The sequence below is a fragment of the Solimonas soli DSM 21787 genome, assembly GCF_000474945.1.
Taxonomy (GTDB): Bacteria; Pseudomonadota; Gammaproteobacteria; order Nevskiales; family Nevskiaceae; genus Solimonas; species Solimonas soli.
This window is the reverse complement of record NZ_AXDW01000004.1, coordinates 1-114,140: the sequence shown is the minus strand read 5'-3', so window position 1 is coordinate 114,140 and position 114,140 is coordinate 1. Positions and strand designations below refer to the sequence as shown.

The 114,140-nt window shown below is 68.2% G+C and carries 102 protein-coding genes and 1 other RNA gene (1 of these 103 running past the window's edge); 35 read left to right on the top strand and 68 right to left on the bottom strand.

Annotation, left to right across the window (positions count from 1 at the left end):
* On the bottom strand, positions 1-829 hold the 5' portion of the coding sequence (locus K344_RS19910) for a flavin-containing monooxygenase (RefSeq protein ID WP_051361830.1). Its footprint begins 683 nt before the window's first position; only the first 829 of its 1,512 coding nucleotides appear in the window; the start codon lies at positions 827-829; its stop codon lies beyond the left edge, outside the window.
* A gap of 74 nt (positions 830-903) precedes the next feature.
* Between K344_RS19910 and K344_RS0103200 the strand changes: the two genes are divergently transcribed.
* From K344_RS0103200 to K344_RS0103190, 3 genes are read left to right on the top strand one after another with little or no spacing between them, the layout of a single operon-like run.
* On the top strand, positions 904-1,626 hold the full coding sequence (locus K344_RS0103200; RefSeq protein ID WP_028079464.1) for a TetR/AcrR family transcriptional regulator: 723 nt from the start codon (positions 904-906) through the stop codon (positions 1,624-1,626).
* 39 nt (positions 1,627-1,665) lie between these two features.
* On the top strand, positions 1,666-2,655 hold the full coding sequence (locus tag K344_RS19905) for an alpha/beta fold hydrolase (RefSeq protein WP_051361829.1): 990 nt from the start codon (positions 1,666-1,668) through the stop codon (positions 2,653-2,655).
* 23 nt (positions 2,656-2,678) lie between these two features.
* A complete protein-coding gene (locus K344_RS0103190) occupies positions 2,679-3,503 on the top strand; it encodes an alpha/beta fold hydrolase (RefSeq protein WP_028079463.1) in 825 nt (274 codons plus the stop codon).
* A gap of 18 nt (positions 3,504-3,521) precedes the next feature.
* On the opposite strand, the gene K344_RS19900 is transcribed toward K344_RS0103190, so the two are convergent.
* Both K344_RS19900 and K344_RS19895 read right to left on the bottom strand, forming a co-directional pair.
* Positions 3,522-5,516, bottom strand: a complete 1,995-nt coding sequence (locus K344_RS19900) for an AsmA family protein (RefSeq protein ID WP_051361828.1) — start codon at positions 5,514-5,516, stop codon at positions 3,522-3,524.
* A gap of 78 nt (positions 5,517-5,594) precedes the next feature.
* On the bottom strand, positions 5,595-7,016 hold the full coding sequence (locus K344_RS19895; protein WP_157622732.1) for an amidohydrolase family protein: 1,422 nt from the start codon (positions 7,014-7,016) through the stop codon (positions 5,595-5,597).
* A gap of 196 nt (positions 7,017-7,212) precedes the next feature.
* Between K344_RS19895 and dusA the strand changes: the two genes are divergently transcribed.
* The 3 genes from dusA to K344_RS19890 are packed head-to-tail and all read left to right on the top strand — an operon-like array spanning position 7,213 to position 9,469.
* Complete coding sequence (gene dusA / locus K344_RS0103175; RefSeq protein ID WP_028079462.1) at positions 7,213-8,172, top strand: tRNA dihydrouridine(20/20a) synthase DusA; 960 nt, start codon at positions 7,213-7,215, stop codon at positions 8,170-8,172.
* A 36-nt stretch (positions 8,173-8,208) separates the two neighbouring features.
* Entirely contained in the window at positions 8,209-8,718 is a 510-nt protein-coding gene (locus K344_RS0103170; protein ID WP_028079461.1) for a peptidylprolyl isomerase, read from the top strand.
* A 16-nt stretch (positions 8,719-8,734) separates the two neighbouring features.
* Positions 8,735-9,469 (top strand): UDP-2,3-diacylglucosamine diphosphatase, encoded by a 735-nt coding sequence (locus K344_RS19890; protein WP_043113667.1) that lies wholly within the window; start codon positions 8,735-8,737, stop codon positions 9,467-9,469.
* Here K344_RS19890 and K344_RS0103160 read toward each other — a convergent pair.
* The 4 genes from K344_RS0103160 to dnaX all read right to left on the bottom strand — a co-directional run bounded on the left by K344_RS0103160 (position 9,466) and on the right by dnaX (position 13,100).
* On the bottom strand, positions 9,466-10,245 hold the full coding sequence (locus K344_RS0103160; RefSeq protein ID WP_028079460.1) for an ATP-binding protein: 780 nt from the start codon (positions 10,243-10,245) through the stop codon (positions 9,466-9,468). The two genes, K344_RS19890 and K344_RS0103160, sit on opposite strands and share 4 nt — an antisense overlap.
* 148 nt (positions 10,246-10,393) lie before the next feature.
* Positions 10,394-10,648 carry a hypothetical protein gene (locus tag K344_RS0103155; RefSeq protein ID WP_157622731.1) on the bottom strand — a complete coding sequence of 85 codons (255 nt, stop codon included), beginning with the start codon at positions 10,646-10,648 and terminating at the stop codon, positions 10,394-10,396.
* Between the two features lie 357 nt (positions 10,649-11,005).
* The gene (locus K344_RS0103150; protein ID WP_028079458.1) at positions 11,006-11,332 is read right to left on the bottom strand and encodes a YbaB/EbfC family nucleoid-associated protein; all 327 of its coding nucleotides are present in this window, start codon (positions 11,330-11,332) and stop codon (positions 11,006-11,008) included.
* Positions 11,333-11,402: 70 nt separating this feature from the next.
* Entirely contained in the window at positions 11,403-13,100 is a 1,698-nt protein-coding gene (dnaX, locus tag K344_RS0103145; protein ID WP_028079457.1) for a DNA polymerase III subunit gamma/tau, read from the bottom strand.
* Positions 13,101-13,268: 168 nt separating this feature from the next.
* On the opposite strand from dnaX, the gene K344_RS0103140 reads away from it, so the two are divergent.
* The 3 genes from K344_RS0103140 to K344_RS0103130 are packed head-to-tail and all read left to right on the top strand — an operon-like array spanning position 13,269 to position 18,846.
* A complete protein-coding gene (locus K344_RS0103140; protein ID WP_157622730.1) occupies positions 13,269-14,612 on the top strand; it encodes a TolC family protein in 1,344 nt (447 codons plus the stop codon).
* A complete protein-coding gene (locus K344_RS19885) occupies positions 14,609-15,745 on the top strand; it encodes an efflux RND transporter periplasmic adaptor subunit (RefSeq protein ID WP_051361825.1) in 1,137 nt (378 codons plus the stop codon). The genes K344_RS0103140 and K344_RS19885 overlap by 4 nt, the downstream gene beginning before the upstream one ends.
* On the top strand, positions 15,742-18,846 hold the full coding sequence (locus K344_RS0103130) for an efflux RND transporter permease subunit (protein ID WP_028079455.1): 3,105 nt from the start codon (positions 15,742-15,744) through the stop codon (positions 18,844-18,846). Before K344_RS19885 ends, K344_RS0103130 begins: the two co-directional genes overlap by 4 nt.
* 117 nt (positions 18,847-18,963) lie before the next feature.
* On the opposite strand, the gene ffs is transcribed toward K344_RS0103130, so the two are convergent.
* The 9 genes from ffs to phoU form a co-directional block, all read right to left on the bottom strand.
* An RNA gene (ffs, locus tag K344_RS23295) (signal recognition particle sRNA small type) lies at positions 18,964-19,060 on the bottom strand.
* 100 nt (positions 19,061-19,160) lie between these two features.
* Positions 19,161-19,430, bottom strand: a complete 270-nt coding sequence (locus K344_RS0103125; protein WP_157622729.1) for a hypothetical protein — start codon at positions 19,428-19,430, stop codon at positions 19,161-19,163.
* 69 nt (positions 19,431-19,499) lie between these two features.
* Positions 19,500-20,204 (bottom strand): tRNA (adenosine(37)-N6)-threonylcarbamoyltransferase complex dimerization subunit type 1 TsaB, encoded by a 705-nt coding sequence (gene tsaB / locus K344_RS0103120; protein ID WP_028079453.1) that lies wholly within the window; start codon positions 20,202-20,204, stop codon positions 19,500-19,502.
* Positions 20,201-22,150 carry a DNA repair helicase YoaA gene (gene yoaA, locus K344_RS0103115; protein ID WP_028079452.1) on the bottom strand — a complete coding sequence of 650 codons (1,950 nt, stop codon included), beginning with the start codon at positions 22,148-22,150 and terminating at the stop codon, positions 20,201-20,203. The genes tsaB and yoaA overlap by 4 nt, the downstream gene beginning before the upstream one ends.
* A 34-nt stretch (positions 22,151-22,184) precedes the next feature.
* On the bottom strand, positions 22,185-22,754 hold the full coding sequence (locus K344_RS22745; protein WP_051361823.1) for a tetratricopeptide repeat protein: 570 nt from the start codon (positions 22,752-22,754) through the stop codon (positions 22,185-22,187).
* A 103-nt stretch (positions 22,755-22,857) separates the two neighbouring features.
* Positions 22,858-25,161: a penicillin-binding protein 1B gene (gene mrcB / locus K344_RS0103105; RefSeq protein ID WP_043113666.1), complete on the bottom strand. Its 2,304-nt coding sequence runs from the start codon at positions 25,159-25,161 to the stop codon at positions 22,858-22,860.
* A 131-nt stretch (positions 25,162-25,292) separates the two neighbouring features.
* Positions 25,293-26,483, bottom strand: a complete 1,191-nt coding sequence (locus tag K344_RS0103100; protein ID WP_028079450.1) for a porin — start codon at positions 26,481-26,483, stop codon at positions 25,293-25,295.
* A gap of 259 nt (positions 26,484-26,742) precedes the next feature.
* Entirely contained in the window at positions 26,743-27,642 is a 900-nt protein-coding gene (locus K344_RS0103095) for a DUF2057 family protein (protein ID WP_169729227.1), read from the bottom strand.
* Positions 27,643-27,748: 106 nt separating this feature from the next.
* Entirely contained in the window at positions 27,749-28,465 is a 717-nt protein-coding gene (gene phoU, locus K344_RS0103090) for a phosphate signaling complex protein PhoU (protein WP_028079448.1), read from the bottom strand.
* 337 nt (positions 28,466-28,802) lie between these two features.
* On the opposite strand from phoU, the gene pstS reads away from it, so the two are divergent.
* From pstS to K344_RS0103060, 6 genes are all read left to right on the top strand, one after another.
* Positions 28,803-29,852 (top strand): phosphate ABC transporter substrate-binding protein PstS, encoded by a 1,050-nt coding sequence (gene pstS, locus K344_RS0103085; protein WP_084196898.1) that lies wholly within the window; start codon positions 28,803-28,805, stop codon positions 29,850-29,852.
* A gap of 171 nt (positions 29,853-30,023) precedes the next feature.
* The gene (pstC, locus tag K344_RS0103080) at positions 30,024-30,941 is read left to right on the top strand and encodes a phosphate ABC transporter permease subunit PstC (RefSeq protein WP_051361822.1); all 918 of its coding nucleotides are present in this window, start codon (positions 30,024-30,026) and stop codon (positions 30,939-30,941) included.
* Positions 30,938-31,807 carry a phosphate ABC transporter permease PstA gene (pstA, locus tag K344_RS0103075; protein WP_028079445.1) on the top strand — a complete coding sequence of 290 codons (870 nt, stop codon included), beginning with the start codon at positions 30,938-30,940 and terminating at the stop codon, positions 31,805-31,807. Before pstC ends, pstA begins: the two co-directional genes overlap by 4 nt.
* Positions 31,808-31,832: 25 nt before the next feature.
* Entirely contained in the window at positions 31,833-32,651 is an 819-nt protein-coding gene (gene pstB / locus K344_RS0103070) for a phosphate ABC transporter ATP-binding protein PstB (protein WP_245586090.1), read from the top strand.
* 229 nt (positions 32,652-32,880) lie between these two features.
* Positions 32,881-34,461 carry a choice-of-anchor tandem repeat GloVer-containing protein gene (locus tag K344_RS22740; protein WP_028079443.1) on the top strand — a complete coding sequence of 527 codons (1,581 nt, stop codon included), beginning with the start codon at positions 32,881-32,883 and terminating at the stop codon, positions 34,459-34,461.
* Between the two features lie 55 nt (positions 34,462-34,516).
* A complete protein-coding gene (locus K344_RS0103060; RefSeq protein WP_028079442.1) occupies positions 34,517-35,026 on the top strand; it encodes a hypothetical protein in 510 nt (169 codons plus the stop codon).
* Positions 35,027-35,032: 6 nt separating this feature from the next.
* Here the strand turns inward: K344_RS0103060 and K344_RS0103055 are convergent, their stop codons facing one another.
* Positions 35,033-35,797: a hypothetical protein gene (locus tag K344_RS0103055; RefSeq protein ID WP_028079441.1), complete on the bottom strand. Its 765-nt coding sequence runs from the start codon at positions 35,795-35,797 to the stop codon at positions 35,033-35,035.
* On the bottom strand, positions 35,784-36,779 hold the full coding sequence (locus K344_RS0103050; RefSeq protein WP_157622728.1) for a hypothetical protein: 996 nt from the start codon (positions 36,777-36,779) through the stop codon (positions 35,784-35,786). The genes K344_RS0103055 and K344_RS0103050 overlap by 14 nt, the downstream gene beginning before the upstream one ends.
* Positions 36,780-36,857: 78 nt before the next feature.
* Here K344_RS0103050 and K344_RS19870 point away from each other — a divergent pair, with 78 nt between their 5' ends.
* Entirely contained in the window at positions 36,858-39,623 is a 2,766-nt protein-coding gene (locus tag K344_RS19870; RefSeq protein ID WP_051361821.1) for a protein kinase domain-containing protein, read from the top strand.
* 42 nt (positions 39,624-39,665) lie between these two features.
* Here K344_RS19870 and K344_RS24765 read toward each other — a convergent pair whose 3' ends face one another.
* The 3 genes from K344_RS24765 to phoB form a co-directional block, all read right to left on the bottom strand.
* Positions 39,666-40,889: a GGDEF domain-containing protein gene (locus tag K344_RS24765; RefSeq protein WP_169729226.1), complete on the bottom strand. Its 1,224-nt coding sequence runs from the start codon at positions 40,887-40,889 to the stop codon at positions 39,666-39,668.
* Between the two features lie 89 nt (positions 40,890-40,978).
* A complete protein-coding gene (phoR, locus tag K344_RS0103035; RefSeq protein WP_084196894.1) occupies positions 40,979-42,406 on the bottom strand; it encodes a phosphate regulon sensor histidine kinase PhoR in 1,428 nt (475 codons plus the stop codon).
* 10 nt (positions 42,407-42,416) lie between these two features.
* A complete protein-coding gene (gene phoB, locus K344_RS0103030) occupies positions 42,417-43,109 on the bottom strand; it encodes a phosphate regulon transcriptional regulator PhoB (protein ID WP_211234461.1) in 693 nt (230 codons plus the stop codon).
* 265 nt (positions 43,110-43,374) lie between these two features.
* On the opposite strand from phoB, the gene trxB reads away from it, so the two are divergent.
* The 3 genes from trxB (at position 43,375) to K344_RS0103015 (ending at position 45,553) form a co-directional block, all read left to right on the top strand.
* Positions 43,375-44,331 (top strand): thioredoxin-disulfide reductase, encoded by a 957-nt coding sequence (gene trxB / locus K344_RS0103025; RefSeq protein ID WP_028079437.1) that lies wholly within the window; start codon positions 43,375-43,377, stop codon positions 44,329-44,331.
* Positions 44,332-44,450: 119 nt separating this feature from the next.
* Entirely contained in the window at positions 44,451-45,083 is a 633-nt protein-coding gene (locus K344_RS0103020) for a glutathione S-transferase family protein (protein ID WP_051361819.1), read from the top strand.
* A complete protein-coding gene (locus K344_RS0103015; RefSeq protein ID WP_245586088.1) occupies positions 45,080-45,553 on the top strand; it encodes a C40 family peptidase in 474 nt (157 codons plus the stop codon). Before K344_RS0103020 ends, K344_RS0103015 begins: the two co-directional genes overlap by 4 nt.
* Positions 45,554-45,742: 189 nt before the next feature.
* Here K344_RS0103015 and nadA read toward each other — a convergent pair whose 3' ends face one another.
* The 4 genes from nadA to K344_RS24260 all read right to left on the bottom strand — a co-directional run bounded on the left by nadA (position 45,743) and on the right by K344_RS24260 (position 50,297).
* On the bottom strand, positions 45,743-46,840 hold the full coding sequence (gene nadA / locus K344_RS0103010; RefSeq protein ID WP_028079434.1) for a quinolinate synthase NadA: 1,098 nt from the start codon (positions 46,838-46,840) through the stop codon (positions 45,743-45,745).
* A 32-nt stretch (positions 46,841-46,872) separates the two neighbouring features.
* Complete coding sequence (aspS, locus tag K344_RS0103005) at positions 46,873-48,657, bottom strand: aspartate--tRNA ligase (RefSeq protein WP_028079433.1); 1,785 nt, start codon at positions 48,655-48,657, stop codon at positions 46,873-46,875.
* Positions 48,658-48,828: 171 nt separating this feature from the next.
* A complete protein-coding gene (locus tag K344_RS0103000; RefSeq protein WP_028079432.1) occupies positions 48,829-49,125 on the bottom strand; it encodes an FmdB family zinc ribbon protein in 297 nt (98 codons plus the stop codon).
* Between the two features lie 86 nt (positions 49,126-49,211).
* Positions 49,212-50,297, bottom strand: a complete 1,086-nt coding sequence (locus K344_RS24260) for a sensor histidine kinase (RefSeq protein ID WP_051361818.1) — start codon at positions 50,295-50,297, stop codon at positions 49,212-49,214.
* A 133-nt stretch (positions 50,298-50,430) separates the two neighbouring features.
* On the opposite strand from K344_RS24260, the gene K344_RS23800 reads away from it, so the two are divergent.
* The gene (locus K344_RS23800; protein WP_028079431.1) at positions 50,431-51,297 is read left to right on the top strand and encodes a DMT family transporter; all 867 of its coding nucleotides are present in this window, start codon (positions 50,431-50,433) and stop codon (positions 51,295-51,297) included.
* Positions 51,298-51,304: 7 nt separating this feature from the next.
* Here the strand turns inward: K344_RS23800 and K344_RS19855 are convergent, their stop codons facing one another.
* Both K344_RS19855 and K344_RS0102980 read right to left on the bottom strand, forming a co-directional pair.
* Positions 51,305-52,066: a competence/damage-inducible protein A gene (locus K344_RS19855; protein WP_043113664.1), complete on the bottom strand. Its 762-nt coding sequence runs from the start codon at positions 52,064-52,066 to the stop codon at positions 51,305-51,307.
* Positions 52,067-52,082: 16 nt separating this feature from the next.
* On the bottom strand, positions 52,083-52,457 hold the full coding sequence (locus tag K344_RS0102980; protein WP_028079430.1) for a TfoX/Sxy family protein: 375 nt from the start codon (positions 52,455-52,457) through the stop codon (positions 52,083-52,085).
* 137 nt (positions 52,458-52,594) lie between these two features.
* Here K344_RS0102980 and K344_RS0102975 point away from each other — a divergent pair, with 137 nt between their 5' ends.
* Positions 52,595-53,140, top strand: a complete 546-nt coding sequence (locus K344_RS0102975) for a DJ-1 family glyoxalase III (protein ID WP_028079429.1) — start codon at positions 52,595-52,597, stop codon at positions 53,138-53,140.
* Positions 53,141-53,230: 90 nt separating this feature from the next.
* Here K344_RS0102975 and grxD read toward each other — a convergent pair whose 3' ends face one another.
* On the bottom strand, positions 53,231-53,557 hold the full coding sequence (gene grxD / locus K344_RS0102970; protein WP_028079428.1) for a Grx4 family monothiol glutaredoxin: 327 nt from the start codon (positions 53,555-53,557) through the stop codon (positions 53,231-53,233).
* Between the two features lie 176 nt (positions 53,558-53,733).
* On the opposite strand from grxD, the gene K344_RS0102965 reads away from it, so the two are divergent.
* The 4 genes from K344_RS0102965 to nadC all read left to right on the top strand — a co-directional run bounded on the left by K344_RS0102965 (position 53,734) and on the right by nadC (position 56,902).
* The gene (locus tag K344_RS0102965) at positions 53,734-54,309 is read left to right on the top strand and encodes a superoxide dismutase (protein WP_028079427.1); all 576 of its coding nucleotides are present in this window, start codon (positions 53,734-53,736) and stop codon (positions 54,307-54,309) included.
* A gap of 118 nt (positions 54,310-54,427) precedes the next feature.
* The gene (gene argF, locus K344_RS0102960) at positions 54,428-55,321 is read left to right on the top strand and encodes an ornithine carbamoyltransferase (RefSeq protein ID WP_028079426.1); all 894 of its coding nucleotides are present in this window, start codon (positions 54,428-54,430) and stop codon (positions 55,319-55,321) included.
* A 25-nt stretch (positions 55,322-55,346) separates the two neighbouring features.
* Positions 55,347-56,042, top strand: a complete 696-nt coding sequence (locus tag K344_RS19850) for a DedA family protein (RefSeq protein ID WP_051361817.1) — start codon at positions 55,347-55,349, stop codon at positions 56,040-56,042.
* Positions 56,039-56,902 (top strand): carboxylating nicotinate-nucleotide diphosphorylase, encoded by an 864-nt coding sequence (nadC, locus tag K344_RS0102950; protein ID WP_028079425.1) that lies wholly within the window; start codon positions 56,039-56,041, stop codon positions 56,900-56,902. Before K344_RS19850 ends, nadC begins: the two co-directional genes overlap by 4 nt.
* Before the next feature lie 125 nt (positions 56,903-57,027).
* Here the strand turns inward: nadC and murI are convergent, their stop codons facing one another.
* From murI to K344_RS0102915, 7 genes are all read right to left on the bottom strand, one after another.
* The gene (gene murI, locus K344_RS0102945; protein WP_028079424.1) at positions 57,028-57,810 is read right to left on the bottom strand and encodes a glutamate racemase; all 783 of its coding nucleotides are present in this window, start codon (positions 57,808-57,810) and stop codon (positions 57,028-57,030) included.
* Positions 57,807-58,688 (bottom strand): alpha/beta fold hydrolase, encoded by an 882-nt coding sequence (locus K344_RS19845; protein ID WP_051361816.1) that lies wholly within the window; start codon positions 58,686-58,688, stop codon positions 57,807-57,809. Before K344_RS19845 ends, murI begins: the two co-directional genes overlap by 4 nt.
* 10 nt (positions 58,689-58,698) lie before the next feature.
* Positions 58,699-60,582: a signal peptide peptidase SppA gene (gene sppA / locus K344_RS0102935; protein WP_028079423.1), complete on the bottom strand. Its 1,884-nt coding sequence runs from the start codon at positions 60,580-60,582 to the stop codon at positions 58,699-58,701.
* A gap of 30 nt (positions 60,583-60,612) precedes the next feature.
* Entirely contained in the window at positions 60,613-61,734 is a 1,122-nt protein-coding gene (locus K344_RS0102930; protein WP_028079422.1) for a beta-ketoacyl-ACP synthase III, read from the bottom strand.
* A gap of 85 nt (positions 61,735-61,819) precedes the next feature.
* A complete protein-coding gene (locus tag K344_RS0102925) occupies positions 61,820-63,232 on the bottom strand; it encodes an alpha/beta hydrolase family protein (protein WP_028079421.1) in 1,413 nt (470 codons plus the stop codon).
* A gap of 10 nt (positions 63,233-63,242) precedes the next feature.
* Positions 63,243-63,545 carry a hypothetical protein gene (locus K344_RS0102920; RefSeq protein WP_028079420.1) on the bottom strand — a complete coding sequence of 101 codons (303 nt, stop codon included), beginning with the start codon at positions 63,543-63,545 and terminating at the stop codon, positions 63,243-63,245.
* Positions 63,546-63,556: 11 nt separating this feature from the next.
* Positions 63,557-63,874, bottom strand: a complete 318-nt coding sequence (locus K344_RS0102915) for a hypothetical protein (protein ID WP_028079419.1) — start codon at positions 63,872-63,874, stop codon at positions 63,557-63,559.
* Between the two features lie 52 nt (positions 63,875-63,926).
* Between K344_RS0102915 and K344_RS0102910 the strand changes: the two genes are divergently transcribed.
* Positions 63,927-64,436 carry an alpha/beta fold hydrolase gene (locus K344_RS0102910; protein ID WP_028079418.1) on the top strand — a complete coding sequence of 170 codons (510 nt, stop codon included), beginning with the start codon at positions 63,927-63,929 and terminating at the stop codon, positions 64,434-64,436.
* Positions 64,433-64,855 (top strand): DUF3293 domain-containing protein, encoded by a 423-nt coding sequence (locus K344_RS22730; protein ID WP_051361815.1) that lies wholly within the window; start codon positions 64,433-64,435, stop codon positions 64,853-64,855. The genes K344_RS0102910 and K344_RS22730 overlap by 4 nt, the downstream gene beginning before the upstream one ends.
* Before the next feature lie 7 nt (positions 64,856-64,862).
* Here the strand turns inward: K344_RS22730 and K344_RS0102900 are convergent, their stop codons facing one another.
* On the bottom strand, positions 64,863-65,165 hold the full coding sequence (locus tag K344_RS0102900; RefSeq protein ID WP_028079417.1) for an Rdx family protein: 303 nt from the start codon (positions 65,163-65,165) through the stop codon (positions 64,863-64,865).
* On the bottom strand, positions 65,162-65,638 hold the full coding sequence (locus K344_RS0102895; RefSeq protein ID WP_051361884.1) for an acyl-CoA thioesterase: 477 nt from the start codon (positions 65,636-65,638) through the stop codon (positions 65,162-65,164). Before K344_RS0102895 ends, K344_RS0102900 begins: the two co-directional genes overlap by 4 nt.
* A 144-nt stretch (positions 65,639-65,782) precedes the next feature.
* Between K344_RS0102895 and K344_RS0102890 the strand changes: the two genes are divergently transcribed.
* The 5 genes from K344_RS0102890 to K344_RS0102870 all read left to right on the top strand — a co-directional run bounded on the left by K344_RS0102890 (position 65,783) and on the right by K344_RS0102870 (position 71,202).
* On the top strand, positions 65,783-66,241 hold the full coding sequence (locus K344_RS0102890) for an SUF system Fe-S cluster assembly regulator (protein ID WP_028079415.1): 459 nt from the start codon (positions 65,783-65,785) through the stop codon (positions 66,239-66,241).
* A gap of 33 nt (positions 66,242-66,274) precedes the next feature.
* Positions 66,275-67,768 (top strand): Fe-S cluster assembly protein SufB, encoded by a 1,494-nt coding sequence (gene sufB / locus K344_RS0102885; protein ID WP_028079414.1) that lies wholly within the window; start codon positions 66,275-66,277, stop codon positions 67,766-67,768.
* Positions 67,769-67,946: 178 nt separating this feature from the next.
* The gene (gene sufC / locus K344_RS0102880) at positions 67,947-68,699 is read left to right on the top strand and encodes a Fe-S cluster assembly ATPase SufC (RefSeq protein WP_028079413.1); all 753 of its coding nucleotides are present in this window, start codon (positions 67,947-67,949) and stop codon (positions 68,697-68,699) included.
* On the top strand, positions 68,699-69,976 hold the full coding sequence (locus K344_RS19835) for a SufB/SufD family protein (RefSeq protein ID WP_043113663.1): 1,278 nt from the start codon (positions 68,699-68,701) through the stop codon (positions 69,974-69,976). The genes sufC and K344_RS19835 overlap by 1 nt, the downstream gene beginning before the upstream one ends.
* Positions 69,973-71,202, top strand: a complete 1,230-nt coding sequence (locus K344_RS0102870) for a SufS family cysteine desulfurase (protein ID WP_028079412.1) — start codon at positions 69,973-69,975, stop codon at positions 71,200-71,202. The genes K344_RS19835 and K344_RS0102870 overlap by 4 nt, the downstream gene beginning before the upstream one ends.
* A gap of 29 nt (positions 71,203-71,231) precedes the next feature.
* Here K344_RS0102870 and K344_RS0102865 read toward each other — a convergent pair whose 3' ends face one another.
* The 16 genes from K344_RS0102865 to alaC all read right to left on the bottom strand — a co-directional run bounded on the left by K344_RS0102865 (position 71,232) and on the right by alaC (position 94,574).
* On the bottom strand, positions 71,232-73,316 hold the full coding sequence (locus tag K344_RS0102865) for a UvrD-helicase domain-containing protein (protein WP_028079411.1): 2,085 nt from the start codon (positions 73,314-73,316) through the stop codon (positions 71,232-71,234).
* A gap of 8 nt (positions 73,317-73,324) precedes the next feature.
* Complete coding sequence (locus K344_RS0102860; protein ID WP_028079410.1) at positions 73,325-73,831, bottom strand: DUF4411 family protein; 507 nt, start codon at positions 73,829-73,831, stop codon at positions 73,325-73,327.
* Positions 73,831-74,916: an ImmA/IrrE family metallo-endopeptidase gene (locus K344_RS0102855; protein ID WP_211234460.1), complete on the bottom strand. Its 1,086-nt coding sequence runs from the start codon at positions 74,914-74,916 to the stop codon at positions 73,831-73,833. The genes K344_RS0102860 and K344_RS0102855 overlap by 1 nt, the downstream gene beginning before the upstream one ends.
* A gap of 91 nt (positions 74,917-75,007) precedes the next feature.
* Positions 75,008-77,776 (bottom strand): site-specific DNA-methyltransferase, encoded by a 2,769-nt coding sequence (locus K344_RS0102850; RefSeq protein WP_028079408.1) that lies wholly within the window; start codon positions 77,774-77,776, stop codon positions 75,008-75,010.
* Position 77,777: 1 nt separating this feature from the next.
* Positions 77,778-78,872, bottom strand: coding sequence for a Fic family protein (locus K344_RS24550; RefSeq protein ID WP_028079407.1), 1,095 nt, complete (start codon positions 78,870-78,872; stop codon positions 77,778-77,780).
* 75 nt (positions 78,873-78,947) lie between these two features.
* Positions 78,948-82,046, bottom strand: coding sequence for a BPTD_3080 family restriction endonuclease (locus tag K344_RS19830; RefSeq protein ID WP_043113661.1), 3,099 nt, complete (start codon positions 82,044-82,046; stop codon positions 78,948-78,950).
* Positions 82,047-82,202: 156 nt separating this feature from the next.
* Positions 82,203-83,822 carry a hypothetical protein gene (locus K344_RS0102835; RefSeq protein ID WP_028079406.1) on the bottom strand — a complete coding sequence of 540 codons (1,620 nt, stop codon included), beginning with the start codon at positions 83,820-83,822 and terminating at the stop codon, positions 82,203-82,205.
* Positions 83,779-84,165, bottom strand: a complete 387-nt coding sequence (locus tag K344_RS19825) for a cupredoxin domain-containing protein (protein ID WP_157622726.1) — start codon at positions 84,163-84,165, stop codon at positions 83,779-83,781. The genes K344_RS0102835 and K344_RS19825 overlap by 44 nt, the downstream gene beginning before the upstream one ends.
* An 11-nt stretch (positions 84,166-84,176) precedes the next feature.
* Positions 84,177-86,372: a hypothetical protein gene (locus K344_RS0102825; RefSeq protein ID WP_028079405.1), complete on the bottom strand. Its 2,196-nt coding sequence runs from the start codon at positions 86,370-86,372 to the stop codon at positions 84,177-84,179.
* A gap of 332 nt (positions 86,373-86,704) precedes the next feature.
* Positions 86,705-87,916: a metallophosphoesterase gene (locus K344_RS19820; protein ID WP_051361814.1), complete on the bottom strand. Its 1,212-nt coding sequence runs from the start codon at positions 87,914-87,916 to the stop codon at positions 86,705-86,707.
* A 66-nt stretch (positions 87,917-87,982) separates the two neighbouring features.
* The gene (locus K344_RS0102815; RefSeq protein ID WP_157622725.1) at positions 87,983-88,402 is read right to left on the bottom strand and encodes a hypothetical protein; all 420 of its coding nucleotides are present in this window, start codon (positions 88,400-88,402) and stop codon (positions 87,983-87,985) included.
* A gap of 41 nt (positions 88,403-88,443) precedes the next feature.
* Positions 88,444-90,132 carry a single-stranded-DNA-specific exonuclease RecJ gene (gene recJ, locus K344_RS0102810; RefSeq protein WP_043113658.1) on the bottom strand — a complete coding sequence of 563 codons (1,689 nt, stop codon included), beginning with the start codon at positions 90,130-90,132 and terminating at the stop codon, positions 88,444-88,446.
* Between the two features lie 91 nt (positions 90,133-90,223).
* Positions 90,224-91,342 carry a threonine synthase gene (gene thrC, locus K344_RS0102805; protein WP_043113656.1) on the bottom strand — a complete coding sequence of 373 codons (1,119 nt, stop codon included), beginning with the start codon at positions 91,340-91,342 and terminating at the stop codon, positions 90,224-90,226.
* A gap of 40 nt (positions 91,343-91,382) precedes the next feature.
* Positions 91,383-92,006, bottom strand: a complete 624-nt coding sequence (locus K344_RS0102800) for a GNAT family N-acetyltransferase (protein ID WP_028079401.1) — start codon at positions 92,004-92,006, stop codon at positions 91,383-91,385.
* 16 nt (positions 92,007-92,022) lie between these two features.
* Entirely contained in the window at positions 92,023-93,342 is a 1,320-nt protein-coding gene (locus K344_RS0102795) for a homoserine dehydrogenase (RefSeq protein ID WP_028079400.1), read from the bottom strand.
* Positions 93,339-94,574 carry an alanine transaminase gene (alaC, locus tag K344_RS0102790; RefSeq protein ID WP_028079399.1) on the bottom strand — a complete coding sequence of 412 codons (1,236 nt, stop codon included), beginning with the start codon at positions 94,572-94,574 and terminating at the stop codon, positions 93,339-93,341. The genes K344_RS0102795 and alaC overlap by 4 nt, the downstream gene beginning before the upstream one ends.
* 255 nt (positions 94,575-94,829) lie before the next feature.
* Here alaC and K344_RS0102785 point away from each other — a divergent pair, with 255 nt between their 5' ends.
* Entirely contained in the window at positions 94,830-95,912 is a 1,083-nt protein-coding gene (locus K344_RS0102785; protein ID WP_211234459.1) for a fatty acid desaturase, read from the top strand.
* Here the strand turns inward: K344_RS0102785 and K344_RS19815 are convergent.
* The 4 genes from K344_RS19815 to surE all read right to left on the bottom strand — a co-directional run bounded on the left by K344_RS19815 (position 95,896) and on the right by surE (position 98,946).
* A complete protein-coding gene (locus K344_RS19815) occupies positions 95,896-96,756 on the bottom strand; it encodes a peptidoglycan DD-metalloendopeptidase family protein (RefSeq protein WP_051361813.1) in 861 nt (286 codons plus the stop codon). The two genes, K344_RS0102785 and K344_RS19815, sit on opposite strands and share 17 nt — an antisense overlap.
* Before the next feature lie 42 nt (positions 96,757-96,798).
* Positions 96,799-97,398: a DedA family protein gene (locus K344_RS0102775; RefSeq protein WP_028079397.1), complete on the bottom strand. Its 600-nt coding sequence runs from the start codon at positions 97,396-97,398 to the stop codon at positions 96,799-96,801.
* Positions 97,399-97,534: 136 nt separating this feature from the next.
* Positions 97,535-98,203, bottom strand: a complete 669-nt coding sequence (locus K344_RS0102770) for a protein-L-isoaspartate(D-aspartate) O-methyltransferase (RefSeq protein ID WP_084196882.1) — start codon at positions 98,201-98,203, stop codon at positions 97,535-97,537.
* On the bottom strand, positions 98,200-98,946 hold the full coding sequence (gene surE, locus K344_RS0102765; RefSeq protein ID WP_028079395.1) for a 5'/3'-nucleotidase SurE: 747 nt from the start codon (positions 98,944-98,946) through the stop codon (positions 98,200-98,202). Before surE ends, K344_RS0102770 begins: the two co-directional genes overlap by 4 nt.
* Before the next feature lie 77 nt (positions 98,947-99,023).
* Between surE and K344_RS0102760 the strand changes: the two genes are divergently transcribed.
* The gene (locus K344_RS0102760) at positions 99,024-99,575 is read left to right on the top strand and encodes a Smr/MutS family protein (protein WP_028079394.1); all 552 of its coding nucleotides are present in this window, start codon (positions 99,024-99,026) and stop codon (positions 99,573-99,575) included.
* Between the two features lie 161 nt (positions 99,576-99,736).
* On the opposite strand, the gene K344_RS0102755 is transcribed toward K344_RS0102760, so the two are convergent.
* The 6 genes from K344_RS0102755 to K344_RS0102730 form a co-directional block, all read right to left on the bottom strand.
* On the bottom strand, positions 99,737-100,372 hold the full coding sequence (locus K344_RS0102755; protein WP_051361812.1) for a TetR/AcrR family transcriptional regulator: 636 nt from the start codon (positions 100,370-100,372) through the stop codon (positions 99,737-99,739).
* A gap of 41 nt (positions 100,373-100,413) precedes the next feature.
* On the bottom strand, positions 100,414-100,905 hold the full coding sequence (gene ispF, locus K344_RS0102750; protein WP_043113655.1) for a 2-C-methyl-D-erythritol 2,4-cyclodiphosphate synthase: 492 nt from the start codon (positions 100,903-100,905) through the stop codon (positions 100,414-100,416).
* Between the two features lie 6 nt (positions 100,906-100,911).
* Entirely contained in the window at positions 100,912-101,634 is a 723-nt protein-coding gene (gene ispD / locus K344_RS0102745) for a 2-C-methyl-D-erythritol 4-phosphate cytidylyltransferase (RefSeq protein WP_028079391.1), read from the bottom strand.
* Positions 101,635-101,644: 10 nt separating this feature from the next.
* Positions 101,645-101,923 carry a cell division protein FtsB gene (ftsB, locus tag K344_RS0102740; RefSeq protein ID WP_028079390.1) on the bottom strand — a complete coding sequence of 93 codons (279 nt, stop codon included), beginning with the start codon at positions 101,921-101,923 and terminating at the stop codon, positions 101,645-101,647.
* A gap of 75 nt (positions 101,924-101,998) precedes the next feature.
* On the bottom strand, positions 101,999-103,294 hold the full coding sequence (gene eno, locus K344_RS0102735) for a phosphopyruvate hydratase (protein ID WP_028079389.1): 1,296 nt from the start codon (positions 103,292-103,294) through the stop codon (positions 101,999-102,001).
* A 94-nt stretch (positions 103,295-103,388) separates the two neighbouring features.
* Positions 103,389-104,345 (bottom strand): aspartyl/asparaginyl beta-hydroxylase domain-containing protein, encoded by a 957-nt coding sequence (locus K344_RS0102730; RefSeq protein ID WP_084196880.1) that lies wholly within the window; start codon positions 104,343-104,345, stop codon positions 103,389-103,391.
* A 183-nt stretch (positions 104,346-104,528) separates the two neighbouring features.
* Here K344_RS0102730 and kdsA point away from each other — a divergent pair, with 183 nt between their 5' ends.
* Complete coding sequence (kdsA, locus tag K344_RS0102725; RefSeq protein WP_028079387.1) at positions 104,529-105,377, top strand: 3-deoxy-8-phosphooctulonate synthase; 849 nt, start codon at positions 104,529-104,531, stop codon at positions 105,375-105,377.
* 416 nt (positions 105,378-105,793) lie between these two features.
* On the opposite strand, the gene pyrG is transcribed toward kdsA, so the two are convergent.
* The 5 genes from pyrG to dnaE form a co-directional block, all read right to left on the bottom strand.
* Entirely contained in the window at positions 105,794-107,494 is a 1,701-nt protein-coding gene (pyrG, locus tag K344_RS19810) for a CTP synthase (RefSeq protein WP_051361811.1), read from the bottom strand.
* Between the two features lie 96 nt (positions 107,495-107,590).
* Positions 107,591-108,865 carry a tRNA lysidine(34) synthetase TilS gene (tilS, locus tag K344_RS19805; RefSeq protein ID WP_043113653.1) on the bottom strand — a complete coding sequence of 425 codons (1,275 nt, stop codon included), beginning with the start codon at positions 108,863-108,865 and terminating at the stop codon, positions 107,591-107,593.
* A gap of 75 nt (positions 108,866-108,940) precedes the next feature.
* Positions 108,941-109,903, bottom strand: coding sequence for an acetyl-CoA carboxylase carboxyltransferase subunit alpha (locus tag K344_RS0102710; RefSeq protein WP_028079386.1), 963 nt, complete (start codon positions 109,901-109,903; stop codon positions 108,941-108,943).
* A gap of 144 nt (positions 109,904-110,047) precedes the next feature.
* On the bottom strand, positions 110,048-110,239 hold the full coding sequence (locus K344_RS0102705; protein ID WP_028079385.1) for a hypothetical protein: 192 nt from the start codon (positions 110,237-110,239) through the stop codon (positions 110,048-110,050).
* A 195-nt stretch (positions 110,240-110,434) separates the two neighbouring features.
* Positions 110,435-114,019 (bottom strand): DNA polymerase III subunit alpha, encoded by a 3,585-nt coding sequence (gene dnaE, locus K344_RS0102700; protein WP_028079384.1) that lies wholly within the window; start codon positions 114,017-114,019, stop codon positions 110,435-110,437.
* Positions 114,020-114,140: the final 121 nt, after the last annotated feature.

Below are 114,140 nucleotides of genomic sequence, written 5' to 3'. Positions count from 1 at the left end.
CCTGCCGCTTCATGTGGCGCTGCGCGGTCTTCTGCACCAGCGTCATGATCTTCGGGTTGACGACGAAGCCGAGCACGCGCGTTTCGAGGAAGGCGTAGAGGCCGGCGCGCATCAGCTTCTGCGTGAATGGCAGCAGGCGGAACAGCTTGCGTTCGAAGGCCGAGATCGGACGGTCGGGCTTCGGCATGATCCACGGTGGCGTGCGCTGGTAGAGGTCGAGGTGCGCGACCTTCGGCACGATCTGCGGCACGAACTGGATCGCGCTCGCGCCGGTGCCGATCACGGCGACGCGCTTGCCCTTGAGGTCGTAATCGTGGTCCCACTGCGCGGAGTGGAACAGCTTGCCCTTGAAGTCGGCGAGGCCGGGAATCTTCGGAAAGGCCGGGTTGCTCAGGGCGCCCATGCCGGACACCAGCACGCGGCCGGCGAACGTGCGGCCGTCCTGCGTCGTCACCCGCCACAGCGCCGCCGCCTCGTCCCAGCGCGCGGCGCTGACGTTGGCGCCGAAGCGCACGTGCGGCAGCAGCTCGTACTTGTCGGCGACACCCTGCAGGTAGCGTTCGATCTCCGGCTGCTGCGCGAACATCCGCGTCCAGTCCGGATTCAGTTCGAAGGAGAACGAATAGAGATGCGACTGCACGTCGCAGGCGCAGCCCGGATAGCGATTGTCGCGCCAGGTGCCGCCGACGCCCTGCGCGCGCTCGAGCAGCACGAAATCCTCGATGCCGGCCTGCTTGAGCCGCACCGCCATGCCGAGCCCGGAAAACCCGGTGCCGATGATCAGAACCGACATCTGCTTCTCCTCGCCGCGCCTCGTGTCGAACGCCATGGGTCTCTCCCCGATGAATTGACAATCAGTGTTGTCACATTACAATTGACAACAGTTCATGTCAACATTGGCCGATGTCGAAATCGAAGCCCCCCGCGAAGACGAGCGAAGACGCCGCGCTGAAACCGGACGGCAGGCCGGCGCGCGGCCGCCGCTTCCGCGGCCTCGATCCGCAGGAACGCCAGCGCCAGCGTCGCGAGCAGCTGATCGCCGCCGGCCTCAACGCCTTCGGCAACAAGGGCTATCACGCCGTCGGCGTGCGCGAGATCTGCGCCGAGGCGAAGCTGACCGAACGCTATTTCTACGAGTCCTTCAGCAATCGCGAAGACCTCTTTCTCGCCGTCTATCACCACGCCATCAGCACGGTGCGCGCCGCGGTGATGCGCGCCCTGAGCCAGCCGCCGCGCGACGTGCAGGCCATGGCGCGTGCCGCGGTGCGCGCCTTTCTGGAGACGCTGCGCGCCGATCCGCGCCTGTCGCGCATCCTGCTGATCGACGCGCTGACCGTCGGCGCCGAGGTCAGCCGCCAGTCGCAGCTGGCGACGCAGAGCTTCGCCGACATCGTCGGCTCGCTGATCCTCTCGCTGTTTCCGCAGCTGCCGAAGCACGGCGTCGACGCGCAGCTGGTCGCCAACGGTCTGGTCGGCTCGACCGTGTACCTCGTCATGCACTGGGCTTTCAACGGTTTCAAGACGCCGCTCGACACCGTCGTCGAGCATTGCGTGCTGTTCTATGACGCCGCCGGCACCGAGGCCGAGCGCCGCATCGGCAAGCCGGCGCCCACCCGGCGCGCCTGAGCGCGCACCGAATCCACAACCATCCGGGGGAGTCTCACCATGAAGGGCTTGTTCAAGGTAGTGCTGGCGCTGGTCGTCATCGCGATCGTCTACGTCTTCGCCGATCGCCTGTTTCCGAAGCCGATGGCGCAGGCGGCGATGACCGTGCAGCACGCGCTCGGCGGCCTGCATCGCCGGACCGTGCAGATTGCCGGCTTCGACATCGCCTATCTCGATTCGGCCGACGACGCTGCGCGCGGCGACGACGCGCCGCTGGTGCTGGTGCACGGCATCGGCGCCGACAAGGACAACTGGTCGCAGATCGCGCCGTTCCTGCGCGGCACCGGCCGCATCGTCGCCCTCGACCTGCCCGGCTTCGGCGAAAGCAGCAAGCCGCTCGACGCCGACTACTCGATCGATCAGCAGGTCGCGCGTCTCGCGCAGTTCCTCGATGCGCTGCGGATCCCGCACGCGCATCTCGGCGGCAATTCGATGGGCGGCGCCATCGTGCTCGCCTTCGCCAAGGCGCATCCCGAGCGCGTCGCCAGCCTCTGGCTGCTCGATCCGGCCGGCGTCGGCTCGGCCAAGGAATCGGAAATGTTCCGCGCCTATCGCGAGAACGGCCAGTACCTGCTGTTCTCGAAGACGCCGGACGATTTCCCGCACGTGATGGCACTGGCCATGAGCCGGCAGCCGCTCGTGCCCTGGAGCGTCACGCATGAGCTGGCGCTCGCCGCCGCCGCGAACTACCAGCTGCACACACGCATCTTCCGTGATCTCACCCAGGAGCTGCCGCATCTCGAACAGGACGTCGCCGGCCTGCCGACGCCGACGCTGATCGTCTGGGGCGAGCAGGATCGCGTGCTGGACGTCAGCGGCGCCGAGATCCTGCACCAGGCCCTGCCGAATTCGCAGGTCGTGCTGATGCCGGGCATCGGCCACATGCCGATGCTCGAAGCGCCGCATCAGGCGGCCGTCGACTACAAGACGTTCCGCGCCGGCCTGCCGCCTGCGGCCGCCACGCCGGCGGTGCCCGCCGCGGCGTCCTGATCACGCGTACAACCGGAGCCGGCATGGACGGCATCGAATCCCGCACGGTGCAGGCCAATGGCCTGAGCTTTCACGTCGCGCTCGCCGGGCATGGCGCGCCGGTGCTGCTGCTGCACGGCTTTCCCGACACGCATCGCGTCTGGCGGCGCCAGATCGCCGCGCTCGCCGCGGCCGGCTATCGCGTCATCGCGCCGGACCAGCGCGGTTGCGGCGAGACCGCCATGCCGCCGCGCGTCGCCGACTACGCGCTCGCGCAGCTGGCGGACGACATGATCGCCCTGCTCGATGCGCTCGGCATCGCCGAGCCGGTGCGTCTGGTCGGCCACGACTGGGGCGCCGTCGTCGGCTGGCAGCTCGCCGCCGCACATCCGCAGCGCTTCGCCAGCTACGTCGCGATGTCGGTCGGCCATCCCGACGAATACCGGCGCGGCATCGGCCAGAAGCTGCGCGGCTGGTACACCTTCGTGTTCCTGATTCCAGGCCTCGCCGAACGGCTGCTGCGCGCCGGCCGCTGGACGGCGCTGCGCAAGCTGAGCACCGATGCGGACGACGCGGCGGCGCGCATCGCCGCACTGTCGCCGCCGGGCCGCCTGCGCGCCGGCCTCAACTGGTATCGCGCCAACGCCTGGAACATTCTCACGCAGCCTCACGGCGAGGTGGCCGTCCCGGTGCTCGGCCTGTGGAGCACCGGCGACTTCGCGCTCGCCGAATACCAGATGCGCAATTCGCGGCGCCGCGTGCGCGGCGCATGGCGCTACGAGCGCATCGAAGGCGCTTCGCACTGGCTGCAGCTCGAACGCCCGGACCACATCAACCGTCTGCTGCTGGACTGGTTCGCGCGGCACTGAGCAAACCCGGCGCGGCCTTCACGGCGCAGCGCTCCGCGGTGCCGCGGTGGCCGTCCTGCGCTGCGCATCGTGAATGAGCGCGACGCAGTCGTTGTCCTCGCCCAGGCCGAGCTGGATCGTCGGGATCAGCGCCGCCAGCGGCGTCAGCAGCACGCCGAGCGCGACCGCCGCGCCGCCGCGCACCGCGAGCGGGCCGGCTTCGGGACGGATCGACGGCGAGCGCAGCGGGCCTTTGACATCGATCGGCGTGGCCAGGGAGCCGACGTTGATGCGCTTCGGCTGCGTGCGAATTTCGTAATCGATCCTCTCGTCCCTGAGATTCACCCCACCCTTGCCGACGACGTTCGCCTCGCTGGTATCGACCACCATGGTGCGCGTGTCGAGCTGGCCGTCGTCGAGGCCGAAGTCGGCGACCATGCAGCGCATCTCGGCGCGCCGCGGCAGGCCGAGCGCCGAGACCAGCGAATTGCCGAGATCGAGGCCGGCGAGATTGACGAGCAGCGCACTGATGTCGCCGCCGGTCATGAACAGCCTGAAGTCGCCATCGCCGCTGCCGAGCATCGCCGCCAGCGAGTTGCCGTGCGCATCGAGATGCGCGCTGCCGCCCATCACGCCGGTGCCGCGGAAGATCGTCAGCTTGTCCATGACCTTGCGGAAATCGAGCTGGCGGAAATCGAGATCGGCCTTGGTATGGATCAGGTCCTGGCGGCCGTCGAGCGCGATGTTGGCGACGACGCTGCCCTCGCCGACGCCGAGCTTGAGCGGCTGCACGCGGATCAGGCCGTCCTCGAGCACGAGATGGCCTTCGAGGCGGTCGAACGGCGCGTACTCGCTCTCGATGCGGTCGACCTTGTAGCTGACGTCGAGATCGGCGGCGCGGATGCGCGGCAGCGCGATCGGCGTATCCGGCAGGAGCTTGCCTTTCTTCTGCCGCGCCTGGCGCTGCGCCTTCTGCCCGGCGCTGTCGTTCTTTGCGTCCGGCGCGCCGGGCGTCGCGCCGATGAAGCCGGACAGATCGCTCCACACGACCTTGTTCGAGTGCGCGACGATGGTCACGCGCCGGCGCGCATCGCCGCGCGCCGGCAGCACGCTGACGTCGCCGGCGATGTCGCTCTGCCCGTAGCTGCCGTCGACCTCGCGAAAGCGGAACGCGCCGTCGGCGTAGTCGAAGCGACCGGTCAGTCGATATGGCGGCGACGGCGGCAGCGGCACGCCGGTCAGGGCATAGAGATCGGCCATGTTGTTGCCGCGGAAATCGAGCTTGAGCCGCGCGCCGCCGAGGCGCAGGGGATCGACGACGGTGCCGGCCAGCGCCGCTTCGGTGTCACCGTTCCTTAGCTTCAGATCGACGGGATACGGCTTCCGCGGATCGCGCAGCGACAGCACCGAGCCGCCGACGAAGCGGCCGCTGATCGGCGCGCCGGCATAGCGGCCGTCGATGTCGACGTGCAGATCCGGCTCGCCGCCGTCCTTGCGCGGCTCGGTGCGAACCTTCAGGCGGAAGTCGGCCTTGAAGCGCGGTTCGACGATGTGCACGTCGCTGTCGGCGACCGCCAGCGTGCCGAGATCGAGCGCGAGCGGCGGCGCGTCCGGCTCCGCGGGCTCGCGCCGCTGCAGCTTGTCGAACACATAATTCGGCTTGCCCGAAGGCCCGGGTCCGAGCTCGCCCCGGGCGCCATCGATTTCGATCGCCGGCAGACTGAGGCGGCGGCCATGCAGCCAGGCCCAGGGATTCACCTGCACGGCCAGCCGCTCGACGCTGCCAAGCCGGCTGCCGGCGGGAAACTCCGGCGGATTGGCGACGACGATGCCCTCGGCGACGATCCAGGGATGCGGGCGCAGGCGCACGTCGAAGCACTGCAGCGTCACCGGCCGGCCGAGCGCGTTCGACGCCTGCCGCTCGACCAGCGGCTTGAACCAGTTCCAGTCCCAGACGAGCGCGAGCACGACGATGGCCAGCGCCAGCGCGCCGAGGATGTAGAGCGCGCGACGCCGCGGTTTCTGCGTATTCATGCTCGCTTCCTTGTGGTGCTCCTGCGTCCCGGTTCGCATGCTTCAGCGTGCAAGCTGACCCTACGCTGACCTGCGCGCTCAGTGGGCATCCGCAGCGGCGGCCGCATCGGCGAGCAGCGCCTGCAATGCCGGCTGTGGCAGATAGCGGCCGCCGGCGATCACCGCGACGATGCGCCGCGTATTGGCGATGTCGACGAGCGGATCGGCGTCGAGCAGCACGAGATCGGCGCGCAGGCCCGGCGCGATCGTGCCGGTTTCGTTCTGCAGCCCGAGATACTCGGCGGCATTGCGCGTCGCCGCCTGCAGGGCCTGCATCGGCGTCAGGCCGGCGTCGACCAGCGCGACGAGTTCGTCGTGCAGGCCGAAACCGGGCCAGGCGTAGGGATCGGGACTGTCGGTACCGGCCAGAAAACGCACGCCGGCGCGCAGCATCGCCGGGATCAGAGCGCGGTCCATCGCGTAGGAGCGACGCTCGATCTCGCGATCTTCCTGATCGCGGTTCTGGATGCGGCCATCCTGTTGCGGGTCCCAGCGCAGGCGCTGCGAGCGCTGGATGTAGCGCAGGCGCGGGTCGTGGGCGATCTGCGGGTCCGGCTCGGCGAAGAAACGGCGCTGCACGAGGGTCGGCACCTGCCAGGTGCCGTTGCGCGCGAACCGCGCGAACAGCGCGGCGGCCTTGTCCGCGTCGTAGCTATCGAGCACGCCGCGCAGGTAATCGCGGCGCAGGCGGCGGCGCTCGTCGGCGTCGCTGCTGTCCAGCATGCGCGCCTTCTCGCGCATCAGCTCGTCCTCTCGGCGCGAACAGGCGAACAGCACATTGAACAGATGCTCGATGCTTTTCTGCCCGGCGTCGGAGGCTTCGCGCGCCGAGACCGAGAAGGGTACATGGCCGGCGAATGGAATGCCGAGCTGGCGCGAGGTGGCGGCGACGGCGAAGTACGCGTCGCGCGGCAGGCGGTTGTAGACCTTGATGAAGTCGGCGCCCTGCGCACGCAGCTCGCGCACCGCGGCGGCGGCCGACGGCGCATCGGCCGCCACGCGGCTCAGCGCCGGCAGCACCGGATACGGTCCATCGAGCAGCGGTCCCGGCGCGAGCAGATGCGGGCCGAGCCACGTACCGTCTTCGACCTCGCGCTTCAGGCGCTGAATGTCGGCAAGCGGCAGATCGCCGCCCATGTCGCGCACGCCGAGCACGCCGTTGGCGACATAGAGCGCGAAGTAGGTCTCCGGGCGGCCCGGCCGCATCAGGTGCACATGCATGTCCCACAGCGCCGGGATCAGAAAACGGCCGCGGCCGTCGATCGGCGTCGCCGCCGGCGGCACGGCCTGCGCGGACGCCCGCACGGCGGCGATGCGCGCGCCCTGCACGAGAACCGTCATGTCGGATTGCGGTGCGCCGCGGCCGTCGATCACGGTGACGTGCGTGATCGCCAGCGCCGAGGGCTGCGCCGCGCAGGGCGCGCTCAAGGCCAGCAGCAGCACCGCGCATGCGTATCGCACCCGAGCCTCCCTGCCCGTTCATCGGGCGCCGCCAGGCAATGCTACGCCGCCGACGCCGGGACGGATTGCTATCATGCCGCGCCGCTGCGGCAATGGCCGGCAGCGGCGCATCCGCCCGCCCGTCGCCGCCTTGACCGCAGCCGCCACCACCGCCGAGATTCCCGTACACAGCCCGTGGCGCTTCTGCGTCGCGCCGATGCTGGACTGGACCGATCGCCACTGCCGCTATTTCCTGCGGCAGATGTCGCGCCACGCGCGGCTCTACACGGAGATGGTGACGACCGGCGCGATCCTGCACGGCGACCGCGCGCGCTTCCTGCGTTTCGACGCCGCCGAGCACCCGCTCGCGCTGCAGCTCGGCGGCTCGGATGCCGAGGCGCTGGCGCACTGCGCGGCGATCGGCGAGCAGTTCGGCTACGACGAGATCAATCTCAATTGCGGCTGCCCGTCCGACCGCGTGCAGGGCGGCGGCTTCGGCGCCTGCCTGATGAACGAGCCGGCGCAGGTCGCCGCCGGCGTGCGCGCGATGCGCGCGGCAACAAGACTGCCGGTGACGGTCAAGCATCGCATCGGCGTCGACGATTCCGACGAATACGCGTTCATGCGGCGCTTCGTCGACACGGTCGCCAACGCCGGCTGCGAGGTTTTCATCGTGCATGCGCGCAAGGCCTGGCTCAAGGGTCTTTCGCCGAAGGAGAACCGCGAGATCCCGCCGCTGCGCTACGAGAGCGTCTACCGCCTGAAGGAAGAATTTCCGCAGCTGACCATCGTGCTCAACGGCGGCGTGCGCGAGATCGATGCCTGCGAGGACCATCTCGCCAAGGTCGACGGCGTGATGCTCGGCCGCGAGGTCTACGAAAATCCCTACGTGCTCGCCGGCATCGACGCGCGCCTGTTCGGCGACGCGCATGCCGTGCCGACGAGAGACGACATCCTGGCGCACATGCAGGACTACGCGGCACGCGAGCTGGCGCAGGGCGCGGCGCTGCATCACATCACCCGCCACATCCTCGGCCTGTACCGCAACCAGCCGGGGGGTCGCGCGTTCCGCCGCGTGCTGTCCGAGCGCGCGACGCGTCCCGGCAGCGATGCCGCGCTGCTCGCCGCGGCACGCGCGGCGATGAACGATACGCTACCCTCGGCGGCTGTCGCATAGACCCGAAAACACACAAACCCACCACCGGAAACCATCATGACCGACACCAGCCCCGTCCGCGTCCGCATCGACACCACGCTCGGCGCGATCGAACTCGAGCTCGACGCCGCCAAGGCGCCGAAGACCGTCGCCAACTTCGTGCAGTACGCCAACGACGGCCACTACGACGGCCTCGTCTTCCACCGCGTCATCAAGGGCTTCATGATCCAGGGTGGCGGCTATGAGGGCGACTACAGCCAGCGTCGCACGCGCGCGCCGATCGCCATCGAATCGAGCAATGGCCTGAAGAACGACCGCGGCACGATCGCCATGGCGCGCACCTCCGATCCGAACTCGGCGACCTCGCAGTTCTTCATCAACCACAACGACAACGACTTCCTCAACTACCCGGGCCAGGACGGCTACGGCTACACCGTGTTCGGCAAGGTCACGTCGGGCCTCGACGTGGTCGACAAGATCGCCGAGACGCCGACCGGCAATGCGCGTCCCTTCGGCCGCGACGTGCCGGTCACGCAGGTGGTCATCGACAAGGTCAGCGTGCTCTGAAAGCGGCGCGGCGCGCGTGATCCTGCTGCTGTCGGATCTGCATCTGCCGAACGAGTCCTCGCCGCTGCGCGAGGGCTTTCTGCGCTTTCTCGCCGGTCCGGCACGACGGGCACAGGCCGTCTACATCCTTGGCGATCTGTTCGAGTACTGGGTCGGCGACGATGTCGGGCTCGAGGACTATGCGCCGGAAATCGCCGCGCTGCGCGCGCTGACGGCGAGCGGCGTGGCGGTCTTCTTCATGGCCGGCAACCGCGATTTCCTGGTCGGCCAGCGCTTCGCGCGCGCGACGGGGGTGCGGATTGTCGATGATCCCCTCGTCGTCGAGCTCGGCGGTGTCGCGACGCTGCTGTCGCACGGCGATCTGCTGTGCAGCGACGATCGCGGCTACCAGCGCTGGCGGCGCCTCGCGCACAGCCGTCTCGCGCAATGGCTGTTCCTGCGCCTGCCGAAGGCGCGGCGGCATGCGATCGCCGGCGGACTGCGCCGGCAGAGCGGCGCCGGCAAGCGCAACAAGCCGGCGGCGATCATGGATGTCAACGCGCAGACCGTGCAGGCGACGCTGCGGCGTCATGGCGTCACGCGCCTGATTCACGGCCACACGCACCGCCCCGCCGATCATCTCCTGCGCGCCGGCACGCGGCGCGCGACCCGCCTGGTGCTCGCCGACTGGCACGAGGACCGCATGGAGTACCTCGCCGTCGATGCGGCGCAGGGCTGCGTGCGCCGGCGCCTCGACGCGCCGTCGGTCTAGCTGGACGACGCCGGCATCGGCGGCCGCGCCCGCGGCAACACGAGTTGGATCACCGTGCCCGCGCCGGCGTCGCTGGCGGCTTCCAGCGCGCCTCGCGCGCGCCGCACGAAACTGCAGACCTGCACGAGTCCGCGCTCCTCGTGCGCACGCTCATCGCCCGCCGCCGCATCGCGCGCACGCTGCAGCGTCTCCGGCGGCAGACCGCAACCGCTGTCCGCCACGCTCAGCTCGACGTACTCGCCGGCGCCGATCATGAGCCGGCCGGCCTCGATCGTCTCGAGCGCGCGGTTGCGCGCCTGCAGGCGCAGCGAACCGCCATCCGGCATGGCCTCGCGGGCGTTCATGGCGAGTTGCAGGAGCGCGAGCTGAAGTTCGCCGTAGTCGACCGCCACCGGCCACAGCTCGGCGGGCAGATCGAGGCGCAGCCGGATGTTGCTGCGCACGACATGGCGCACCAGGTCTTCGAGTTCGCCGGCCACTTCCTGCAGCATGACCATCCGGCCTCGCCCGTTCTCGCGGCCGATATTCGGCAGGCGCCGCGTGAGCTCGGCGCCGCGGCGCGTGGCCGCCTCGATCTTCTGCAGCAGGGCCGCGCGTCGCGCTTCGTCATCGATGCGCCGCAGCAGGTAGCTGCTGTTGCTGATGACGGCGAGCAGGTTGTTGAGCTCGTGCGCAAAGCCGGCGCTGAGCTGGCCGAGCAGCTCGAGCCTGCGCTTCTCGATGCGCCACAGCCGCGCCTGGCGTACCGCTTCAGCTTCGGATTCTGGCTTGCTCATCGCTCGGCCCGGCTCGTCGATTCCATGCGCAGCGCCGCGTGCGCGGCGGCGACGGACTATGGCGCGCGGCAACAGGCCCCAGGCTGAACGGCGGATCGTGTCCTCGCGTCCGGCACGTCGCGCGTGCCGTCGCCGTTCAGAAGCCGCGCTATGCGAGCGCGACGGGAGCGTAAGGCCGGGACGCGCCGACAGCGGCGAGCGAAGTCGCTTCGGCGGTTTCGCCGACGTCGTCGGTCTCCATCAGCGATTCGCCTTCGACGCAGTTGATCAAGTCGACGAAGTCGTCGGCCTCGTCTTCATCGAGCTCATCGAGCAGCCTGCCGTTGACGATCGCGATGCGTCCCGTCTGCGCGCTGACGACGGAAAAACCTTCCACCCCTCTGCGTGCCAGGTAACGTGCCATGTCGGTTCCCCGCCCTCGGCCATTCGCCGATCTTGCGCGCATGCGCGCGCAGCGCGCAATGCACGTCGAAGGAATGACGGATTCGTGACGCGCGTGCTTCGGCTTGCCGCCACATCTTCGGGTCGCGCCGCAGCTGGGCAAGCTGAGGTCTTGTTTCAGCGGCGGTTTTGCAGGCCGGCGCGCGCCCGTTGCCGGGCCTGGCGCGGCGGCGGCGCGCGACAAAGCCACACGGCCGCAATGTTTTTATCCACAGCGATTGTTGATAAGTCTGCCGATAACTCCCGCAAAACGGCGCGGCCGCGAACGCAGCGCAGCGCCCGCGCGGCTCTGGTCAAGAAACGTTCACACGCCGCGCCTTCACAGGCCGAGGTTCATGCCCGGCGGCAGCTGCATGCCGGCGGTGACGGCGGCAAGCTTGTCGCGCGAGGCCTCGTCGACTTTCTGCGCGGCATCGTTGATCGCCGCCGCGATCAGATCCTCGACGAACTCCTTGTCCTCCTTGAGCGCGTCGGCGCTGATCTCGACCTTGCGCGCCTGATGCTTGCCGGTCAGCGTGATCTTCACCATGCCGGCACCGGCTTCGCCGGTGATCTCCATGCGCGCGATCTCGTCCTGCACGCGCTTCATGTTCTCCTGCATCTGCTGCGCCTGGCGCAGCAGATTGCCCATCTGGCCTTTCATCATTGGGGTGCTCCGGGATTCGTGGTGGGGTATTCCTGCGCGGCGCCGGGCGACGGCAGGAGGATGGCGTCAGTCATGAGTCGAGCGGATGAATCGAGCCGGGCTTGATCGTCGCGCCGAATTGCTCGCGGAAGGCGCGCACCACCGGATCGGTGAAAATCGAAGCCTCGGCCTCCTGCAGCCGCGCGGCGTCGCGCTGCAGCGCCAGCTGCGCCGGCGACTGCACGGCATCGCCGGCGATCTCGATGCGCACGCGCAGCGGCTCGCCGAGCTGCATCGACAGCGCGCGCTCGATCGCGGCACGACGCTCGTCATTGAGCAGATGCTTGGCCCTGGGGTCGAGCGCCAGTCGCAGCAGATCGCCGTCGCGGCCGAGCCAGGCGCTGTTGCGCACGAGCTGCCGCGCGAAGCCTTCGAGCACCAGCGTCTCGGCCACGACCGCCCAGCGCGCGGCGACATCCGCGTCGGCCGGCGTCGCTGCCGGGACCGGCGCCGATGCGGGTTCCGCCGGCGCGCTCGGCGGCGCAGACGATGGCGGCGCATCGACGAGCGCAGCGGCGCTGGGCGCCGCTGCCGGCGCGACGGCTGCACTCGCCACGCGCGGTGCCGCAGCGACGCTCGCCGCCGTCGCCGCGCCGCCCGCGGCACGACGCTCGCCGCCGCCCGCGGCGGGCGTGCCGCCGCCACCCGCGTCCGGACGGAACGCGAGCATGCGCAACACCGCCATCTCGAAGCCGAGACGCGGGTCCGGCGCCCAGGGCAGATCGCGGCGCCCATTGACGGCGATCTGGTAGTCGAGCTGCACGTCCTCCGGCGCGAACTGATCTTTCAGCGCGACCAGCGCTTCCTCGTCGTCCTCGCTGCGCGCGCCCGGCAGCAGCTGCAGCACGGCGATGCGCTGCAGATACGCGGCCAGATCGTTGAGCAGCGCCGCGTAATCCGGCGCCTGCTGCTCGAGCTTCTGCAGGCAGGCCAGCAGCGCGGCGTGATCGCCCTGCGCCAGCGCGCGCAGCAGCTCGAACAGGCGCTCGCGGCCGCTGGTGCCGAGCATGTCCTCGACCGGCCCGCGCGCCAGCGGCGCGCCGCCGGAAAAGGCGATCGCCTGGTCGAGCAGCGACAGGCCGTCGCGCATCGAGCCGTCGGCGGCGCGCGCGATTTCGCCGAGCGCCGGCAGCTCGTACTGCACGCCCTCGTGGTCGAGCACCTTGGCGAGCTGGTCGCGGATCAGCGATACCGGCAGGCGCCGCAGATTGAACTGCAGGCAGCGCGACAGCACCGTCACCAGCAGCTTCTGCGGATCGGTCGTCGCGAGGATGAACTTGACGTGCGGCGGCGGCTCCTCGAGCGTCTTCAGCAGCGCATTGAAGGCGCTCTTCGACAGCATGTGGACTTCGTCGATGAGGTACACCTTGTAGCGGCCGCGCGCCGGCGCGTACTGCGCGTTGTCGATCATCTGCCGCACGTCGTCGACGCCGGTGTTGGAGGCGGCGTCGATTTCCAGCAGATCGACGAAGCGGCCCTGGTCGACTTCCTGGCAGGCCGAGCAGACGCCGCAGGGATCGGCGCTGACGCCGGTCTCGCAGTTCAGGCACTTGGCGATGATGCGCGCCAGCGTGGTCTTGCCGACGCCGCGCGTGCCGGTCAGCAGGATCGCCGGATGCAGGCGGTCGCCGGCCAGCGCGTGCGAGAGCGCCTTGACGACGTGCCCCTGGCCCATCACGTCGGCAAAGACGCGGGGACGGTACTTGCGTGCGAGGGCGAGATAGCTCATGCGGTGCGAACCGGAGTGGCGGGACGGCTGAAGGCGCGATTGTCCCGAATCGGAGGCCGCGACACCAGCGCGACGGCGGGCGCCCTTTCCGATCGCGACATGACAAACGTTTAATCTGCGCCTGCCAAGCGCCGGTGCTATCGTCGCACAGCAAAAATTAGAAAGATCGTGTCCTTCACCGTCAAATCGCCGCGTCGCTGGTTCGCAGGATGGTGCTGCGCGTGCTTCGCGCTCGCCGCCATGGCCGCCGACCCGCCACCGACGCGTCCCCTCTCGCTGGCCGAGCTGACGGCGATCGCCCTGCGCAACAATCCGGACACCCGCGTCGCCTGGGCGGCCGTCGAGCAATCGCAGGCGGCCGAGCGCATCGCCCGCGCCGGCTGGTGGCCGACCATCACCGCGAGCTACGCCGGCCAGCGCTCGAAGGCGACGTCGTCGAGCGACACCGAGGTGCCGGCGCGCACGCGCTACGGGCCGAGCGTGAGCCTCAGCTATCTGCTGTTCGATTTCGGTTCGCGCGGCGGCGCGATCGACCAGGCCGCCGCCGAACAGCTCGCCGCGCGCTACAGCCTCAACCAGACACTGCAGGACCTGGCTCTGGCCGTCGAGACCAACTATTACCTGGTGATCGGCAACGAGGCGCTGGCCGATGCCAACCAGCTCGCCCTCGACGAGGCGCAGGCCAATCTCGACGCCGCGCGCACGCGGCACGGCGCCGGGCTGGCGACGGTGGCCGATGTCTATCAGGCGCAGAGCGCCGCCGCCGCCGCGCAGCTCAGCCTGCAGCAGTCGCGCGGCAGCGCGCGCGTGGCCCGCGGCGCGCTCGCCGCCGCCGCCGGCTACAGCCCGGAGACCGTCCTGCAATTGCGCGACTGGCAGCCGGACGACGCCGACATCACGCTGCCCGCCACGCCGCTCGATGCGCTCATGGAACAGGCGCGCCGGGCGCGCCCGGAACTGCTCGCCGCGCAGGCCAGCGAGCAGGCCGCCGCCGCCGCCGTGCGCGCCGCGCGCGGCAATGCCCTGCCGAGCCTGCGGCTCAATGCCAGCGCCGCGCAGACGCGCGTCACCGACGTCGGCAAGACCGACCAGTACAGCTACGGCGCGACGCTCAGCGTGCCGGTCTTCCAGGGTTTCGCCCTGCGCGCGGCGATCGACGGCGCGCGCGCCGCGCTCGACAGCGCGCGCGCGTCCACCGAGAGCATGCGCCTGAGCGTCGAGCAGCAGGTGTGGACCGCCTACCAGAACGTGCAGACCGCCCACGACAGCCTGGCGGCGGCGCGCGCGCAGCTCGAATCGGCGCAACAGGCCGCCGACGCGATTCGCGCACGCTACAAGAACGGTCTGTCGAGCATCCTCGATCTGCTGAGCACCGAAGCGACGCTGGCGCAGGCGCGCGTTGCCGGCATCCAGGCCCACCTCGAATGGTATCTGGCGCTCGCCACCCTGGCCCACAACGCCGGCGGCCTCCAGGCTGCCGATGACGCAAACGCTGCTGGAGTCTCGCCGTGAGTCTTCGTCGTCTGGCGCTGATCGCCGCCGTCCTCCTGATCGCCGCCGTCGTCTGGTGGCGCTCGCACGGCGGCGGTGCTGCCCAGCACGCGCACGGCACGGCGGCGCCCGACGTGGTGTTCGCCCGCGTGCGCACCGGCACGGCGCCGGTGACGCTCGGCGCGATGGGCAACGTGGTCAGTCCGCACACCGTCAACGTGCGCACGCAGGTCACCGGCACTCTGAAGGAAATCTATTTCAACGAAGGCGACGACGTCGTCGCCGGACAGAAGCTGTTCCTCATCGATCCGGCGCCCTACCAGGCGGCGCTGGCGCAGGCACGCGCCCAGCTCGCCGTCGACCGCGCGTCGCTGGCGGCGGCGCGCGCCCAGTTCGAACGCATGAAGCCGCTGATCGACAAGGAGTACGTGACCTCGCAGGAATACGACGACGCGCGCGCCGCCGCCGACGAAGCCGGCGCCCGCGTCGTCGCCGACGAAGCCGCGGTGCAGGCCGCGGGAATCAATCTGGGCTACACGCTGATCCGCGCGCCGATCGCCGGCCGCAGCGGCAGCCTCGGCGCCAAGACCGGCAATCTGGTCGCCAGCAACGACGCCGCGCCGCTGGTCGTCATCAAGCAGATCGACCCGGTGCAGGTGCAGTTCGCGATTCCGCAGACGCAGCTCGGCGACGTGCAGCAGGCGCTGGCGCGCGGCGACGTTCCGGTCGAGGTGCTCGGCGACGATGCTGAGCATCCGCTGGCGAGCGGCAAGCTGAACTTCGTCGAAAACAGCATCGATACCAGCACCGGCACGGTGACCCTGAAAGCCGAGATCGGCAACGGCCAGCACCGCCTGTGGCCGGGCGCCTTCGTCACCGTGCGCGTCCAGTTGGCGGTGCAGCACGACGCGCTGCTGGTGCCGGAGTCATCGGTGCAGCCGGGCGCCGAAGGTCAGTTCGTGTTCGTCGTCGGCGGCGACGGCAAGGCCATGCTGCGCACGATCACGGTCGACCGTCAGGTCGGCAGCGATCTCGTGGTGACGCACGGGCTCAAGGCCGGCGAGACCATCATCGCCAAGATTCCGCACAACCTGCAGCCCGGCACCAGCGTGCGCGAAGCCCGCCCGGCCGACGGCGCGGGCGCCAGACCGTGAGCGTTTCCGAAACCTTCATCCGCCGGCCGGTCGCCACCACGACGCTGATGGCGGCGCTGGTGCTGTTCGGCGTGTTCGCCTACCGCGCGCTGCCGGTCGCCGAGCTGCCGAACGTCGACTTCCCGACCATCAGCGTCACCGCCACCCTGCCCGGCGCCGATCCCGACACCATGGCGGCGACCGTGGCGACGCCGCTGGAACGCCAGTTCACGCAGATTCCCGGCATCGATTCGATGACCTCGAGCAGCACGGTCGGCAGCACGCAGATCACGCTGCAGTTCGCGCTCGAGCGCAGCATCGACGCCGCCGCGCAGGATGTGCAGACCGCGATCTCGCAGGCGCGCCGCCAGCTGCCGACCGACATGACGCAGGACCCGACGCTGCGCAAGGTCAACCCGGCCGACTCGCCGATCATGTTCATCGCCATGAGCGCGACGACGATCCCGCTGACGCAGCTCGACGAATTCGCCGAGACGCGCGTCGCCGATCGGCTCTCGCAGGTCGACGGCGTCGCCCAGGTGGTGGTCTACGGCTCGAAGAAGTACGCGGCGCGCCTCTACCTCAATCCGCAGGCGCTGAATGCGCGCGGCCTGTCGCTGCTCGGCGTCTCCGACGCCATCACCGGCGCCAACAGCAACCAGCCGAGCGGCACGATCTACGGCGCGCAGCGCAGCTACACCGTGCAGGCCGACGGGCAGCTGCGCAATGCCGCCGCGTACAACAACATGGTCATCGCCTATCGCAACGGCGCGCCGGTGCGCCTGCGCGACGTCGGCACGGCGGTCGACAGCATCGCCAACGACAAGCAGGCGACCGAGTACAACGGCCGGCCGGCGATCATGATCGCCGTCTCGCGCCAGCCCGGCACCAATACCGTGGCGATCGCCAGCGCCGTGCGTGCGCTGCTGCCGGAACTGGAGAAGGCGGCGCCCGGCGACAGCAAGGTCGACATCATGTTCGATCGCAGCGCCTTCATCGACGAGTCCATCGACGACGTGAAGCTGACGCTGCTGCTGTCCGTCGTGCTTGTCGTCGGCGTCATCTACGTGTTCCTGCGCGACGGCCGCGCGACGATGATCGCCGCGCTGGCGCTGCCGGCATCGCTGTTCGGCACCTTCGGCGTGATGTACATGTTCGGCTACTCGCTCGACAACCTGTCGCTGATGGCGCTGACCCTGTCGGTCGGCTTCGTGGTCGACGACGCCATCGTCGTGCTCGAGAACATCGCGCGCCATCGCGAGGACGGCATGCCGGGCGCGCAGGCGGCGAGCGTCGGCGCCGGCGAGATCGGCCCGACCGTGATCTCGATGACGCTGTCGCTGGTCGCCGTGTTCATTCCCATCCTGTTCATGGGCGGCATCATCGGCCGCCTGTTCCGCGAGTTCTCGATGACGGTGGCGATCGCCATCCTGCTGTCCGCGGCGGTGTCGCTGACGCTCACGCCGATGCTCTGCTCGCGCTTCCTCGGCGACCATCGGCACACGCCGCGCGGCCGTTTCTATCGCTGGACCGAAAGCGCCTTCGATGCCGTGCTCGGCGTCTACGAGCGCTCGCTGCGCTGGGCGCTGCGCCACTACCGGCTGATGCTGCTGGTCGCCGGCGCCACGCTGCTGGCGACCGTGTTCGCCTTCCGCATCGTGCAGACCGGCTTCATTCCGACGCAGGACATCGGCCTGTTCTTCGGCAGCGTCACGGCGCCGGACGGCACCACGTTCGACGAGATGATGGATCTGCAGCGGCAGGTCGCCGACATCGTCCTCAAGAATCCGAACGTGCAGGGCCTGCAATCCTCGGTCGGCCAGGGCCAGGGCGGCACCTCGACGACCAATGGCGGGCGCCTGACGGTTCGTCTCAAGCCGATGGGCGAGCGCAAGCAGACCGCCGACGAGGTGATTGCCGACCTGCGCAAGGCGGTGCGCGGCGTGCCGCTGCTGCAGGTGTTCTTCCAGAACCGTCCGGCGATCCTGATCGGCGGCCTCAGCGGCGCCGGCAACTATCAATACGTGCTGCAGGGGGACGATCTCGACGTGCTCGGCAAGGCCGCGCAGGACTTGCAGCGCAAGATGAGCGGCGTGCCGGGCGTGCGCGACGTCAACAGCGATCTGCAGCTCAACAACCCGCAGATCGACGTGCAGATCGACCGCGATCGCGCCAGCGCGCTGAACGTCTCGGTCGCCGACATCCAGAAGACCCTGTACGCCGCCTACGGCACGCAGCAGATCAGCACGATCTACACCAGCACCGACCAGTACTACGTCATTCTGCAGGTCGACCCGCGCTACCAGCGCGACGCCGAGGCGCTCGGCTCGCTGTACGTGCCGACCGCCGGCGGCGGTCTGGTGCCGCTCGGCAGCGTCGCGCGCATGGTGCGCAGCGTCGGCCCGGTCGCCGTCAATCATTACGGACAGCTGCCGTCGGTGACGCTCTCCTTCGACCTGCTGCCCGGCTATTCGCTCGGCGACGTGACGCGACCGATCGAGCAGCTCGCCGCCGGCAATCTTCCCGAGAACGTCAGCGGCACGTTTGCCGGCACCGCCGCCACCTTCCAGAAATCACTGATCGACCTGCCGGTGCTGCTGCTGTTCAGCATCGCCGTCATCTACATGGTGCTGGCCATTCTCTACGAGCACTTCATCCACCCGCTGACCATCCTCACCGCGCTGCCGCTGGCGGCGATCGGCGCGCTGCTGGCCTTGTGGCTGTTCGGTTCGGAGCTGAACGTGTTCAGCTTCGTCGGCCTGATCCTGCTGGTCGGCCTGGTCAAGAAGAACGGCATCATCATGGTCGACTTCGCGATCGCCAGGCGCCGCGAAGGGGCCAGCGCGCACGACGCCATTCTCCAGGCCTGCACGGTGCGCTTCCGTCCCATCATGATGACGACGCTGGCGGCGATCCTCGGCACGCTGCCGATCGCGCTCGGCCTCGGCGCCGGCGCGGAATCGCGACAGCCGCTCGGCATCGCAGTGGTCGGCGGCCTGCTGACCTCGCAGATGCTGACGCTGTACATCACGCCGGCGTTCTATCTAACGATGGAAGGGCTCAGCGAGCGCTGGGCAAGACGCAGGAGCAAGGCCGGCGGCACGCTGTCGGCGCCACACTGAGCGGCGCCGGCACTCGCGGCGGCCGCGCGCGCACCACGACGCCGGCACCGGCCGGCGAAGAAGAGCGGATCAGGGAACGAAAGTCTCGAGCGCGCGGCCAGGGCTCGAAGGCGGCAGCCCGTACCAGCTGACTCCGGCACCCGGCGTCGCCGCTGCCGTTGCTCCCTTCCGGGCCTGGCGGGGTTCACGGTTTGCCGTCGCGGAGGGCCGGCACGGGCCACCATCGAAACCTCGCGTCGGCGCGGGTCCGCCGCGAGGGACGCGAAGTGTGCCTGAATCGCCGCGCCGCTGCCAGCGAACGCGGCGCGCCGGCCTCAGGCCTTCAGCGCGTTCCTGATGTCCCCGTAGCCGCGACGCAAGGCATCGACCAGCAGCGCCGCCGCGGTTTCGATCTCCGGCAAGGCATCGTCGGCCGCCGTCTGCGCGCGACGCGCGTGTTCCTTCAGGCGGTCCCAGTCGGTCTCCAGCGCCTGCCAGCGGTCGCGCATGTCGGCGCCGAGCAAATGGGTTTGCAGCCGCAACTCGTCACGCAGCAGCTGCAGGGCTTGCAGATCGTTGTGCAGGGCGGTTTCGACTTTCGACATGGTGCACATCCTCGGTGTTGGAGATGTGCCTACTGTCGGCCGCCGGACCACGCGGCGCGATGACGCAGATCAATCCGCCCCGCTTCGCGCCCGCGCGCGTTGCTCGGCGAGCGTCAGCGCCACCTTGTTGCGCAGATAGCGCGGCAGCAGCCGGGCGGCGCTGATGGTGCGGCCGGCGGCGAATTCGGCTTCGGCGATGGCCAGCGCATCCTCGGCGCGCGGCAGCGCCGCCGCGTCGATGGCCGTCAGGCTCGCGCCGCTCGCCGCGCGCAGTGCGTCCACATAACGCCAGCCGCTGCCGGCCGCCGTCCATTCGCCGTCGTGCACGCCCACGTCCGCCGGCGCGCAGATGAGTTCGTCGCCGAGCAAGGCTGGACGGCCATCGGCGGCGCGCGCATAGGCGGCGAAGTAAACCTCGTCCATGCGCGCGTCGATCGCGCTCAGCACGCGCGCCGCGCCGGCGCGCAGCGGCGGCAGCGCCAGCATCGCCAGCGAGGACACGCCGACCACCGGCCGCTCGTGCGCGAGCGCGAGCCCCTTGACGAAGCTGACGCCGATGCGCACGCCGGCGAAGCTGCCGGGGCCGACGCCGCAGACGTAGCCGTCGAGCTGCGCATAGCCGATGCCGGCCTCGGCGAGCAGCGCCTGCACCATCGGCACCAGCTTCTCGGTATGCCCGCGCGCCGTCGCCTCGAAGCGCGCCAAGGCGCGCCCGTCGATCGAGAGCGCGACGGAACAGGCTTCGGTGGCGGTGTCGAGTGCGAGCAGGTTCATCGCGCGACGGCAAGCGTGGCGGCGAATTCTCGCACGTCGTCGAGCTCGCGCAGCAGCGGCATCCGCGGCAGGCTCGCCAGCACACGGCGGCCATAGCTCTTCGAGGTGATGCGCGGATCGCAGAGCATCAGCAGGCCGCGGTCGGACGGATCGCGGATCAGGCGGCCGACGCCCTGACGCAGCATGACGATGGCTTCCGGCAGCTGCAGGTCGAAGAACGGCGTGCCGCCGCGGCGGCGGATCGCATCGAGCTTGGCCTCGAACACCGGATCGCCGGGCGCCGCGAACGGCAGGCGGTCGATGATCACGCAGCGCAGGGCCTGGCCTTTGACGTCGACGCCTTCCCAGAAGCTGCTGGTGCCGACCAGCACGGCGTTGCCGTCGTCGGCGAAGGCGTCGAGCAGCGCCGAGCGGCTGTCGTCGCCCTGCACCAGCACGCGCTGCGCGAGCTTGGCGCGCAGCTGTTCGGCGATCTGGCGCAGCGCGCGGTGGCTCGTGCACAGCACGAAGGTGCCGCCGCCGGCCGCTTCGATCACCGGCTGCGCGGCCGCCGCGACGGCCAGCGGATAGCGCGCATCGTTCGGCTCCGGCAAGCCCTTGGGCAGGTAGAGGCGTGCCTGCTGCGCATAGTCGAAAGGACTGTCGAGGCGCAGCGTCTGCGCATCGTCGAGGCCCAGCGCGCGGCTGAAATGTCCGAAGTCCTCGCCGACCGCGAGCGTCGCCGAGGTGAACAGCCAGGTGCCCGGATAGGTTTCGCGCATGCGCTGGAAATCGTCGGCGACCTCGATCGGCGTGGCGTTGATGCTGCCGCCGCGCAGCAGCGCCTCGACCCAGCGCACCTCGCGCAGCATGGCGGCATCCTGTTCGTCGACAGGGTCCGCCGGCGGCTCGCGCAGCACATGCAGCCAGCGTTCGAGCAGGCCCGCCGCGCGCTCGAGCGCCGCAGCGAATTCGGCATTGCGCTCCTCGAGCGGCGACAGCAGGCGGCGCAGGCCGGCGAGCGATTCGCCGACCTGCTCGGCCGTGCGGCGACGCTCGGTGTCGGCGAGGAAGACGGCGAGCGGCTGGCGCTGCGGCAGGCCGGCGAACAGCTGCTCGAAACGGCTGACGTCGCCGGAGAACACCTGCGCCGCCTCGGCGAGCGCGGCGAGATCCGGCTGCAGCTGCGCCTCGGCCTGCACGTCGCGCGCCAGCTCCTGCAGCTGGCGCGTCGACACACGGCGGCCGAAGAACTCGGCAGCCAGCTCCGGCAGCTGATGCGCCTCGTCGATGATGATGGCGTCGCTGCCCGAGAGGATCTGGCCGAAGCCCTGATCCTTCAGCACGAAATCGGCGAGCAGCAGATGGTGATTGACGACGACCAGGTCCGCCGCCTGCGCGGCGCGGCGCGCGCGCGCGACGAAGCACTGCTCGAAATCCTCGCAGCGGCTGCCGAGGCAGTTGTCGGCGGTCGAGGTGATCTGCCGCGTCAGCCCGTCGTCCTCGCGGAATTCGCCGAGCTCGGCGAGCTCACCGGACACCGTGCGCCGCGCCCAGTCCTCGATCGTGCGCAGGCGTTCCCAGGCCCAGCGCAGCGCCGGCTGGCCGCGCGCGCGCTTCATGCGATGCAGGCACAGATAGTTGGCGCGCCCCTTGAGCAGCGCGACGCGCGCCGGCACGCGCAGGGCGTCGCGCACGCGCGGCAGATCGCGATGGAACAGCTGATCCTGCAAGGTGCGGGTGCCGGTCGACACCAGCGTGCGCTTGCCGGACAGCAGGGCCGGCACGAGGTAGGCATAGGTCTTGCCGGTGCCGGTGCCGGCCTCGACGATCAGGCTGTCGTCACCTGCGAAGGCGGCGGCGACCGCCTCGGCCATCTGCTGCTGCGGGGCGCGCGGCGCGAAACCGTCGAGATCGGCGAACGGTCCGTGCGCGCCGAGCAGTTCGGCGGCCTCCTCCGGCCTCAAGGCCGGCCCCGCGGCGCGCCTTCCGCGCGTCCGCTCACGGCGGCGCCGGCGCCGCGCTCAGCTGCGCCTGCAGCGCCTCCACCTGCGCGGAAGCCTGCAGGGCGCCATCGTTGTCGCCGCGCGCCTGGCGCGCCGCGGCGATCGTCTTCCAGTTCTCGATGTCGACGTAGATGTTGCCGCGCGCCAGCGCGTTCGATTTCTGCGCCACCGATTCGGCCTGCAGGTAATTCTTCTGGCCCAGGTAGGCCTGGCCGAGCGCCGACCACACGAAATAGTTGCGCGGTTCGATGCGCAGCGCGCGTTCGAGCGCGCCGGCGGCGCGATCCGGCTGGCCGGCGTTGAGCGCGGCGCGCGCCTGCTTCATCAGCGCCGTCACCGCGCCGCCGCTGATCTGCTCGGCGGACTTCGGATAATCCGGCAGCGGTTTCGGCGCGGGCGCGGCCGGCGGCGCGACCGGCTCCGGCGCGGCGGCCGGCGGCGGCGTCGACGGCAGCGGCTCGCCCCGCGGGCCGCCCGCCGGCGGATAGATCTGGTGAGTGCCCTGCGTGGTCTGGCAGGCGGCGAGCACGGCCGCCAGCGAGACGATGATCAGCTTCGAACGCACGTCGTAAGTCCGGGGGGAGCCAGTGAGCCGCTATTGTAGCCGCCGCTCGCCCTCCGCCGCCGCCATGGGTGCGCGCCCGGCCGCATACCGGAGCGCCGCCGGCTCAGTGCCCGAAGATGTCCTTGAGCCATTGCATCGGGCTGTCGTGCTGGCTCTGCGCGGCGCACGGCGCCCATTCCTGCGGACCGCTGTTGCGCAGGTACGGCACGGTAACGGCGTTGTAGCAATGTTCGTCGGCGCGCAGGCCGCTGTCCGGATCGATGGCGATTTCCTCGACCGAGCCGGGCGGGATGTTGTCGATGCTGCGCACGTGCAGATCCTTCATCACGCGCGCCCAGATGGGCAGCGCGCCGGACGAGCCGGACAGGCCGGTCGACTGGTTGTCGTCGCGGCCGACCCAGACCACCGTCACGCGGTCCGCGCCGAAGCCGGCGAACCAGGCGTCGCGATAATCGTCCGTGGTCCCCGACTTGCCGGCGACGACCGTGTCCGGCGACAGCTGCGTATAGGCGGCGCGGCCGGTGCCGAGCGTCATCACGCGCTGCATCGCCCAGGTCAGCAGGTAGATCGGCCCGTCGGCGAAGGTCTGCTTCATGTCGAGCGGAAAGCGCTGCAGCGGCTTGCCTTCCTTGGTCTGCACCTCGCGAATCGCCGACGGCCGCGCCTGGAAGCCGCCCGAGGCGATCGTGCCGTACATCTGCGCGATCTGCAGCGGCGAGGCATCGACGGCGCCGAGGAAGATTGACGGCAATGCCTTGGCGTCGCCGTCGTAGCCGGCCGACTTCATGGTCTTCAGCACCGCGTCGGCGCCGAGCGCGAGGCCGAGACGCACCGTCGGCAGGTTGTACGACTGCGCCAGCGCCATGTAGAGGTGCTGCGGACCGTGCAGCTGCCGGTCGTAGTTCCTCGGCGCCCACAGCGCGGCACCCGGCAGCTTCAGCTCGATCGGCTCGTCCTCGAGCACCGTCTGCAGGTTGTAGCGGTCCGGCCGCTGCAGCGCGGTGAGATAGACGAAAGGCTTGGCCAGCGAACCGATCGAGCGCCGCGAATCGAGCGCGCGGTTGAAGCCGGGGAAGCGCACGTCACGGCCACCGACCAGGGCCATGACCTCGCCGCGGTCGGCGCTGGTCACGACGCCCGCCGCTTCGAGCAGGCCCGGCTTGATCTTGCGCGCCTTCTCGATCAGCGGCAGCTGCTCGAGGATGCGCGCCTCCAGCGCCTCCTGCGCGCGCGGGTCCAGCGTGGTGAAGATGCGCAGCCCCTCATTGGTGAGGTCCTCGTCCTTGTAGTCGTCCTCGAGCTGGCGCTTGACCAGATCGACGAAGGCCGGATAGCGCTCGACGCCGCCGCCGCGCCCGCCGACCACGCCGAGCGGCATCTGGGTGTACTGCTCGTACTCGGCGTCGCTGATCAGCTTCTCGTCGCGGAAGATGCCGAGCACGAGATTGCGGCGCTCGGTGGCCCGCGCCGGATTGCGCCGCGGATTGTAGTACGACGGCCCCTTGACGATGCCGACCAGCAGCGCGATCTCGTGCGGACGCAGCTCGGCGAGCGGCTTGTTGAAGTAGAACTGCGCGCCGAGACCGAACCCGTGCACCGCGCGATTGCCGTCCTGGCCGAGATGGACCTCGTTGAAATACGCCTCGAGGATTTCGTCCTTGCTGTAATGGCTCTCCAGCAGCAGCGCCATGAACGCTTCGTTGATCTTGCGGTTCCAGGTCTGCCGGCTGTTGAGGAAGAAATTCTTCACCAGCTGCTGGGTGATCGTGCTGCCGCCCTGCACCACGTGACCGGCGCGCAGGTTGGCGACCGACGCGCGGAAGATCGCCTTCAGGCTGACGCCGGAGTGCGAATAGAAGCCGTGATCCTCGACGGCGACCAGGCCTTTGGGCAACAGCGGCGGCAGATCGGCAAGGCGCACCAGCACGCGGTCTTCGCCCTGCTTGGGATAGATGCTGCCGATCAGCATCGGGTCGAGGCGCACGATGTCCTTTTCCTGGCCGCTGTCGCCATCGCTGACGGCGGTCACCGTGTCGCCGCTGAAGGCGACGCTGAGCTTCTGTGCCGGCTGCGCGCCATCCCAGAAGGTGAAGCCGCGCGCGTACAGGTCGACACGCTGCGCGCCTGCCGAATAAGTGCCGGTCATGCCGAGCTGCGCGTCCTCGCGGTAACCGAGCCGCTGCAACTCGTGCACCAGCTCCTTCGGCTCCAGCGCCAGACCCGCGTACAGCTCCTGTGGCGCCGCGTAGACCTGCGCCGGCAAGGCCCAGCGCGCGCCGGCGAAGCGGTCGCGGATCTCCTTGTCCAGCTTGATCAGATATCCGGCGAAGAACACGCCGCCGATGCTGAGTACGACGATGAGCACCGAGACGGCGGCGATCTTGAGCGAGCGGGTATTGACGGCCATAAGGTCGCAGAGTTTAGAGGATCGCCTGCGTGGTCGCGACGCCTCACAGGTTCAGTCCACGTTCAGCGCCGCAAAAAGAAAAGCCCGGCGCGAGCCGGGCTTCAATGGCGACACTTGGGAAAAGTGCGAGCTTAGAAGTTGTAGACGACGCCGAGGCCGATCGCGGTGGTCTGCGGATCGGTGATCGACTTGGCCGGCGTGCCGGTGCCGGTGGACAGCGACACGGTACGATCCTTGTCCTCATAACCGACGTAGTACAGCTGCGTGGTGAACGCCTTGCTCAGCTTGTAGTCGACGCCGAACGCTATCAGCGAGCGCTTCATGTCGTTGTAATCGCCCTTGGTTTCACCGTACTCGGCCTTGATCTTGAAGGCCGAGATCGAATAGGCGGCCGAGAGCAGATAGGTGTTCTCCTTCAGCTCGCTCGCGGTCGCGGCGGACGCGCTGCCATCCTGGTCGACGCCCTTCGCCTGCTGGAACAGCGCACCGAGCTCGAGATCGACGATCGGCTTGAAGCCACCCGCGACACGGATGATGTCGACCGCGGTGGTCGCCGTCTGCGTGGGAATCGGGGTCGGCACCGACTTGCTGGCCTTGCCATCGATCTTCAGGCCGCTCACTTCGTTACCGGCATACGACACGGTGGCGAACCAGCGCTCGGTCTCGGCTACGACCGAGGCGTAGTACGTGTCCGCCACGCTCTTGTCGACGTCATTCACGTCGTCGACGGCCGTGCGGCCCTCGCCCGGCACGATCGCCACATTGACCGTGACGATATCACCGAATTTCGGCGTCGAGTATTGGATGATGTTGCTGACACGCGTTTCACCCACCATCAGGTTGGTGTCGTCGCCGATGCCTTCGTCGTTGAACTGGTCGACCTTTTCACCGGCGAGTTTCACCGGCGTGTCGATGCGACCTGCCTTGACGGTACCGAAGGCGCCCTGCAGGCCGAGGAAGATGTTGCGCTCCGTGAACGGACGGTCGCTCACCGAAGAATTCTTGTTGTCGTCGCCGAACGGGTCGATACCGTACTCGAGCTGGTAGATGGCCTTCAGGTCGGCGACGCCCAGATCGGTGTCGCCCTTGAAACCAAGGCGCGACGAGTTGTTCTGGTCGTGCAGGCTCCAGGTGTTCTCGGCGGCCTTGGCCGGAATCGAGTTGAAGCTGGCCGGATTCTGATTGCTCGACGAGATGCCGAGTTCGTCTTTCTGGCTGTCGAAACCAACGTTGAGCTTGCCGTAGACCTTGACGTCGGCGAACGCCGCGCCCGGAAGAATGAAAGCGGCCCCCACAGCGATCGCAAGCAGATTCTTGTTCACGCAAACATCTCCTTCAAACTGACAATTGAGTAATGGACGCAGGACCTGCTCGTGGCAGGAAAAAGCCGCACTCCCTGCAGCTACGGCGCCGCGGCGCCCGTTTCTATGACGACGGCTCTGCGGACGGCGCGAAGTATGGGCAGCCGCCGTGAATGAACTTTTGCAGGAATGTGTCAGTTGAATGACAAAGCCCCGGCTTGGTGCCGGGGCTTCGCGTTGCATCGATCTGGCGCGGACCATGCGCGCCCGACGGTCGACCTTAAGATCGTTCGCCGACCCAGCGCAGGAATTCACGACGGTCGGCATCGCCGGCCCGGGCCCACCAGCCTTTGATGGTGCTGAGCCAATCGTTACCCGCGCCTGGCGCCGCCTTGTCGTTTGCCTCGCCGACCCAGCGCAGAAAGGCGCGGCGTTCGTCGCCACTCGCTTGCTGCCACCAGCCTTTCATCAGATTGACCCAGTCGCGATCGGTCGCAGTCGTAGCTGGCGCCACCGGCGTCGCCTTGGCAGCAGGCGGAGCCATTGGTGCCGGCGCGACGGCCGGGGGCGCGGCAACCGCCGTTGCGCCGGCAACCCCCGCCGATGCAGCGACCGGCGGCAGCGGCTGCACGGCGGTCGTCGTGGCCTGCGTGGAGTCGCCCTTCTCGCGCGGAACCAGCGTCGTATCACCGGTCACCTGCGCGACGACGCCGCCCCTGAACTGCAGACCGCTGTCGATGGACGCAAACCGCTGGCCGGTCTGCACGTCTTCCACCCAGCCATGAAAGTCCTGCGCGAGCTTCTTGGCGTCGTCATAGGTGCCGGGACGCGGATAGTCGATGCGGTACTGATGCCCGGCCTGCGCGTCGATGGTGAACAAGGCCGGGCTCTTCGAACGCAGCACGTCGCCCTCGCCGCTCGCCTGCCAGACTTCGCGGTAATAGATCAGCGCCTCGTAGCGCCCGGCCAATAGCTCGAGGCGCTTGTCGCCACGGTTCCACATGCCCTTGGCGGCCGGTACCTCGGCACCGTTGATGGTCGCCACCTCCAGCTGCTCGGGCATGGTGATGACCGCCACGTCGGCGGCCGGCCTGGCCGGCCCTTCGTACAGCCTCACGTTGGGCGCGGCGCAGGCCGCCAGGCCGAGCGCCGCGGCGGCGGCAAGAATGCGGGATAGCATCGACAGGAACTCCGGATTGAAGGCCGGCGCAGCATAGCGCGACGCCGGCACTGGAACGGCAAAGGCCGCGGTCCTGCCGCGGCCTCTCGCGGGCAAAGCCGAGCGCTTACTGCGACTCGATCTCGCGCTGCACCGCCTCGAGCGAGAGATGGCGGACATCCTTGCCCTTCACCAGATAGATGACGTACTCGGAGATGTTCTTGGCGTGATCGCCGATGCGCTCGAGCGCGCGCACGCACCAGATGATGTCCATGACACGGCCGATGGTGCGCGGGTCTTCCATCATGAAGGTGATGCACTGGCGCAGCAGGGCCTCGTACTCGCGGTCGATCTCGCGGTCCTCGCGGGCGACGTTGAGGGCCGCCTGCGCGTCGAGCCGCGCGAAGGCGTCGAGCGCGTCGCGCACCATCTTGGAGACGGCGCGCGACAGGTGCTGGACCTCGCGCAGGTTCTGGATCAGGCGCTCCTGCGAGGCGAGATCCCTGGCCATGCGGCCGATCTTGCCGGCCTCGTCGCCGATGCGCTCGAGATCGGTGATGGTCTTGATCACCGCGTAGACCAGCCGCAGGTCGCTGGCGGTCGGCTGGCGGCGGGCGAGGATGCGCGAGCATTCCTCGTCGATCGTCACTTCGAGCTGATTGATCTTGAAGTCATTGAGGCTGACCTTCTCGGCGAGGGCGGCGTCGAGCGTCATCAGCGCCTGCGTGGCGTCGACGATCTGCTGCTCGACGAGGCCGCCCATCGCCATGACGCGCTGACGCACATCCTCGAGCTCGGCGTTGAACTGGCTCGAGATGTGTTGGCGGAAAATCGGCTTGTCCATGTGCTTGCGTTGTCCGGTGGAGCGAGGTGCCGCGACGATGCCGTCGACTATAGGGCATTCCCCTGGCGGTTTTCACAGTCCGCGCGTCCGGCCGCGAAGCGGTGGCGGAGAACGCAGGCGCGGCACTGTGCGGCTTGTTTATGACGGCTGGATGACAGTTGTGCGGCTTTTCCGTGAAAACCGCCGGCCCGGTTGGCCGCGGCGGCATGGGATGGCCAATAAGCATCCAAAGAGGGCTCGCGGACGGCTTTGCAACGAAACTGTAAAAGAGCAAGGCTAACCTCCCGCCGCTCATCGGATGCATTACGACGATTCAAGCTCACATCAGGAGATTCCAGTGACCGCTTTCCGCAAGACTCTCACGCGCGTGTCGCTCGCCGTTGCCGGCGCGGCGTTCTCGTGCGCCGCGATGGCCGCCGACATCACCGGCGCCGGCGCGACCTTCCCCTACCCGATCTACTCGAAGTGGGCGGATGCCTATAAGAAGGAAACGGGCGTTGGCCTGAACTACCAGTCGATCGGCTCCGGCGGCGGCATCAAGCAGATCAAGGCCAAGACGGTCACCTTCGGCGCGACCGACAAGCCGCTGAAGGTCGAAGAACTGGAAGAGATGGGCGCGATCCAGTGGCCGATGGTGATGGGCGGCGTGGTGCCGGTCATCAACGTCAAGGGCGTGGCGCCCGGCCAGCTGGTGCTCGACGGCAAGACCCTCGCCGACATCTTCCAGGGTCGCATCAGCAAGTGGAACGACGCCGCGATCGGCAAGCTGAACCCTGGTGTGACGCTGCCGAGCAAGGCGATCGCCGTGGTGCACCGCGCCGACGGCTCGGGCACGACCTTCAACTTCACGTACTACCTCGGCCAGGTCAGCGAGTCGTGGCGCGTCAACGTCGGCGTCGACCAGTCGGTCGAATGGCCGACCGGCATCGGCGGCAAGGGCAACGAAGGCGTCGCCAACATGGTCACGCAGACCGACGGCTCGATCGGCTATGTCGAGTACGCGTACGCCAAGCAGAACAAGATGACGTACACGAAGATGATCAACAAGGACGGCAAGACGGTCTCGCCGGACGCCGATGCCTTCGCCGCGGCCGCCGCCAACGCCGACTGGGCCAAGGCCAAGGGCTTCTACCTGATCCTCGCCAACCAGCCGGGCGCCAACAGCTGGCCGATGACGGCGGCGACCTTCATCGTCATGTACAAGAAGGCCGACAAGACCGAAGACTCGCTGGCTGCACTGAAGTTCTTCGACTGGGCCTACAAGAACGGCGGCAAGATGGCCGACGAGCTCGACTACGTGCCGATGCCGGCCTCGGTGATCGACCTCGTCGAGAAGACCTGGGCGACCAATCTGAAGGACGCTTCGGGCGCCGCGCTCTGGAAGTAAGTCCGGCGACTATCATCCGCGGCGGCGGGAAGCCTGGCTTTCCGCCGCCGCTTTTCCACTGCATATCGCTGAACGATTTTCCGACCGTTTCGCCCCGGGGAGTACCGCGTGACCACCGCCGTCGTTGAGCCCGCCTCCGAAACCTCGAGCATCCTGAGCCGGAACCGGCTGATGGACGCGCTGTTGCGCTCGCTGACGCGGGCCGCGGCGATCATCGTCCTGGTCATGCTCGGCGGTGTCATCATCTCGCTGGTCGACGGCGCGCTGCCGGCGATCAAGACTTTCGGCTTCTCCTTCATCACCACCGAATCCTGGAACCCGGTCACCGAAAAGTTCGGCGCCGCCGCGCCGATCTACGGCACGCTGGTGACCGCGTTCATCGCCATGCTGATCGGCGTGCCGATCAGCATCGGCATCGCCATCTTCATCACCGAGCTGTGCCCGCGCTGGCTGAAACGGCCGATCTCGACGGCCATCGAACTGCTCGCCGGCATCCCCAGCATCATCTACGGCATCTGGGGCCTGTTCATCCTCGCACCGCTGCTGCAGGCCTATGTGCAGCCGGCGCTGATCGCCACGTTCGAGAACGTGCCCATGCTGAACAACCTGTTCGCCGGACCGCCTTACGGCATCGGCATCCTCACCGCGGCGCTGATCCTCAGCATCATGGTGCTGCCGTTCATCACCTCGATCACCCGCGACGTATTCGAGACGGTGCCGCCGATGCTCAAGGAATCCGCCTACGGCCTCGGCTGCACGACCTGGGAAGTGGTGCGCCACATCGTGCTGCCGTACAGCAAGACCGGCATCATCGGCGGCATCATGCTCGGCCTCGGCCGCGCACTCGGCGAAACCATGGCGGTCACCTTCGTGATCGGCAACGCGCACAGAATCCACTCCTCGCTGCTGGCGCCGGGCACGACGATCTCGGCGTCGATCGCCAACGAATTCACCGAAGCCGACGGCGTGATGTACACGTCCTCGCTGATCGCGCTCGGCCTGATCCTGTTCGTCATCACCTTCATCGTCCTGGCCTGCGCCCGCCTGCTGCTCGCGCGCATGAAGAAATCCGAGGGCCGCCACTCATGACCACGCTCACCAATCCCGAATCGCAGAAGCGATACGCTCGCCGCCGCCGCGGCCACAAGGTGGCGATGGTGCTGTCGAACGTCGCCACGCTGCTCGGCCTCATCGCTCTCGTCTGGATTCTCGCGACGCTGCTGATCAAGGGCTTCGGCGGCCTGTCGCTGGCGGTGTTCACGCAGAGCACGCCGCCGCCGGGCAATGACGGCGGCCTGCTCAATGCCATCTACGGCAGCGTCGTCCAGACCGTGATCGCGACCCTGATCGGCACGCCGATCGGCGTGCTCGCCGGCACCTACATGGCCGAGTACGGCCGCAACACCAAGCTCGCGACCGTCGTGCGCTTCATCAACGATGTGCTGCTGTCGGCGCCGTCGATCGTCGTCGGCCTGTTCGTCTACGAGATCATGGTGCAGCCGATGGGGCACTTCTCGGCCTGGGCGGGTTGCGTGGCGCTGGCCATCCTCGTGCTGCCGGTCGTCGTGCGCACGACCGAGGACATGCTGCTGCTGGTGCCGGATTCCCTGCGCGAGGCGGCGAGCGCGCTCGGCGCGCCGCGCTGGATGGTGATCCAGAAGGTCTGCTATCGCGCCGCGCGCGCCGGCCTGGTCACCGGCATGCTGCTCGCCGTCGCGCGCATCAGCGGCGAAACCGCACCGCTGCTGTTCACCTCGCTGAACAACCAGTTCTGGAGCACCAACATGAACGCCTCGATGGCGAACCTGCCGGTCGTCATCTTCCAGTTCGCGACCGCGCCATACGAGGACTGGCAGCGCCTGGCCTGGGTCGGCGCGCTGCTGATCACGCTCGCGGTCCTGACGCTGAACATCGTGGCCAGGACCCTGTCCGCGCCGCAGTCGAATGCCCGATAACATGCATACTATGGTGGACGCCCCCATGCAGACCCGTCCCAACGTCGAACTCACGAAAACCGTGCTCACCGAACCGACCGCCGAGGCGCTGCGCGAGAAGGTCTCCGTCCGCAACCTCAACTTCTACTACGGCGACTACAAGGCCCTGAAGGGCATTTCGCTGCCGCTGTACGATCGCAAGGTCACGGCCTTCATCGGTCCGTCCGGCTGCGGCAAGTCGACGCTGCTGCGCATCCTCAACCGCATGTATGACCTCTACCCCGGCCAGCGTGCCGAGGGCGAGGTGCTGCTCGACGGCAAGAACATCATCGATCCGAAGATGGATCTGAATCTGCTGCGCGCGCAGATCGGCATGGTGTTCCAGAAGCCGACGCCGTTTCCGATGTCGATCTACGACAATATCGCCTTCGGCATCCGCCTCTACGAGAAGGTGCCCAAGAGCGAGATGAACGACCGCGTCGAGGACGCGCTCAAGCGCACGGCGCTGTGGGACGAGGTCAAGGACAAGCTGCACGCCTCGGGCCTCGGCCTGTCCGGCGGCCAGCAGCAGCGCCTCTGCATCGCCCGCTCGATCGCCGTGCGTCCGCAGGTGCTGCTGCTCGACGAACCGACCTCGGCGCTCGATCCGATCTCGACGGCGAAGATCGAAGAGCTGATCTACCAGCTCAAGGTCGACTACACGATCGCCATCGTCACCCACAACATGCAGCAGGCGGCGCGCGCCGCCGACTTCTCGGCCTTCATGTATCTCGGCGAACTGGTCGAATTCGGTACCACCGACCAGGTCTTCACCAAGCCGCGCGAGTCGCGCACCGAGGATTACATCACCGGACGCTTCGGCTAGAACCTGTCAACACTGCGCGCAACGAAGGCTGCCATCGGCAGCCTTTTTTGTTTCACCCCCGGCCGGCGCCACGTGGCGCTCCGCGTCCGTTTGCGGTCCGGAAGGACCGGCACCGGCGTCGTTAGAAAATCGTGATGTCTTCGTGAATACGCGCGGTGCCAGCGCCGCGCAGGATCGTTGCGTGTCCGGGCCTCGGTAACACGCCCGGCTCCTTGCCGACGATCCGGAGATGTCGATGACCAAGCACTGGGGTGTGATGTCCACCGCGCAGGCCCGCCGTGCCCGGCCGCCCGGCAGGCTCGCGGCCGCTGTCCTGTTCGCGCTCGGCGCAGCCGCCGCATGGACGCCGGCCCGCGCGGACGACGATGCCTTCACCGTGCTGCACAGTTTCTCGCAGCTCGTCGACGGCGCCCTGCCGGTCGGCATCGTCCGCGCCTCGGACGGCAATTTCTACGGCACGACCTCGGTTGGCGGCAGCGGCGGCGTCCGCCTCGGTACGGTTTTCCGCTATACGGCCGCCGGCGACTACCGCGTGCTGCACACATTCGCCGACACCGCGGACGGTCACGGACCGGATGCCGGCGTGATCGAGGGCGGCGACGGCGCGCTCTACGGCACGACGGTGGTCGGCGGCGCCAGCGACAAGGGCACGGTGTTCCGGATCGGCAAGGACGGCACGACGAGCCTGCTGCACTCGTTCGACGGCAGCGACGGCGAGCAGCCGCACGCGACCGTGATGCAGGCCAGCGACGGCAACTTCTATGGCACCACGTCCAAGGGCGGCGCGAAGGGTCTGGGCACAGTATTCAGGCTCACGCCGGCCGGAGCGCTGACCCTGCTGCATTCTTTCTCGGGTGACGACGGGCAAACGCCCTACGGCGATCTCGTGCAGGGCGACGACGGCACGCTCTACGGCACGACCTATCAGGGCGGCGCGCACAAGCTCGGCACGGTGTTCCGCATCGCCGCCGACGGCAGCGGCTATGCGCTGTTGCATTCGTTCTCCGGACCTCCGGACGCCCTGGGGCCGCAAAGCGGGCTGGTGAAGGCCGCGGACGGCAGCTTCTACGGCACGGCCGGCGGCGGCCCCACGGGCTACGGCATCGTCTACCGCATCACCGCCGCCGGCACGCTGAGCGTGCTGCATGCCCTCGACGGCCACGCCGAAGGCGGCCTGCCGATCGCCAAGCTGCTGATCGGCGCCGACGGCGCGCTCTACGGCACGGCGTCGCAGGGCGGCGACGATGCCGGCGACGGCACGGTGTTCCGCGTCACGCCGTCGGGCACGTTCGCCGTCCTGCACACCTTCGACGGCGACGATGGCCGCTGGCCGCAGGCGGTCCTCGCGCAGGGCAGCGACGGCCTGCTTTACGGCGCGGCCTACAGCGGCGGCGCGAACGGCGACGGCACCCTGTTCCGCGTCGCCGCGACCGCCGGCGATGTCGCCGTCGTGGCGACGCCGGTGCTGTCGCCGGCCGGCGGCAGTTTCACGGCGGCGCAGAGCGTCACCATCACCGACGCCACCACCGGCGCGGCGATCCACTACAGCACCGACGGCAGCACGCCCACCGGCGCCTCCGCGCTCTACACCGGCCCCATCACGATCGCCTCGACGACCACGCTCAAAGCGATCGCGACCGCCTCGGGCTATCAGGACAGCGCCGTGATCACGGCCACGTACACGATCGCCACGGACGCGGGTTCTGGTCCGGGTTCCGGTTCTGGTTCCGGTTCTGGCGGCGGCGCGATCGGTCTCGCCTTGCTCCTGCCATTGCTCGCGGGCGTGCTCGCACGGCGCCGGCCACGTTGAGCCGGGCTTTCCTCGCACCCTGATCTGGTCTTTCCCGACGACACGGAGATTTTCGATGACGAAGTACTGCGGCGTGATTTCCTTTGGCGCAACGACCGGCGGCGGCTACGTCGCCAGCGGCGGCCACGATCCGCTGACCGGGCAGTACCACGGCGGCGCCGCGATCCCCGTCGCCGTCGAACTGGTCAGCTTCCGGATCGGCGACAAGCAATTCCGCAAGCTGCGCATGTGCCAGCAGTTCGTGTCGCAGTTCGTACACCCGGGTGACAACGCCTGCATCTACGTCTTCAAGTCGAAGGGCATCACCGATGTCATGATCGGCATCAAGTCCAGCCAGTACCCGTCCTACGCCATCAGCTTCCCGCGCTTTCTCGGCATGGTGCTCGCGCAGTACCTGTTCGGCGCCCTGGTCTGGTTCCTGCCGGCGCTCATCCTGTTCGGCTGGATCAGTCCCTTCCTCGCCTTCCTCGGCACGGTCGCGGTCCCCAGCTATGCCTCGTGGACCTTGCTGCAGGCCTACCGGGAAATGCGCGCCGACTTTTCCGGAACGGCCGTCGAACCTTAGAAGCCCTCATTGGGACTCGATCACGCGCGCGCCGAGCTGACTGGCTTGGCCGTAGCGGCTGGCAATGATCGCGTAGCGCTGCAGCCGCGCGCCGATGACCGGACCGTCGCTGCGCTGCGTCGCGCCCGCGAGCAGGAACTCGCTGTCGAGCGTGACCGAGCGGGAGCCGCCGTTCTTCTCCAGCACCTGCCGCGCGGCGTCCGCATCGAGCGGCCAGAAGTTGAGCTCGGCGTCGTTGTCGACGCTCAGGCTGACCTTCTCCTCATGGTGCGAGTCCGGCTGCGCCGTGAACGTGAAAAAGGTGCCGGGCGAGAACGCATCGAGGTAGTAGCCGCCGCGCCCCGCGTCGTACTCGCTCAGGTTTGCCGATACCTGCAGGCGCAGGCGGCCGACGCCGGCGGTGCTTGCGTAGACCGCCTGCAAGCGCTGCTGCTCGCGCTGCAAGGCGGCGGGGCGATCGAACTCATTGGCCGACTGCACCGCGTACTGCGCGGCCGCCCACTCCGCGAACGGCGGCTGCCGGCCGAGCAGGCGGTAGCCGAGCAGCACCATCTGCAGAGCGTCCGGGTTGACGAGCGACTGCCCGCCCGCGGCGCCGGTACCAGCCGGCGCGGACGCGGAAACGGCCGCCGGCCGGCCCGACGACGATGCGTCCGCGTGTGGCGCGCCCGACGCCGCCGGCGATTCCGGCGCGCCGCAGGCAGCCAGCAGGCTGGACAACAGCGCCAGCGCGGCACCGCCGACGGCGTGGCGCAGATCAGAGGTGCACATCGCTGCCTGCCTGCGCGTTCTTGACTTCTGCCTCGCGTCGCGCCTGGCCGAGTTGCCGCAGCGCGTTCTGCGTGGCCTCGGCGTGGGCGTAGAGATCGCTCTGCTGGACCATCGCGCTGTCGAACTCCAGCGCGAGCCCGGGATTCTTGCCGCTCAGCGAGATGCGCGCCCAGACGTTGAGCCCGCAGCCGTCCTTCCACTGCACATCGGTCTGCTCGCCATAGGCATGGACCGCGCCCAGGCATTGCCGGTAGAGCGGATTGGGATCGGCCAGCGGCGCGCCCCGACGATCCTGTATCCATTCGAGCTCCCGGTAGCCAGCGGTATAGCCGTTGGGCTGGTCCGAGTCCTGTGTGCGTTGCGGCGGGCCGTACTTGGCGACCAGCGCATCGACGATGGTCTGCACGGGCGGCATCTGACCGTCGCGGAAATTCCGCACCCGCCAGACCGCCACGGCCTTCTCGTGGCCGGGCGCGCCCGGCGTGGCGACGGTGACGATTTCGTCGACCCGCTCCCATTTGATGGCGCCATCGCAGGACTGCCATTCTTTCTGGTAGTTGCAGGGATGACTCTCGCCCTTCTTCACCGCGAAGCTCTGCGTGCCGAGCTCGACGCCGTAGGTGTCGAGATGATCGAGCCACTGGTTCTCGGGCTTGACCCGGGCATCCCCGCCGAGCGCGCAGCGCGCGGTGCCGAGCGCCTCGGGCAGCGTCATGCCGAGCTTGAGCCCGACGATGTCGGGCCCGGCGAGATCCTTGCGCACCGCGACCGGGCAATGCGGCATGGCCGGGCTGGCGTCAGGCGCGGCTGGGTCGGCGCCGGCCGCCGGCGCGGCATCGTGGCCGCCGCAGCCGGACACGAACGCCAGTGCGGCGGCGAACGCCATACGCCGGTTTCTGAAAATGGACATGGCGGACTCACTCGCTTTTGAAGGCAGGAGCCGATCCTGAAGATTACGCAGCGGCGCGTATTCACGACGCACTAACGTTTTTCTAACGGCAGACGTTCTCGCGCGGCATCCGGGATGCGAGAATGCACGGGGGCATCGGGGAAACGGCGAATGACACTTCAGGCACAGCCCGGCGGCGCGCAGCTGTACCGCTACCGTTTCGGCAGCGTAGAGTTCGACGAGGCACGTCTCGAGCTGCGCGTCGGCGGCCTGCCCGTCGACATGGAGCCGCGACCCTTGCAGGTGCTGGCGCTCCTGCTGCGCCACGCGGGCGAGGTCGTGACCAAGGAAGAGATTCTCGAATCGGTCTGGGCCGGCCGCGTGACCGTCGAGAATGTCCTGCCGAACGCCATCGCCAAGCTGCGCAAGGCGCTCGGCGAGAGCAACGCGGCGCTGCTGCTCACCCAGCCGCGCGTCGGCTATCGCCTCAGCGGGCGCGTCGAGCGCGTGGCGGTGGGCCGGCGGCTCGCCAGCCGCTTCGATCTGCGCGCCGGCGAAGCGGTGCCGGGACGCGAGCACTTCCTGCTGGAGAAGCAGCTCGCGAGCACGGTGGGCAGCGAAGTGTGGCTCGCACGCCACGACAAGACACAGCAGGCGCGCGTCTACAAGTTCAGCGCCGACGGCGCGCAGCTCGCCGCCCTCAAGCGCGAGGCCACGCTGTGCCGCGTGCTGCTCGAAGCGCTCGGCGAGCGCGAGGACATCGTCGGCGTGCTCGACTGGAACTTCGAAAGCGCGCCGTTCTTCCTGGAATATCCCTATGCGGGCGAAAACCTGACCGACTGGGACGGCGGCACGCGCCTGGCGCAAATGACGCTGCCGCAGCGCCTCGAACTCGCCCTGCAGATCGCCGGCGCGCTCGCCGCCGCGCACAGCGTCGGCGTGCTGCACAAGGATCTCAAGCCCGGCAACGTGCTGGTCGTGGCGAAGAACGGAGGCTGGCAACTGCGTCTCGCCGACTTCGGCAGCGGACGGCTGCTCGATCCCGAGCAGCAGCTCGCGGCACTCGGCATCACCGCGCTCGGGCTCACGCAGACGCAGGCGCCGAATTCGAGCAGCGGCACGCCGCTTTACCTCGCGCCCGAGCTCGTGCAGGGCCGCGCGCCGACCGTGCAGAGCGACGTCTACGCGCTCGGCGTGCTGCTCTATCAGATCGCCGGCGCGGACCTGCGCAAGCCCCTCGCGCCGGGCTGGGAAGCCGACATCGACGATCCGCTGCTGCGCGAGGACATCGCCGCAGCCACGCATGGCAATCCCGCGCTGCGCCTGGCCGGCGTGGCCGAGCTGACTGCGCGGCTGAACAGGCGCGATGAGCGCCGGCTGCAGCGCGAGGAAGCGCAGACGGCCGCGCGCCGTGCCGAGGCGGCGGAGCGCGCGCTGGAGCGCAGCCGCGCGCGCCGCCCGCTGCTGCTGGCCGTCATCGCGACGCTCGGCCTCGGCCTGGGCGTGAGCCTGTGGTTCTATCTGCGCGCGGCCGACACGGCGCGACAGCTGGAACGGGAGTACCGCGTTGCCCGCGCCGTTGACGACTTCATGGCGCAGGATCTGATCGGCGCCGCCAATCCCGCCGTCAGCGGCCGCTCCGGCGTCACCGTGATGGACGCCGCCAAGTCGGCGCTGCCGCACATCGAGCAGCGCTTCGGCGAGGCGCCGGAAATCCGCGCCGCCCTGCACCAGGCGATGGAGGAAGCGCTGGCCGGCCTCGCCGACTGGGAGGCGGCGATCGCCGAAGGGCGCCAGGCGATTGCGGCGTACCTGCTGGCGCAGCCGGTGGACGTACTCGCGCTGAGCGAGGCGCGCATCCGCCTCGGCTGGTGCCTGTCGCGCCAGGGGCATGAAGACGAGGCGGCGGCGGTGCTCAAGGACGCGGCGGCGGACGTGGCGCGCCTGGCACCGGCGCACCCGGAGACGCAGATCCGCTATTGGGAGGCGCTGAGCCAGATCGCCAGTGACCGGCTCGACGGCGGGGCCGCGCTGGAACTGGACCGCAAGGCCTGGGCGCTGATGCAGACGCTGCCCGACGCCGATGCCACGTTCCGCGAGCGCATCGAGTTCAATCTCTGCGAATCATTGCGCCTCGGCGGCCGCATCGCCGAGAGCGAGGCCCTGCTGCGCGATCTCGTCGCCCGGCAGACGCGGCACTGGGGCGCGACACACTGGAAGACTCAGTTCACCAGCGCCGTGCTCGGCAACAACCTGATGATCCAGCAGCGCTACGACGAGGCCATGGCCTTGCTGCCGCCGGCGATCGCCGCGCTCGACGCCGGCCTCGGCCGCGACAGCCGCCGCGCGCTGATGGTGCGCAGCATTCTCGCCGGCCTCTACGGCGCGCGGCATCAGTACGCGCAGGCGCTGCCGGTGGCGACCGAGGTGTACGAGGGCTACGCCAGACTGAGCGGCGAAAATTCGGAGCAGACGCAGATCGCGCTCAGCACGCTCGGCGTCTACACCCGTTTCGCCGGCGATCCGCAGGCGGCCGAGCCGCTGCTGCGCAAATCACTGAAACTTTCGCGGAGCCTGTATGCGGCCGACCACCCGCTGCTGCTCGGCGCCCGCTACAACCTCGCCGCCTGTCTGCTCGATCTGCATCGTCCCGCCGAGGTCGCAGCGCTGCTGCAAGGCATCGACGCCGCGCGCCTGGCCGACGGCTTCCTGCCGGCGCCTGCAGCGCCGCAGGCACTGCTCGACTATCAAGCGGGACGTCTCGCGCTGGAGCGCGGCGACGCCGCCGCCGCGCTGCCGCTGCTGCGCACAGCGGTGGCCGAGCTGAGCCGGAAGATGGCGCCGGATCTGGCGATTTTTCGCCAGCACGACGGGGACCTGGTGGCGCAGGCGCAAGCACGGCTCAAGCACGACGAGGGCAGCCAGAAGCTGCACTGAGCGGATATTCGTCCTGCGTCCGGGCGCGCTTGTTTGCGGCGCTCAATCGAACAGCAGCGGCGCCGGCGCGCGCTTTGCCGCCCCGGTCCGGTACTCGTCGCTGTCGATGCCTTGCAGATCGCGCACCAGCGCCACCGTATCGCGACCGCCGCTCTTGGCGCGATACAGCGCGATGTCGGCCAGGGTGACCAGCGTGTCGAGCGACATGCCGGGATCGAAGGCCGCGACGCCGATGCTCAGCGTCGGCCGCAGGCCCGGCACGATGCCGACGGCCGCCGCGGCGAAGCGCTGGCACAGGCGCGCGGCGACGAGCTCGGCCTGATCGGCGTCGATGCCGTCGAACAGCACGGCGAACTCGTCGCCGCCGTAGCGCGCCAGCAGGTCGGCCTCGCGCAACTGCTGTCGCGCAACCTGCGCAAAGAGCAGCAGCACCTGATCGCCCGTGGCATGACCGGCGCGGTCGTTGATCGTCTTGAAGTGATCGAGATCGATCAGTGCCAGCGCCGCCTGACGGCGGGTCCGCACGACGTGCGTCAGCTGCGCGTGCACCCGTTCGCGGAAGCCGTCGCGATTCAGCGCGCCGGTCAGGCCGTCGGTGCGCGCCGCTTGCGCCAGCGCGCGCTGGATGCGTTCGGCCGACATCATCATCAGGCCCATGTTCCAGCCCGCCAGCGCCGGCACCAGCAGGAAGATCGCCCAGGCGTGGATCGCGTTGTGGCCCATGTAATCGGTTCCCGCGCCGGCCATGGCCACGTAGAGGCTGCGCACGAGGTTGACGGACGCGCAGAGCAGCATCAGCGCCGCGCAGATCGCCGCCGCGATCGAGCCGTCGCGCCGCGCGATGCGCCGTACGCTCCACGCGTTCGCGGCCTCGATCACGGCCATCGCCAGCCCGACGACGATGATGCGCGCGCTCAGGTTCTGGCTGACGGCCGAGGGCACGGCCAGCACGGTGAACAGCAGCACGGCGAATCCGGTCGCGAACCGCAGCGGCAGTTGGCGCCCGTCGTAGGCCAGGACGCCGAACCAGGCCGCGAGCAGGGCGACGATCGCCAGCGTGTTGCCGAGCGCGATCGAGCACAGCGCGGGAATCACGTCGCGCAGGCCGACCAGCAGCATGCCCAGCGCGCCGAGCAGGTTCGCCGCCGCCCACCAGCCGACCCCGCGGTGCTCCCTACGGCGCATGAAGAACAGCAGCTCGGCCACGCCCAGCACGACCGAGGTCAGGAACATGACGAAATACAGGGTGCGGGCGTCCAGCTGCATCCCGCCATTGTCGGCCGCCGCCACCGCACCGGACGCCGCAGCCTGCGGCCGGCGCATCCGGGCGGATCAACGGTGTGGTCTGGCTGCCGTCAGGGCTTGCCGCCGTCGCTGAGTGCGGCGGGCAGCGCGTCGCCGCTCGGCTCGGCGATGCGGTGCGGCGGGAAGACGCAGATGAAGGTCGAACCGACGCCGAGCTCGCTTTCGATCTCCAGCGTCGCGTCGAAGCATTCGAGCGCGTGCTTGACGATCGACAGGCCGAGGCCGGTGCCGCCGGACGCGCGCGAGCGGCCGACGTCGACGCGGTAGAACCGCTCGGTCAGCCGCGGAATGTCCTCGGCGGCGATGCCGATGCCGGTATCGGCGACGGCGAAACAGGCGTTGCCGTGGCGGCGCTCCCAGCTCACGCGGATGACGCCGCCGGACGGCGTGTAGCGCACGGCATTGGTGAGCAGGTTGATGATGACGCTGTAGAGCTCGGTCTCGCCGCCGAGCAACAGCAGGTCGGCAGCGACCTGCTGCTCGAAGCGATGCTGGCCTTTCGACACCGCGCGCGCTTCCTCGACGGCGCGTGCGACCAGCATCGGCACCTGCAGCACTTCTTCGCGCATGTGCGCGCGCTCGCCTTCGAGGCGCGCCAGCTTCAGCATGTCGTTGACCAGCGCCTCCATGCGCAGCGCCTGGTTGCGCATTTCCTGCACCGGCGAGCGCCAGCTGGCGAGCGGACCGCTGCCGTGCGTGTCCATGTCCATCAGGTCGAGGTAGCCGCGCAGCACCGTCAGCGGCGTGCGCAGTTCATGCGAGGCGTTGGCGACGAAATCGCGACGCGCCGCCTCGAGCTGGCGGCGCTCGGAAATGTCGCGGACGATCAGCAGTTTCTGTTCGTTGCCATAGGGGATGATGCGCAGCGACAGCAGACGGTTGCGGTTGAGCGGCGACGGCGCCTCGGTCTCGTGCTCGAAGTCGCCCTTCTCGAAGAATTCGGTAAAACTCGGGTGGCGGATCAGGTTCGGCACGCGGATGCCGAGATCCTGCGGCGCGCGCAGGCCGAGCAGCTGGCGCGCCGCGGTATTGAACCAGGAAATCTCGCCGCGCTCGCCGAGCACCACGGCGCCGTCCGGCAGCGCCGCCGTGGATGCCTGGAATTCGGCGAGCATCAGCGACAGCTTCTTCTTGCGCTTGCGATTCTTGCGCTGCAGGTCGATCAGCAGATCGAACACCTCGCCCCACAGCCCGCCGATGTCCGGCAGGAAATAACGCTTCGGCGCATGCAGCCAGGCGCGCAGGCGGATCAGCTGGCGCAGCTGCAGCAGTCCGTAGGCGAGAATCGCCAGCAGGGCACCGAGCGCGGGACGCGCGAAGATCAGTCCGGCGCCGGTGCCGGCGGCGGCCACCGTCGCCAGCTTGGCGATGCCGCGCCACCACAGTTCGGCGGACGGAAAATCATCGCCTGGACGCGACGCCGACTCGGCCTGCTGTTCGTCGGACGGCGCGCCCGGCCCTGTCGTCGGCTGCGTCATGCCGGCCGCTTCAGATCTTGTCGGAAAAACGGTAGCCCGACCCGCGCACGGTCTGGATCATTTCGTCGTAGCCGAACGGTTCGAGCGCCTTGCGCAAGCGGCGGATGTGCACGTCGACCGTGCGCTCCTCGACGTAGACGTTCTGGCCCCAGACGCGATCGAGCACCTGCTCGCGCGTGTAGACGCGTTCGGGATGGCTGATGAAAAAGTGCAGAAGGCGGTATTCGGTCGGACCGAGCCGCACCGGCTGGCCCTTGGCGGTGACGCGCTGGCTGGCGGCATCGACCTCGAGGCCGTTGATCGCCAGGCGCTCCTCCTCGCCGCCCGGCGTCGCGCGGCGCAGCACGGCCTGGATGCGCGCGATCAATTCCGGGTACGAGAACGGCTTCGACACATAATCGTCGCAGCCGATGTTGAGGCCGCGGATCTTGTCCTCTTCCTCGACGCGGGCGGTCACCATGATGATCGGGATGTCGCGCGTCATCGGCTGGCTCTTCAGTTCGCGCGTCAACTCGATGCCCGACACGCCCGGCATCATCCAGTCCATCAGGATCAGGTCCGGACGCTCGTCGGCGATGCGCAGCCGCGCCTCCTGGGCGCCCGAGGCTTCGACGACGCGGAATTCGGCGCGCGACAACGCGAAGCGCAGCATCTCGCGGATCGGACCTTCGTCGTCGATGACCAGTATCAGTTTCCCGTGCATCGCCATAGCTTCCATTTAATGACAGAAAGAGCATATGAACAATGGGTGACGTTTCGATGACAGGCTGTACAAACAAGCGCTTGCCGGCGGATCGTCACGGAACTGTCCGATCGACGACATCGGCAAGGAGGTTTTGACCTGCGCGCGGGCGCTGCTTACGATGCGCGCCACGCCGCGCTGCGCGGTCCCTCGCAACCACTTGCACCCGACGGCAACGCCCCCAGACAGGGCCCGGACAAGACCGCGCCATAAGAACGGAAAGCCCATGAGCAAGCAGCACCATCGTCTCGTCATCCTCGGTTCCGGGCCGGCCGGCTACACGGCCGCGGTCTATGCGGCGCGCGCCAATCTCAAGCCGGTGCTGATCACCGGGCTCGAAGTCGGCGGCCAGCTGATGACGACGACCGAGGTCGACAACTGGCCGGGCGACGTCGAAGGCCTGCTCGGACCGGACCTCATGGCGCGCATGCAGAAGCATGCCGAGCGTTTCGACACGACCTTCATCTATGACCACATCCACTCGGTCGATCTGCAGCAGCGCCCCTTCACCCTCAAGGGCGATCAAGCGGAGTACAGCTGCGACGCGCTGATCATCGCCACCGGCGCCAGCGCCAAGTATCTCGGCCTGCCGAGCGAGCAGTCGTTCCGCGGCAAGGGCGTGTCAGCCTGCGCGACCTGCGACGGCTTCTTCTACAAGGGCCAGGAAGTCGCCGTGATCGGCGGCGGCAACACCGCCGTCGAGGAAGCGCTGTATCTGGCCAACATCGCCAGCAAGGTCACCGTCGTGCACCGCCGCGACAAGTTCAAGGGCGAGAAGATCCTGCACGACAAGCTGTTCAGGAAGCAGGCCGAGGGCAAGGTCGAGATCGTCTGGGACTCGACGCTCGACGAGGTGCTCGGCGACGACTCCGGCGTCACCGGCATGCGCGTGAAGAATCTCAAGGACGGTTCGAGCCGCGACATCGCGCTCAAAGGCGTGTTCATCGCCATCGGCCACTCGCCGAACACGGCAATCTTCGAAGGCCAGCTGAAGATGAACGGCGGTTATATCCAGGTGCATTCCGGCACCAACGGCGACGCCACGGCGACCAGCGTGCCGGGCGTGTTCGCCGCCGGCGACGTCATGGATCACGTCTATCGCCAGGCCATCACCTCGGCCGGCACCGGCTGCCAGGCCGCGCTCGACGCGGAACGCTATCTCGACAAGCTCGCGCTCGGCTGAGCCGCGCCGCGACGGCCGCGGTCCGGCGCCGCGCAAGCCCCGCTTGCGGGGCGTCCTTAACATGCGCCGATGCGCGGCGATAGCGGATAATCGGCCGTCCGCCTCCAGCGCTGCAGCCGATGAGCGAAACCGAAAGCAATAACAAGATGCGGCTCTACCGCAACCTCGCGTCGCCGTACACGCGGCGCGTGCGTGCGGTGATCGAGGAGCTCGGTCTCGCCGGGCAGATCGAGGAGGTCGACGTCGATCCCTACGCGGCGCCACCCGAATTCCTGGCGATCAACCCGCTGTCCAAGGTGCCGGTGCTGATCACCGAACAGGGCGAGGCGCTGCCGGATTCGAACCTGATCATCAGCTACCTGTTCACGCGCGGCCACGGCATGGCGGCGTTGCCGAGCGGCGCCAAGCGCTGGGCGGCGCTGCGCCGCCAGTACCTCGCCGAAGGCATCATCGACGCCGCCGTCGCCTCGACCAACGAGAAGCGCCGGCCGGAAGGCATCATCTACCAGGTGTTCCTCGACCGTCAGGTCGCGGCGATCCAGCGCGCGGTCGCACGGCTCGACGAGGAAGCGGCGGAACTGAATCAGGAGACGCCGACGACGGTCGAGATCACCATCGGCTGCGCGCTCGGCTATCTCGATTTCCGCATGCCGTATCTCGAATGGCGCAAGGGCCACGATGCCCTCGCCGCCTGGTACACGCAGTTCGGCGAGCGGCCATCGATGCAGAAGACGGCGCCGCAGCCGACGTGAGCGGTCCGGCCCTGCGCGCGTCGCGCATCGCGGCGCTGCTCCTGCTGCTGACGCTGGCCGCCTGCGCGGGCCATGTGCGTCCCGATCCGGCGAACGACGCGACGCGGCGCGAAATCGTGCTCGACGCGCTCGGCCAGGTCGGCCGTCCGTATCGCTATGGCGGCGCCTCGCCGGCCGGCTTCGATTGCAGCGGCCTCGTGCAATACGTCTACGCCCAGGCCGGCATTGCCCTGCCGCGCACGACACGCGAACAGCACAAGCTCGGCCGCAAGATCGATCTCGAGGATGCGGTGCCCGGCGATCTGCTCTTCTACAGCTTCAGTGGTCGCGGCATCGATCACGTCGCCATCTATCTCGGCGACGACGAGGCCGTGCACGCACCCGCCAGCGGCCGCGCCGTGATCGTCGCCGGCGTGCATCTCGAATACTGGAAACGGCACTTCGTCGACGCGGTGCGCGTGTTGCCTTGACTCCCGCATCGCCGTGCCGTGAATGGGCGCGCCGCCACGCTGCCGCATCGGCTTCGTGTCGAAGCTTGCGTTTCGCCGTTTCGGACGCCCTGCTTTTCCTTGCAAACGGAAGTCAGTCGCCGCAAGGCGCAAGCAGCAGGCGGGATCAGCGAGGACCCGCAGAAGCGGCCGATCGCTCCCGCGCGCCGCTCAGTCGACCACTTCGAGCATCAGATCGAGCGCCGCGCGCGCCGGCGACGCGACGTCTTCCGGCACGCGGATGCGGTTCACCGTCCGGCCGGCGACGAGATTGTCGAGCGTCCACGCCAGATGCTGCGGATCGGTGCGGAACATGGTCGAGCACATGCACACCGTCGGCGACATGAACTCCACCGTCACGCCCTTCTCCTTCATCTCGTCGGCGAGGCGGTTGACGAGATTCAGCTCGGTGCCGACCAGCCAGTGATCGCCGGCACGCGAGGCGCGCACCGTGCGCAGGATGTATTCCGTCGAGCCGACGTAATCGCTGGCCTCGCAGACGGCGAGCGCGTTCTCCGGATGGCTGATGACCTTGCCGTCCGGCACGCGCTTGCGGAAGTTCTCGATGTGCGTCGGCTGGAACATCTGGTGCACCGAGCAGAAGCCGCGCCAGAGGATCATCTTCGCGGCCCTGATCTGCTGCGGCGTATTGCCGCCGAGCGGCTTGCTGAAATCCCAGACGACCATTTCGTCGAGGGCGATGCCCATGTTCTTCGCGGTATTGCGGCCGAGATGCTGGTCCGGGAAGAACAGCACCTTCTCGCGGCGCGCGAAGCTCCATTCGAGCACGGCGCGTGCATTGCTCGATGTGCAGACGATGCCGCCGTGCTGGCCGCAGAAGGCCTTCAGATCGGCGGCTGAATTGATGTAGGTGACCGGCGTCACGCACTGGTCCGGATCGAGGACTTCCGACAGCTCGGCCCAGCACCTGCGCACCTTGACCAGGTTCGCCATGTCGGCCATCGAGCAGCCGGCGGCGAGGTCCGGCAGGATCACCGTGCGCTTGCCGTGCGTGAGGATGTCGGCGACTTCGGCCATGAAATGCACGCCGCAGAAGACGATGAAATCCGCCTGCGTGGTCGCCGCCAGCTGCGAGAGCTTCAGCGAATCGCCGGTGAAATCGGCGTGCTTGAACACCTCGTTGCGCTGGTAGTGGTGACCGAGGATGCACAGGCGATCGCCGAGGATCTTCTTGGCGGCGACGATGCGCGCATCGCATTCGCCGTCGTCGAGCAGATTGAATTCTTCGATCTTCAGGGCTGCTGCCATCTCACACCTCCACTACGGGCTTGGCGCCGGCCTCAGGCCGCCGCCGTTTCCTTCGGCTGCACCGTGGAACGGATGCTCAGTTCGCGCAGCTGGCGCAGGTCGACCTCGCTCGGCGCCGAGGTCAGCGGATCGTGCGCGGTCTGCGTCTTCGGGAAGGCGATCACTTCGCGGATCGACTGGCCGCCGGCCATCAGCATGACGAGGCGGTCGAGGCCGATCGCCAGGCCGCCGTGCGGCGGCGCGCCGAACGACAGCGCCTCGAGCAGGAAGCCGAATTTCTCCTTCTGCTCCTCGGGGCCGATGCCGAGCAGGTCGAACACCGCCTGCTGCACGTCCGGCGCGTGGATGCGCACCGAACCGCCGCCGATCTCGACGCCGTTGAGCACGATGTCGTAGCCCTGCGACAGCGTCGCGCCGGGATTCGCGCGCAGCGCCGCCGCATCGAAGGGCTTCGGCGCGGTGAACGGATGGTGCAGCGAGACCCAGCGACCGTCGTCCTCGTCCCACTCGAACATCGGCCAGTCGACCACCCAAAGCGCCTTCCAGGCGCTTTGGGTAAGACCCAAGTCTTGTCCAAGCTTTAGGCGCAAAGCGCCTAAAGCATCGGTGACGATCTTACTCTTGTCGGCGCCGAAGAAGATGACGTCGCCGGTCTGTGCGCCGGTGCGCTCGAGAATGCCGGTCAGGGCGGCGTCGTGCAAGTTCTTGACGATCGGCGAACGCAGGCCGTCGCGGCCCTTGGCCTTGTCGTCGACGACGATGTACGCGAGACCGCGCGCGCCGTAGACCTTGACGAATTCGGTGTACTTGTCGATCTCGCCGCGCGACAGCCTGGCACCGCCCGGCACGCGCAGCGCGGTGACGCGGCACTTCGGATCACTGGCCGGCGCCGAAAACACCTTGAAATCGACGTCGGCGACGAGGTCTTTCACATCGACCAGTTCGAGCGGATTGCGCAGGTCCGGCTTGTCGGAGCCGTAGCGGCGCATCGCCTCCTCGAAGCTCATGTGCGGCAGCGTGCCGAGATCGACGTCGAGCACGGCCTTGAACAGATCCTTCACCAGGCCCTCGATCAGCGCCATGATCTGTTCCTGGCTCAGGAACGAGGTCTCGACGTCGAGCTGCGTGAATTCCGGCTGGCGGTCGGCGCGCAGGTCCTCGTCGCGGAAGCAGCGCGCGATCTGGTAGTAGCGGTCGAGGCCGGACATCATCAGCAGCTGCTTGAACAGCTGCGGCGACTGCGGCAATGCGAAGAACTTGCCCGGGTGTGTACGCGACGGCACCAGATAGTCGCGCGCGCCTTCCGGCGTCGCCTTGGTCAGGATCGGCGTCTCGACATCGACGAAACCGTTGGCATCCATGAAATCGCGGATGCGCTTGATGACGTCGTGGCGCAGGCGCAGGTTCTTCTGCATCTGCGGACGACGCAGGTCGAGGTAGCGGTACTTGAGGCGCGTGTCCTCGCCGACCGTTTCGTCGTCGATGTGGAACGGCGGGGTTTCCGCCTTGTTCAGCAGCTCGCATTCCTTGGCCAGCAACTCGATCTTGCCGGTCGTCAGGTTCGCATTCTCGGTGCCGGTCGGGCGCGGCCGCACGCGGCCGGTGATCTTGACCACGTATTCGGAGCGCAGCTTGTCGGCGGCGGCGAACGCCTTCTGCGTGTCCGGATCGAACACGCATTGCAGCAGGCCCTCGCGGTCACGCAGGTCGATGAAGATCACGCCGCCGTGATCGCGCCGGCGATGAACCCAGCCGCAGACGGTGACGGTTTCTCCGGTCAGCGCTTCGGTGACCTGGCCGCAATAGTGACTACGCATCGATGAGTTCTGGAGAGAATCCGCGCCGGCGGATCTGGGGTTTCGGGGACGGGGCGGAGGCCCCGGCTACGGGGCGCGTAGTGTAACCGCGTGCGGTGGGGGCGTGCTGACGCGCCGGAATGCCAAAAGCCGGCGCGCCGCATGGCGACGCGCCGGCCCGCAGCGCGCGTCTTACGCCGCTTCGCTCTTGGCGGCGCAGCCCGGCGCCGCGCAGCCACCCGGCGCGCAGGCCTCGGCGCCGCCGCTCTTCTCGCCGCCGCCCTTGTCGGCGAGGTTCTTCTTGCCGCCGGACTTGAAGTCGGTCTCGTACCAGCCGCCGCCGCTCAGACGGAAGCCGGCCGCGGAGACCTGCTTGACGAGCCCCGGCTTGCCGCACTCCGGGCAGTCCTGGGCCGGCGGATCGGAGATCTTGTGCATGACCTCGGTGTCGGCACCGCAGGCTGTGCAGTGGTAGTCGTAAATCGGCATGACGTTCCTCGAGAAACTGGGTGAACCGGCACCGCCTTGGGGGCGGCGGCGCGTATTTTCAAGAAGCCGGGTGCCGCGGTCCAGCGCTAGCCCGACGCCGTGCGCGGGGCGAGACGCGCCCGCTGCGGCAGGATCAGGTGGATCTGCGCGCCGCCGGCATGCGGCTCGGCCCAGATTTCGCCCTCGTGATGGGCCACGATCTTGCGGCAGATCGCCAGACCCATGCCGGTGCCCGCGAATTCCTCGTGCGGATGCAGGCGCCGGAATGGCGCGAAGACGTGGTCGACTTCCGCGGCCGGAATGCCGATGCCGTTGTCGGTGAGCGTGAAATGCCAGTCTTCGTTCTGCCGCCGCGCGCGGATGGTGACGCGCGGTTTCTGGCCCGGCGGCTGGAACTTCAGCGCGTTGCCGATGAGGTTCTGGAACAGCTGCACGAGCAGCGCGTGATCGGCGGTGACGGTCGGCAGGTCCGGCGCGATGATCTCCGCGCCGAGCCGCTCGATTTCGCCGGCCAGCTGCTCGCGCACCACACGCAGATCCTCGTCGAGCGATTTTTCCTCGATGCGCGCCTCGCTGCGGCCGACGCGCGACAGCTGCAGCAGCGCGTCGACCAGCTGCTGCATCTGCTGCACGCCCTGCGTCATGTACTGCAGGTACATGCGCGCGTCGCCCTCCAGCGTGTCGCCATAGCGCTGCGCGAGCAGGCGGGCGAAGCCGTCGATGTTGCGCAAGGGCGTCTGCAGATCGTGCGAGGCCGCGTAGGCGAACTGCTCGAAATCCGCCGCCGAGCGCCGGTAGTCGGCCAGCGCGGAACGCAGATGCTGCTCGGCCGCCTCGCGCAGCAGCAGTTCCTCGCGCAGCTTCTCGACCGAGTGGTCCGCCGCCATTTCCTCGGCCTCGCCGAGATGGCCGATCCAGTGCGCGGCGAACAGGCCGGCGCAGCTGATCAGCATGGCCGCGCACAGTGCCATCAGCAGGCGCTGCTCGAACTGGCCGGCCGACAGCATGATCCAGCCGCCGATCGCCAGCAGCACGCAGATCGCCCCGGCCCGCGGCCAGTCGAACGGCCGCTGGCGCGCGTTCCACGTCGCGAACAGGCCGGCGACCGCGGCGAGCAGGCAGGCCGCCGCGACGAGACCGTGGAGAAGCGACAGCGTGTTCACTGATTCCATGAGTTCCGCGCAAAAGCCGGTGCATCCTGCGACCGCCGCGGCGATCGTAGAATGCGCGGCGGCGGCCAGACATTCCGTTCGTCCCCTGAAAAACCGCCGTTCACCGATCCTCCTTCGCCGCCCCTGGCCCACGATGCGCAACGATCTTCGCCGCGGCGCCCTGCACGCGCTGTATGCCGCCGCCGCCTTCTCCGCGACCGGCGTCTGCATCAAGGCCGCCGCGGCGACCACGGCCAACGAGATGGTGGTCTTCATCCGCTGCGCGGTCAGCCTACTGGCTTTTGCGCCCTGGCTGCTGCGACACGGATCGCAGGGCCTGCGCACGCGGCGCCTCGGCGGCCACCTCTGGCGCTCGGTCTTCGGCGTCGCCGCGATGTACTGTTTTTTCTACGCGATCGCCCAGCTGCCGCTGGCCTCGGCCATGCTGCTGACCTATTCGACGCCGCTGTGGCTGCCCTTCATCGCCTGGTGGTGGCTCGGCGAGCGGCCGACGGCGATGGCTTTTCCGGCCGCGCTCATCGGTCTCGCCGGCGTCGCGCTCATCGTGCATCCGCGCGGCAACGACTTCGGCGCGCTCGGCCTCGCCGGCATCGTCGGCGCCGGCTCGGGCCTGCTCGCCGCCTGCGCCATGGTCAGCGTCCGCCGCATCTCCGATTCCGAGCCGGCCGAGCGCATCGTCTTCTACTTCGCCCTGCTGGCGACGCTGGTCTCCGCGCTGCCGCTGCCGTGGCGCTGGCAGACGCCGGAGCCGCGCGCGCTGCTGCTGCTGATCGCCGCCGGCATCGCCGCCACCGTCGGCCAGTTGCACCTGACGCGCGCCTACAGCTGGGCGCCGGCCGCGCAGGTCGGGCCCTTCACCTATGCCTCGGTGCTGTTCTCGGCGGCGCTGGCCTGGCTGCTCTGGGGCGAACGCCTCGATCGCTGGGCCGGGCTCGGCGTGGCGCTGGTGATCGCGACCTGCGTGCTGATCAGCCGGCGCGCGGCGCCGCGCACCGCCTGAGGCGCGCTCAGGGCGCCGCCAGCACCTCGACCCGCGCGTCAGGCCAGGCCGACAGGCCGTCGAGGAAGTGCGCGTAGGCGGCCGCGGCGGCGGCGCGCGGCCCCTTGAAGCCGAACTCGATGTGGCGCGGCCGCTCGGGGCCGCCGCGCGACGGCAGGCTCGACAGCTTGATCTGCGGCTGCACGCGCAGCGTCTCCTGCATCAGCGGCAGAAGGTCGCCCTCGCCGCTGGTGCCGATCACGCGCAGGCGGAATTCGACGTCCGGATCGGCGCGATGCAGCGCGCGCAGCTCGGTGTCGAGCACCCATTCCAGCATCGGCCACGCCATCTCCGGAAAGCCCGGCACGAAATAGCAGCGGCCGATCGAGAAGCCGGCGACGCGGTTCACCGGATTCGGGATCAGCGCCGCGCCGCGCGGGAAATCCGCCATCAGCACGCGGTTCGGAAACGCCGCGGCGCCGTACTGTCCGGTGATCAGCGCCTCGGCCTCGCGGTGCCGCTCCACCGGCACGCCGAAAGCGCGCGCCGCGGCCTGCCGCGTGCAGTCGTCCGGCGTCGCACCGATGCCGCCGCAGGACAGTACGACGTCGCCGCGCGCCGCCGCCGCGGCGAGCGCCGCGGCGATCGCCGCCTCGTCGTCGCCGAGGAACTGCGCCCAGCCGAGCTCGATACCGCGCGCGCGCAGCAGCTCGATCACCTTGGCGAAATGCCGGTCCTGCCGCTTGCCGCTGAGAATCTCGTCGCCGATGACGAGCAGACCCACCTTCATGTCGTCTCCCTGCACTTCATGGCCGGCGGCGCGCCGGCCTGTTCGCGACGCGCGTGCCGCGCGCCGCCTTGCGCCGCGCCGCCGCCAGCGCCAGACGCGCCCAGGGCAGCAGTTCGTCGCCGTCGTCGAGCGCCGCTTCCGGCACCGTGTAGTAATCCATGCGCTGCTCGATGCCGCGCATCGTCACCGTGAAGGGGCGCTGCGCGGCGGCGACGAAACGCTCGCGGCTCTCGTCGTCCGCCTTCAGATACAGCACATCGTCGAGCACGATGGCGAAGAACAGCTCGTCGGCGTATAGCCCCCAGCCGCCGAACATGGCCTTGGCGCGCAGCGCGCCGAGCGGCGCCAGCAGTTCGCAGACATACGCGACGAATTCACTGCGGCGCGCCATGCGTTTCCTCGACCGGGGACGGATGCCGGCGATCTTACGACGACGCGCGGCCGGCTCGCAGCGCTTGCCGGCACGGCGTCCCTGCCGTCATGCTGCGGCACCGATAACAAAACGCTTCACGCACCGGAGAAAAAGCGATGAACGTGCTGATCCCGATCGCCGATGGTTCCGAATCGCTGGAAACCGTCGCCATCGTCAATGTCCTGCGCCGCGGCGGCATCGAGGCGACCGTGGCCGCCATCGGCAAAAGCCGCGAGGTGCGCGGCACCCGCGACATCGCGCTGCTCGCCGACGCCTTGTTCGACGAGGTCGCCGGCCGCGAGTTCGACGCCATCGTCCTGCCGGGCGGCGAGGCCGGCGCGCGCGCGCTCGGCGCGCACGCGCCGCTCGTCGAGAAGCTGAAGGCGCAGCGTCTCGCGCATCGCTGGTTCGGCGGCATCTGCGCCGCGCCGGCGCTGGCGCTGGCGCCGCACGGTCTGCTCGACGGCAAGCAGGCGACCTGCTACCCGGCCTTCCGCGATCAGCTGCTGCACTGGGTCGACCAGCCGGTGGTCGCCGACGGCCATTGCATCACCAGCCAGGGGCCGGCGACGGCGATCGACTTCGGCCTCGGCCTGCTCGAGAAGCTCGCCGGCGAGGTCACCCGCCACGACGTGGCGACGGCGATGCTCGCCGAGCGCTGAGCGGCGCCGTGCAAAATGCCGGCGCGGCGCGATCGGGCCGGCAAACGAAAACGCCCGCTCAAAGCGGGCGTTTTCCGTATCCGGCGGGCTTCAGGCGGCCTTCTTGCCGACCGCCTCGCTGAGCATCTTCTGCAGCTCGCCGCTCTGATAGAGATCGAGCGTGATGTCGCAGCCGCCGACCAGTTCGCCCTTGACGTAGAGCTGCGGGAAGGTCGGCCAGTTGGCGAACTTCGGCAGGGCGCGATAGATCTCTTCGTCCTCGAAGATGTTCACGTAGGAGAACGGCACCTCGCAGGCCTTGAGGGCCTGCACGGCACGCGCCGAGAAGCCGCACTGCGGGAAATCCGGCGTTCCCTTCATGTACAGAATGATCGGGTTGTCAGTGACTTGCTTCTTGATTCTTTCCAGGGCATCCATGGTGCTCTCCGAGACGAGGAGTCCAGACGGCCGCGGATTATACGCGCGCGCCTCGCGCGCTGCTGCCGGTCTTTTCCTCTGGTATTGATATCGCTGGTGGTATTCGCCTATTTTGTGAGGCCCCACGAGCCAGTAAGCGCTTTCCGCGCCGAACCAGCACCACGAGGAAAAATCACATGGCTTTGACTCTTCCCGAGCTTCCGTACGCCCGCGACGCGCTCGCTCCCCACATGTCCGCCGAAACGCTCGACTTCCACTACGGCAAGCATCACAAGGCCTATGTCGACAACGGCAACAAGCTGATCGCCGGCACCGAATTCGAGAACATGGCGCTCGAGGACATCGTCAAGAAGTCCTCCGGCAAGATCTTCAACAATGCCGCGCAGGTCTGGAACCATAACTTTTTCTGGAACTCGCTGACCCCGAACCAGAAGGCCCCGGGCAAGAAGTTGACCGACGCATTGGTCAAACAGTTCGGCGGCGTCGAGGATTTCAAGAAGCAGTTCACCGAGGCCGCGATCGGCCAGTTCGGTTCGGGCTGGGCCTGGCTGGTGCAGAACGCCGACGGCTCGCTGGCGATCACCACGACCGCCAATGCCGACAACCCGCTGACCAAGGGCCAGAAGCCGCTGCTGACCTGCGACGTCTGGGAGCACGCCTACTACGTCGACTACCGCAACGCCCGCCCGAGCTTCCTCGAGCATTTCTGGGCGCTCGCCAACTGGGACTTCGCCGAGAAGAATCTCGCCTGATGAGATCTTGCCCGTTGGGGTAAAATCCCCCAGCCTGTTGGGCCGAGGGCCGCGCTTGCGCGGCCCTCGCCGTTTTTCGATGTCGCCGCGTCCGCTGCCGACGTAGAAGAGAGTTGTCATGCCGCGCCATTTCCTCAAGCTGTCCGATCTCGCACCCGCCGAGGCGCGGCAGGTCGTCGCCCGTGCCAGCGCGCTGAAGCGGCAGACGGACACCGGCTACCGGCCGTTCACCGGCAAGACGCTGGCGATGATCTTCACCAAGAATTCGACGCGCACGCGCGTCAGCTTCGAGGCCGGCATGGCGCGCTTCGGCGGTCACGCCCTGTTCCTGCATTCGGCGGCGACGCAGCTCGGCCGCGACGAACCGATCAGCGACACCGCGCAGGTGCTGTCGCGCATGTGCAGCGCCATCATGATCCGCAACGACTCGCAGCGCGATCAGCAGGAACTCGCCGCGAATTCGCGCGTGCCGGTCATCAATGGGCTCTCCGATCTGCATCATCCCTGCCAGCTGCTCGCCGACCTGCAGACCTGGTTCGAGCACCGCGGCGATCCGCGCGGCAAGACCGCCGCCTGGATCGGCGACGGCAACAACGTCTGCCACTCGTTCATCGAAGCCGCGGCGCTGTTCGAGTTCAAGCTGAAGATCGCCGCGCCGATCGGCTACGCGCCGGACGCGCAGCTGGTCCGCGCCGCCGGCGGCGCCGTCGAGCTGGTCGACACGCCGCAGCTCGCCGCGACGGGCGCCGATCTGATCGTCACCGACACCTGGACCAGCATGGGACAGGAAGCGGAGACGCAGAAGCGCCTGCAGGCCTTCGCCGGCTATCAGGTCGACGCGGCGCTGATGAAGCTGGCCAGGCCCGAGGCGATCTTCCTGCATTGCCTGCCCGCGCATCGCGGCGAGGAAGTCGCCGCCGAGGTCATCGACGGTCCGCAGTCGGTGATCTACGACGAGGCGGAGAACCGTCTGTGGGCGCAGATGGCCCTGCTCGAGTTCCTGCTGCAGTAGAAGCCGCCGCCGCGCCGCACTTGCCGTGCAACTGCTCGACACGCTGATCGGCCTGTTCACCGCCAACGGCTATCTCGCCGTGCTGCTGATGCTGCTCGCCTGCGGCTGCGGCCTGCCGGTGCCCGAGGACATCACGCTGGCGGCCGGCGGCATCATCGCCGGCGTCGGCGCCGCCAACGTGCATCTGATGTGCCTGGTCGGCATCGCCGGCGTGCTGTCGGGCGACGCGCTGATGTTCTGGGTCGGCCGCCACTTCGGCGAACGCGCACGGCAGCTGCGCTGGATCGCCTGGCTCGTCACGCCGCGCCGCTACCTGCGCATCGAACAGCTCTACCGGCTGCACGGCAACCGCCTGATGTTCATCGCCCGCTTCCTTCCCGGCCTGCGCACGCCGATCTACCTCACCGCCGGCATGACGCGCCGCGTGCCGTTCTGGCGCTTTCTCGCGCTCGACGGCCTCGCCGCGCTGATCAGCGTGCCGCTGTGGGTCTATCTCGGCTACTACGGCGCCGAGAACCACGACTGGCTGCTGCTCTGGCTCAAGCGCGGCAAGACCGTGCTGCTGGTCCTGGTCGCCCTGCTGCTCGTCGCCGCGCTGGTCTGGCTGCTGCGCCGTGACGCCCGGCATCGCACCGTGCAGGAGCGCCGCGAACTGCGCCGCCGGCGGCAGCGAGCCGGAAGCGGCCATCCGAAAAACGCCACACCGGAAACCGCGCCATGATTCCTGCTCCCAACGCCGCCGATGTCGCCGACTGCGTGCGCCGCGCCCTCGCCGAGGACATCGGCAGCGGCGACGTCACCGCGCGGCTGGTGCCGGCCGCACAGACCTCGGTCGCGCACGTCATCTCGCGCGAGGACGCCGTGATCTGCGGCCGGCCCTGGGTCGACGAAGTGTTCCGCCAGCTCGATCCGGCCATCGTCATCACCTGGCATGTCGGCGAAGGCGAGCGCGTGCGGGCCGACCAGCGCCTCTACACCCTGCGCGGCCCGGCGCGGCCGCTGCTGAGCGGCGAGCGGCCGGCGCTGAACTTCCTGCAGACGCTGTCCGGTACCGCGACCAGCGTGCGCCGCTACGTCGACGCCATCGCCGGCACCGGCTGCCGGATCGCCGACACGCGCAAGACCCTGCCCGGCCTGCGCAACGCGCAGAAATACGCCGTGCTCTGCGGCGGCGGCATCAACCACCGCATCGGCCTCTACGACGGCATCCTCATCAAGGAAAACCACGTCGCCGCCGCCGGCGGCATCCGCGCAGCGATCGCCAACGCGCGCGCCCTGGACGCCGGCGTGCCGCTGATGACCGAGGCCGAGGACTTCGACCAGGTGCGCGCGGCGCTGGACGCCGACGTCGACCTGCTGCTCGTCGACGACTTCACGCTGCCGCAGATCCGCGAGGCCGTCCAGCTCACGCGCGCGCACCGCGCGCGCGGCGGCAGGACCGTCATCGAATATTCCGGCGGCGCGACGCTCGAAAGCGTGCGCGAGATCGCCGAATGCGGCGTCGACCGCATCGCCATCGGCGCCATCACCAAGCACGTGCGCGCCGTCGATCTGTCGATGCGCTTCGAAAGCGACGAATAAGCTGCTGCGCTCGGCATCTTGCACGCGGGCGGTGCTCGCAATGCTCACGTACCGATGTACGTTGCGCTTGCCGTGCTCCGTCCTCGCACGAGCTGCCTTCGCTCGCGACGCTTCTTCGGCGCCTTCTACTTCGGCGAAAGAGTCAACAGCCTTTCGACAACCGGCGCGACCACGGTGCGATCGCCACTGGTCCGCCATTGCAGGCTGCCAGGTGCGCTGCTCGCGCTGAGCAAGCCCTCTCGATCGAGCACGCGCCGCGTCTGGCGCGCGACTGCGGCGCCGGTATCGATTAAGGTCGCGCCCGATCCCGCGACGTCGGCGATCAGCGGTCGCAGAAACGGATAGTGCGTGCAGCCGAGCACCAGAGTGTCGACGCCGTCGCGCAGCAGCGGCTCGACATAGCGCTCGACCAGCGCCCGCACGGCCGGCCCCTCCAGCTCGCCGCGCTCGACGTATTCGACGAGCCCCGGACAAGGCTGGGTGATGACGCGCACCTTGCCGCCGTGCTGCGCCTGCAGGCGCAGGAACTTGTCGCCGGCCAGCGCCGCGCCGGTGGCCAGCACGCCGACCACGCCGGACTTCGTCTGCGTCACGGCCGGCTTGATCGCCGGCTCGATGCCGACGAAGCTCAAGGGATAGGTCGCGCGCAGCTGCTCGACGGCGGCGATCGTCGCCGTGTTGCAGGCGACGACGATGAGCTTGGCGCCGGCGGCGATCAGCTCGTCGCTGATCGCGAAGGCGCGCGCCGCGATCTCGGCGGCCGGCTTGCCGCCGTAAGGGCAATGGCCGCTGTCGGCGTAGTAGATGAACGATTCGTGCGGCAGCTCGCGCCGCAGGTCGGCGAGCACCGAAAGACCGCCGACGCCGGAATCGAAGACGCCGATCGGCGCAGCCCCGCCCTCGTTCACGGCTCGCCGCCCGTCTCGGCGAGCACGGCCGCCGCTGCGTGCGCGGGCGTCTCGCCGCCCGCCGCCGCGTGGCGCGGCGCCTGGTCGCGCACCGTGTGCGGCGCGCGCAGGAAGCGTGTCACCAGCGCATTGAAGACCTCGGGCATTTCCGCCGGCAAGCCGTGATGCGCGCCGGCGATGATGCGCAAGCGGCCGCGCGGCAGCGCATGCGCAAAGCGCAAGGTCTCCTCGCGCGTGAAGTAGTCGTGCTCGGACGCGATGACCAGCACCGGCATGCGCAGCTGGCCGAGGCGCAGCATCACCGACCAGCGGCCGAGCGCGGCGAGCGCCGCGAGATAGGCATAGCGCGTGTTGCGCGCGCCGCGCGCGATGCTCTTCTCGCGCTCGGCGGCGTGCGCGTCGCCGGGATACATGCGCCAGGCGCCGATGCGCGCGAGACGCGCCGGGCCGAGCAGCCCCATCACCGCCCAGCGGTAGGAGAATTCCATCCAGTGCCGCAGCGTCTGCGGGCGGAACATCGGCATGCTGTTGGCGACGACGAGTTTCTGCACGCGGCCCTCGGTATCGAGGGCGAGCTGCTGGGCGACCGCGCCGCCCATCGAATGGCCGACGAGCGCGAAGCGCTCGACGCCGAGCTGCGCGAGCAGCGCGGTGACGTCGCGCGCCAGGCGGCGGATCGAGTACAGGCGACGTCCGGCGCCGCTCGCCCCGAAGCCGCGCAGATCGGGGGCGATGACGCGGTACTGCCGCGCGAAGTGCGCGATCTGGTGCTCCCAGTCGAGATGGCTGCCGCCGAGACCGTGGATCAGCAGCAGAGGCGGGCCGGCGCCCGCCTCCACGTAATGCATGTCGAAATCGTCGACGCGCAGCTTCGGCATCGCCGCGCGATCAGCGACCGCGTCCGCCCTGCTGCGGCGTGCAGAAGCACTGCGCGTACATGCCGCGCGGATCGTTGAACGAGGACAGCCAGTGCTCGATGTCGGTCTTCTCCAGCATCGTGCGCAGCCAGCTCGCGGTACGCGCCGGCATCCAGGCGTAGCGCGCCTCGCCGGAGAAGCGCGACAGCAGCTCGCTGGCGAAATCGCGCTCCGGCGTCATTTCCTCGAGCTCGTACTCGCCGTCCTCGATGCCGGCCAGCTTGGCCGCCGCGTCGGCGGCCTCGTCGAGTCCGCCGATCGCGTCGACCAGGCCCAGCTGCTTGGCCTTCTCGCCGCTCCACACGCGGCCGCGCGCGATCTCGTTGACCTTGTCGACCGGAATGTTGCGTGCCTTCGACACGCCGCCGATGAAATCGCGATAACCCTTGTCGATCTGCGCCTGGATGATGTGGCTCAGTTCCGCCGACATCGGCCGGTCGATGCGCAGCGTGCCGGCCAGCGGCGTGGTGCCGACGCCGTCGGTGTGCACGCCGAGCTTGGCGAGGCCGCGGTCGATGGTCGGAATCATGCCGAAGATGCCGATCGAGCCGGTCACCGTCGAGTCGTGCGCGAAGATCTGGTCGGCGTCCATCGATACCCAGTAGCCGCCGCTTGCCGCGACCGTCGACATCGACGCCACGACCGGCTTGCCGTCGGCCTTCAGCGCATCGACCGCGCGGCGGATCTGCTCGGAGGCCCACACGCTGCCGCCCGGCGAATTGACACGCAGCACGACGGCGGAGATGTCCTCGTCGCGGCGCGCGCGGTCGAGCAGATCGGCGATCGCGTCGCCGCCGGCCTGGCCCACTTCGCCGCTGCCGTCGACGATCTCGCCCTGCACGGCGACCATCGCGATCGTGTTCTTCGCGCTCTGCTTCTTCTTGGACGCTTCGTAGTCGATCGCCGCGAGATAGTCGAGATAGTGGATCTGGCGGAAGCTGCCGAGGTCGTCGTCCATGCCGACCTGCGCGCCCATGCGCTTGCGGAAGTCGCCGAGCGTCTCGACGCTGGTGACCAGGCCGGCGGCCTTGGCATAGGCGGCATTGTCGCCGCCGTGCGCCTCGAGGCCGGCGCCCAGCTTGCGCACGTAGTCGTCGGCAGCGGTTTCCGGCAGCTTGCGGCCTTCGCCGATGCCCTTGCCGTAGTCCTTCCACAGATCGCCGAGCCAGTCGACGTTGGCGGCGCGCGCGTCCGGCGACATGTCGTTGCGCGTGAACGGCTCGACCGCCGACTTGTACTCGCCGACGCGGAACACGTGCACGTCGACGCCGAGCTTGTCGAGGCCGTCCTTGAAGTAGTTGTTGTAGGTGCTGAAGCCTTCGATCGACAGGCTGCCCATCGGGTCCAGCACGATTTCGTCGGCCTGCGCCGCGGCGTAGTACGGCGCCTGCTCGTATGACGGCCCCCAGGCGATGATCTTCTTGCCGCTGGCGCGGAATTCCTTCATCGCCGCGACCAGTTCCTCGAGCTGCGGCAGTCCGGCGTCGCTCAGGCCATCGAGCTTGAGCACCGCGAACGGGATGCGCGGATCGTCCTTGGCGGCGTCCAGCGCGTCGATCAGATCGCGCAGCGAGGACTGCTGCGGCGGCTGACCGTTGAGGTTCTGCAGCAGGCGCTGGCCCGGGTCCTCGTCGATCTGCTCGACCAGCGCGCCGGTCGGCGCCAGCACCAGCGGCATGTTGTCTTCCACCTTGGCGCCGTGGCCGCTGCGCAGCGCGAACCATGCGATCGCCAGTGTGCCGAGCACGCTGACGATGATGATCAGCTTGAGCAGACCGCTGACCAGCATCCACAGGAAATGGAACAGGCGGCCAAGCACCGAACGGCCGCGCACCGGATTGTGAGTGTCACTCATGACTGCCTTGTCCTTCGACGCTTATGCCGCTTAGACCCGCTTCATCACCACCGAACCGGCCGAATAGCCGGCGCCGAACGCACAGAGCACGGCGACATCGCCGGGCGCCAGATCGGCGTGGTGCTTGTGAAATGCAATGACCGAGCCGGCCGAGCTGGTGTTCGCGTACTCGTCGAGAATCACCGGCGCTTCCTCGACCGACGGATCGCGGCCCAGGACCTTGCGCGCGATCAGCTCGTTCATGTTGAGATTGGCCTGATGCAGGAAGAAGCGGCGCACGTCGGCCGGCTCGATGCCGAGCGACGCCAGGTGCGCGCCGAGCAGATCGGAAACCATCGGCACGACTTCCTTGAACACCTTGCGACCTTCCTGGCGGAACAGCACGTCGTCCCAGGGACGCGGCGTGATCTCGCATTCGTTGAGGAAACCGAAGTTGTTGCGGATGTTGCTCGAGAATTGCGTCTGCAGCCTGGTGCCGAGCACCTCGAACTTGTCCTGCGACACGGCGCCGTCGAGCGGCTCGACGACCACGGCGGTGGCGGCGTCGCCGAAGATGAAGTGACAGTCGCGGTTGCGCCAGTTGAGGTGACCGCTGCAGACCTCGGGATTGACGACCAGCGCGGCGCGCGCGTTGCCGAGGCGCACCGCGTCGACCGCGGCCTGGATGCCGAAGGCGGCCGAGGCGCAGGCCACGTTCATGTCGTAGGCGTAGCCCTGGATGCCGAGCAGGTTCTGGATCTCGACCGCGAGCGCCGGATACGGACGCGGCATGTTCGAGCAGGCGGCGATGACGAAGTCGATGTCGGCCGCCGTGCGACCGGCCCGTTCGAGCGCCTGCCTGGCGGCGCTGACGCCCATTTCGGCGAGCAGCGAAGGCTCGTCGTTGCCGCGCGTGGCGATGCGCGGCCGCATGATGTCGACATCGAGCACGCCGCTCTTGTCGACCACGTAGCGCGCCTTGATGCCCGAAGCCTTGACGATGAACTCGCTGCTCGAAGGCTGCAGCGCTTCGGCACTGCCGGCGGCGATCGCCTCGGCGCGTTCGGCGTTCTTCTTCTCGACGTAGGCGTTGTAGCAGGCGACGAGTTCGTCGTTCGAGATCGACTGCGGCGGCGTATAGAGGCCGGTGCCGGTGATCGCGGCTTTGATCATGGGTTCGGGAAATCCAAAAAGGTCGTGCCCGATTCTACCCCACGATCCCGACGAAACTCTGAATGCGTCAGCGCGGCGATGACGCTCACTCCGCGGTGGTCCAGCCGGCCCGGGCGATCGCCAGATTCAGCGTGTCGCGCATCTCGTGCTCGTGGCGGACCGACAGGTGCGAGCCCTGGTACCACTGCACCGGCACGTTCCAGTGCCGGCCGAGCTCGAGCGCGTGCAGCGGCACGGCGATGCGGTCCGCCGTCGCACCGACCACGAACAGGCGCTCGCGCGCCACCAGCGGCGGCCGCGTCAGCGGCGACACCGGCCCGAGGATGTTGCGGTAGCGCGCCTCGTCGAGGCCGTTCTGCGCGTAGTAGGCGCGATGCGCCGGCGGCGCGACGCTCCACAGGGCGTGCGCGAGATCGATCACCGGGATGCCGGCGACGACGAAATCGAGCTCGCCGTCGTAGGCCGACAGCAGCGCCGCGTTGTAGCCGCCGAGCGAGATGCCGAACACGCCGACGCGCGCGCCCGGCTCGCTGGCACGCAGCCAGGCCAGCGTGCGGCGCAGATCCCAGAGCGCCTGCGACTCGGCGTAGACCAGATCCGACAGATCGCCGTCGAGGAAATGATCGCCGGAGCGCAGCCCGGCCTTGCGCGGACCGTGCAGCGGCAGCACCGGCTGGATGATGTTGAGGCCGAGCCTGTGGTGCAGCCAGCCCGGCGAGAACAGACTCATGTCGACCCACGGCGCGCCCATGCGGTAGCCGTGCACGCACATCAGCCAGGGGCGAGGCTTGCCGGCGTGGCGCAGGATGCGCACGTGGCACTCGGTGTTGTTGACATGGCTCTTCCACACCACGGCGTTCGGCAGGTCGCCGGGCGGCGCGTAGGCGCTGTCGAAGCGCAGCACCTCGTAGTCGTGGCCGTAGATGCGGCCGCGATCGATGTAGGTCTCCTCCGGCGCCGGCGGCGCAAGATGCATCGACTCCGGGTCGCGATCCCAGCCGCGCGCGCGGATCGCCTCCTCCATGCGCAGCGAATCCTCGCAGGTGCGCAGTGCCGCCTGCCCGCTCGGAATGCGCGCGGCGCCGACGAAGTAACCGAGCACGGCCTCGTCGATCGCGACCTTGATGTCCATGCGCGTCGACAGGTCGGGCGGCGTCGCGCCGAGATAGAGCGGCGAGCGCTGCACGGCGGCACGGCCGGAGGCCAGGAAGCTGCCGAACGAGAGCAGTGCGGTGAAGAATGCCGTGCCGAGATCGGCGACCCACCAGGCCGGCAGGGTGAACAGCATGCCGAGCAGGCCGCCGACCGCCATCAGGCTGATCGTGCGCGGATCGCCGGGCGTCATCAGCAGGCCGACGCCGGCGGCGAGCAGCAGCGCGCCGGGCAGCAGCGCCCACACCAGCCAGCCGAGTCCGTGGTGCGCGAGCAGCCAGTACAGGCCGGCGACGATCGGCACCCAGCTCAGCGCATCCCACTGCTTGGGCTTGGGATATTCCATGCGCTCCTCGTCAGGGCGATCCGCCCAGGGTTCGCTGCAGCAGCCAGCCGCCGACGGCCAGCGCCAGCAGCAGGGCGCCTTCGGCCGGCCAGCGCCAGGCGTAGTGCCGCCACTGCGCCCAGAAGGCGGCGGCCGACATCGCGGTCAGGACCGTGAACAGCACGGTGACCTGCAGCACGAGATGCCATTCGCCGCGCAGCCGCGGCAGCTCGTCGAGATGGACCAGGTACATCACGCAGACGGCGCCGAGCGTGACGGCGAAAGTCGCCGTCAGGCACAGCATCACGCCGTTGAAGAGATGGAGCGCTTTCATTGCCGCGCGAACTAGCTCGATTGCGGAAGGCGCCGGCGCACCGGCAGGGTCAGCAGCGGAAACAGCTCGCGCGCCACGCGCGGCTGCTTCAGCGCGGTACGGATCAGCAGATTGACGAAGCCCTTGACGATGCGGTCGCGGTTGCTGATCACGCTGCCCACCATCGGCACGCGGCGATTGTTGATGACGGTGACCTGGTCATCGGCCTCGGTGCCGAACTTGAAGCGCACCGTCAGCTGCACGTCGAGCGGATCCTTGGCGCGACGCCGCGCGCGGCGGCCGCCGGCATTCGCCTGCTCGTCTGCCCCGCCCTTGCCTTTGCGTATCATGCGCCGACCTTCTCAGCTGCGGTGTGCCTCTTCAAGCGGGAAAGCTAACACGATGACCGACCCTCTGATCGTCTTCGCGCACGGCAAGGAAAGCGGGCCGTGGGGCATCAAGATCCGGCACCTCGCCGCCACCGCCGAACGGCGCGGCTTCGCCGTCATCAGCCCGGATTATAGTCACACGCAGGACCCGCAGGCCCGCATCGCCCAGCTGCTCGATCTGCGTCCGCAGGCGCGACGCCTGGTGCTCGCCGGCTCGAGCATGGGCGGCTACGTGTCGGCGATGGCCTGCGCGGCGCTGCGGCCGCAGGCGCTGTTCCTCATGGCGCCCGCGCTCTACTTCCCCTACCCGGGCTGGGACGGCGAACCGCAGGATATTCCGCAGCGCTGCACCGTCGTGCACGGCTGGCACGACGACATCGTGCCGCTGGCGCAGGTGCAGCGCTTCGCGCAGAAGCACCGCGCGGCGCTGCACGTTCTCGATTCCGGCCACACCTTGAACGACCAGCTGCCGATGCTCGACCTGCTGCTCGACCGCCTGCTGGCCGACGTGCTCGCCGCATGACACGCGACACGGCACTGGCCGCGGCCTTCGCCGACGCGCGCTACGACTGCGAGCTCGGCGGGCAACGCTGGACGCGCCGCGTCGGCGCGATCGACGCCGCGGCCGATGCCGCGCTGCGCGCCGCCGGCTGCCGCGCGCACTGGCACATCGTCACGCCCTGCAATCCCGGCGCCCAGCGCCGGCCGGCGGCGCACAACGCGGCGCGCCTCGCCGCCTTCGTGCACGAACTGGACGCGGCCGGCTGGCGCCACGTGCCGAGCCTGAACCGCGGCGACGACGCGCAATGGGATGAAGCCGGCCGCTGCGTGTTCGATGCGCCCGAGGCGGCGATCGCAGCCCTCGCCCGGCGCTACGGCCAGCGGGCGCTGTTGCGCGGCGCGCTCGGCGCGGCGCCGCAGCTGGTCTGGCTCGGCGCCTGAAGCCGCCTCAGTCCGCCGCCTTGCGTTCGCTGTGGCCAAGATCGCGCCCGGGCGCGACGCGGTCGCGGATCGCCTGCTTGAGCGCCGGCAGATCGGCAAAGCCGCCGTCGCGCTTGCGATCGGCGAGCAGCTCGTCGTCGAGATACACGCGGAACACGCCGCTGTCGGCCGGCCGCAGCGCGACCTCGGCGAGTTCGTTCTCGAAAGTCGTCAACAATTCCTGCGCGGTCCAGGCGGCGCGCAGCAGCCAGCGGCAGCGCGGGCAGTATTCGATGACGACGCGCGCGCCGCGCCGGTGATCGATGCTCATGCCGCGCTGCCCTCGCGCCGCGGCCAGGGCCGGTAGGCCCGGAACGCGGGCGGCATGCGCTTCGGCCGGCCGCTCTTCATGTCGACGCAGACCCATTGCGTCTGGCCGCGCAGCACGGTCTTGCGGTCGGCCGCACGCACGATCTGGTAGCGACGCCACATGCTGAGGCGGAAGTCGTTCTCGTGCACCCAGGTCGCCAGCCACAGCGTGTCGCCGGCGAAGGTCGGCGCCAGGTAATCGAGTTCGTGGCGGCGCGCCACGCAACCGCTGCCGAGCTGTTCGTAGGACTCGAAATCGAGGCCGAGGCTGACCGAGTGCGACCAGGCGACACGCTCGAGCAGGGACAGATACACGACGTTGTTGGTGTGACCGAAGCGGTCGATGTCGGCCGCGCCGATCACGGCGATTTCGACGAACGGCCGTTCGACGTCCCAGACCGCATCGGCGGCGATCGTTTCGATGTCAGGGTTCATGCGCGGATGATGCGGCAGTCGCCGGCCCGCGACCAAGCGCGCGCGGAAACGCTTCGGCCGCATGGCCGCCTTCATCTTCAAACCGCACGCCGCATCCGCTAAACTGGCAATCCGTACTGATCTGGTCCCATTTAGGTTCCGCCCGTGCTGAAGCTGAGCAAACTCGCCGACTACGCCACCGTCCTGATGACGGCGGTGGCGCGCGAGCCCGGCCGCACGCACACCGGCCAGGAACTCGCCGAACGCACCCGGATTCCGTCGCCGACCGTCGCCAAGCTGCTGAAAGTGCTGACCAAGGACGGCCTGCTCGAATCGCTGCGCGGCGCCCACGGCGGCTATCGGCTGGGGCGCGCGGCGGAGCGCATCTCGATCGCCGACATCATCAAGGCGCTGGAAGGGCCGATCGCCGTCACCACCTGCTCGGCGCACGGCCCGGAGCCCTGCAGCATCGAGACCGACTGCGCGACGCGCGCCAACTGGCGGCTCATCAATACGGCCATTCGCGAAGCGCTGGAAGCCGTCACGCTCGCGCAGATGGCGCAGGGCGCGGCTACGCCCCCGCCGCGCCTCAGCCCTCGAGAATTCCCGCTGGTCCGGGCCTGACCGGGACCGGCCGAACCTACGGATAGCGACCTCATGGCAGCCAATCCCAGCGACACCTTGGTCCCCGCAAAGGAGATCGAAGCCCTCGTCCAGAACCGCAAGTACGAGGCCGGCTTCGTCACCGACATCGAGTCCGAGCGCGTGCCGCCCGGGCTCTCGGAAGACGTCATCCGCCTGATCTCGGCGAAGAAGCGCGAGCCGGACTGGCTGCTCGAGTTCCGCCTCAAGGCCTACCGGCGCTGGCTGACGATGGCCGAGCCGAAGTGGGCGCACGTGCACTATCCGAAGATCGACTTCCAGGCGATCTCCTACTACGCCGCGCCGAAGTCGATGGCCAACGCGCCGAAGTCGCTCGCCGAGGTCGACCCCAAGCTGATCGAGACCTACAACAAGCTCGGCATCCCGCTGCGTGAGCAGGAAATACTCGCCGGCGTGGTGCCGGACAAGCCTCAGGTCGCCGTCGACGTGGTGTTCGACTCGGTGTCGGTCGGCACCACCTTCAAGAAGAAGCTCGCCGAGGCGGGCGTGATCTTCTGTTCGATCTCCGAGGCGGTGCGCGAGCATCCGGAACTGGTGAAGCGCTATCTCGGCACCGTCGTGCCGGTCGGCGACAACTACTACGCGGCGCTCAACTCGGCGGTGTTCACCGACGGCTCCTTCGTGTTCGTGCCGAAGGGCGTGCGCTGTCCGATGGAACTGTCGACCTATTTCCGCATCAACGAGCGCAACACCGGCCAGTTCGAGCGCACCCTGATCGTCTGCGAGGACGACGCGCAGGTCTCCTATCTCGAAGGCTGCACCGCGCCGCAGCGCGACGAGAACCAGCTGCACGCGGCGGTCGTCGAACTGGTCGCGCTCGATCGCGCCGAGATCAAGTATTCGACGGTGCAGAACTGGTATCCGGGCGACGAGGAAGGCCGTGGCGGCATCTACAACTTCGTCACCAAGCGCGGCGACTGCCGCGGCCGCGCCAGCAAGATCTCGTGGACGCAGGTCGAGACCGGCTCGGCGATCACCTGGAAGTATCCGAGCTGCATCCTGCGCGGCGACGATTCGGTCGGCGAGTTCTATTCCGTCGCGCTGACCCATCATCGCCAGCAGGCCGACACCGGCACCAAGATGATCCATCTCGGTCGCAACACCCGCTCGACGATCGTCTCCAAGGGCATTTCCGCCGGCCACGCGCAGCAGGCCTACCGCGGCCTCGTGCGCATCAACGAACGCGCCGAAGGCGCGCGCAACCATACGCGGTGCGACAGCCTGCTGATCGGTTCCAACTGCGGCGCGCACACTTTTCCCTACACCGAGGTGCGCAACCCGAGCGCCGTCCTCGAACACGAGGCGACGACCTCGAAGATCGGCGACGACCAGCTCTTCTACTGCCGCTCGCGCGGCATCGGCGAGGAAGAGGCGGTGTCGATGATCGTCAACGGCTTCTGCAAGGACGTCTTCAAGGAACTGCCGATGGAGTTCGCGGTGGAAGCGCAGAAACTGCTGCAGGTGTCGCTGGAAGGCGCCGTGGGGTGAGCCGGAGTTGTCGACGATTGCCTTGAATGGCAATCGGCGCCGGCGAACGCCCGGTCATGGATGACCGGGCCGGGGCCGGATCAGGAACCGAAGTCGCGACATGGACGGCCTGCCGGCGCGAAAACAAACACCGCGGAAGGCGGGTTGCACCCGCCCCACGCATCAGCTGGAACGAGAGATGAGCCAGTTACTTCAAATCGAAAACCTGCACGCCGAAGTCGCGGGCAAGGAAATCCTCAAGGGCCTGAACCTCGCGGTGAACGCCGGCGAAGTGCACGCGATCATGGGCCCGAACGGCGCCGGCAAGTCGACCTTGTCGAAAGTGCTCGCCGGTGCCGAGGACTATGTCGTCACGTCCGGCGCGATCCGCTACCGGGGCAATGACATCGCCGCGCTGCCGGCCGAGCAGCGCGCCGCGCAGGGCATCTTCATGGGCTTCCAGTACCCGGTGGAGATTCCCGGCGTCAGCAACATGATCTTCCTCAAGGCGGCGGTCAACGCGCAGCGCAAGGAGCGCGGCGAGCCGGAACTGGCAGCCAACGATTTCCTCGCCTGGGTGCGCCACCGCGTCAAGCAGATGAAGATGGACCCGGCGATGCTGTCGCGCGGCGTCAACCAGGGCTTCTCCGGCGGCGAGAAGAAGCGCAACGAGATCCTGCAGATGCTGGTGCTCGAGCCGAAGCTGATGGTGCTCGACGAAACCGACTCCGGCCTCGACATCGACGCCCTGCGCATCGTCTCCGACGGCATCAACGCCATGCGCTCGCCGGAGCGCGCGACCATCCTCGTCACGCACTACCAGCGCCTGCTCGACTACGTGCAGCCGGACTTCGTGCACGTGCTCGCGGCTGGACGCATCGTCAGGAGCGGCGGTCCCGAACTGGCGCGCGAGCTCGAAGAGAAGGGCTACGGCTGGCTGCAGGCGGCGTGATGACGAAGGCAAGCGACAGCATTCACGCCTCGTATGGCGAGGCCTTCGCGCAGCTCGCCGGCTCGCTGTCCGGCATCGAGCGCAGCGCGCGCGCCGCGGCCTTCGACGCCTTCCTCGAATTCGGCCTGCCGGACGATTCGATCGAGCGCTGGCACTACACGAATCTCGCGGCCCTGCCCGCGCGGCCGGTGCGGCTCGCGGCGGCGGTCGACACGCCATACGGAAGCTGGCGACTCGCCGGCTGCGACGAGCACGTCTTCGTCAACGGCCGCCGCGTGGCCGGCGCCGACACGGTGGAAGACACGCTGCCGCTGCCCGACACGCATGCCGGTCTCGCCGGCCTGCATCGCGCCTTCGCGCAGCCCGGCCTGCAGCTCGTCGTCGCGCGCCGCGCGACGCTCGCGCAGCCGGTGCACCTGCTCACGGTATCGAACGCGCAGGACACCGGCGAGATGACGCATCTCGCGCATCGCGTCAAGCTGGAGCGCGGCGCGCAGGCGACCCTGATCGTGCAGAACGTCGGCCTGCCCGGCGCGGAACGCCTCGGCACGCAGAGCCTGGCGATCGAACTCGATGAGGGCGCGCGGCTGACGCTCGTCCGCGTGCAGGACGAAAGCCGCGCGACGACGCAGTGGCTGCACTGCGCCGCCACGGTCGGCCGCGACGCGCGCCTTTCGCTGGTCAACGTCGATCTCGGCGGCCAGCTGATCCGCAACGACTGGCGCGTACGCCTCGACGCGCCGGGCGCCTACGCCGAGCTGGCCGGGCTGTTCGCCTCGGAGCAGAAGGTCCATCTCGACAACCAGTACGAGATCGACCACGCCACCACGCACGGCACCAGCCGGCAGTTCTTCCGCGGCCTCGGCTTCGGGCCGAGCCGGTCGGTGCTCAACGGTCGCGTCGTCATGCAGCGCGGCGCGCAGAAGAGCGACTCGGAACAGAGCATCGCCAGCCTGATGCTGGCCAAGGGCGCCGAAATCGACGCCAAGCCCGAACTCGAAATCTATGCCGACGACGTCAAGGCCGCGCACGGCGTCAGCTGCGGCCAGCTCGATCCGGCCGCGGTGTTCTACCTGCGCGCGCGCGGCGTGTCGGAAGCCACGGCGCGCGCGCTGCTCACCTACAGCTTCGCCAACGACGTGATCGAGAAGATTCCCCACGCCGGCCTGCGCACGCGCGTCGCGCAGCGCATCACCGCCGCGCTCGGCGCCGACCTGGACCTCGACGCCTTGCGCGTTCCGCCCGGCGCAGTCGAAGCAGAAGGAGAACCGGCATGAGCGCCGTCGCGTCCGCGGCGAAGCCGCTCGATCTCGCGGCGATCCGCGCGCAGTTCCCCATCCTGCAGGAGAAGGTGCGCGGCAAGCGCCTCGCCTATCTCGACAACGCGGCGACCACACAGAAGCCCGAAGCGATGCTGCGGGCCATCGACTACTACTACCGCCACCAGAACGCCAACGTGCACCGCGCCGTGCACGAGCTCGCCGAGCGCGCGACCACCGCCTACGAGGGTGCGCGCGATCGCATCGCCGCCTTCATCAAGGCGAGCCGCGAGGAAATCGTCTTCACGCGCGGCACGACGGAGAGCATCAATCTGGTCGCGCGCAGCTTCCTGCAGCCGCGCCTGCAGCCCGGCGACGAGGTGCTCGTCACCGGCATGGAACATCATTCCGACATCGTGCCCTGGCAGCTCGCCGGCGCGAAAACCGTCGCGGCGCCGGTGCTCGACGACGGCTCGCTCGATCTCGACGCCTGGAAGAAACTGCTGGGCCCGCGCACGAAGCTGGTCGCCGTCGCGCAGGTCTCGAATTCGCTGGGCACGATCAATCCGGTCGCCGACATCATTCGTGAGGCGCATGCGCGCGGCATTCCGGTGCTGGTCGATGGCGCGCAGGGCATCGCCCATCTGCCGGTCGATGTGAAGGCGCTCGACGTCGACTTCTACGCGTTCTCGGCGCACAAGCTCTACGGGCCGACCGGCTTCGGCGCACTGTACGCCAAGCGCGCGCATCTCGAAGCGATGCCGCCCTGGCAGGGCGGCGGCGACATGATCCGCACCGTCGCGTTTTCCGGCAGCACCTGGAACGAGGTGCCGTACAAGTTCGAAGCGGGCACGCCGGACATGGCGGGCGCGATCGGCTGCGCCGCGGCGATCGACTGGCTGGACGATATCGGCCTCGACGCGGTCGCCGCGCACGAGCATGCGCTGCTCGAATACGGCACGCGGCGCCTCGCCGAAGTGCCGGGCCTGCGCATCATCGGCACCGCGCCGCACAAGGCCGGCATCCTGTCGTTCGTGATGGACAAGGCGCATCCGCAGGACATCGGCTCGGTCCTCGACATGGAAGGCGTCGCGATCCGCACCGGCCATCACTGCACGATGCCGCTGATGGAGCGCTTCCAGGTGCCGGCGACGGCGCGCGCCTCGCTGGCGGTCTACAACGGCGAGGACGACATCGACCAGCTGCTCGCGGCACTGCAGAAAGTCGCACGGCTGTTCGCGTAATGGCGGAGGCCTAGCAGCTCCCTTTGCAGCTACGCCAACAGGTCGTCCAGAAATTCCGACGCCGGACCGACGCCGCTGACGAACAGGCGATCACGTGCGCGGGTACAAGCGACGTAGAGCAAATGACGCTCAGTGCTGTAAACCTCTTCGAGGTCGGCCTCATCACCGATGCCGTCGATGCGACTTTGAAGCGGAATCACCTCATCGTCGCACGCCAGGACCGCGACGCCGCGGAATTCGAGCCCTTTGGCGAGGTGCATCGTGCCGATGGAGACATGGCCAGCAATCGTCTCGACGCCATCATCCAGGACCTTGTATGGAAGACCGGCGGCCGCAACCGCTGCGATGGCGCGTGATAGTTCAGCGCCTGAGCGCACGAATGCCCCTAGCTCATGAGGCAGGTAGCCCTCGGCCTGACGCTCTTTGATCCACGCAGAAGCCGCCGCCGCTTCCGCTGACACGGAATCGAAAGTGCCAACCTCCGGCACCGGTCCGTTAAAGACCGAGATCGTGCCTTTGCGCTCTTCTGTGTTGCCATCGACATCCGAAATCTCTGGGCCGAGCAGCCGATCCGCCTGTGCCCTGATCTGATGGGAAGTCCGGTAGTTGATGTGCAAAGTCCGCGACCGCCCCCGAATATCCACACCCAGCGCCTTCCATGAGAACGGCTGCTGGAAGATTCGCTGACCAAGGTCGCCGGCGAAGAACAGACTGTTGGGACCGCCTTCACAGAGCGCGGCGAGGAAGCGTAGCTGAGCAACGCCAAGGTCCTGCGCCTCATCAACAACGATGAAATCGAATGGCCTTTGCGCAAGCCCTTTCAGCTTTTCAGCCAAAGCGGTGAACATGCCTGATCGAGTCGTGTATCCATCCGCTGCCAATTGCTTGCGCACGGCGCCAAACAGCGTCCATAAGGTGTTGCGCTGCGCCTCCGACAGCCTCGTCTTGCGCCCCAGGCGCTTGATGTCACGGTACGCCTCCCAACTGTCGAGCTGCCATGCATCAACCAGATCGGTCCATTCCGACAGCAAGAAACCGATTGTGAACTTGCCCGAATCACCAGCAGCCATCGCCGCCTGCATGCCGCTTTTGACCACGCCTTCATCAGCCAACTTCAGCTTGCCAATATGCTTCTCGAATAGCCGCGATGCGATGGCATCGATCGAATGGACATCAATCCTTTCGCCAAGCCGCGGCTCGCTGCCGATCAGGCGACGGAGCTTGGTCCTCAGCGCATTCGCAAGAGTCTCCGAAAACGTCGTCAACAGCACCCGACATTCCGGCTGACTGCGCGCAAGGAACACGGCGCGATGCAGAGCGACAATGGTCTTGCCCGTGCCAGCCGACCCGGCGATGCGGGCCGGGCCAGTGTATTCCCGCTCCACCCATTGCCGCTGCGCAGGATGCAGGAAGGTAGTCCACTTCTCCCAGGGGAAGGCCAGAGCGCGTTCCAGCTCTTCCACGTCCTTCATCACGCGGAAGCGACGTTGCGCGTCCGGATGCTCGAATGGATCGGCGACCTTTGCCGTCGCGACCTTAGGCATACCACCGACTGCCAGCTCAAGGAGCGCTTCGGCCGCCTCCCCCGGCAGATGATCCGCCAGCATCAGAAGGCTATCCTCGTCAGCCGCGCGAACATCCGGAAGCCATTCCTCTGGAACACCATAAGAGAGAAGTTCCGCATCCGTTCGATTCGCAAACAGCGGTGGCTTAGTCGCCGTTACGGCACGCGTCGGCGCAGGCTCGTGAATCTCCACATACTTCGGAATGACGACTTCCTGCACACGCTCCCGAATCTCGACCAGCTGCGCAGCGCCGGTCGCAGGATGTGTCTCCAGCTTCCTGCGTTCGGCCCATTGATAAGCCTTGTCGTGGTGGTCGACGTAGCAGAGCAGCAGGCTGGAATCCGTTTTATGAACAATGATCCGGATGTCGCTGCTGACGCGGACAGACCAGAAGTTCTTGTCCTTGGCGCGATCGAGCTTGTGGAAGCTCATCCCTGGCTGGGCCGGATCTATCTGCAGGTCGAATGCGGTGGTTTTAACCGCTTTCTGTTCCTCGCCAGTCAGGCGCGCGAGGCTGCCGGTAAAGGTGTCGGCAATGCGGAAGTTCACGGTAGTGGCTATCGGTTGCGCTCAGCCTGTGCCAGAACAAAGCTCGCACGTTCTACGCGCAGCATCTCGAAAGGATTCATGAACCGGACTCCCATCCCCACGCAGGCATTGGGAATCATGACCCGACGAACCGCATTGGCCTGCGGACGCTCGTGCGTCACGACAGTGTGACTGTGAGCGTGAGCTGTAGCCACGAGGAAGTAGTCGGCCACCTGGAGAAAGGTGTTGACTGCTGCGGGTTCGTAGCCTTGCTGTAGAACCCATTGCGAAACAGCGACCATCGACTGCAGGCTTGCAGCGTCCGGCTCCAGAAAGAACCGGGTGTCTCGCTCTCCCGCCCAGTCGGCAAGACGGTCATTGCCCGCTTGCAGCTCGCGCCCGACCTGCGCAACGCTCAGCACCGATCCTTGCCCCGCTCGGACCTCAACCCATTCCCAGAAACCGGGGCAGATGTCGAACCCGTAGTGAAACCGGTTGGCTTGAATGAAGACGTTGGCGTCGAGCAGGTAGGCCATCAGATCAGAACTCCTACGCTGCGACCCAGCTCGTGAAGCGTCTCCACCTTGGCGACGCCCACCATGCGCATGGCATCGCGGTACAGCGTCCGTCCCTCAAGCGCGCTCTCGACCAGCGCCCGCGCGAATCGCTTGCTGACACGCGCAGCCTGCGAAAGGTAGAAGTTCCCGCCCGAACCGGCACCCTGCAGAGCGAGCAGGCGTTCAACTTCGGCCTGATAGATCGGCCAGAAATCCTCTCGACGAATCACGCCGACATCCAGCAGGCGACGCAATACGACAAGAGTGCTGACCTTGAAAGTCCGCGCGAGCCGCTTGGTTCGCTGGCCCAACTCCTCATCTGCGTGCAGTTCGCCCCGCAGCGAGTCCAGCGGCACCAGCAACTCCGCCGCGACGCGGTTACACCAGCTTTCAAGCTCGTTCGTATCGTCACCGGAAACGTCGGCATTGGATAGGGCCGTCTGACCCACCCACAGATGCGCAATTTCATGCGCAAGCGTGAACATCTGCGCAGACTTGGTATCGCTGCCATTGATGAACACCAGCGGCGCCAGGCGGTCAGAAAGCGCAAACCCTCGGAACTCGGACGGATCGAGCGATCGGCGATTGTTACTGCCCACAACTCCGCTGCACATGACCATCACCCCCGCGGAATCCGCCTGGCTGATGAATTGCCGCAGTGCATCCTCCCAAGTCGCACAACTGCGCCGCGCAGCCAGATCGAAACCGAGCCACTGGCGGATTCTCGTCGCAGCCTGTTCGATCGGTGTGTCCAGACGCATGGAGCCGACGAAGTCCGCCGGCTGCAGGCCTTGCTCCTGGGCGTACTCGCGATACCACTCCTGGCGCTGCTGGCACAAATAGACCGTGTCCAGCAGGTTCGGGCTGGGGCGCCGGACCCCGCGATCCGCGAAGGTCCGAAAATCCGGTATGGGGACGGATTCGACGATGGGCTCGAGAAGAAACAAATAGCCGATGGGCGTGTAAGTCGCGCGCGCATACTGTTCCAGCTGCTTCAGGGTTGGCTGCCGCGCCTGTTGTTCCCATTCCGGCAGTTTCGGAAACTGGATCATCAGGTCAGCCATGTCCCTGCCGGAGCGTTCGCGCGCCCAGCGCAACATCATGGGATTGACAGAAACACGAGTCATCAAGCGCTGATCTCTCAGGACCGTCGCATCATGCCACTCTGAACACCTTCATGACCTCATCCCCGAGATGATTGATAACCTTGACTGCGATCCGCCCGCTCTTCGGCTTATCAAATGGCCGTGAGGTATCGCTGTTGAGCGTGGCCCAGGCGTCTTCGTTGATTTCGGCCTTCAGGGTGGTCTTCAGCGATTTGTAGGGGTCGTTGGCGCCGAGAAAGTAGGCGTGGCGGACGAAGAAGCTTTCTTCGTTGTAGTCGGTATCGATGAACCAGCAGGCGATACCGTCGGCGCCGTCGCTGCGGACTTCGCCGGTCTGGGGATGGAAGACATCCACACCGTTGACCTTGACGCGAATCTGGTCCTTCTCTGCCGGCAGGATGTCGATGTCCGGCTCGCCGAAGATCACGAATAGGTTGCCCTTGCCGGTGTTCTTGAGGTCTTCGGCCATGTGCAGGTCGGCGTTCATGCGCGCTTTGAGCACGAGGATGCGGCCGAGCTTTTCGAATTCCGTGGAATGGGCATCGTAAGAGAAGGCGCAGGCGATCAGCACGTCGAAGCCGGCGTCGGCGGCTTCGCGGGCGGCCGCGACGAGGTCCGGGCGTGAGACGGTGCCGAACTCGGGACCGATGAAGATGGCGGCGCGCTTTTCGGTTTCGCCTTCCTGATAGCGCGCATCGGCACAGATCAGGTCACCGGGCCAGGGCGTGAGGCTGGTGAAGCTGATGCGATTTTCTTTGTGCGCCTGCTGCACGCCCGCAGTCTTGAGGTTGTCGAGGATGATGGAGACGAAGTCGCGGGGCTTGCCGTAGTCCGGTTCTGGCTCGGCGAGCTTGTCGATCAGGTTGTCGTTCTCATCGACGGCCAGCACGCGGTGCGGCGACAGGCTTTCCACGGTGAACGGGCCGGCGACGCGGACGCGCTTCTTGTCCTCGTAGGGCTTGTCGTAGAGATATTCGGAATCCGCCTTGGCAGCGATGGAGGCGTCGATCTCTTTCTGGCGGGCAATGCGCTGCTGCCACCAGTCGGCGTGCGCCTTCTTGGCGGCGTCCGGCCACTTGGCGTCGGTCTCGCGCGGAATCTCCCATTCCTCCCACTTCTTGCCGAGCGCTGCAGTCAGCGAGGCGCGCAGCGGTTCCAGCACTTTCTGGAACTTGTCCCAGATCACGTCGATCTCAGCGTTGTTTGCGATGGACTTGAGCGTGATGTGCGGTACGCGCTCGTAGACGAAGCCTTGCCGCACGCTGCCGCGCGTGGGCTTGGCGGCCGGCGCGGTGCGGGTGATTTCCGCCTCCTTCAACTGTCCTTCCGGACTGTCGGCCAGCAGGTAGTAGGGATAGCGCGCGCCCATGATGCGGGCGCGGGCCAGCGCGAGCGCGACGCGCGAGGTGTCGATGGTGATCCAGCGGCGTCCCCATTGTTCGGCGACGTAGGCGGTGGTGCCGGAACCGCAGGTGGGGTCGAGCACTAAGTCGCCGGGATCGGTTGCCATCAGAATGCAACGCTGAACTACAAACTCATTCGTTTCGACTACGTATCGCTGATCGCGAGCGCCGGTGGTATCCGTCCAAGTGAGATTTAGTTTCGTAGTGTTGTCATCAGACAGCTTCATTACGTAGCGAAGATAGTTGCCCTCGATCTCAAAACGATCAGCCTTTGCCACTCGTTCCAACTTCTCCATTCCCGATGGATAACACTGACCGGGAGCGGGAGGCCAAGTCCTACCTTGGAAAGGTAGGCCGTATACATCTTTTGCACTAAAAGACGGAGGCCACATCGAAACCAATCGCAAAGGGTCGCCGGCAGGGTTCTGCTCTAGCTCGCTTTTGGAGAATTTCTTTCGAGTTGTTCCGTCAACTTGACGCCAATTCCAATGAAAATCGCCTTGAATATCGATTTCCTTGAATAGCCGCCTGAACTTGGTGTTTTTGGTGTTCTTCCCGAACCAGACGATGTAGTCCCCCATCCGCTCCAGATAGGTTGCTCCGAGGGGCATCGTCTTCTTGCGGAACCAGATTAAGCCGATGAAGTTGTCTTCCCCAAACACCTCATCCATAACCGCCCGCACACGGTGTACGTTCTCATCCCCGATCTGCACAAAGATCGAGCCTGAGTCCGTCAACAAATCCCGCGCCACCGTCAGCCGGTCGCGAAGGTAGGTCAGGTAGGAATGAATGCCGTCGCGCCAGGTGTCGCGGAAGGCCTTGACCTGTTCCGGCTCGCGCGTGATGTGCTCGGCGCTGCCATCCTTCACATCGCGGCTGGTCGTCGACCACTGAAAGTTGCTGTTGAATTTGATTCCGTAGGGCGGATCGAAGTAGATGCACTGCACTTGTCCGCGCAGGCCCTCGCGCTCGGCCAGTGAGGCCATCACCTGCAGGCTGTCGCCGAGGATCATGCGATTCGACCAGTGCGCATCGTGCTGGTAGAAGTCGGTCTTCGCGCCATCCGGCACGCCGTTGAAGTCTGCGAACAGGTCCGCCATGCCGCCGGCCTGCTGCTGCGCGCCCGCTTCGCTCTGCTTGCGCAGATCGTCGATCAGCGCCTTGGGATGCACCTTCTCTTGGATATACAGCGGCGGTGCATGTACGACGAGATCGGACCAATCCTGTTCGTCCTTGCCGCGCCAGACCAATTGCGGATCAAGGTCTTTGTTGCGGCGCTCGTAGGCGACGCGGATGGGCGTCTTGGTCTTTTCATCCATCACCGACTGGTGTTCGGCGGTGGGGATGTTCTTGCGCGTGGCGTCCTCGTGCTTGAGGGCTTCCACCTTGAGCGGTGCTTTTTCTTTTTTTGCCATTTCACTGCTCGCCCGTGGGCGGCGCTTCTCCCGTGAGAATGCGGAACAGGGGTTCGTTGATGTAGTAGTTACTGCGGCCGAGCTTGCGCTTGCGCAGCAGGCCGTCGGCGGCCAGCGCATCCAAGTAACGCGTCGCCGTCAGGCGAGAGACCTTGAGGTCATGCTGGATGAACTCGATCTTGGTGTACGGAAACGAGAACAGGTTGTTGATGAGGTCCTGACTGTAGAAGCGGTGCTTGGCGCGGATGCGGTGCTTGTAGTCCAGCAACAGGGCCTTGATGTCCTGAATGGTGGTGATGCCTTCGGCGGCCGTCGTCTCGACCGCATCGAGCATGTACAACACCCAGTCTTCCCAGGCATCGCGCTCGCGCACGGCTTGCAGCTTGCTGTAGTAATCCGCCTTGGTGCGCACGATGGCGCGGCTGAGATAAAGCACCGGGATGTCCAGGTGCTTTTCCTTGACGAGGTACAGCACGTTGATGATGCGGCCGGTGCGGCCGTTGCCGTCGTAGAACGGGTGGATGCTTTCGAACTGGTGGTGGATCAGCGCCATCTTCACCAGCGGGTCGGCATCGAACAGCGCGGCGTCATTGATGAAGCGTTCGAGGTCGCTCATCAGGTCCGGCAATAACTCCGGCGACGGCGGCGTGTAGATGACGCGGCCGGTGCCGTCCTTGAGCGTGGTGCCGGGCAGCTTGCGATAGCCCGGGCGGCTCTGTTCCAGTGCCGCCTGAATCTCCAGGATGTGATTGCCGGTCAGCAGGCCGGTCTGGCGGACGGCCGCGTAGCCGATCTGAAGGGCGTGCTCGTACTGCCGCACTTCCTTTGCCGCCGCGCTGCCGGGCGAATCCGGGGTGTTTTCCCGGAACAGCTCGTCATGGGTGGTGACGATGTTCTCGATCGCCGAGCTTTCCTTGGCCTCCTGCAAGCCGAGGGTGCTGATCAGGATGCCTTGATTCGGGATCGAGGCGGCCACGCCCTTGAGTTCCGCCAGCTGGCGGTTGGCGGCAACCAGCTTCTTGAGCACGGCCGGCGTCTCGAACCGGGCCGGGCTGACGGCCTGTGCGAGCTGCGGGGGCGGCGACAAAATGCTCATTTTGTGTGCTTCAGGCGGGGGACGTGTATAGATATTGCCTGTTTTCTATACACGTCACACAGAACGTGTATAGATTCAGGCCGCTGATGCGACGGGTTCGGCGGCCGGGGCACTGGCAGCCAGCATCTTTTCGAACTCGGCCTCCACCTTGGCCGTGAAGTCGGTGTCGAGCTGCCAGACATCGCCGAACTCGGCGAAGGCCCAGCGGCCGTAGCTCTTCAGGTTGTTGACGCCGGGGACCCAGTACACGTCCATCGTGGCCTTCTTCTCCTTGGTGTCTTCCCGGCGGAAGCCCTTGATCTCCACGATCAGGTTCAGGGGATCGGCGTGGCCGTCATCGATCTGCACGATGAAGTCCGGGCGGTAGATGCGCGTTTCCGAGCCGTAGCGGTACGGCACTTCCAGGCCCAGGTTGTGGTTCTTCACGTAGGCACGGACGCGGGGGTGTTTTTCGGCGACGCGGCAGAATTCCGCCTCCCAGTCGCTGTCCAGGATCACCCAGTTGATATGGCTCTTGGGCGGCGGGCCGCTGGTTTCGTAGCGATCCGTCTTGGAGGTGTTGAAGCTGACGTGCCGCGTGGAGCCGGTGGGGTTGTACGGATCGAGCACGGCCTTGATCGGCTTGGTGCCGACCAGCGAGCGGTTGATGCCGGCGATGATGCGCTCGCAGGCCATGTCGGCCAGCGACTTGTATTTGAGCTGCGCCGGGTAGGTGCCGCCCTTGCAGACCAGGCACTGGTCCAGCCATTGCCGCGCGATGCGCTTGAGCTGGCCGAAGAGGTGCAGCTTGGGCGCCTCGCCCGGATCGCGGTACTTGGCGAGGATCAGATGCGAGGTCAGTTCGTAGACGATCTGCGACGGGCGCACGTCGCCGGTGTGGGCCAGCGTGAGATCGACCGTCTCGCCGATGATTCCGGAGTTGCGGGTTTCCGTGGCGCCGACCAGATCGGGCGTCAGTTCCAGAATCGAGTCTTCGTTGAACTCAGCCGTCAGCTGCTCGTCCTGCATCTCCACGCGATAGCCCTGCACACGCGGGAAGCGGATTTCCAGGTGGTCGCGCTCCGGCCGCACGGCCTTGACCTGAATGGTTTCGCGCGGCTTCTGCGGCGGCGCCACAGCAGGCTTGGCGGTGAAGTCGAAGGGGATGCCGAGCACGTCGGCGTACTCGACATTGAAGAGCTTGGTGTCTTCGTTCAGGTCATAAGACTGGCGGCGCAGCGCGCGGCCGATGACCTGCTCGCAGAGCAGCTGCGTGCCGAAGGCGCGGATGCCGAGAACATGGGTCACGGTGTTGGTGTCCCAGCCTTCCGTCAGCATCGAGACCGAGACCACACAGCGGATCGACTCGCCCAGGCGGCCGTGCTTGCCGACGGTGTTCATCACCTCGCGCAGGAGGTCCTGATCGGTGATGTTGTCGGCGGCGTGGAGATCGCCCGTGCGCTCGATGATCTCGCGGCGGAAGCGGTCTATTTCCAGCGCGGCCAGCGCGCGGAAGTTATCGTCCAGCGCCTCGCCGGATTCCAGTTGCTCGCTGTCGATGAGCAGCGTTTTGGGGCGGCCCAGCGGGTTGCCGTGCTCGTCAAAGTTTCGGAACAACTCCAGACGGCCGTTCTCGAACGATGTGGTGCCGTCACCGTTATCTCGCTCGAAGCCGGAGATGAAGTCATAAACGAGCTTCGAGATGGCGGTGTTCTGGCAGACGATGATGAAGCAGGGCGGCACATTGATCTTGGCCTGCTGCCAGAGATCGAACGTTTGCTTGTAGTGCCCGTACAGCGCTTCCAGTGCCGTGATAAGCGGCGCCGGCAGCTTGAGCGGATCGAGCTTCGATCCCTTGCCACGCCCGCTCTTGGGCATGTCCTTGCGGATGTGCTCCCACAAGTTGCGGAACATCGGCATGTCGCCCGGCTGCGTGCCGGGCAGGTTGTCGGCCACGGGCACGCGCGGCAGCTTGACGATGCCGCACTCGATGGCATCCATCAGCGAGAAGTCGCTCATGGTCCAGGGGAACAGCGTGCCCTCCGCATAGCCCGAGCCACTGAGAAAGAAAGGTGTCGCCGAGAGGTCCATGACCCGCGCCAATCCGAGCTTGCGGTTGACCGCTTCCAGGCCGGAAATCCAGAGGCGCGCGGCCTCGTTGTTTTCCTCGGCCTCCTTTTTCTCGTCACCTTTCAGGTCGGCGTCGTCGTCCTGATCCTCATCCCGGGGCTTCTCGCGATAGCAGTGGTGGGCCTCGTCGTTGATCGCCAGGATGTTGCTCATGCCCATGAGTTCCGGCATGACCCGCTGCAGCATCTGGCCTTCGGTCTCGCGAGTGTCCAGCTCGTCGCCGCCACGACCCTGGAGCAGCAGGCGGCCGCCCTTGGACAGCTCCATGCGTTCGCGCAGCTTGAAGGCGTGGTAGTTGGTGATGACGATCTTGGCGCGTTCCAGGTCCGGGATCAGATCGCTCGGGATCAGTTCGCGGCTGGCGTAGTAGCTGTCCGGATCGTTGGGCTGCAGGACGCGCAGGCGATCCCGGATCGTCAGGCCCGGCGTGACAATCAGAAAGCCGCGGGTGAATCGCTTGCTGGTCGGACGGCGCACGGCGTTGATGGTCTGCCACGCGATCAGCATCGCCATGACCGTGGTCTTGCCGGCGCCGGTCGCGAGCTTGAGCGCGAGGCGCATCAACTCCGGGTTGGCATCGCGGTTGGCGTTGGCCAGATGTTCCAGGAAGCGCTCGCCGTTCTTGCCGATCTGCGGTGCGACTTCCGTCAGCCAGATGGCCGTCTCCACGGCTTCCACCTGACAGAAAAATGGCCGGATGCTGCTGAACGGGTGGCTCCGCCAGTGCTGAAGGAGGCGCGCGGTCTCCGGGGTGACGCGCCAGTCGGCAGGGTTCGGAATCCGCCGCCAGCGGTCCACCTCCTGGCGGACACCGTTGATGATCGCGGTGTGGGCGTACTGCTGCTCTTTGGAAGACAGGCCCTTGCCATCATCGAACTGAAGCGCGGCCTGATCGCCGCCACCCTTGCGCTTCTTCGGCTTCGGGATCGGCGTGATGAATTCGGCGGGACGCCGGCTCTCCTTGATCAGCTGCGTGGGCTGTCCGGTGGCATCCAGTTCCCAGTGGCGCGACGGGTATTCGTAGGGGGAGTTGAGGATCGGCCTCTCGAAGAACTGCTCGGACATTGTCCCGTCTCACCCTGCGTTTCTGGTTGATGCTTGCTCCGTGCCCTCTCTTGCCGGGTCTACGGCCCCATCGGGGTTATCTTCGGCAATGCATCGATACCGCGCAACACGCAGATTGCATCGGCGACTTCGGCCACAGCGGCGTGTGCTCGTTTCTCAGCGCCCCTGGATCGGCTGCGCGAGAATCCACAGGCCGGCCGTCGTGAACGACACCATCAGCACCAGCATCGGCAGCTGGCTGAGCAATGCCCGGCCACGCGACGGGAACAGGCGCAGCGCCTCGGCGTGCGCGACCCAGACGCTGACGATGTGGCCGAACAGGATCAGCGCCACCTGCGTGTGCCACACGGTGCCGAGATCGGGCAGGAACGGCGCGCGCAGCAGACCGGCCGTGCCGAACAGATTCCAGCCGTAGCCGAAGGGATCCGACAGCAGGCTGACGATCTTCACGCCCTGCGTCAGCAGCAGCGTGTAGTAGTGCGTGACGTGGTAGACGAGCGCGATCGGCAGCAGCGAGTAGGTGAACGACAAGGCCAGCTCGCGCAGGGAATGTCGCCGGCCGCCGAGCCGGCGCGCGATGCCGACGAACAGCAGGTACACCGCCAGATAGACGAACGGTGACAGCACCATGCACACGCTCTCGTAGAGCAGATACCAGGCGCGCAGCCGCGGGTAGAGATAGATCGGCCGCTGTCCGAGCCATGGCGTCAGCAGGCCGGTCGCGTCGGCCCAGACGAGGCTGTACCAGACCTTGGTCGCGCGCAGGCCGTCGAAAGCGGTGGACGACAGCATGAACAGCACAAACACGAGCTCGCTCCACGAGCTCGCGCGTTCCTGCGAGAGGCCGGCGAAGGGCCGGCGCAGGCGCAGATGCCGGCCCGGCGCGTAGTCGAGCGGCGCCATCCTGGCGATCAGGCGCAGGAACACCGCGAAGAACTCGCCGTGGCGAAACCAGTCGGCCGCGCCGAACACGCCGACCGCGGCGAGGTTCAGCAGCGTGTAGGCGCCGAGCCAGACGGCAAGCGAGAACGGCCGCGTGTTGCCGAACAGCTCGGCCCAGATGAACAGCATGTACAGCGCGAGCGCCGGCCAGTACGCCAACCGCCGCGGGTAGCGCAGGCGGCCCTGCGTGTAGCCGCGCCAGACGCGGCCGAGCAGATCGGCGAGCACGCGCCAGGGATTGACGAGCGCATACAGGTCGCCGATCAGCGCGCTCAGATAGGCGAAGCCGAGCACGAACACGACCCAGAACAGGGTCATGTCGAGATTGCGGTAGGGATCGCGCACGCCGAACAAGCCGGTCGCGATGCACAGCAGCAGGCCGAGCAGCGAGACGCCGCGCAGCAGCGCCGGCAGGCGCAGGCGCCGCAGCGTCGCGCGCAGGCCGTCGAGCGAGGGCGCGCCGTGCGCGGCTGACGGCGCCGGCGGCGCCGCGGTCGCGAACCACGCCGCGATCAGGAAGGACAGCAGCAGCGCCGCAGCAGCGCCGTAGGCATAGAGCCAGAACGGCACCGGCAGGTTGTAGATGCGGCCGAAGGAATGGGCGCTCGCCGCGGGCGGGAACAGCGACAGCGCGGCGAGGCGAAGCGCGAGCGGCGCGCGGCATCGCGCGATTTCATGGCTGCGCGTGCGGAAGCCCGCGGCCAGGGCCGGCGCACACCGCGCCCGGGTTCCCGCTGGCGCGGGGCTGACGCAAGGTGCGGGAAGCGCGGCGATGCCGATCGTCGACGCCTCAGCGCGGCTGCACTTCGAGCACGGCGAGTTCGGCGTGCGCATGGTGCAGCTCCAGATCGAAGCGGCCGGCATGCTCGGCGACGAAGCGCAGCGTGCCGGGTTCGCCGGCCTTCAGGTCCAGCGCCAGGTCGTAGCCGTGCAGGTGCAGCTCGTCGTCGCCGGCAGCGGTGACGACGAATTCGATCGTGTCGCCCTGCCGCGCGTGCAGCACCGGCGTCAGCGCTTCGGCCGGCAGCGGCCGCAGTTCGAAGCGTTTCACGGCGCCGGCCGCCGGCGCCGGCGCTGCGGCGGGCGCCGACAGATCCGCCGGCGGCGGGCGCAGCGCGAGCCACAGTCCGCCGAGCACGGCGGCGGCGGCGATCAGGAACAGGAGCGCGCGCTTCATCACCATGCGCCTCAGCGGTCCTCCGTCTTTTCCCACATGCGCAGATACGCCTCGGCGGAGTTGTACAGCGCGTCGAGCGCTTCCTTGCCGCCTTCGAGACGGATTTCCTCGACGTAGTCGGCGACGAGGCCGTAGTGCGCGGTGCCGACTTCGTCGATGTTCCAGGTCTTGCCGCTTTGCGGAATCGTTTCGAGCTCGAAGGTCACCGGCGCGAAGCCCTTGAACTGCGCGCCCCAGTCGGCGCCCTTGAACAGCGTGAACGGATAGACGACCGGCTGCGAGCCGGCACCGCGCGGACCGGCGCGATCGGCGATGCCGTTGGCATCCATGCCGTAGCCGACCGCGAGCGGATCGCTGCGGCCGGCGGCCTGCCAGATCGGCTTCAGCTTCTGCATGAATTCGACGTGGCCCTTGCCGTTCGGCTTGAACGGATAGATCAGGCCGCCGAGCCGGAGGATGTCGGTCGCCTGCTCGTTGCTGATGCCGCCGTGGCCGCCGTGCGCGGAGATCAGCGGATAGGCCGGCGTCTGCTGCCTGGCGAGCTCGATCATGTCGCTCTTGATCGACAGCTCGGCGTGGTCGATGTCGATGATGAATTTCTTCTTCATCAGCTGCTGCACGGCGTAGCGGCCGAGCTCGGTCATGCCGCGCGCATTGCACTGGCGCTTGCCGGCCGGGTACAGCGGCAGCGTGCCGTTGCTCAGCGCCAGCACGGCCTGCGTCAGCGGATCGTTGCCGGTGCCCGGCAGCGCCGTCGTCATCACCGCGCCGGCCGAGTAGAAGTAGGTGTCGCCCTCGCCGCCGTTCGGGCAGTCGTAGGTCTTCCAGAACGAGCCGGTGCCGAGGAAGCCGATGAAATTGAGCGCGAGGCCGTCGAAGATGCCGGTGCCGCCGAGCGCGCTGTTGACGTCGTGATACGGAAACAGCTCGCGCACGCCGAGATCCCAGATCTCGTCGATCTGGCGGTCGATGTCTTCCTTCGTGCAGCCGTCCTGCTCGCCGATGCCGGCGACCGATTTCGTCGTGCAGTCGAACAGGTTCGAGAACTCCAGGCCCGGCACCACCGCGAGCTTGCCGTCGTTGATCACCTGGCGCGCCTCGGCCGGGCTGCCGACGATGCGGAACCAGCCCCTGCCAGGACCGCCTTCCTGCGCATCGACGTAGTCCTGCAGCATCTTGAGATACTGGATCTGGGCAATGCCGAGCCGCATGTCGTTGCAGTCATAGCTCGCCGCCGCCGGGTTGTGCGTGACTTCCAGCGTCTTGGCCAGATCGCACAGCGCCGCGATGTTGGTGCCTTCCGAGACCATGATGCGCAGGCCGGCCTTCCAGGCGCGCTCGACCCACTTGTAATACATGGCCTGGTGCAGCTGCGAATCGTAGGCCGGCCAGTCGACGAAGGTCGGCCAGCCCTGCGTGTCGTGCGTCTTCAGCGGCGTGAAGTCGAGCACCAGCGCTTCCGGATCGAGGATGCCGTCCGGGCCGTGCGCGAGCTCGCAGTTCTTCAGCGCTTCCGGCGCGCCGAAGCGGTTGAACATCTGCCCGTACAGCACGCCGCCGGCGGAGGGACCGACCGGATGCGTGCCGTCGGACATCTCGTTGCCCATCGCCATGTGCGTGTGCACTTCGGCGAAGCCGACCACCGGCTTGTCGACGCCGCGGCCCTTGTAGGTCGTGCCCTCGACGTCGTCGCTGATTTCCGGATACGGCGTGCATCCCGTGGTCGGCACGAAGCGCACGGCATCGGCGCGCTCGCCGAGCACGAGCCTGCCGCCGGCGTCGAGGCCGAGCTTGCGGCCGTCGACCTGCTGCGCGACCGCGAAGCCGCCGCCGGCGGCCTCCTCGACCGTCCAGTCGACGGCGTCGGACGGCGCGTCGGCGCGGCCGGCGGCGCTGTCGCCGGCGGCCAGCAGCTTGGCGTCCGGGCAGTTGAAGAGATAGCGGCCGAGCGCGGTCGGCTTCATGTAGAACGGTTCGGCCTCGGCGAGCGTGCCGGCGCTGGCGCGGTAACCGTCGCCGTCGCGCACGACGAAAGCCTTGCTGACGACCGACTGCATCGCGTAGCAGCCGTTGGCCATGTCGTAGCGCGTCCGCGGCACGGCGGACGAACTGCCGTCGGCGTCACGGGACGACGGGCTGCTGCTGCCGCAGGCCGCCAGCAGCGCCACCAATGCCAGAATCCCCAAGCCACCGATGATGTCGCGCAAGGCGCTCTCCCTGTTATGCCGATGCCCGGGTTCGATGCCCGGATGCGATCATGCTGTCATCCCCTCGTCATCGTAGGACCGGACCCGGACCTCGGCGACAGTAGAATTGACCCACGCGCGAGCGGCGCGACGGCGAGCCTGCGCTGCGCACGGTCTATCGCTCGCGCGATCCGCACATGCGCGGCGGCATGAGCACGGCGCTCGGCGTGCTCGGCATGCCAGGCTTCATCGCGGGCGCCGGGCTCAAGGAGATCGGCAAGCCGCTGGCCGGCGAAACGCGGGTCGCCGCCGGGCGGCGCCGGCCGCGCGACGGCGCCCGCCTCGGCCGCGCTTCAGTGCCGCTCTTGGCCGGACTTTGCGCCGTGCGCGATGACGCGCTCGTGCAGCTCCCGCAGCAACGGCGCGATGCGCGGATCCGGCGCGACACAGATGCTCGGCGCGCTGCAGACCGGCCAGAGCTCGCTGTACGCCAGCGCGCGCTCGCTGTGCCAGCGCCCGCCTTCGCGGCGCAGGCGCAGGTGCACCAGGCCCAGCGATCGTCCCCAGTAGCCGGCCATCACCGCGGGCACGCCGCGCACCAGGCCGCGCGTCGCGTCGACCTGCGGCACGTCGCCGAACGCGCCGGGGAACAGCGCATGCGTGTGCCCCATCAGCAGCGCGTCGATGCCGGGCACGGCGGCGAGATACCAGGCGGCGTCCTCGAGATCGGCGTCATACGGCGACGCATCCGGGCCGCCGTGGATCAGCGCGACGATCAGATCGGGATGCTGCGCTTCGAGCTCGGGCAGCCAGCGCCGCGCCGCCTCGACGGCGCCGTCGACGCGGACCCGCTCTTGCAGGTTGGCGCGGTCCCATTTCATGATCTTCGGCGGCGCAAAGCCGAGCAGGCCGACACGCAGCGCCACCGGCCGCGTCGTGCCGTCCGGCAGCGTCGCGCGCAGGGTCTTGTCGACGATCAGCCAGGGCCGGAACAGCGGCTCGCCATCCGCCGCGGCGTAGACGTTCGACGAGACCAGCGGAAAGTGCGGACCCGCGCAGCGCCGCGTCTCGATGCCGGGCATCGGCGTGCCGGTGACCTGCGCCAGGAACGGCAGGCCGAAATTGAACTCGTGATTGCCGAGCGTGGCGGCGTCGTAGCCGACGACGTCCATGGCGCGGTAGATCGCCAGTTCCTCGTCGCAGGGCAGCGGCGCGACGCGCGCCTGATAGTCGGCCAGCGCGTTGCCCTGGATGGTGTCGCCGACGTCGAACAGCAGGTTGTTCGGATAGCGCGTCCGCGCGCGCCCGATCAGCGTCGCCACGCGCTCGAAGCCCCAGCGCGGATCGGCTGCGGCGGCCTGGTAGTCGTAGCTCAGCACGCGGCTGTGCAGATCGGTCGTTTCGAGCAGGACCAGCGGCAGCACGGCGCCGTCCGCAATGTCGGCATGCGCCGCTGCCGCGGGAGGCACGGCGCGGCAGGCGGCGAGCAGCACGAGCGCCAGGCCGGCGCACAGCGGATGCAGGCGGCGCGACAGGTTCGTGATGGCAGGGCGCAAGGAGCGCATGGCGGACTCGGCGGCGAGGACCGCCTCAGGCTAGCAGCGCGCGCACCGGCCCGCCGGCGGCGCCGCTCAAGGGTTGTTGTTGGCCGGCTCGAAGGACTTCAGCAGTGTCTTCTTGGTGTCGTCGTCGAGCGCGTTGGGATCCTCGCGCCGGGCGAAGTAGTCCTTCACGTTGTCGACCATGTCGCGTTTGACGGCGGCCGCGTCGTCGGCGCCCGGCAGCCCCTTGCTGACCTTCTGCAGCTTGCGATCGGATTCGGCGAAGGCGTCGGGGCGCACGACGACGGTTTCGACGTCCTCGTCCGGCGCCGCCGGTGCCGCACTCTGCGCCGCCGACAGCGCCTTGCCGAGCAGGCCGTCGCCCGCCGCCTTCGGCGGCCCCTGCCCGTAGGCCGCGCCGGCGAGCGACAGCGTGGCGACGACGAAGGCGCAACGCGTCGCGAACGACGCATCGGCGGGCGACTCCCTGCCATCGCAGCGCTTGATCATGATCTTCCGTTCGAACGCTTCGCCTGCGCGCAAGTTCCGCGTCAATCGCAGACGTCGACGATCAGCAGTTCCAGGCTCTCGCTGTCCTGCCAGCGACTGATGCCGAGCCGGTACGTGGCGTGCAGTGTGCCACGCTCGCGCAGCCGGTCGATGCCACCGAAGTGAATGGCCGACAGCGGCCCGGCCGCGTGGTCGAGCCGGTACTTGACGTGCTGTTCCTTGAGCACGCGATGGCCCAGCACGCGGAAGCGGCCCTCGAACAGCGGCTCGGCGAAGCCCTGGCCCCAGGGACCGGCCATCTCCAGCGCCTGCGCGGTGTCGAGCGCCAGTTCCGCGGCATCGAGTTCGCCGTCGGTATGGACGACGCGCGCCAGGGCGTCGTCGTCGAGCAGCTCGGCGCAGATCGCGTCGAAGGCCAGCGCGAAGCGGGCGTAGTCCGCCTCGGCGATCGTCAGGCCCGCCGCCATGGCGTGCCCGCCGAAACGCAGCACGAGGCCCGGATGGCGCGCGTCGAGCAGCACCAGCGCGTCGCGCAGATGCAGCCCGGCGATCGAGCGTCCCGAGCCTTTCAGCAGGCCCCGATCCTGGGCGCGCGCGAACGCGATCGCCGGGCGGTGCAGGCGTTCCTTGAGCTTCGAGGCGACGAGGCCGACCACGCCCTCGTGCCACGCTTCCTCGAACACGCAGACGCCGGTCGCCGCGCTGCCCTCGACCATGAGCAGGGCTTCCTCGCGCATCTGCGCCTCGATCTCGCGGCGCTCGCGATTGAAGCGGTCGAGCTGCTGCGCGAGCGGCAGCGCCGTCGCCAGGTCCGCCGCCAGCAGGCAGTCGATGCCGGTGCGGATGTCGTCGAGACGGCCGGCGGCGTTGATGCGCGGCCCGACCACGAAGCCGAGATCGAGCGAGCCGAGCCGCGCGTGCGCGCGGCCGGCGACCTGCAGCAGCGCGGCGATGCCGGGCCGCGCGCGGCCGGCGCGGATGCGCGCGAGGCCCTGGCTAACCAGGATGCGGTTGTTGTGGTCGAGGCGCACCACGTCGGCGACCGTGCCGATCGCGACCAGATCGAGCAGCTCGGCGAGATTCGGTTCGCCGCGCGTCGCGAACGCGCCGCCGGCCCGCAGTTGCGCGCGCACCGCCAGCAGCAGGTAGAACATCACGCCGACGCCGGCCAGATGCTTCGAGGCGAACGTGCAGCCCGGCTGGTTCGGATTGACGATGGCGTCGGCGTCGGGCAGCGCGGCGGCCGCGAGATGGTGGTCGGTGATGATCACCGACAGGCCGAGCGCCCTCGCCCGCGCGACGCCGGCGTGGCTGCTGATGCCGCTGTCGACGGTGATGAGCAGGCTCGCGCCGCTCTGCGCGGCGCGTTCGGCGAGCGCCGGCGACAGGCCGTAGCCCATGCGGAAGCGATCCGGCACGACATACGACACGCGCGCCGCGCCGAGCGAGCGCAGGCCGGCGACCGCGACGGCGACGCCGGTCGCGCCGTCGGCATCGTAGTCGCCGGCGATGACGATGCCCTCGCCGCTCGTGATGGCCTGCGCGACGCGCGCCGCGGCGGCGTCGATGCCGAGCAGCCCGGACGGCGGCAGCAGGCGCGCGAGCTCGAGTTCGAGTTCGGCCGCGCTCAGGCCGCGCGCCGCGTAGATGCGGCGCAGCACCGGATGCAGCGAGGCCGGCAGGGCGTCGGCATCGCCGGCGAGACGGCGTTCGAGGCGCGGCGCGATCATGGCGGTAGCGTCGCCGCGGCGCGGCGCGGCGTCGAGCCCCCCATTCGCCGAGCTTCGAATCCCCGTGGGGATGCCATCTCGGCGATCCCGCCTACTTGAGATGCGCGAGCAATGCCTTCTCGACGGCCGCGCGTTCCGGCGCGACCTGGATCAGCGACTTCAGGCCGTCCTTCATGACGATGTCCGGATCCTTGAGGCCGTTGCCGGTCAGCGTGCAGACCACCGTCGAACCCTGCGCAATCCTGCCGGTCCTGATGTCGCGCAGCGCGCCGCACAGCGAGGCGGCCGAAGCCGGCTCGCAGAACACGCCCTCGCTCGCCGCCAGCAGCTTCTGCGTGGCGACGATGTCCTCGTCCGTGCATTCGTCGAACCAGCCGTTCGATTCCTTCTGCAGCGTCCAGGCGAGATCCCAGGACTGCGGATCGCCGATGCGGATCGCCGTGGCCACGGTTTCCGGATTCTTGACCGGACCGCCGCGCATGAACGGCGCGCTGCCGGCGGCCTGGTAGCCGACCATGCGCGGACGCCGGTCGGTCAGCGGCCGGTCGAGGAAACGGCCTTCGCGATGCTGCGCGCTGATCGGTGTCGCGATGCCGGCCATCTCGCTGTAGCCGATCCAGTGCGCGCTGATGTTGCCGGCGTTGCCGACCGGGATGCAGTGGAAGTCCGGCGCGCGGCCCAGCGCTTCGACGATCTCGAACGCCGCCGTCTTCTGGCCCTGCAGGCGGTACGGGTTGATCGAGTTGACGATCGCCACCGGCGTGGTCTGGCCGATCTCCTTGACGAGGCGCATGCCGTCGTCGAAGTTGCCCTGGATCTGGATCACCACGGCGCCGTGCACGACGGCCTGCGCCAGCTTGCCGAGCGCGATCTTGCCTTCCGGGATCAGCACGAAGGCGGTGACGCCGGCGCGCACCGCGTAGGCGGCGGCCGCCGCCGAGGTGTTGCCGGTCGAGGCGCAGATGATGGCCTTGGCGCCCTCGTGCACGGCCTGGGTGACGGCGACCGTCATGCCGCGGTCCTTGAACGAGCCCGTCGGATTGAGGCCCTCGAACTTCACGTACAGCTCGCCCTCGAAGCCGACCTTCTTCGGCAGGTTGTCGAGCTTGATCAGCGGCGTGCGGCCCTCGCCGAGCGAAATGGCGCGGGCGTCGGCAGCCAGCGGCAGGCGGTCACGGTAGTGTTCGATCAGGCCGGTATAGCGGGTCACTTCGGGTCTCGTTGGAACGGCGGGAAATGGATTCGACGAATCAGGCGTCGCCCGACAGCGCGCGCGCCAGCAACTGCTCGATGTGCGCCTTCACGCGCGGCCACTCGACGTCGACCACGCTGAAGTAGACGCTGTCGCGCACGCGGCCGGACTCGGTCAGCATGTGCCGGCGGAAGATGCCTTCCTCGGTCGCGCCGATGCGCGCCAGCGCGCGCCGCGACTTGTCGTTGAGGCTGTCGGTCTTGAACTCGACGCGCATCAGGCCCAGGGTCTCGAAGGCGTGGCGCAGCAGCAGGTACTTCGCTTCGGTGTTGATGGCGGTGCGCTGCGCCGCCGGCACCAGCCAGGTCCAGCCGATCTCGGCGCGGCGATGCGTGGTGTCGACCTGCGCGATGCGCGTGCTGCCGACCAGCCGGCCGCCCTGCGTCTCGATCTGCACGAAGACCTGCGCGATACCGGCCTGCTGCCAGGCCAGCGCCTGCTCGACGAAGCGGCGCATCGCCTGCGGCGTGCCGAACTGCTGCGGAAACCAGGTCCAGATCGCCGGATCGGCGCCGGCCGCGGCCAGCGCGTCGAGATGCTCGTGGCGCAGCGGTTCGAGACGCACGTGCTGGCCGGCGAGCGTCACCGGCGAGAGATCGATGCTGGCAGCGGGCAGGCCCATCGCGCTCAGTCGCCTCTCAATCGAATTTCTCGACGCGCAGCATCGCCGCGCCTTCGCGCACGAACGGCAGGCGCAGGATTTCGGCGAGCGCGTGGTCGAAGCGGCCCTGCTCGATGACCGAGGTGATCAGGGCGACGTGCGCGTCCTCGTGACCCTGCGGCTCGCGCTGCAGGATCGCTTCGACGCTGATGTCATGCGCGGCCAGGATCGTCGTCAGTTTCGACAGCACGCCTGCTTCGTCGGCGACCTTGAGGCGCAGATAGAACGCGCTGGCGACCGCCGCCATCGGCAGCACCGGCAGGGCCTGCACGGCGTCCGGCTGGAAGGCCAGCGGCGGCACGGCGTGGCGCGGATCGGCGCCCAGGCCGCGCGCCACGTCGATCAGATCGGCGACCACCGCCGAGGCGGTCGCGTCGCCGCCGGCGCCGCGCCCGTAGAGGCCGACCTCGCCGACCGCGTTGCCGCGGATCAGCACCGAATTCAGCACGCCGTCGACCTTGGCCAGCAGCGTGGTTTCCGGGATCAGCGTCGGATGCACGCGCAGCTCGACGCCGGCATCAGCGCCCTGGCCGCTGCGCTTGGCGATGCCGAGCAGCTTGATGCGGTAGCCGAACACCTGCGCGATCTGGATGTCCTGCGGCGTCACCTTGGTGATGCCTTCGACGGCCACCGACTTCGCGTCGAGCGGCATGCCGAAGGCGATGCTGGCGAGGATGGTCAGCTTGTGCGCGGCATCGAGGCCCTCGATGTCGAAGGTCGGATCGGCTTCGGCGTAGCCGAGCTTCTGCGCGTCGCGCAGCGCGTCGGCGAAACTCTGGCCCTTCTCCTGCATCTGCGTGACGATGTAGTTGCAGGTGCCGTTGATGATGCCGGCGAGACGTTCGATGCGGTTGCCGGCGAGGCCTTCGCGAATCGCCTTGATGACCGGAATGCCGCCGGCCACCGCCGCCTCGAAGCCGATGCTGACGCCGGCCTTGCGCGCCTGCGCGAAGAGACGGTTGCCGTGCTCGGCGAGCAGCGCCTTGTTGGCGGTGACCACCGGCTTGCCGCGCGCCAGCGCGGCTTCGATCAGCTCGCGCGCCGGGCTGATGCCGCCGATCAGCTCGACGACCACGTCGACGTCGGCCTCGCGCGCGATCTGCAGCGCATCGCCGACCACGGTGATGCCGGACAGATCGCAATCGCGCGCCTTGTGCGGATCGCGCGACGACACCTGCGTGACGACCAGCGGACGGCCGACGCGGCGCGCGATTTCCGCAGCGTTGTTCTTCAGCAGGCGAACCACGCCCTGACCGACGGTGCCGAGGCCGATGACAGCTACACGGACCGCGGTCATGACGTTTTGGCTTCCTTGAGGAACTTCTTGATGTTGCGGATCGCCTGGCGCGTGCGCTGCTCGTTCTCGATCAGCGCGAAGCGCACGTGCGTGTCGCCGTACTCGCCGAAGCCGATGCCCGGCGAGACGGCAACGTGCGCCTGTTCCATCAGCCGCTTCGAGAATTCGAGCGAACCGAGCGCCTTGAACGGCTCCGGGATCTCGGCCCAGACGAACATCGTCGCCTTCGGCTTGTCGACCTTCCAGCCGGCCGCGTTGAGGCCGTCGCAGAGCACGTCGCGGCGCTGTTGGTACATGTGGCGGACCTCGGCGACGCACTGCTGCGGGCCTTCGAGCGCGGCGATCGCGGCGACCTGGATCGGCGTGAACATGCCGTAGTCGAGATACGACTTGATGCGCGCCAGCGCGCTGACCAGCGTCGGGTTGCCGGCCATGAAGCCGACGCGCCAGCCCGGCATGTTGTAGCTCTTGGACAGCGTGAAGAACTCGACGGCGACGTCCTTGGCGCCCGGTACCTGCAGCACGCTCGGCGCGGTGTAGCCGTCGAACACGATGTCGGCGTAGGCGATGTCGTGCACCAGCCAGATCTGGTGCTCGCGGCAGATCGCCACCACCTTCTCGAAGAAATCCAGCTCGACGCACTGCGTCGTCGGATTGCCCGGGAAGTTGAGGATCAGCATCTTCGGCGTCGGCCACGATTCCTTGATGGCCTTCTGCAGTTCCTCGAAGAAATCGACGTCCGGCGTCAGCCGCACGTGGCGCACGTCGGCACCGGCCAGCACCACGCCGTAGGGATGGATCGGATAGGCCGGGTTCGGCACCAGCACCACGTCGCCGGCATCGAGCGTCGCGAAAGCCAGATGCGCGAGGCCTTCCTTGGAACCGATGGTCGCGATGACTTCGGTCTCCGGATCGAGCTCGACCTCGTAGCGCGTCTTGTACCAGCGCGCCATGGCGCGGCGCAGGCGCGGCACGCCCTTGCTCACCGAATAGCGGTGCGTGTGCGTGCCGTCCTCGTCGTGCAGCTCCGGCTTCACGTAGTCCGAATCGGTGCCGCGCACCGAGGCTTCGACCAGCTTGTCGAGGATGTGCTTGGGCGTCGGCTGGTCCGGATTGCCCATCGAGAAATCGATGACGTCGTCGCCGCGAGCTCGGGCCGCCTTCTTCAAATCGCCGACGATGTTGAAGACGTAAGGAGGCAGGCGCTGGATGCGCGGGAAGACGGTGTTCACGGGATTCCTGGATGGATGGGAGGGACTGCGCGACCGCGGGCTCCGGGACGGAGCTTAAAAGGGGCGGTATTAGAGCAAGTCGGGGGTTTCCCCGCAAGCCAAAAACCTTCTTCAAACCCTTGTCGCTGCAAGGTTTGCCGGTGCCGGCGAGGCACACGGCGGGAATCGCAATGATCGCCGTCAATGCCGGCCGGCGCCGCCGACCGCCAGCATCGCGGTGCGCCGGCTTGCGGCGCGATGCCCGGAACGCACCGCATGGCCTCCCCCCGCCGCGCCGCCGCACTGCCGCCGCGCCAGACGATCCGCAGCTGGCTGCACGAATTCCGCACGCGCAGCACGCCGCGCGCCCTCGCCCTCTCCGCCTTCGATTTCGCGCTCTACGCGGCGCTGATGAGCGCGGTCGTCGTGCTGCCCTCGCTGTTCGCCAAGCTGCTGGCCGGCCTCGCCGCCGGCCTGGTCATCGGCCGCCTGTTCATCCTCGGCCACGATGCCTGTCACCAGAGCTTCACGCCGCGCAAGCGGCTCAACCAGGTGCTCGGACGCCTGCTGTTCCTGCCCTCGCTGACGCCGTACAGCCTCTGGGAGGTCGGCCACAACGTCGTCCACCACGGCTACACGAACCTCAAGGGCTTCGACTTCGTCTGGGCGCCGCTGACGCCGGCCGAATACCGCGCGCTGCCGTCCTGGCGGCGCGCGCTCGAACGCCTGTATCGCAGCGGCTGGGCGCCCGGCCTGTACTACCTCGTCGAGATCTGGTGGCTGCGCATGTTCTTCCCCGGCGCGCGCTACCTGAAGGCACAGCGCCGCGCCTTTGTCTGGGACGGTCTGCTGGTCAGCGCCTACGCGCTCGCCTGGATCGGCGGACTGGTCGCCGCCGCGGCGCTGACCGCGCAGCCGGCCTGGTCGCTGCTGCTGTGCGGCTTCGCCGTGCCCTTTCTGGCCTGGAACACGCTGATCGGCTTCGTCGTCTACGCGCACCACACGCATCCGCGCATCCGCTGGTACGCCGACAAGACGCAGTGGGCGGCGGCGGCGCCGTTCGTCTCCACCACCGTGCACCTGCGCATGCCCGGCGGCCTCGGCGGCGTGCTGCACCACATCCTCGAGCACACCGCGCATCACGTCGACATGGGCATCCCGCTGTACGGCCTGACGCCGGCGCAGCGCCGCCTCGAGGCCGCGCTGCCGGGAAGCATCGTCGTGCAGCGCTTCTCCTGGAAGTGGTACTTCGCGACCGCGCGGCACTGCCGCCTGTTCGACCTCGACGAAGGCCGGTGGACGGACTACGACGGCGTGCCGCGCCGCCCCGGCCTGGCCACCGCTACTTCGCCGCGCTGAGCCGCGCCGGCAGCTTGAGGGCCGGGCTGATCGGCGCGCCCTTCTCGCGAATCTCGAAGTGCAGGAGCGGCTTGTTCTCCGGCCCGAGGCCCATCTCGGCGATCGGCTGGCCGGTCGTGACGACGTCGCCTTCCTTGACGTAGCGCTTGCGGTTGTAGCCGTAGGCGGAGAGATAGACGTCGTCGTGCTTGATGATGATCAGCTCGCCGTAGCCCTTCAGCGCATTGCCGCTGTAGACCACGCGGCCCGGCGCCGCCGCGAACACCGGCTGGCCCTCGACGCCGGTGAAGTCGACGCCCTTGCTGCCTTGCTGGCCGAAGCCGCGGATGACCGGCGCGCGCTCGACCGGCCAGCCCCAGGCGTAGCTGCCCGGCTTGACGTCGTCGTCGCCGGGCTTGGGCGGCGGCGGCGGCGCGATGGCCGGCGGCGGCGAGTCGGCGGTCACCGCCTGCGGCGCGGCGACGCCGGCGTCCTCGATCGCGCGCGACTGCATCTGGTCGGTCTGGAAGCGCGTCTGCGGCTTCGGCGGCGCATCGGCCGCCTGCTTCGGCGCGCGCAGGCGCAGCACCTGGCCGGGGTGGATCAGGAAGTCCGGACCGATGTCGTTCCAGCGCGCCACGTCGCGGTAGTCGACATTGTTGCGGAAGGCGATGCCGAACACGGTGTCGCCGCGCTGCACGACGTACTCGCGCGGCCCCGGCATGCGCTCCGGCACCACCGGCCCGACGTCCTTCTTCTTGCCGTTCTCCCAGGACGACCAGCCCGCGCAGCCCTGCAGGCTCAGCGCGGCGCCCGCCAGGCAGGTGATCAGGCACGCGGCGCGCAACTTCGTGTCGCGGATCATGCGGGTCCCTCGTTGATGGCCGACCTCGCTGTCGGCGCGGTTTCACTGGGTCTTGCGGCCCTTCAGCAGGAATCTCAGCACAAACAGCGCCGCCAGCAAAAGGGCGGCGATGCCGATCTCGTCCGAATAATGCCGCATCACCTGCGCCGCCGATTCGCCGAACCACCAGCCGATGCCGACCAGCACCGTACACCACAGCGTGGCGCCGATCAGCGTGGCGACGGCGAAGGCGCCCCTGGGCATGCCGAACACGCCGGGCGGCAGCGAGATGAGATGGCGGATCACCGGAATGAAGCGGCCGAGGAAGGTCGCCCACACGGCGTTGCGCAGGAACAGCTTCTCGGCTTCGTGGTACTTGCGCTCGTCGATCAGCAGCCACTTGCCGTAGCGCAGCAGGAAGGCGCGACCGGCGTAGCGGCCGAGCGCGTAGTTGACGCTCGCGCCGAGCAGCGAGCCACAGCCGCCGGACAGCGCCGCCAGCGCCGGGTTCAGCTCGCCGCGCCGGGCGAGATAGCCGGCGGGAATCATCACCAGCTCCGACGGCACCGGCAACAGGCTCGATTCGAGCGCCATCAGCAGAAAGATTTCCAGATAGCCGAGCTGCGCGACGTACTGCTCGATCCAGGCCGTGAAGAGGTGCATGTGGCTCTCTAGTCTTGCGCCGCCGGACTCGCGAAGGGCGGCGCGAACCGCGCTCGCCCGCCGCCGACCCTTCCCTGCGCAAGCGGGCGGCGGGGAACGTGGCGGAGCGATCGCGGCTGCGCCTCAAGGCCGTTCATCACACTTTCCCCGACAACAGCGGCACGAAGCTGACCCAGCCGAGATCCTGCTCGCGGAACGAACTGCCGCGCCGCTCGACGAGCTTCAGGGACTGGCGTCCCTGCGGGCCGACCGGCATGACGAGCCGACCGCCCGGCGCGAGTTGTTCGAGCAGCGCCGGAGGCACGCGCTCGGCGCCGGCGGTGACCAGGATGCCCTTGTAGGGCGCATACGGCAGCCAGCCGTTCATGCCGTCGGCGTACCCGAAGTGCACGTTGCGGTAGCCGAGCGCGGCGAGCCGCGTGCGCGCGACCTCGGACAGCGGCTTGATGCGCTCGACCGTGAATACGGTGTCGACCAGCTCGGCGAGCACCGCCGTCTGGTAGCCGCTGCCGGTGCCGACTTCGAGCACGCGCTCGAGCCGGCGCCCCTGCGTCAGCGCCTGCGTCATGAAGGCGACGACGACCGGCTGCGAAATGGTCTGCGCATGGCCGATCGGCAGGGCGTTGTTCTCGTAGGCGCGGTTCTTCAGCGCGTCGTCGAGAAACTTCTCGCGCGGCACCCTGGCCAGCGCCGCGAGCACCGCCGCGTCCTGCACGCCGGCGGCGCGGATCTCGTCGAGCAGGCGCGTGCGCGCCGTCGCCAGCGCGCCGGCCGGCGGGCGCGGCGCCTGCGCGCGCGGCGTCACAGGCCGTCCGCCCAGCGCGAGACGCGCTCGAGCAGCGCGTAGCGCGTCAGATCGACGAGCAGCGGCGTGATCGACACGCGGCCGCGCGCCACGGCGTGGAAGTCCGTGCCCTCGCCGCAATCCGCCTCGGCACCGGCAGGACCGATCCAGTAGATGGTGCGGCCGCGCGGGTCCTTCGACGGCAGCACCGGCTCGGCGAGATGGCGGCGCCCGGCGCGCGTCACCTCGAAGCCCTGCAGCGCCTCGAACGGCAGATCGGGGACGTTGACGTTGAGAATGGTGTCGGCCGGCAGCGGATCGCGCGCGAGCGCGTCGAGCAGGCGCAGCGTGACGCGGCCGGCGGTGTCGAAGTGCTCCGGCGCGTGCGAGACGTTCGACACGGCGATCGCCGCGTAACCGAGATGGCGGCCTTCCATCGCCGCCGCGACGGTACCCGAATACAGCGTATCGTCGCCGAGGTTGGCGCCGGCGTTGATGCCGGAGACGACGATGTCGGGCTTGAAATCGATCAGGCCGTTGAGCGCGAGATGGACCGAATCGGTCGGCGTGCCGTCGACGCTGATGCGGCCATCGTCGTGGTGCTGCGCGCGCAGCGGGCGCAGCACGGTCAGCGAATTGCTGGCGCCGCTGCGGTTGCGGTCCGGCGCGACGACGCGGACTTCATGGCGGGCCTGGAGATGGTCGCGCAGGCACAGCAGCCCCGGCGCGTGGCAGCCGTCGTCGTTCGAAAGCAGGATCTTCATGGGGAGAAACGGATGGTCGCCGACAGTTTACCGGATATGATTCCGCCGACCACGGACAAGGCCGTGACAGGCGCGCGATGAACGACGACTCCGCCACCCCGCCCGACGACGCGACGCTGTTCCGCCTGGCGATGCAGGGCGTGCGCGTGCACGCGCCGTCGCCGCGCGTCAGCGAGAAAGCCGCGACGCCGGCACCGCTGCCGCGCCAGCGCCAGGCCGATGAACTTGCCGTGCTGCAGGAGCTGCTGCGCGACACCGAGCCCGACGACATCGAGAGCGGCGACACCCTGCTCTACCGCGCGCCCGGCGTGCAGGACGGCGTGCTGCGTCATCTGCGCCGCGGCCATTACCGTATCGAGAGCGAACTCGACCTGCACGGCATGAACCGCGAGCGCGCCAAGCTCGCCGTCGCGCAGTTCCTGGCGCGCTGCCACGACCGCGACCAGCGCTGCGTGCGCATCGTGCACGGCAAGGGCAACGGCTCGCCGAACAGCGGCCCCGTCATCAAGGCCCTGCTCGGCAGCTGGCTGCGCAAGCGCCGCGACGTGCTCGCCTACTGCTCGGCGCGCGCCGTCGACGGCGGCACCGGCGCGGTCTACGTGCTGCTGCGCGCGCCGGGGCGACCCTAGGCGCGTGGACGGCAGGAACCGCGCAGGCGAGGCAAAGCCGTTTCGGGACAGGTCCGGATGGCGATTTTGGGGCAATGGCAGGGACTCTTGGCCCGCAATCGGCGCCGAAGATGGCCGAAAGGGCGAAGCCGCAGCCGCGCGCGTTTCTACCGCCCACGCGCCTAGGGCAGCGGACCGCTCTGCGGCTTGCGGCCGGTCAGTTCGAGTTCGAGCTGATCGAGCATCTGGCGGAAGCGCCGCGCGCCGGCCAGCCGCGCGATCTGCAGGCCGCCCTGCAGCGCCGCGCCGATGACGATGGCCTTGTCGTAGGCGTCGCCCTCGTAGCGCAGCGAGCCGTCGCGCCGGCCTTCCTCGAGCGTCAGCACCAGCCAGGCGTAGATCTCGCGCATCAGGAGGCGCGCCTCGAAGCGCATCGCGTCGGAGAGGATGCCGAACTCGGCGCCGAGCACGCCGCCCGGGCAGAGCCGGCCCTCGTCGGTTTCCAGATGCTCCGCGTAGGTCGCGAAGTACGCCTGCAGGCGCTGCCAGGCGGTGCCGCTGAAGGCCAGTTGGCGCACCCAGCCGTCGAAGCCGTCGCGATAGCGGCGCACCAGGGCGATGCCGAGGTCGTCCTTGGCCGGGAAGTGGTAATGGATGGCGGCCGTGCGCAGGCCGAGCTGCGTGGCGATGTGCTGGTAGCTGAAGCCGTTGAAGCCGCGCCGCAGCAGCAGCTGCTCGGCGCAGACCAGGATCGCCTCGCGCGTGTCGGGCTGGCCCGGCGGGCGGCGGCGCAGCTTGGGATGTTTCGCATGCGGCATGTGCTGTGCAGGCCTCGCTTCGTCAGCCCGGCAATGCCGCTTCAGCGACCCTGCAGCAGCACGACGGCGTGCGCGGCGAGGCCCAGTTTCTGGCCGATGGCGTCCATGCCTTCGTTGGTGGTCGCCTTGACGTTGACGCAGTCGCGCGCCACACCGAGATCGCCGGCGAGCCGCTCGCACATCACCGCCGTGTGCGCCGACACGCGCGGCACCTGCGCGATGAGGCTGATGTCGGCGTTGACGACGCCGTAGCCGGCCGCGCCGACGCGGCGCATCACTTCGGCGAGCAGCTTGCGGCTGTCGATGCCCTTGAACTGCGGGTCGTGGTCGGGGAACAGCTTGCCGATGTCGCCGCCGGCGAGCGCGCCGAGCAGGGCGTCGCAGAGCGCGTGGATGATGGCGTCGCCGTCCGAGTGCGCGACAATGCGGTAGGCGCAGGGAATGAATACGCCGCCGAGGTGAACTCCACTGTTGTCGCCCTCGTCCGCTTCGAGGCGGTGCGTGTCGTAGCCGTGGCCGATGCGCAGTTTCATGGCGATTCAGGGTTGCTCCGCCTGCCGCTGCAGCCAGAACTCGGCGAGCTGCAGGTCTTCGGGATAGGTGACCTTGATGTTGGATTCGCGGCCGCGCACCAGGCGCGGCCGGTAGCCGGCGCGTTCCATCGCGCTCGCCTCGTCGGTCACTTCGAGGCCGCGCGCCTCGCATTCCTGCAGTGCCCGCATCAGCTTTTCGAGACCGAACAGCTGCGGCGTCTGGGCGCGCCAGTAGAGCGCGCGGTCGACGGTTTCCGCGATCTCCGTGTATTGCCGCGAGGGCTTGCCGCGCTTGAGCGTGTCGGTGACCGGCAGCGCGAGAATGCCGCCATGCCCGTCGTCGGCTTCCTCGCAGAGACGGTCGATGTCGGACGCCTGCACGCAGGGCCGCGCCGCGTCGTGGACCAGCACGCGGACGTCCCTGAAGGCCCGCGTGTGCGCCGCCACCGCGCGCAGGCCGGCGAGCACCGATTCGGCGCGCGCCGCGCCGCCGACCACGGGCACGATGCGCGGATGGCGGGCGATCGGCAGCTGTGCGAATTCGCTGTCGCTCTTCGGCAATACCAGCACGATGCCGTCGATCCATTCGGCTTCGAGGAACGGCGCCAGCGACCATTCGATCAGGGTGCGGCCGCGCAGCGGCAGGTACTGCTTCGGCCGGCCGCTGCCCATGCGCGTGCCGCCGCCGGCGGCCGGAATCACGGCCCAGTAACGCGCGGAAGTCTGCACGGGTCGACGCTTATTTCTGGACGACGAGGTAGAAGGTCTCGCCTTCCTTGATCATGCCCATCGTCGTGCGCGCGCGGCCCTCGATGGCGACGGTGCCGGCATTGAGGTCCTGGACCTCGGCATCGAGCGTCGCGTTGCGCGCCTGCAGGCGTTCGTTCTCGGCGCGCTGCTCGGCAACCTCGTTCTTCAGCCGGTGCGTATGGGCGATGCCGCCGTTGGCGACCCACAGACGCCACTGCAGTCCGAGCAGCAGTACGGCGAGCACGGCAATGACGACGCGTTGGGTCATGGCGGCAGTCTAGAGCCAGTGGCCCCGCGGACGCCACGGGTGCCGCCGGACGGCGGCACCCGCGACGCGCGCTCCTCAGAGGAGGATCGGGAAGGCGCCTGCGCCCGGATAGCGGGCGCGCTTGCCGAGCTTGCGCTCGATGCGCAGCAGCTGGTTGTACTTGGCCATGCGGTCCGAGCGGCACAGCGAGCCGGTCTTGATCTGCGTCGCCGTCGTGCCGACCGCGATATCGGCGATCGTCGCGTCCTCGGTTTCACCCGAACGATGCGAGACGACGCTGGTGTAGCCGGCGTCGGTCGCCATCTGGATCGCTTCGAGCGTCTCGGTCAGCGTGCCGATCTGGTTCGGCTTGATCAGGATCGAGTTGGCCACGCCGCGGATGATGCCTTCGGCGAGGATCCTGGTGTTGGTGACGAACAGATCGTCGCCGACCAGCTGCACCTTGTTGCCGAGCTTCTCGGTCAGGTACTTCCAGCCCTTCCAGTCGCCTTCCGCGCAGCCGTCCTCGATCGAGATCACCGGGTACTTGGCGCAGATGCCGGCGAGGAAGTCGGCGAACTGTTCGCTGGTGAAGCTCTTGCCTTCGCCGTGCAGGACGTACTTGCCCTTCTCGTAGAACTCGCTCGAGGCGACATCCAGACCGAGGTAGACGTCCTTGCCCGGCTTGTAGCCGGCCTTCTCGATCGCCTCGATCAGCACGTCGAGCGCGGCGACGTTCGACGGCAGGTCCGGCGCGAAGCCGCCCTCGTCGCCGACCGCGGTGTTCAGCTTGCGGCTCTTCAGCACGCCCTTCAGCGTGTGGAAGATCTCGGCGCCATAGCGCAGGGCCTCGGAGAAGCTCGGCGCGCCGACCGGCAGGATCATGAATTCCTGGATGTCGACGTTGTTGTCGGCGTGCGCACCGCCGTTGATGACGTTCATCATCGGCACCGGCAGGGTCACGCTCGAAATGCCGCCGAGATGCTGGAACAGCGGCAGGAAGTTCTCTTCGGCGGCGGCTTTCGCCGTCGCCAGCGACACCGCGAGAATCGCGTTGGCGCCGAGCTTCGACTTGTTCTCGGTGCCGTCGGCTTCGATCATCGCCGCGTCGACGACGGCCTGTTCCTGCGCGTCGAGGCCGGTGACGACCTTGGCGAGCGCGCCTTCGACGTGGGCGACGGCTTTCGTCACGCCCTTGCCGAGGTAGCGTGCCTTGCCCTTCTTGGGCGCGCCGTCGCGCAGCTCGACCGCTTCGCGCGTGCCCGTCGAAGCGCCGCTCGGCGCCGCCGCGCGGCCCGTCGCGCCGGATTCCAGCTCGACTTCGGCTTCCACCGTCGGGTTGCCGCGCGAATCGATGATTTCCAGGGCGGTGACTTTGACGATCTTCGACATGGGGCGACGAGCTCCGGCTGGGCTGAAAAGATCGCGGATTCTAGCGTTTGCGGACGATCGCGTCATGAATGGCCGCGCCTGCGCCGCGCGCCGCTCAATGCCGGCGCCAGAGGAGCGCGCCGAGGATGCTCGCGAACAGCGCGTACTTGATCAGGTAGTAGACCGGCTGATTCCAGGCCTTGAGCTTCTTGCCGACGATGCGGATCGAATACAGGTAGCGGAACAGATGGTTCAGCGCGCCGAGCGGCTCGCCCGCTTCGTTGCGCGAGGCCGATGCCGCGGCCAGCGTGCGGCCGATGAAGCGATTGAAGACGCGCGCGAGCGGATTGTTGAGCGGCCGCTCGACGTCGCAGAACAGGATGATGCGCGTCTGATCGGTCTTGTTCTCGGCGGTGTGGATGTAGGTCTCGTCGAACAGCACGTCCTCGCCGTCGCGCCAGGCGTAAGTCCGGCCGTCGACGATCAGCCGGCAGGCGTCGGAGTTCGGCGTGATCAGGCCGAGGTGATAGCGCAGCGAGCCGGCAAAGGGATCGCGATGCAGCGGCAGGCGGCTGCCCGGCGCGAGCAGGGTGAACATCGCCGCCTTGACGCCCGGCACCTGGCGCAGCAGTTCGCAGGTGCGCGGGCATTCGCGCAGCGCCGACGGCAGGAAGCGGCCATACCAGTGGAAGTAGAAGCGGCCCCAGCCCTTCTTGAAGAACGAGTTGAAGCCGAGATCGTTGAGGCCGTCGGACCTGCCGATGCCGCCGATGCCGTACAGGCGCGCCGCCTCGTCGCGGATTTCCCGCCAGTGATCCCTGAGGATCTTCAGTTCGGGAAAGTCCTGCAGATCGAGCAAGGGCTGCGCCGGCACCGCCGAGCTGGCATAAAGCACGACGTTGATCGGCGCGGTGAGGCTCGAATGATCGAGCAGCTGGCGGCGGAAGCGGTGCCTGACCACGCCGCGCCGGTGCACGTAGACGATGGCGGCCATCCAGGCGGCGGCGATGAACCATCGGAGTTGCAGGACCGGCGCCAGCCACGACGGCGCCGCCATTGCCGCTATCGACATCCTTTCGAACCTCCTTGCCGCTCCCGGATCGGCTACTCTCGACAATGACGCCGCGGTCGTGAATCCCTCCTGAGCGGCGGCGCGCCGAAGCACAGCTCCGGCCAACCGTTCTTCACGCGCGTTTCGTTGACGCCCCCGCCATGCGTCGCGGACACTGCCGCCGGTTCGCCATCAGACGAAAACATGTCAGCCACCATCCGCATCCAGAACATCGCCGTCGCGAATTCGGCCCCGTTCGTCCTTTTCGGCGGGATCAACGTCCTCGAATCGAAGGACATCGCCCTGCAGGCCGCCGCCGAGTACGTGCGCGTCACGCGCAAGCTGGGCATTCCCTATGTGTTCAAGGCCAGCTTCGACAAGGCCAACCGCTCGTCGATCCACTCCTATCGCGGCCCCGGCCTGGAAGAAGGCCTGCGCATCTTCGAAGCGGTGAAGGCCGAGTTCGGCGTGCCGCTGATCACCGACGTGCATGAGCCCTGGCAGGCGGCGCCGGTCGCCGAAGTCGTCGACGTGCTGCAGCTGCCGGCGTTTCTGGCGCGGCAGACCGATCTGGTGGTGGCAATCGCCAAGACCGGCCGCGTCGTCAACATCAAGAAGCCGCAGTTCCTCAGTCCGAGCCAGATCGGCAACATCGTCGAGAAATTCCGCGAGGCCGGCAACGCGCAGATCATCCTCTGCGATCGCGGCACCTGCTTCGGCTACGACAACCTGGTCGTCGACATGCTCGGCTTCGGCGTCATGAAGAAATCCACGGGCGGCCTGCCGGTGATCTTCGACGTGACGCACGCGCTGCAGCAGCGCGATCCGGGCGCCGCCGCGTCCGGCGGACGCCGCTCGCAGGTGCTCGATCTGGCCCGCGCCGGCCTTGCCACCGGCCTCGCCGGCCTGTTCCTCGAAGCGCACCCGAATCCCGATCAGGCCAAGTGCGACGGTCCGAGCGCCCTGCCGCTGGACAAGCTGGAGCCGTTCCTCACCCAGCTCAAGGCGCTGGACGACCTGGTGAAGGGCTTCGCGCCGCTGGAGATCAGCTAGTCCGGAGCGCAATGAGAGCCGGTACCGGCGAAGCGGCCCTGTACGGTTTCTTCGCGGCGTCATTGCTTGTTCTCGACACTCTTGTCGCGCCGCCGCTCGCGACGCGCGTCCATTACGCGCGTCGTCCAGGCCCACCCGCTCAGGAGAGAGAACCCCAAGTAATACAGGCCGGCGAGGTGCCCATTTCCGCTAGAGCAAGCTATTCCTCCCCGAACCGGGGGACATGCTCCGGTAACAAGGTGATAGATCCCGCTACCGCCCCCGCTATCGCCGAGAAAATTTGTGGCAGCGCCCAATAGCCAAAGGTCGAACCGCTTCGCTCGGCCAGATTTCACCGGATGAACACCCTGTAGCACCGTCACAGCCGGGCTCCAGCGCCTTTGGTTTTGTCAGGCCCTGTTGGCGCGGCCGCAGCTTCACGCGACTTTCGCGCTCGACGCCGCGGCGGGCGCGGCCGCGACCGGCGCCGGCTGATGCGCCAGATGGTGCTCGCGCGCCGCCTTGACGAAGCCCTCGAACAGCGGATGGCCGTCGCGCGGCGTCGAGGTGAATTCCGGATGGAACTGGCAGCCGACGAAGAACGGGTGGTTCGGCAGCTCGATCATCTCGACCAGCTCGTTCTCGGCCGATTCGGCGACCAGATCCATGCCGTGCTCGCTCAGCACCCGCTTGTAGCGGTTGTTGAATTCGTAGCGGTGGCGGTGGCGTTCGCGAATGATCTCGGCGTTGTACATCGCCCGCGATTTCGAACCGGCCTTGAGGCGGCAGGCCTGCGAGCCGAGGCGCATGGTGCCGCCCTTGTCGGAGGTCTCGTCGCGCTGCTGCTTGCGGCCGGCCTCGTCCTGCCACTCGGTGATCAGGCCGATCACCGGATCCGGCGTCTTCAGGTCGAACTCGGTGGAATGCGCGCGCGGCAGGCCGCAGACGTTGCGCGCGTACTCGATCACCGCGACCTGCATGCCGAGGCAGATGCCCAGATACGGAATCTTGTTCTCGCGCGCATAACGCGCGGCCATGATCTTGCCTTCGATGCCGCGCTCGCCGAAGCCGCCCGGCACGAGGATCGCGTCCATGCCCTGCAGGATGCGCGCGCTCTGCGTCTCGACCGCTTCGGATTCGATGTAGCGGATCTTCACGCGCGTGCCGGTGTGCAGGCCGGCGTGCGCGAGCGCCTCGTTCAGCGACTTGTAGGCGTCGGCGAGATCGACGTACTTGCCGACCATCGCCACCTGCACTTCCATGTCGGCCTTCTGGCGCGCCTCGACGACGCGCTCCCAGGCCGACAGGTCGGCCGGACGCGCATCGAGACCGAAGTGATCGATGACGATCTGATCCAGGTTCTGCTGGTGCAGCCAGGCCGGAATCTTGTAGATGTCGTCCATGTCGAGGGCGGCGATCACCGACTGGTACGGCACGTTGGTGAACAGCGAGATCTTGCGCCGCTCGGCGTCCGGGATCGGCCGCTCGGTGCGGCAGATCAGCACGTCCGGCTGGATGCCGATGCCGCGCAGTTCCTTGACCGAGTGCTGCGTCGGCTTGGTCTTCAGCTCGCCGGACGCCTTCACATACGGCAGCAGCGTCAGGTGCAGGAACATCGAATCCTTGCGCCCGAGCTCGACCGCCATCTGGCGGATCGCCTCGAGGAACGGCAGCGACTCGATGTCGCCGACCGTGCCGCCGATCTCGACCATGCAGATGTCGGCGCCGGCCGCGCCGCGGCGGATGCCGGCCTGGATTTCGTCGGTGATGTGCGGGATGACCTGCACGGTCTTGCCCAGATAATCGCCGCGGCGCTCCTTGTCGAGCACGTTGCGATAGATCTGACCGGTGGTCATGTTCGAATAGCGCGTGGTCTTGCCACGCAGGAAGCGTTCGTAGTGACCGAGATCGAGATCGGTTTCGGCGCCATCCTCGGTGACGAACACTTCGCCGTGCTGGAACGGGCTCATGGTGCCCGCGTCGACATTGATGTACGGGTCGAGCTTGATCATGCTGACCTTGAGTCCGCGCGACTCGAGGACGGCACCCAGCGAAGCGGCGGAAATGCCTTTACCGAGCGAGGACACCACGCCCCCGGTCACAAAAATGAATCGCGTCTGATGCGGCGCGTCGGGCATGGGGAGGAACAATGCGGTGGGTTTCTGCAATTTTACGCGTCGGGGCGCATGCACTCAACGCGGGCAAGTGCCCAAAAAGCGGACAGCGGCTTCCGATCAGCCTGCCGGCGCGGCACCGGGCAGTGTCGTTTCCCAGCGTGGATCGAGGCCCAGGCTGGCCGCGCGCGCGCTCCGCCAGTAGCCGGCGACTGCGAGCAGCTCCTTGTTTTCATAGAGCAAGGGCATGCGCTGGCGCACCCAGGGCGGCAGGCCGCGCGCCTGGCAGAGCTGCTTCAGGCTGCGCGTGTGGGCGGCGCCCTGCGGCTGGATGCGCTCGCCGCCGGCGGCATAGCGCAGCGCGAGTCCCGGCGGCGGCGGCGCGCCGAGATGCAGGCGGCCGAGACCGCCGCCCAGATCCAGCGCGCGGCGGCGCGCCGGCCAGATCCGCCCGCCGCGCGCCGGCAGCGGCGGCAGCGCTTCGAGCAGATACAGCCGGTCGCGGTAGCGGCGCAGCTCGCCGTGTTCGTGGCGCAGCAGCGGCTGGGCGTCGGCGCGCGCCGCCAGCACCTCGCGCTCGAGGTGCTGCAGGCGGTCGTCCGACGGCGCCGGCCAGCCCTGCGCGATCCAGGCGTGGTAGAGCGCGTTGCGGCGTCGCGCCGGTGACAGCGCCAGCAGCGCGGCGACCGACAGGCCGTCGCCGGCGCGGGCCGCCTGCAGGTCGATCGCGGCGAGCTCGCGCAGCAGCTGCGCGCCTGCGGCGGCGCGCTGCGCGAGATGGGCAAGGCTCCCCGCCGCCTGCGGCCAGTGCGCGGCGAGGCGCGGCATGATTTCCTGGCGCAGATAGGCGCGCGCGTAACGCGCATCGGTGTTGTGCGGATCGTCGATCCAGCCGAGCCCGCGCGCCTGTGCGTAGTCACGCAGGCGGGCGCGCGGCAGCTCGAGCAGCGGCCGCCAGATCCGCCCGGCACCGAAGTCCGCCAGCGTGGCCATCGCCGCCAGTCCGGCCATGCCGCTGCCGCGCAGCGCCCGCAGCAGCACGGTCTCCGCCTGATCGTCGCGATGGTGCGCGGTGGCCAGCAGATCGCCCTTCCGCAGCAGGGCCGCGAAGACCGCGCGCCGCGCCGCGCGCGCCGCCGCCTCCGGCCCCTCGCCGGCGTCGCGCACCGTCACGCGCTTCACCGTCAGCGGCACGCCCAGGGCGCGGCAGACGCGGCGCGCATGGCGCACCCAGTCGTCCGCCGCATCCTGCAAGCCGTGATGGACGTGCACCGCGCGCAGGTTCGGCACCCGCCGCTCGTGCAGCAGATGCAGCAGCACCGTGGAATCAAGCCCGCCGCTGAACGCGACCCAGACGTGGGCGCGCGGCGCGAGTTCGGGGATTTCCAGCTTCATGCCACGCTCGGCAAACCAGCGAGCGGCGCCGACGATGTGAAAGCGGCCGTTGTGAGCAGAGCCGATCTCGCATCGTCAGTGGAGGGTTTCGAAGGAGCCGTACGACATCAGCCGCTGATAACGCGTCGCCATCAGCTGCGTCATCGGCGTGTGGCGCAGGCGTTCGAGGTTGGCGACCAGCTTCTGGCGGACCGTGGCGATCATCGCCTGCGGATCGCGGTGTGCGCCGCCGAGCGGCTCCGGCACGATTTCGTCGATCAGCTTGTGCTCATAGAGATCGGGCGCGGTGATGCGCATGGCCTCGGCCGCCTCCGGCGCACGGCTCGCCTCCTTGAACAGGATCGACGCGCAGCCTTCCGGCGAGATCACCGAGTAGATGCTGTGCTGGAGCATCATGATGTGGTCGGCGACGCCGATCGCCAGCGCGCCGCCCGAGCCGCCCTCGCCGATCACCGTCGCCAGCACCGGCGTGCGCAGCTTCGACAGTTCGAGCAGATTGCGGGCAATGGCCTCGGACTGGTTGCGCTCCTCGGCGTCGATGCCCGGATAGGCGCCGGGCGTGTCGATGAAGGTGATGATCGGCAGATTGAACTTCTCGGCGAGCTTCATCAGGCGCAGCGCCTTGCGGTAGCCCTCGGGTTTCGGCATGCCGAAGTTGCGGTAGACGCGCTCCTTGGCGTCGCGGCCCTTCTGCTGGCCGATGACGACGACGGCGCGGCCTTCGAGACGGGCGACGCCGCTGACGATGCTCGGATCGTCGGCGAAGTGACGGTCGCCGTGCAGTTCTTCCCAGTCGGTGAACATCGCCTTGATGTAGTCGAGCGAGTACGGGCGCTGCGGATGACGCGCGATCTGCACGACCTGCCACGGCGTCAGCTTCGAGAACACCGACTCGGTCAACTGCCGGCTCTTGGCTTCGAGCCGCGAAATCTCTTCCGTCAGGTTGACGCCGCTGCCGGTCGTGGCGAAGCGCAGTTCTTCGATCTTCTGCTGGAGTTCGGCGATCGGCTGTTCGAAGTCGAGATAATTGAGGTTCATGCGGTCATCGTTCGTGGCGCAGCTTGGGGAATGCCGAAGCGGCACGCGCCGCCCCGGCGCCGAAAAGGCGCTGGAGCCGAACTTTACCGCAATTGCCGGCGCCGGTCCGGCGCCGTCGCACGGCGCCGCGCGTGCGCCTGCGGCTTACGCGTGATGCACCTGCAGGCGCTCCAGCGCACCGCTCTCGAGCAGGGCCTTGTAGCCCAGCGCGTCGGCTTCGCTGCGGAAGACGCCGACCAGCGCCTCCCCCTGGTACACGTCCCACAGCTCGATGCCCATCTCGATGGCCTCGTGCGACATGTGCTGCGCGTCGCGCGACTTGATGCTGATCGTCATGGCGGACTCCTTCAGGCCGATCCCGGTTCCCGGCCACGTCACGGTCGACCGCGCCGTCGGGGCGACGGCGCGGACCGCGACTCACGCAGCTAGAGACTCGGCCCGGCGCGGGAGGTTGCATGAAGAGATTTTCATCGATGGCCGGCCGCCATCCCGCCGGCCCGCGCATCGGGCGCGGCGCGACGGGCACGCGGCTCATTCGTCGTCCAGGCCGCCCGCCGCCGCGAAGCGCCGCTCGGGAATCGGCGGCTGGAAGCGCCTGTACTGCAGCTGCACGCCGTCGGCGCCGAGCCACTGCTGCAGCGCCAGCACCGTTTCGTCGTCGAGGCGCAGCTTCCAGTCGGCGCCGAATTCCAGCTCGCAGGCGGCGCTCGCGCCGCGATAGCGCACCGTCACCGGCGTCTGCCCGCCGCGCCGCGCCAGCAGGCGCTTGCGCAGGGCGACGACCTCGCTGGCGGACTTCTTCCAGTCGAGCACGAGGCGCGTCGCGTAATCGCGCAGCACGTCGTCGAGCGAAAGGAAGTCGGGGTTGTAGAGGCGCGGCTCTGGCTCGCGGCCGTCGCGCGCCGGCGACAGGCCGATCTCGGCGATGGCGAACACCAGCTGGTCCGGCTTCACGAACGGCGCGTACCTGGACCACTTGTCGGCGTCGATCCAGGTCGACAGCTGCGTGGCGCGATCGTCGAGCGTGAGCTTGTAGCTGGCGCCGCCGCGGCCGTCGCCCTTGAAGAAGCGCACGTCGCCGACCCAGGCGGCGAACATCAGCTTGCTGCGCGGCTGCCAGATCGGCTTGCCCTTGCCATCGACCGGCTGCGGCACGGCGTACTGCTGCACCAGCTCGTGCAGCCGGCCGCTGCAGACCTGGGAAATGATCTCGCCGTAGGCTTCGATCGGATGACCGGAGAGGTAGAAGCCGAGCGTCTCGCGCTCCTTGGCGAGCAGCTCGCGCTGCGACCAGTCGGCCTCGAGGTCGGGCGACACCTGCGCGTCGCTTTTCGCGGCGCCGCCGCCGTGTCCGAACATGTCGTTCTGCCCGGAGTCGGCGCTCGCCGCCGTCGCCTCGGCGAGCTGCAGCGCCTTCGGCAGCGTCTTCAGCAGCGACGGCCGGTTGAGACCGAAGCCGTCCATCGCGCCGGACGAGATCAGCGCTTCGAGCACGCGCTTGTTGGCCTTCTTCGTGTCGACCCGCTTGCAGAAGTCGAACAGATCCTTGAACGGCCCGTTGCGCTCGCGCTCGTCGAGAATGCCTTCGAGCGCCGCCTCGCCCGCGCCCTTGATCGCGCCGAGGCCGTAGCGGATCACGCCCGGCTGCGGCACGGTGAAGCGGAAGTGGCTGCGGTTGACGTCCGGCGGCAGCATGGTCAGGCCCATGCGCAGGCATTCCTCGCGCATGGTGACGATCGTTTCCGTGTGCTGCATTTCGCAGGACAGCACCGCCGCCATGAACTCGGCCGGGTAATGCGTCTTGAGCCACGCCGTCTGGTAGGAGACCAGCGCATAGGCGGCGGCGTGCGACTTGTTGAAGCCGTAGTTGGCGAACTTGTCCATCAGGTCGAAGACCTGCGTGGCGATGCCCGCGTCGACGCCGCGGCCGATCGCGCCCGAGGTGAACACCTCGCGCTGCTTGTCCATCTCGGCCTTGATCTTCTTGCCCATCGCGCGACGCAGCAGGTCGGCGCCGCCCAGCGTGTAGCCGGCAAGGCGCTGCGACATCTGCATCACCTGCTCCTGATAGACGAAGATGCCGTAGGTCGGCTGCAGCACGGCCTCCATCTCCGGATGCAGGTAGGTGACCGGCGCGTCGCCGCGCTTGCGCGCGCAATACTCCGGGATCAGCTCCATCGGGCCCGGTCGATACAGCGACACCAGCGCGATGATGTCCTCGAAGGTGTCCGGCCTGAGGTCCTTCGAGGCGCGCTGCATGCCCGGCGATTCCATCTGGAACACCGCGGTCGTGTCGCCGCTCGCGTACAAGGCGTAGGTCTGCGCGTCGTCGATCGGCAGCTTGAGCACGTCGATCCTGCGCCGCGAGGTCTTCTCGATGTTGACGACCGCTTCCTGGATCACCGTCAGCGTCTTCAGGCCGAGGAAGTCGAACTTCACGAGACCGACCGATTCGAGATCCTTCATGTCGAACTGCGTGCGCATGCCGGCGCCGCCGGGTTCGCAATACATCGGCGTGTAGTCGCTCAGGGGCTGCGGCGCGATGACCACGCCGCCGGCGTGCACGCCGACGCCGCGCGTCACGCCTTCGAGCGCCAGACCCATGTCGATGACCGCGCGCGTGTCTTCCTCGGCCTCGTAGCGCTGCTTGAGCTCCGGCACCGAGTCGATGGCGTCGGCGAGCGTTGCGCCCGGCGTGCCGGGAATCAGCTTGGCGATCGAATCGGCGAAGCCGTAGCCATGGCCCATGACGCGCGCGACGTCGCGGATCACGCCGCGCGCCGCCATCGTCGCATAGGTGATGATCTGGCCGACGCGATCGCGACCGTACTTGTGCGTGACGTAGTCGATCACGCGGTCACGGTTGTCCATGCAGAAGTCGACGTCGAAGTCCGGCATCGACACGCGCTCCGGATTGAGGAAGCGCTCGAACAGCAGGTTGTACGGCAAGGGATCGAGATCGGTGATCTTGATCGCGTAGGCGACCAGCGAGCCGGCGCCCGAACCGCGGCCCGGGCCGACCGGACAGCCGTTGTTCTTCGCCCACTCGATGAAGTCCGACACCACCAGGAAATAGCCGGCGAAGCCCATCTTCTCGATGATGCCGAGCTCGTAATCGAGCCGTTTCCAGTACTCCTCCTCCGGCGCGGCCAAGGTGATCATGGTGAAGCGCTCGCGCAGGCCCTCCTCGGAGCGACGCCGCAGCCAGGAGTTGGCGTCGTGGCCTTCGGGCACCGGGAAGTTCGGCAGGTGGTAGGGCGGCGCGAACTTCAGCGTCAGCGAGCAGCGCCGGGCGATCTCCACCGAATTCGCCAGCGCCTCCGGAAGGTCGGCGAACAGCGCCGCCATCTCCTCCGCCGACTTCAGGTACTGCTCCTCGGTGTAGTCGCGCGGCCGCTTCGGATCGTTGAGCACGCGGCCCTGCGCGATGCAGACGCGCGCCTCGTGCGAATCGAACTCCTCGCGCGTCAGGAAGCGCACGTCGTTGGTCGCGACCAGCGGCACCTGCTCGTGACGCGACAGCGCCGCCGCGGCGTCGACCCATTCGTCGTCGCCGGCGCGGCCGCAGCGCGAGATCTCCAGATACAGGCGCTGCGGGAACAGCGCGCGCAGCTCGCCGAGCGCCTCGCGCGCGGCGGCGACATTGTCGGACGCGGCGGCACGGAAGATCGCGCCGTCGCGGCCGCTGAGCGCGATCAGACCGTCGCCGTGCTCGCGCAGCCAGGCGCGTGCGATGAGCGGCTCGCCGCTCTTCTGGCCTTCCGTGTAGGCGAGCGACAGCAGCTTGGCGATGTTGCGGTAGCCGCCCTCGTTCTGCACCAGCAGCGTCAGCCGCTCCGGCCCGTCGCCCGTCGTGCGCGGTTCCAGCCACAGATCGCAGCCGATGATCGGCTTGATGCCGGCGCCTTCGGCCGACTTGTAGAACTTCACCATCGCGAAGGTGTTGCTGCGATCGCTGATGGCGATCGCCGGAAAGCCGAGTTCGGCGGCCTTCGACACCAAGGTCGCGCCGACGCCGCCGCCCTTGCGCTTCGGCGGCTCGACGCGCACCACGCTGTCGGTCAGCGAGAACTCGGTGTGCAGGCGCAGATGGACGAAGGCCGGCGCGCCGCTCATGCCGCCACCCCCGCCCCGCCGCCCATGCGCACGGCCGCACGCATGAGAGAGCGTGCTCCCGCACCCGTTTGCGCTGCGCGCAAAGCACCGTGTCGCACGCTCATGCGCCCACCCGCGCACA

Bases quoted from the DNA above. Each gene is read 5' to 3' on its own strand.
- K344_RS0103200 (WP_028079464.1), top strand. From the start codon at position 904: ATGTCGAAATCGAAGCCCCCCGCGAAGACGAGCGAAGACGCCGCGCTG.
- K344_RS19905 (WP_051361829.1), top strand. From the start codon at position 1,666: ATGAAGGGCTTGTTCAAGGTAGTGCTGGCGCTGGTCGTCATCGCGATC.
- K344_RS0103190 (WP_028079463.1), top strand. From the start codon at position 2,679: ATGGACGGCATCGAATCCCGCACGGTGCAGGCCAATGGCCTGAGCTTT.
- K344_RS19900 (WP_051361828.1), bottom strand. From the start codon at position 5,516: ATGAATACGCAGAAACCGCGGCGTCGCGCGCTCTACATCCTCGGCGCG.
- dusA (WP_028079462.1), top strand. From the start codon at position 7,213: ATGCTGGACTGGACCGATCGCCACTGCCGCTATTTCCTGCGGCAGATG.
- K344_RS0103170 (WP_028079461.1), top strand. From the start codon at position 8,209: ATGACCGACACCAGCCCCGTCCGCGTCCGCATCGACACCACGCTCGGC.
- K344_RS0103160 (WP_028079460.1), bottom strand. From the start codon at position 10,245: ATGAGCAAGCCAGAATCCGAAGCTGAAGCGGTACGCCAGGCGCGGCTG.
- K344_RS0103155 (WP_157622731.1), bottom strand. From the start codon at position 10,648: ATGGCACGTTACCTGGCACGCAGAGGGGTGGAAGGTTTTTCCGTCGTC.
- K344_RS0103150 (WP_028079458.1), bottom strand. From the start codon at position 11,332: ATGATGAAAGGCCAGATGGGCAATCTGCTGCGCCAGGCGCAGCAGATG.
- dnaX (WP_028079457.1), bottom strand. From the start codon at position 13,100: ATGAGCTATCTCGCCCTCGCACGCAAGTACCGTCCCCGCGTCTTTGCC.
- K344_RS0103125 (WP_157622729.1), bottom strand. From the start codon at position 19,430: ATGTCGAAAGTCGAAACCGCCCTGCACAACGATCTGCAAGCCCTGCAG.
- tsaB (WP_028079453.1), bottom strand. From the start codon at position 20,204: ATGAACCTGCTCGCACTCGACACCGCCACCGAAGCCTGTTCCGTCGCG.
- mrcB (WP_043113666.1), bottom strand. From the start codon at position 25,161: ATGGCCGTCAATACCCGCTCGCTCAAGATCGCCGCCGTCTCGGTGCTC.
- K344_RS0103095 (WP_169729227.1), bottom strand. From the start codon at position 27,642: ATGCTATCCCGCATTCTTGCCGCCGCCGCGGCGCTCGGCCTGGCGGCC.
- phoU (WP_028079448.1), bottom strand. From the start codon at position 28,465: ATGGACAAGCCGATTTTCCGCCAACACATCTCGAGCCAGTTCAACGCC.
- pstC (WP_051361822.1), top strand. From the start codon at position 30,024: ATGGACGCGCTGTTGCGCTCGCTGACGCGGGCCGCGGCGATCATCGTC.
- pstA (WP_028079445.1), top strand. From the start codon at position 30,938: ATGACCACGCTCACCAATCCCGAATCGCAGAAGCGATACGCTCGCCGC.
- pstB (WP_245586090.1), top strand. From the start codon at position 31,833: ATGCAGACCCGTCCCAACGTCGAACTCACGAAAACCGTGCTCACCGAA.
- K344_RS22740 (WP_028079443.1), top strand. From the start codon at position 32,881: ATGTCGATGACCAAGCACTGGGGTGTGATGTCCACCGCGCAGGCCCGC.
- K344_RS0103060 (WP_028079442.1), top strand. From the start codon at position 34,517: ATGACGAAGTACTGCGGCGTGATTTCCTTTGGCGCAACGACCGGCGGC.
- K344_RS0103055 (WP_028079441.1), bottom strand. From the start codon at position 35,797: ATGTGCACCTCTGATCTGCGCCACGCCGTCGGCGGTGCCGCGCTGGCG.
- K344_RS19870 (WP_051361821.1), top strand. From the start codon at position 36,858: ATGACACTTCAGGCACAGCCCGGCGGCGCGCAGCTGTACCGCTACCGT.
- K344_RS24765 (WP_169729226.1), bottom strand. From the start codon at position 40,889: ATGCAGCTGGACGCCCGCACCCTGTATTTCGTCATGTTCCTGACCTCG.
- phoR (WP_084196894.1), bottom strand. From the start codon at position 42,406: ATGACGCAGCCGACGACAGGGCCGGGCGCGCCGTCCGACGAACAGCAG.
- phoB (WP_211234461.1), bottom strand. From the start codon at position 43,109: ATGCACGGGAAACTGATACTGGTCATCGACGACGAAGGTCCGATCCGC.
- trxB (WP_028079437.1), top strand. From the start codon at position 43,375: ATGAGCAAGCAGCACCATCGTCTCGTCATCCTCGGTTCCGGGCCGGCC.
- K344_RS0103020 (WP_051361819.1), top strand. From the start codon at position 44,451: ATGAGCGAAACCGAAAGCAATAACAAGATGCGGCTCTACCGCAACCTC.
- nadA (WP_028079434.1), bottom strand. From the start codon at position 46,840: ATGGCAGCAGCCCTGAAGATCGAAGAATTCAATCTGCTCGACGACGGC.
- aspS (WP_028079433.1), bottom strand. From the start codon at position 48,657: ATGCGTAGTCACTATTGCGGCCAGGTCACCGAAGCGCTGACCGGAGAA.
- K344_RS0103000 (WP_028079432.1), bottom strand. From the start codon at position 49,125: ATGCCGATTTACGACTACCACTGCACAGCCTGCGGTGCCGACACCGAG.
- K344_RS24260 (WP_051361818.1), bottom strand. From the start codon at position 50,297: ATGGAATCAGTGAACACGCTGTCGCTTCTCCACGGTCTCGTCGCGGCG.
- K344_RS23800 (WP_028079431.1), top strand. From the start codon at position 50,431: ATGCGCAACGATCTTCGCCGCGGCGCCCTGCACGCGCTGTATGCCGCC.
- K344_RS19855 (WP_043113664.1), bottom strand. From the start codon at position 52,066: ATGAAGGTGGGTCTGCTCGTCATCGGCGACGAGATTCTCAGCGGCAAG.
- K344_RS0102980 (WP_028079430.1), bottom strand. From the start codon at position 52,457: ATGGCGCGCCGCAGTGAATTCGTCGCGTATGTCTGCGAACTGCTGGCG.
- K344_RS0102975 (WP_028079429.1), top strand. From the start codon at position 52,595: ATGAACGTGCTGATCCCGATCGCCGATGGTTCCGAATCGCTGGAAACC.
- grxD (WP_028079428.1), bottom strand. From the start codon at position 53,557: ATGGATGCCCTGGAAAGAATCAAGAAGCAAGTCACTGACAACCCGATC.
- K344_RS0102965 (WP_028079427.1), top strand. From the start codon at position 53,734: ATGGCTTTGACTCTTCCCGAGCTTCCGTACGCCCGCGACGCGCTCGCT.
- argF (WP_028079426.1), top strand. From the start codon at position 54,428: ATGCCGCGCCATTTCCTCAAGCTGTCCGATCTCGCACCCGCCGAGGCG.
- nadC (WP_028079425.1), top strand. From the start codon at position 56,039: ATGATTCCTGCTCCCAACGCCGCCGATGTCGCCGACTGCGTGCGCCGC.
- K344_RS19845 (WP_051361816.1), bottom strand. From the start codon at position 58,688: ATGCCGAAGCTGCGCGTCGACGATTTCGACATGCATTACGTGGAGGCG.
- sppA (WP_028079423.1), bottom strand. From the start codon at position 60,582: ATGAGTGACACTCACAATCCGGTGCGCGGCCGTTCGGTGCTTGGCCGC.
- K344_RS0102930 (WP_028079422.1), bottom strand. From the start codon at position 61,734: ATGATCAAAGCCGCGATCACCGGCACCGGCCTCTATACGCCGCCGCAG.
- K344_RS0102925 (WP_028079421.1), bottom strand. From the start codon at position 63,232: ATGGAATATCCCAAGCCCAAGCAGTGGGATGCGCTGAGCTGGGTGCCG.
- K344_RS0102920 (WP_028079420.1), bottom strand. From the start codon at position 63,545: ATGAAAGCGCTCCATCTCTTCAACGGCGTGATGCTGTGCCTGACGGCG.
- K344_RS0102915 (WP_028079419.1), bottom strand. From the start codon at position 63,874: ATGATACGCAAAGGCAAGGGCGGGGCAGACGAGCAGGCGAATGCCGGC.
- K344_RS0102910 (WP_028079418.1), top strand. From the start codon at position 63,927: ATGACCGACCCTCTGATCGTCTTCGCGCACGGCAAGGAAAGCGGGCCG.
- K344_RS22730 (WP_051361815.1), top strand. From the start codon at position 64,433: ATGACACGCGACACGGCACTGGCCGCGGCCTTCGCCGACGCGCGCTAC.
- K344_RS0102900 (WP_028079417.1), bottom strand. From the start codon at position 65,165: ATGAGCATCGATCACCGGCGCGGCGCGCGCGTCGTCATCGAATACTGC.
- K344_RS0102895 (WP_051361884.1), bottom strand. From the start codon at position 65,638: ATGAACCCTGACATCGAAACGATCGCCGCCGATGCGGTCTGGGACGTC.
- sufB (WP_028079414.1), top strand. From the start codon at position 66,275: ATGGCAGCCAATCCCAGCGACACCTTGGTCCCCGCAAAGGAGATCGAA.
- sufC (WP_028079413.1), top strand. From the start codon at position 67,947: ATGAGCCAGTTACTTCAAATCGAAAACCTGCACGCCGAAGTCGCGGGC.
- K344_RS19835 (WP_043113663.1), top strand. From the start codon at position 68,699: ATGACGAAGGCAAGCGACAGCATTCACGCCTCGTATGGCGAGGCCTTC.
- K344_RS0102870 (WP_028079412.1), top strand. From the start codon at position 69,973: ATGAGCGCCGTCGCGTCCGCGGCGAAGCCGCTCGATCTCGCGGCGATC.
- K344_RS0102860 (WP_028079410.1), bottom strand. From the start codon at position 73,831: ATGGCCTACCTGCTCGACGCCAACGTCTTCATTCAAGCCAACCGGTTT.
- K344_RS0102855 (WP_211234460.1), bottom strand. From the start codon at position 74,916: ATGGCTGACCTGATGATCCAGTTTCCGAAACTGCCGGAATGGGAACAA.
- K344_RS0102850 (WP_028079408.1), bottom strand. From the start codon at position 77,776: ATGGCAAAAAAAGAAAAAGCACCGCTCAAGGTGGAAGCCCTCAAGCAC.
- K344_RS24550 (WP_028079407.1), bottom strand. From the start codon at position 78,872: ATGAGCATTTTGTCGCCGCCCCCGCAGCTCGCACAGGCCGTCAGCCCG.
- K344_RS19830 (WP_043113661.1), bottom strand. From the start codon at position 82,046: ATGTCCGAGCAGTTCTTCGAGAGGCCGATCCTCAACTCCCCCTACGAA.
- K344_RS0102835 (WP_028079406.1), bottom strand. From the start codon at position 83,822: ATGCGCACGCCGAACTCGCCGTGCTCGAAGTGCAGCCGCGCTGAGGCG.
- K344_RS19825 (WP_157622726.1), bottom strand. From the start codon at position 84,165: ATGAAGCGCGCGCTCCTGTTCCTGATCGCCGCCGCCGCCGTGCTCGGC.
- K344_RS19820 (WP_051361814.1), bottom strand. From the start codon at position 87,916: ATGCGCTCCTTGCGCCCTGCCATCACGAACCTGTCGCGCCGCCTGCAT.
- K344_RS0102815 (WP_157622725.1), bottom strand. From the start codon at position 88,402: ATGATCAAGCGCTGCGATGGCAGGGAGTCGCCCGCCGATGCGTCGTTC.
- recJ (WP_043113658.1), bottom strand. From the start codon at position 90,132: ATGATCGCGCCGCGCCTCGAACGCCGTCTCGCCGGCGATGCCGACGCC.
- K344_RS0102800 (WP_028079401.1), bottom strand. From the start codon at position 92,006: ATGGGCCTGCCCGCTGCCAGCATCGATCTCTCGCCGGTGACGCTCGCC.
- K344_RS0102795 (WP_028079400.1), bottom strand. From the start codon at position 93,342: ATGACCGCGGTCCGTGTAGCTGTCATCGGCCTCGGCACCGTCGGTCAG.
- K344_RS0102785 (WP_211234459.1), top strand. From the start codon at position 94,830: ATGGCCTCCCCCCGCCGCGCCGCCGCACTGCCGCCGCGCCAGACGATC.
- K344_RS19815 (WP_051361813.1), bottom strand. From the start codon at position 96,756: ATGATCCGCGACACGAAGTTGCGCGCCGCGTGCCTGATCACCTGCCTG.
- K344_RS0102775 (WP_028079397.1), bottom strand. From the start codon at position 97,398: ATGCACCTCTTCACGGCCTGGATCGAGCAGTACGTCGCGCAGCTCGGC.
- surE (WP_028079395.1), bottom strand. From the start codon at position 98,946: ATGAAGATCCTGCTTTCGAACGACGACGGCTGCCACGCGCCGGGGCTG.
- K344_RS0102760 (WP_028079394.1), top strand. From the start codon at position 99,024: ATGAACGACGACTCCGCCACCCCGCCCGACGACGCGACGCTGTTCCGC.
- K344_RS0102755 (WP_051361812.1), bottom strand. From the start codon at position 100,372: ATGCCGCATGCGAAACATCCCAAGCTGCGCCGCCGCCCGCCGGGCCAG.
- ispF (WP_043113655.1), bottom strand. From the start codon at position 100,905: ATGAAACTGCGCATCGGCCACGGCTACGACACGCACCGCCTCGAAGCG.
- ftsB (WP_028079390.1), bottom strand. From the start codon at position 101,923: ATGACCCAACGCGTCGTCATTGCCGTGCTCGCCGTACTGCTGCTCGGA.
- eno (WP_028079389.1), bottom strand. From the start codon at position 103,294: ATGTCGAAGATCGTCAAAGTCACCGCCCTGGAAATCATCGATTCGCGC.
- K344_RS0102730 (WP_084196880.1), bottom strand. From the start codon at position 104,345: ATGTCGATAGCGGCAATGGCGGCGCCGTCGTGGCTGGCGCCGGTCCTG.
- kdsA (WP_028079387.1), top strand. From the start codon at position 104,529: ATGTCAGCCACCATCCGCATCCAGAACATCGCCGTCGCGAATTCGGCC.
- pyrG (WP_051361811.1), bottom strand. From the start codon at position 107,494: ATGCCCGACGCGCCGCATCAGACGCGATTCATTTTTGTGACCGGGGGC.
- tilS (WP_043113653.1), bottom strand. From the start codon at position 108,865: ATGAAGCTGGAAATCCCCGAACTCGCGCCGCGCGCCCACGTCTGGGTC.
- K344_RS0102710 (WP_028079386.1), bottom strand. From the start codon at position 109,903: ATGAACCTCAATTATCTCGACTTCGAACAGCCGATCGCCGAACTCCAG.
- K344_RS0102705 (WP_028079385.1), bottom strand. From the start codon at position 110,239: ATGACGATCAGCATCAAGTCGCGCGACGCGCAGCACATGTCGCACGAG.
- dnaE (WP_028079384.1), bottom strand. From the start codon at position 114,019: ATGAGCGGCGCGCCGGCCTTCGTCCATCTGCGCCTGCACACCGAGTTC.